Genomic DNA, 115,343 nt, shown 5'->3' with positions numbered 1-115,343 from the left:
CTTGCTCAATTGTGCGGCCTGTTTCGGATCACGGGTAAATAGGTCGGGCAGCGCGAGCGCGGTGTCGATCTTGGCGATGATCCCGGTGATCCGTGCGATCTCCGTTTCGGCTTCCGTAATCTTCAGCTTGAGCGGCGTGCGCTTCTCGCCTTTGGCCCGTTGGGGTTTGTCGCGGCTGTTGTCCCGGTCGCGGCCGGAACTGCGGATACCGCGCGTCGTAAGGACTGACCGGCGATAATCGTCGAGATCGCCGTCGTAGGGCGTGACCGCATGATCGGCGACCACCCAGAGCTGATCGGCGCAAGCCTCGATCAAATAGCGGTCGTGCGAAACCATGATGATCGCGCCGGGATAGTCGTTGATGGCTTCGGCGAGCGCCGCGCGGCTGTCGATGTCGAGATGGTTGGTCGGCTCGTCGAGAATGATCATATTTGGGCCATGGAAGGTCGCGAGCCCGAGCAGAAGCCGTGCCTTCTCGCCACCCGACAGGCTTCGCACCGTGGTGTCGCCGGCCTTTCCGGAAAACCCGATGGCGCCGACGCGGGCGCGGACTTTGCTTTCCGGCGCATCGGGCATCAGCCTGCGGAGGTGATCGTAGGATGAGCCGTCGAGATCGAGTTCGTCGGTCTGATGCTGGGCGAAATAGCCGACCGACAATTTGTCGGCGCGCATGATCTTGCCGGAAAACGGCGACAGTTTTCCTGCCAGCAGTTTGACCAGCGTCGATTTGCCGTTGCCGTTGGCGCCGAGCAATGCGATGCGATCGTCGTTGTCGATGCGCAGGGTGACGCGGTTGAGCACTGGCTTCGCCGGATCGTAACCGACCGAGACATTATCGAGCGCGATGATCGGCGGCGACAGCAGTTTCTCCGGTTCGGGAAACGTGATCTCGCGCACGTCCTGCGTCACCAGCGCCGTGACCGGCTTCATTCGTTCGAGCATCTTCACGCGCGATTGTGCCTGACGTGCTTTCGAGGCCTTGGCCTTGAAGCGGTCGACGAAGTCCTGCAGGCGCTTGCGCTCCTCGGCCTGCCGTTTGGCATGCTTTGCGTCGAGCATTTCGCGGGTGGCGCGCTGCTCCTCGAACGACGAATAGGTGCCCTTGTAGAGTGTCAGCTTGCCGCGATCGAGATGCAGGATCTGATCCACCGACGTGTCGAGCAGGTCGCGGTCATGGCTGATGACGATGACGGTGCGCGGATAGTTGGCCAGATGATCCTCGAGCCACAGCGTGCCTTCGAGGTCGAGATAGTTGGTCGGCTCGTCGAGCAGCAGAAGATCGGGCGCTGCGAACAGCGTCGCCGCCAGCGCGACGCGCATCCGCCAGCCGCCGGAAAATTCCTGACAGGCGCGCGCCTGATCGGCAGTCGAGAAGCCGAGGCCGCTCAGAATGGCGGCAGCGCGGGCCGGTGCGGAATGCGCGTCGATGTCGACGAGGCGGGTCTGGATTTCGGCGATGCGATGAGGATCGTGAGCGGTTTCGGCTTCCTCGAGCAGGGCGTGCCGCTCAAGGTCCGCCTTGAGCACGACCGAGATCAGGCTTTCGGGGCCGTCCGGCGCTTCCTGCGCGAGACTGCCGACGCGCCAGCGCGGTGGAACCGCGATCGAACCGGTTTCGGTCGGCAGTTCGCCGCGGATCGCATGGAACAGCGTCGATTTGCCGACGCCGTTGCGGCCGACAAAGCCGACGCGTGCACCGGGCGTGATCTGCACCGTGCTGTGGTCGATCAGCAGACGTCCGGCGATTCGGACCGAAATATCGTTGATGGAAAGCATGGCCGGGTTTTCACCGGAGCGACCGCCAAAGGCAACCCGTTAAAGTTCTAAATTGCGCCTCGGTGACGCGATTTTCAGCCTTTGGCAGATCAATGAGCACCCAGGGCGGTGTCGAGCGACGGGACGATCGAGGGTGCGTCGATGTCATCGACCTGTCGCAGGCGTTCCATCAATTCCTGGAGGCGAGGCGGCAGTTCGTTCGCGGCCGGCTTCATGATCTCGCGCAAGCGCTCGCCGATGCCATCGCAGACGGCAGCGCTCGTTCGGTGATCCATTTGCAGGGCTTCAGCATTGATTCGATTCGGCATGGTCACCATCCGTTTCAATTCAATTCGCTTAAAAACGATCATACATGTTCAAGCGATGGTCGAAAGAAACGTTTCGTCCGTTCAAATTTGATGGTGTGTTTTCCGTAAATTTTTATTTGTCGGAACCGGGAACGCCCTGCGGCCAAATGAAATCCCGGCCGCTCGCGCGACCGGGACAACATTGTTCAACAGGATCGGTCGGTGGTCAGTAGCAGCGGTTCACTGTGCGCCAGCGCGGGCCCCATGGCGTCGGAACCCGCCGGCGGACGTAGCAACCACCATAATAGGCCGGGCCGCCGACATAGAAGCGTGGACCCCAGCCGCGATGATGTCCGTGATGCCAGCCGCCATGATGTCCGTGATGCCAGCCGCCATGATGTCCACCGCCATGCCGGCCACCATGATGTCCACCACCGTGATGTCCGCCGCGTGCCGATGCTGCGGTCGGCATCGACGCGGTCGCGCCGACAACTGCGATAGCGGCGACCAGTCCGAGTGCGAATTTGCGTAACATGGATCTCTCCCTTCAATGACGCCAAAGCGCCGTTCGATTGGGTGATCTTCGGAAGGGCGTTACCCGCGATCTTCCATCGTTGCGATGGTGAAAAGGCTAGCAGGGCAACGTGAACAAGGACCCGATGCGGCCTTCAGACCGCGTTCATGTCGATGAAATCGTGGTAATATTGGCTGGCCGAGATCTCTCGTGATCCGCGTGCACGGTTGCGGTGCCTGACTTGGCTTCGCCCGGCCGCTTGCTGTCCGGCAATGACGCCGCTATAAGCGCCGGCACCTTCCCAACACTGTTATTCAAGGACAAATCATGGCGATTGAGCGCACCTTTTCGATTATCAAGCCGGACGCGACCGCGCGCAATCTGACCGGTGCCGTCAACGCCATCATTGAAAAGGCGGGACTTCGCATCGTTGCGCAGAAACGCATCCAGATGACCCGCGCTCAGGCCGAAACCTTTTATGCCGTCCACAAGGCACGGCCGTTCTTCGGCGAGTTGGTGGATTTCATGATCTCCGCGCCGGTCGTGGTGCAGGTGCTGGAAGGCGACAACGCCATCGCGAAGTATCGTGACGTGATGGGCGCGACCGATCCGTCGAAGGCGGCTGACGGCACCATTCGCAAGGTTCATGCGAAGTCGATCGGGGAGAACTCGGTCCATGGATCGGATGCCGCTGAAACCGCAGCCATTGAAATTGCTCAGTTTTTCTCAGGCAACGAAATCGTCGGCTAGCCCGGTCACAGGCCGCAAGGCCTGTGGAAAGAAGTTGCTTTCGTTCGTGACTGGCTAGGTATACGGTATACAAGGGTCACGGGCGATTGCCTGCGTAAGCAGGCGATGAAGCCTCGTCGTATGGGGAGACGATCGTGGACTGGCTGATGCACCTTTTCGATCCCGCGACCATTGGCGGGGTCTTTACCCAGTTCCAGACCGAAATCCACGAGCCGCAATTCTGGGTCGCGCTGACCAAGATCATCTGGATCAACGTTCTGCTGTCCGGCGACAACGCGCTGGTGATCGCGCTGGCATGCCGTGGTCTGGAGCCGCGTCAGCGGGTCTGGGGCATGGTCCTTGGCGCCGCGGTCGCGGTGCTGCTGCGGATTATCTTCACCGGCATCGTCGCCACGCTCCTGGAGTTGCCGTATCTCAAGCTGATCGGCGGCCTCGCGTTGCTCGTGATCGCGGCCAAGCTGCTGGTGCCGGAAAACCATGACGAGGACGGCGTCAAGGCGGCGTCACATTTGTGGGCGGCCGTGCGGATTGTTGCGGTTGCGGATATCGTCATGAGTCTCGACAACGTCATCGCCGTCGCGGCCGCGGCCAACGGCAGCGTCGTGCTGCTGATCCTCAGCCTCGTCATCAGCGTGCCGCTGATCGTCGCGGGAGCTGCGCTCATCATGGCGGTGCTCGATCGCCTCCCGATTCTGGTCTGGCTTGGCGCGGCCTTGCTGGGGTGGATCGCCGGCGAGGTGATCGCCACCGATCCCGCCGTTCATCCGCTTATCCAGCGGTTCCTTGACGGTCAGATCTCGATCAATCTCGACGCGACATCGTCGATGTTCGGATTTGCGAACCATCTCGGGATCGGCGGAAATATCGGCGAGTTCACGATGGCCGTGCTCGGCGTCGTCGTGGTGCTGATCCTCGGATCGTATTGGCGCCGCCGCGCGCTTGCGGAGGAGGCGAAGCCGGTCAGCGCCTGAATGCTGCCGGCCTCTTCACCATTTCACTTCAAGACCGACCGTGCCTTGGTGCGAGTTGAAACCGTCGCGGAACTTGCCGTCAAAGTTGGCATAGAGCCGCGCGTTGCGGCTCATGATCCATGACATGTTCGCACCGGCATCCGCGCCATACGTGCTCTCGCGGATGCCCTGTACGGCAATGCTGTTGCCGGCGAGACTGACTTGAACGGTGCTGATGTTCTGCGAGAAGTTGTCGACGAATTTGCCGTAGGCGGACACATCGAAAATCTGCTGCCCGACGATCCAGTAGTGCCCAACTTCGGCTCCTGCCATGACTCGCGCGCGTTCGCCATGCGCATCGGCCACGTTCACCGGATTCAATCCCCCGATTTCCTGAAAGGCGTCGGTATGCGAGACGACGTATTCTAGTCCGAGCTTGGGCACGACGCGGCTTTGTCCGAAGGCCTGATAGTAGCTGAGTTCGACGAGAGCACCGTCGACGCGCCCGTCATAACCCGACAACGCGGGACCTCCTGTGGTCGACCGGTTTGAATGGATCGAGGCGAAGCCGTGGATCGCGGCGAACGCCAACGTCCATGGGCCATTGGTATAGGCGGCGTTGATTCCGATCTGCGTGAGATCGAGCGTTGCCGTCTGCAGCGCCAGCGGCGCATCGATCTTGGTGCGGCTTTGATCCACTGAAACGCCGGCGGTGAAGCCGGGCGCGAGCGTCATTCCCAGACCCGCGACGCCGCCCCATGTTCGCCGCTTGTCGCCGACGAACGTGCCTTGGGCGTCGGTGCGCGACTTATTGCCGTAACCTTCGACCCATGTGCGATAGCGCGGCGCTTCGGCGCTCTCTGAGGCACCGCCGCCGGCCGCGTTGTCGCGCTGGGCGTAACCCCATGTTGCCTGACGTCCGAGGCGCTGGAGGAAGTTGCTGCCGATGTCCAGTTGCGCGGCGCCCACGGAGAGTTGCACGGTGTTGTCGGTCAGATTTGGAAACGGGATGGGGGTGGGAGTCGGCGGCGGCGGTCCGCCCTGAGCCTGTGCAAGCGACGGGGCGAAGGCGACGACCATGATCGCGATCGCACCAATCAGAAATGGCACGATCCGACGTCCGACGTTGAGCCGCAATCCCGTCATCGCGCATTCCGAAAGTAAAAAATCAAATATTTCAAAGCCGATTTGGCTTGAAGCGCGGCGCGCCGTCAACGCTTTCGCACTGCACGGCATGGTCATTGGTGCGCGCTGTGGTCGCGGTGCCACATGCCCAATGCGGGCATCTTTGCCTTGCTAAGCCCGTTTTTTCATGTTGGGATTGTCCTACAATCGGATTTAGGCCGTTCGACTGTGCGTTTCGGAATCGAGAACTCTGGCAGACATCTTAAAGCCCGCTTGTGGCGTGGCACGCGTGAAGCGTGGCCGCGTCTTTTTTGTATCTAGATCAGGAGACAGACGTGGCAAAAGGCACCGTCAAGTGGTTCAACCCAACCAAGGGTTATGGGTTCATCAAGCCCGCTGTCGGCGATAAGGACGTGTTCGTCCATATCTCGGCGGTCGAGCGTGCCGGGCTCACCACCCTGAACGAGAACCAGACCGTGGAATACGAACTCGTTGAAAATCGCGGCAAGGCGTCCGCCGAGAATTTGAAGGTCTCGTGAGTTCGTCAAGCGGCCGCATTGGTTCGTTCAAGTATTGTCTCCCCCGGCGTGTCGCCGGGGGGTTTTGTTTTTCGGCGCTCCTGCTGCGTTGACCGAACGGGCAGCTGACGGTGTGAACGTTTCTTTGTCTTGTGCATTGTCGCATCGGCAATGAGAGCCGTCCGTGACATCAAAACAATCTCGATCATTTCCGCCGCCGCGGGAGCGCTGACACTGGCCGGTTGCAACGAACAGGCGAGCGTCCCGATCGAACAGGGATACGGCCCGAATCCGACCCTGCCTGAGCCGAAATCGTCATGGATTCCGACGGTGAATATTGCCACGGCGACCGGGTGGCGGAACGGCGAGAGGCCGGTCGCCGCCAGCGGCTTTGCTGTCGCGGCATTTGCGACGGGTCTCGATCATCCGCGCACTGTTTATACGTTGCCGAATGGCGATGTCCTGGTGACCGAAACGAATGCTCCGCCCAAGTCGGATGATGCCTCCGGAATACGCGGCTGGATCACGAAGAAGGTGATGGGCCGCGCGGGCGCGGGGACACCGAGTGCAAATCGGATCACGCTGCTGCGTGACGCCGATAGTGACGGCGCGGCCGAAATCCGTTCCGTATTTTTGCAGGGGTTGAACTCGCCATTCGGCATGGTTCTGGTCGGCAATGATTTCTATGTTGCCGACACCGACGCGATTCTGAAGTTCCCGTATCAGGAAGGTACGACGCGGATCGACACGAAAGGTGTCAAGCTCGCCGATCTGCCGGGAGGAACGATCAATCATCATTGGACCAAGGACCTGACGGCCAGTCCGGACGGCGCGAAACTGTATGCGACCGTTGGCTCGAACAGCAATGTCGGCGAGAACGGCATTGAAGCCGAGACCAATCGTGCGGCGGTGCTTGAGATCGATCGCGCCAGCCGATCGGTCCGTCTGTTCGCATCAGGTCTCAGAAACCCGAACGGACCATCGTTCCAGCCGCAAAGCGGTGCGCTGTGGGTTGCCGTGAACGAGCGTGATGAAATCGGCAGCGATCTCGTGCCCGACTACATGACATCGGTGAAGGATGGAGGCTTCTACGGCTGGCCCTACAGCTATTACGGTCAGCATGTCGATGTCCGGGTTCAACCGCCCCGTCCGGATCTTGTCGCCAAGGCCATCGTTCCGGATTATGCGCTCGGTCCGCATACCGCTTCTCTGGGTCTGACATTCAACACAGGCAAGCTGTTTCCCGCAAACATGGAGGGCGGCGCTTTTGTCGGACAGCACGGCTCATGGAATCGCAGTCCGCGCAGCGGCTACAAGGTTATCTTCGTCCCGTTCGCCAACGGCAAACCGTCGGGTCAACCGCGTGATGTTCTTACCGGGTTTCTGAATGAGAAAGGTGAAGCGCGCGGACGGCCGGTCGGCGTGCGGATCGACAAGCTGGGTGCATTGCTGGTTGCCGACGACGTAGGGAATACGATCTGGCGGGTGACACCGTCGCAGCGCTCGGCGGCGATCCAGTAATCGTACTCAGATAATCGCCGGCGCGATCAGCCTGTCGTCGGGGCTTGCATTCGCACTGGTGCGGCAGACGCCGCCCTCGATCCGGGTGCTGCCGCTGGCGACCAGGCGCAGCGCATCCGGATAGATTTGGTGCTCAACGGCGAGGACGCGCGCAGCCAGCGTCTCGGGCGTGTCGTCGTCGCGCACGGCGACAGCGCCCTGCATGATGATCGGGCCTGCATCCATTTCAGGCACGACGAAATGCACCGTTGCGCCATGGATCTTGACGCCATCGGCGAGCGCGCGCTCGTGGGTATGCAGGCCGCGATAGGACGGCAGCAGCGCCGGATGGATGTTGAGCATCCGTCCGTCCCACTGCTTGACGAACCACGGCGTCAGCAGCCGCAAAAATCCAGCGAGGCAAACAAGCTGGACATTGTGGGCAACGAGCGTGTCGTTGAGCGCGCGCTCGAACGCCTCACGGTCCTTGCCGAAAGGTTTGCTCTCGACGGTCGCGGTCTCAATGCCGGCAGCGCGCGCTTTCTCAAGTCCGCCCGCGCCGGCGATGTTGGAGACGACCAGCACGATCTCGGCGGGAAAATTCTTGGCTGTGGCTGCTTCGATCAGGGAGGCCATGTTCGAGCCACGCCCGGAGATCAGGATGGCGACCCGGCGTTTGCCCATCGTCACAGCGCCAGATCGAGGTGGCCGTCATAGGCCACCCGCTCATCGCCGGAGGCGGTGACGACTTCGCCGAGTTGCACGACAGTCTCGCCGGCTTCGGCGAAGATGTCGATCACGGCAGAGACAGCGTCGGGCCGGACGATCGCGATCATGCCGATGCCGCAATTGAAGGTGCGCAGCAGTTCCAGTTCTGCCACGCCGCCCTCGGCTGCGAGCCATTTGAACACCGGCAGCACTGGCACGCGCGGCAGATCGATCTTCACGCCGAGATGTTTGGGAAGCACACGCGGAATATTGTCGGTGAAGCCGCCGCCGGTGATATGGGCGAGGCCCTTGACCGCCCCGGTTTCGCGGATCGCCCGCAGGCATGATTTTACATACAGCCTCGTGGGCGTCAGCAGCGCACCGCCCAGCGTCATGACCGGCGCAAACGGAGCCGGGGCACCGAAACCAATCCCCGACTTCTCCACGATCTTGCGGACCAGTGAGAAGCCGTTGGAATGGACGCCGGAGGAGGCGAGGCCGATCACCGCATCGCCCGCAGCAATGTCGCCATGGGGCAGCAGCGAACCGCGTTCGGCGGCGCCGACCGCGAACCCGGCGAGGTCGTAGTCACCGTCCTTGTAGAGGCCGGGCATTTCTGCGGTTTCGCCGCCGATCAGGGCACAGCCGGACTCCCGGCAGCCTTCGGCCACGCCCGCGACGATCGAGGCCGTCGCTTCTGGGTCGAGTTCGCCGCAGGCGAAATAGTCGAGGAAGAACAATGGCTCGGCGCCTTGGACCACCAGATCGTTGACCGACATGGCCACGAGATCGATGCCGATCCCGCCATGGATGCCGGTTTCGATGGCGATCTTGACCTTGGTGCCGACGCCGTCGGTGGCAGCGACCAGAATAGGGTCCTTGAACCCGGCGGCCTTGAGATCGAACAGGCCGCCAAATCCGCCGATTTCGGCATCGGCGCCGGCGCGCGCGGTGGCGCGGACCATCGGCTTGATGAGATCGACCAGCCTGTTGCCGGCGTCGATGTCCACGCCCGAGGATGAGTAGGTAAGGCCGGATGTCTTGTCGTTCATGCCGCTTTCCGAGGTTTATGAGGTGGTTACGTCGGATTTATGCCGGGTGCAATGGCTCGCATGCGCGCCGCGCATCGACTATGTAGATAACCGGTGGCCGCGGGCGTGGCAGGGAGATTCGCCCGGAACCGGCGGGACGGGCGAACGTAATATCGGGGACAGTCGGCGCGTGAATATTCCCAATATCATCACCCTCGGGCGAATTCTGCTGGTGCCCCTGATCGTCTGGGCGATCGCCTCCAATCAGATGACCGTCGCTTTCGTGATTTTCGTCGTCGCCGGGGTCAGCGATGCCGTCGATGGCTTTCTCGCCAAGCGTTTTAACATGACGACCGACATCGGCGCGCTGCTCGATCCGCTCGCCGACAAGGCACTGCTGGTCACGATCTATGTCGCGCTGGCGATCTGGAACGCCATCCCGCCGTGGCTGGTCATTCTGGTGGTGTCGCGCGACTTCATGATTGTCGGCGGTGTTATTGTGTCGTGGCTGCTCGACAATCCGGTGCCGATGAAGCCGCTGATGGTGTCCAAGCTCAATACAGTCGCGCAGGTCGCTTTTGCGGCATTGATCCTTGCCTCGCTCGGATTCGGGTTCCGGTCGTATCCGTATGATGTCCTGCTGATGGGACTGGTCGCGGTCTTGACGCTGCTTTCGGTCTGCTTCTATCTCGTGGAATGGGCGCGGCACATGAGTACGCCGAAGTCACTGTAGCGTCGCCGGAATGACCGGCAGGAGTAATTGCGTGGCTGGCAGCGTTCAACCTCGGCAGCTTGCCTTTGCGTTACCGCACGGGGAAAGCCTGTCGCGCGACGACTTTCTCGAAGGTCCGAGCAACGCGCAGGCTCTGGCGCTGGTGGAGAACTGGCCGGACTGGCCGAACCGCATCATGGTGATGGTCGGTCCGGAAGGTTCCGGCAAAAGCCATCTGGCGGCAATCTGGGCGGCGGAGTCCGGCGCTCGGACAATGACTGCACATTCGCTGACGACGGCAAACGTACCCGGCGCACTGGCGACCGGCGCGCTGGTGGTCGAGCATCTGGAGCCATCGGGGTTCGACGAGCGCGCGCTCTTCCATCTGATGAATCTGGCGCGTGAGGACGACGCCTTCGTGCTGATGACGGGACGCTTGCCGCCGTCCGCATTCACTGTCGAATTGAAGGATGCAGGTTCCCGGCTGCGCGCCTTGCCAGTGGTCAATCTCACGCCGCCGGACGACAACATGTTGCGCGCGCTGATCGTGAAGTTCTGCGCCGACCGGCAGATGAGCGTGGACGAGAGCGTGGTCAGCTTTCTGGCGTCGCGGATCGAGCGGTCGTTCGTCGCGGCGCGGCGCGCGGTCGAAGTGCTGGATGCCGAGTCGCTGCGGCTGCGCAGGCCGGTGACGCGGGCGCTGGCCTCTGAAGTGTTGCGCGACGCCCGATAGGGTGTGCCGCTCAGGATGCAACCTCCTTGCGAGGCGCGACTTGTGATGGGCCGGCTCTGGCCTGCGCCTTGACGACGCATCGCCTTGGCTCATCAATGTCATTGAACTGTCATGAGGCTGGCACATGGTCGGCGGCAAATCGCCGGCAGGCCGCGTCTCGGGAGTTCAGGATGGATCAAGTTGCGATGGATTCCGCTCAAGCTATTGAAAAAAAAGAAGAAATATCAACTGCAGCGGGTGCTGCCTCTATCGCGGCATCGTCCGAACGGTTCATCAACCGCGAACTGTCCTGGCTTCATTTCAACCGCCGCGTGCTCGAGGAAGCGGTCAATCCGCACCATCCCCTGCTGGAGCGCGTCCGCTTTCTGTCGATTTCCGCCAATAACCTTGATGAATTCTTCATGGTGCGCGTCGCCGGGCTCAAGGCGCAGGTTCGTGAAAGCGTGGCCGAGCGCAGCCCCGACGGCTTGACGCCCGCGGAGCAACTGATCGTCATCAACGAAACAGTCTCGACACTGGCCGTCGATCAGCAAGCAATCTGGCGCGATCTGCGTGGCGTCCTTGCCGATGCGGGGATCGTTCTCGTCGAGGGTCGCGACCTAACCAAGGCCGAAGCGGCCTGGATCGAAAACCACTTCCTGCATAATATCTTTCCGCTGCTGACGCCGCTGGCGATCGATCCTGCGCATCCGTTCCCGTTCATTCCCAGTCTTGGCTTCACCGTCGCGCTGCATCTGGCGCGTGGGTCCGATGGCAAGGCGATGAACGCTCTGATACGTATGCCGGGCAAGATCGATCGCTTTATCCGCTTGCCGGTTGTGAAGGATGGTCCGGCGCGGCTGATTACGGTCGAGCAGGCGACAGGCCTGTTCATCGGCAAGCTGTTTCCCGGCTACACCGTCAAGGGCCAGGGCGCCTTCCGCATCATCCGCGACTCCGAACTCGAAATCGAGGAAGAGGCGGAGGATCTCGTTCGCCTGTTCGAAACCGCCCTCAAGCGCCGCCGCCGTGGATCGGTGATCCGTCTCGAGGTCGAAGCCGCGATGCCTGTCGATTTGCGATCGTTCGTGCAGCGCGCACTGTCGGTTCCGGACGACGATGTGTTCCTGGTCGACGGCGTGCTGGCGATGAACGAGTTGTCGCATCTGACGCGGCTCGACCGGCCCGATCTCGAATTCGCGCCGTATGTTCCGCGACATCCCGAGCGGGTGCGCGATCATGGCGGCGATATCTTCGCGGCGATCCGGCAGAAGGATCTGATCGTCCATCATCCCTACGAGTCGTTCGACGTCGTGGTGCAGTTCCTGCAACAGGCGGCGCGCGATCCCGACGTGGTTGCGATCAAGCAGACGCTCTATCGCACCTCGTCGAACTCGCCGATCGTGCGCACGCTGGCGGAAGCTGCCGAAGCCGGGAAGTCGGTAACCGCGCTGGTCGAACTGAAAGCGCGCTTCGATGAAGAAGCGAACATCCGCTGGGCACGCGATCTGGAGCGTGCCGGCGTCCAGGTGGTGTACGGCTTCCTCGAGCTCAAGACCCACGCCAAGCTGTCATTCGTGGTGCGTCGCGAGGGTAGCGGCCTGACCACCTACGTCCACACCGGCACCGGCAACTATCATCCGGTGACGGCCCGCATCTACACCGACCTGTCGTATTTCACGTCGGATCCGGTAATCGCGCGCGATGCCGCGCGCGTGTTCAATTACATCACCGGCTACGCCGAACCGATCGACATCGAGAAGATGGCGGTGTCGCCGCTGACATTGCGCAAGCGCATCATCGAGCACATCCACGCCGAGCGGAACTACGCCCGGAACGGCAAGCCCGCTGCGATCTGGATGAAGATGAATGCACTGGTCGATCCGGAGATCATCGACGCGCTGTACGAAGCCTCGCATGCAGGTGTGCCGATCGAACTTGTGGTACGCGGAATTTGCTGTCTACGCCCCGGCGTTCCGGGATTGTCCGAGAACATTCGGGTCAAATCGATCATCGGCCGGTTCCTGGAGCATGGCCGAATCTATTGCTTCGGTATGGGGCATGGCCTGCCGGGACCGAAAGCAGCTGTGTATATCGCCTCGGCCGACATGATGCCGCGGAACCTCGACCGCCGTGTCGAGATATTGTGTCCGCTGCAAAATCCAACGGTTCATCAGCAGGTTCTCGAGCAGATCATGGTCGCGAACCTGAAGGACAATGAGCAAAGCTGGCAGTTGTTGCCGGATGGGTCGTCAACACGTATGAAGGCTGCGAAGGGTGAGGAACCTTTCAACCTGCATAACTACTTCATGACCAATCCGAGTCTGTCAGGCCGTGGAAAGTCGCTTAAGGAATCTTCGCCGCGTCGTCTCACGCGCCGTTCGGAGCGTTAAGTCCGCCAATTCAGCGGCGGCGCAATTGCGCCTTTCACGTAATGGGCTGACCAGGCTGCGGAAGCCGTCATCGAGCGTTGCGGTTATCGATATCGGATCGAACTCGGTCCGTCTCGTCGTCTATGAGGCGATGACTCGCAACCTCTCTCCGATCTTCAACGAGAAGACCCTGTGCGGTCTCGGCCGTGAGGTGCAGACCACGGGGCTGCTCGCTCCGGATGCCGTCGACAAGGCGCTGGCCGCGCTCAAGCGATTTCGCGCGCTGTGCAAGGTGATGAAGGTCGGCAAGGTTCACGCGATCGCGACGGCAGCGTGCCGCGACGCGACCAACGGCGCAGCTTTCATTGCAAAGGCGGAACGTATCTGCGGCTCGCCGATCGAGATCCTGTCGGGCGCGCGCGAGGCAAAGCTGTCCGCGCTCGGCGTGATCTCGGGTGTCTACCAGCCCGACGGCGTCGTCGGTGATCTCGGCGGCGGCTCGCTCGAACTGGTCGATGTCCGCGGAAATCGCACCCGCGCGGGCGTCACGCTTCCGCTCGGCGGACTGGCTTTGCAGGACATTTCTCAGAAGTCGCTGAAAAAGGCCGAGCGTCTGGTCAAGGAGAAGCTGCTTGATCTGCCGCAGCTCAAGGCCGGGAAGGGTCGGACCTTCTACGCTGTCGGCGGCACCTGGCGCGCGTTGGCGCGCATCCACATCATCCAGAGCGGCTATCCGCTGCACGTGATGCACGGCTATACGATCCCGGCGGCCGATGCGCTCGATTTTGCCCGGCGGCTGCGCCGCCTCGCCGCCGCCAACATGCTGGCCGACATCGAGACGGTTGCCGATGCCCGCCGCCCGCTGCTCGCTTATGCGGCTCTCGTGCTGGAATACATCATTCGCGTCGGCCAGCCCAAAGACGTGGTGTTCTCCACCTACGGCGTGCGTGAAGGTCTGCTGTTCGAGATGCTGTCGGAGCGCGAGCAGAAGCAGGATGGGCTGCTCGCAGCTGCCCGGACGCTGAATCAGTTGCGGTCGCGCTCGCCCGCCCATGCCGAAGAGCTGATCGAATGGACCGACCGTTTCATGCGCGCTGCCAAACTGCGCGAGACCCCGGACGAGCGGCGGCTGCGCCACGCCGCCTGTCTGCTGTCGGATATCGGATGGCGCGCCCATCCGGACTATCGCGGCGAGCAGACGATGAGCGTCATCACCAACGGCAATTTCAGCGCGATCAGCCATGAAGGCCGGGCGTTTCTCGCGCTGGCGGTGTTCTATCGTTACGCCGGTCTCAGCGCGGAGAATGAATCGCCGGAGGTGGTGCGCGCACTGTTGCCGCCGGCCATGGTCGAGCGGGCGCGGCTTCTCGGTGCGGCATTTCGTGTTGGCCATCTGATCTCTGCGGCGCAGCCCGGCGTTCTGCCCGCCACCCATTTCAGAACAAGGAATCAAAAGCTCACGCTGGTTCTGGACGACCGGATCGCTGATCTGGCGGCGGATCGCGTCACGAATCGCTTCAAGCAACTCACACGGCTCATCGGGCAGGGTAGAGCCGCTAAAAAGAGATAGTGCGGTCGAATACCGGCTGTCGGAAATCGGGTGGAGGAAAATTCTCCATCGGGCCATGTAAGGTCGATCGGACGCGCAATGTGCGCGTTGCCCTACAAGGTATCTGGACATGACCAGCATCAAAGATCGCGCCACTGGCGCAAATGCCGAGGTCCATTTTGCGGTTGGCGAATGTTCGCTCGGTTCGGTTCTCGTCGCGACGCGCGGCAGGGGCATTTGCGCCATTCTGCTCGGCGATGATGCAAATGTCTTGAGATACGAGTTGCAGGCCCGTTTTCCGCAGGCCCGCCTCGTCAGCGGCACGGCTGATGCCGTGGCATTGGCTGCAGTGGTGGTTCAGGGCGTTGAGTCTCCGGCGCATGCGATCGAGTTGCCGCTCGACGTCCACGGCACGCCGTTCCAGCGGCGGGTGTGGCAGACGCTGCGTAAAATCCCTCCCGGCAAGACCGCAAGCTACGCCGACATCGCAAAGTGCGTCGGGTCGCCGAAGTCGGTGCGGGCGGTGGCGCAGGCCTGCGCCGCGAACGCGCTGGCGGTCGCGATTCCGTGTCATCGTGTGGTGCGCAGCGATGGTTCACTGTCGGGCTATCGCTGGGGCGTCGAGCGCAAGCGCAGACTTCTCGATCTGGAGGCACGCGCATGACCGTCGCGATAAAGACAAGACCGGCCGCTGATGCGACTGGGCATCGCACCAGCGCTATCGACTGGCCGGTGATTACCGCGCATCTCGACGGCAACGGCTGGGCGGTGCTCGATAAGCTTCTGTCGGCGGATGAATGTAACGCGATTGCCGGTTTGTATGGCAACGAAGACGGCTTTCGCAGCCATATCGTGATGGCACGGCACGGCTTCGGCCGTGGAGAATACAAGTATTTCTCCTATCCGCTGCCGGAGATCATCTCGGATCTGCGGACGTCGCTCTATCCGCGGCTTGCGCCGATCGCTAACCGCTGGAACGAGTCGATGGGGATTGATGTCCGCTATCCCGAAGCCCATGCCGATTTCATCGCGCGCTGCCACAAGGCCGGACAGAAACGGCCGACGCCGCTGCTGCTTCAATATGGCGCCGGTGACTACAACTGTCTGCATCAGGATCTGTACGGCGAGCATGTGTTTCCGCTGCAGGTCGCGATCCTGTTGTCGGAGCCGGGCAGGGATTTCACTGGTGGCGAGTTTGTGCTGACCGAGCAGCGCCCGCGGATGCAGTCGCGAGCGGCCGTGGTGCCGCTGCGGCAGGGCGATGCGGTGGTGTTCGCGGTCCATAACCGGCCGGTGCAGGGCACGCGCGGGACCTATCGCGTCAACCTGCGGCACGGCGTCAGCCAGTTGCGCTCCGGGCATCGCCATACTGTCGGCATCATTTTTCATGATGCAAAATAGATGAATGACCTGTTCGACAATCTTTTGGCGGACGACGGCGCCGGCGATGTGACGCTGGGGCCGGGGGCTGCGATCCTGCGAGGTTTTGCGCGACCGCACGAAACCGCGCTCGTCGGGGCGTTTCGCGCGATGATTGCGGATGCACCGTTTCGTCACCTGATCACGCCCGGCGGCTATCGTATGTCGGTAGCGATGACGAATTGCGGCGCGGTCGGCTGGGTCAGCGATCGCAGCGGCTATCGCTATGCGCCGATCGATCCCGACAGCGGCAAGCCGTGGCCGGCGATGCCCGAGGCTTTCGCCGATCTTGCCGCGAAGGCTGCGGCTCACACCGGCTTTGCCGGCTTTCGTCCCGATGCCTGTCTCATCAATTGCTACGAGCCGGGCGCAAAGCTGTCCCTGCATCAGGACAAGGACGAACTCGATCTCGATGCGCCAATCGTCTCGGTGTCGCTGGGGTTGCCGGCGGTCTTCCAGTTCGGCGGCATGGCGCGGAGCGACCGCCCGGCACGACACCGGCTGACCCATGGCGACGTGGTAGTGTGGGGCGGCCCGTCGCGGCTGGCCTATCACGGCGTGATGCCGCTCACCGACGGAGAACATCCGCTGCTCGGCCGCCAGCGTATCAATCTGACATTTCGCAAGACGCGATAGGCGGACCTCTAGTCGCGATCGACCCGCACCACGCGGCCCTTGTCCATGGCAAGGGCGAGGCGGCCGTGCTTCAGCGCCAGTGCGGCCTCGCCGAACAGTTCGCGCCGCCAGCCGTGCAGCGCGCCGACATCGGCATTGTCGTCGGCGGCGATCTTTTCCAGATCGTCCACGGTTGCGATCACCTTGCTGGCGACGGCGTGGCGTTCGGAGGTCATGCGCAGCAGTACCTTCAACAATTCGACGGTGGCGGCGCCATTGGAGTTGCCGCGCGGCTTCTCGAGTTTAGGCAACGCCGCAAGGTCGCGCGCGAGGCCACGCTGGACAGCGTCGATAATGTCCTGTCCCCATTTCGAGCGCTCAAAACCCTTCGGCAGCGAGCGCAGGCTACCGAGCCGCTCGAGACTCGTTGGCGCGTGAGTGGCGATATCGCCGATCGCGTCATCCTTCATCACACGGCTGCGTGGGACATCGCGGGTCTGGGCTTCGTTCTCGCGCCAGGCGGCGACTTCCATCAGCACCGCAAGTTCCTTCGGCTTGCGCACGCGGGTTTTAAGGCGCTCCCAGGCGCGCTCGGGATGGATGTCATAAGTGCTCGGCGAGGTGAGGACTTCCATTTCCTCGCTGACCCAGTCGCTGCGGCCACGCTTCTTGAGGTCGGCGTCAAGCGCCGCGAACACGTCGCGCAGATGGGTGACGTCTGCGAGGGCGTACAGCGTCTGGTCCTGCGTCAGCGGACGGCGCGACCAGTCGGTGAAGCGATGGGTCTTGTCGGGGCGATGGCCGGTGATGCGTTCGACCAGTTGGTCGTATGCAATCGAATCGCCGTAACCCAACACCATCGCTGCGACCTGCGTGTCGAACACCGGATGAGGCACGATGCCCGCGCGGTGCCAGACGATTTCGATGTCCTGCCGGGCGGCATGAAAGACCTTCAGCACGTTCTCATCGGCCATCAGCTCGAAGAAGGGCTTGAGATCAATCCCCTCTGCCAGCGCATCGATAACCACTGCCTCGTCGGCGCTCGCCAGCTGCACGACGCAGAGCAGGGGGTAATAGGTCGTCTCCCGCAGAAACTCGGTATCCACGGTGATGACGGGATGCTTGGCGAGACGGGCGCAGACGGCGGCGAGTTCGGCAGTTGTCGTAATCAATTCCATGCGCGGTTATTAGCGGGTTCGGCGAAATTATCCATTGTAAAATCCGCTATTGCGGCTCGCGCGGCAATCATGACTGCTGTGCCTGAATTCCGCGCAAATGAACCTTTTTGCGGCTATTCGCGACCAACAGGTCCATGTGCATCGCACAATCGAGGGCTTGTCATGTTCCGCACGATTCTGGGGGCAATGGTTGTGGTGTCGTCCGCACTCGCGCCGGCTCTGGCTGCAACCTTGGGTCCAACGCCGCCGATGCGACCAGTTTATCCCCATCTGCACCTGAATAGCCCGCTGAACAGTCATATCGTGCCGCGTGTCGGGCGATCTTTGGATCAGCGACTGTGCCGCCAGCGAGGCGCATGGCAAACGGTCTTATCGCAAACGCGATTGCCGCCGAGACGATCGCGACTGACGCCGCGGGGGCCACGGCGGTTGACGCGAAAGGTTTTTCGCGCAGCATGCCGGACATGATTTCAGGACTCGATCACACGGTCATTCTCGTTCGCGATATCGAGGCGGGCGTTGCCGGGTATCAGGCGCTGCTCGGTCGCGCTCCGGCGTGGCGGGCGCAGAAGGACGGCGTCGCCACGGCGATCTTCTCGCTTGCCAACACGTCGCTTGAACTGATGGCGCCTGCCACCAAGGGCGAAGGCGCCGATCGCGTGCGATCCGTCCTCGATGCGCAGGGCGAGGGCCTCGCGAGCATCGCATTCGCCGTTGACGACATCGACGCTGCGCGTCATCGCCTTGCGCGGCTCGGGCTGTCACCGTCGGATGTTTCCGATGGTGAAAGCAGCGATCTCGGATCGGGGCGCACAATGACATGGAAGCGCATCCGGACCGCCTCAGAAGTCACCGGAGGCGTGCGGTTGTTCTTTCTGCAGCGGATGGAGCGGTTCGCGCCGTCACCGCTTACGGAAGGTGCCCCGATCGATGCGCTGGACCATATCGTGCTGGCCACGCCCGATCCCGAGCGCGCGGCGGCGCTGTACGGTGCGCGGCTCGGCCTCGACATGAGGCTGGATCGGACAGTGGCCACCCTGCAAACCCGTTTCCTGTTCTTCAGAACCGGTGGTGTGGTGTTTGAGATCATCCACGGCCTCAAGAATGGACGGGGCGACGGCCCTGATGCGTTCTTCGGCCTGTCGTGGCGCGCGGCGGATCTCGAGGCGACGCGGGCGCGGCTGCAGCGGTCCGGCTTCGATGTTTCGGACCCACGCGAAGGCCGTAAGCCCGGCAGCCGGGTTTTTACCGTTCGCAAGGGCACGTTCGGCGTCCCGACCCTCGTGATTCAGCAGGGCGCGCAGGCCGAATAGCGCTCCCGCTTCCGGCGCAGGGATAGCCGTCGTGCGGGCGTTGTTTTTTCTCATGTTTTTAAGGATTTCCGAGCAAATCTCGTGACACATCCGGTTGCCGCGTTCCCCGCGCTCGGGTAAACCCTGCGCGCGTGCCTTGGGTGCGCATGTGCTTGAGTCTGCCCTCTGACGCCCTTTTTCAGGATTTCCATGCATCGCTACCGGTCCCACACCTGCGGCGCGCTCCGCGACAGCCATATCGACCAGACGGTTCGCCTTTCGGGCTGGTGCCACCGCATCCGTGACCATGGCGGTCTGCTGTTCATCGATCTGCGTGACCATTACGGGATGACGCAATGCGTGGTCGATCCGGATTCGGCCGCGTTCGGCCTTGCCGAGAAGCTGCGGGCGGAGTGGGTGGTCAAGATCGACGGCAAGGTTCGCCGTCGTCCCGAGGGGACTGACAACCCTGAACTGCCGACCGGCATGGTCGAGGTGTTTATCGCCGAAATCGAAGTGCTAGGCGAGGCCGGCGAACTGCCGATGCCGGTGTTCGGTGATCAGGAATATCCTGAGGAGATAAGGCTTAAGTACCGTTTCCTCGACCTCCGTCGTGAGCGTCTCCACCAGAACATCATGACCCGCGGTGCGATCGTCGATTCGATGCGCAAGCGGATGAAGGATGCCGGGTTCTTCGAATTCCAGACTCCGATCCTGACCGCGTCGTCACCAGAAGGCGCGCGCGACTTCCTGGTGCCGAGCCGAATTCATCCCGGCAAGTTCTACGCTCTCCCGCAGGCGCCGCAGCAGTACAAGCAATTGCTGATGATGTCGGGCTTCGACCGTTACTTCCAGATCGCGCCGTGCTTCCGCGACGAGGACCCGCGCGCCGACCGTCTGCCGGGCGAGTTCTACCAGCTCGATCTGGAAATGAGCTTCGTCACGCAAGACGATGTTCTGGCTGCAATGGAGCCGGTGATCACCGGTGTGTTCGAGGATTTTGCCAAGGGCAAGCCGGTCACCAAAAAATGGCCGCGTATCCCATTCGCCGAGGCCTTGCGCAAATACGGCAGCGACAAACCGGACCTGCGCAACCCGCTGGTGATGCAGGATGTGTCCGAGCATTTCCGAGGTTCAGGCTTCAAGGTGTTCGCGCGGATGCTGGAGCAGCCCGGCAACGAGGTCTGGGCGATTCCCGGTCCGGGCGGCGGCAGCCGCGCATTCTGCGATCGCATGAATTCATGGGCGCAGGGTGAGGGCCAGCCGGGCCTCGGCTACATCATGTGGCGTGAGGGTGGCGAGGGCGCTGGACCGCTCGCCAACAACATCGGACCGGAGCGCACTGCGGCTATCCGCAGCCAGCTCGGACTTAAGGAAGGTGATGCGGCGTTCTTCGTCGCCGGCGATCCGCAGAAATTCTGGAAGTTCGCGGGCCTCGCTCGTACCAAGCTCGGTGAGGAGTTGAACCTGATCGACAAGGACCGGTTCGAACTGGCCTGGATCGTCGACTTCCCGATGTACGAATACAACGAGGACGAGAAGAAGGTCGATTTTGGCCACAACCCGTTCTCGATGCCGCAAGGCGGCCTCGAGGCGTTGGAAACGCAGGAACCGCTGAGCATCAAGGCGTTCCAATACGACATCGCCTGCAACGGCTATGAAATCGCGTCCGGCGGTATCCGCAACCACAAGCCGGCTGCGATGGTGAAGGCGTTCGAGATCGCGGGCTACGGCGAGAAGGATGTCATCGAGCGCTTCGGCGGCATGTATCGCGCCTTCCAGTACGGCGCGCCGCCGCATGGCGGCATGGCCGCCGGCGTGGATCGTATCGTCATGCTGCTTTGCGGAACGAACAATCTGCGCGAAATTTCCCTTTTCCCGATGAACCAGCGTGCCGAAGACCTGCTGATGGGGGCGCCCTCGGAAGCCTCGCTCAAGCAGTTGCGTGAGCTGCACATCCGGCTCAATCTGCCGCAAAACTGATCATTGTCATGTTGCCGCCGGTCAGCCCGGCGGAGAAGCTTACGGAGTAGGTATGGCGTCGTCGTTTTCTGAGGATCTTCGTCGGGCCGCCATTGCCTATCATCGTCTGCCGCAGGCCGGTAAGCTTGAGATCAAGGCGATCAAGCCTCTCGCCAATCAACACGATCTTGCACTGGCTTATTCCCCCGGCGTTGCCGCTGCCTGCGAGGCGATCGTCGCCGATCCCAATGAAGCTGCGGAGCTGACGATCCGCGCGAATCTCGTCGCCGTCGTCTCCAACGGAACGGCGGTCCTCGGACTGGGCAACATCGGACCGCTGGCGTCGAAGCCGGTGATGGAAGGCAAGGCGGTTCTGTTCAAGAAGTTCGCCGGTATCGATGTGTTCGACATCGAGATCGCCGCCGACACTGTCGACGCCGTCGTCAACACGGTCGCCGCACTCGAGCCGACCTTCGGCGGCATCAACCTTGAGGACATCAAGGCTCCCGAGTGCTTCGAGATCGAAGCGCGGTTGAAGGAGCGCATGAAGATTCCGGTCTTTCATGACGACCAGCATGGCACCGCTATCATCGTCGGCGCGGCTGTTCGCAATGCGCTGATCCTGAACGGCAAGAAGCTTGAGGACATCAAGATCGTCGCTTCGGGCGCCGGTGCCGCCGCGCTCGCCTGTCTCAATCTTCTGGTGTCGCTCGGCGCGCAGCGCAAGAACATCTGGGTCTGCGACATCGACGGACTGGTCTATGAGGGGCGCAATACCCTGATGGACAAGTGGAAGTCGGTCTATGCGCAGAAGACCGACAAGCGCACGCTCGATGACGTGATCGAGGGCGCGGATGTGTTCCTTGGCGTGTCCGCCGGCAACGTGCTGAAGCCGGAGATGGTCCAGAAGATGGCGGACCAGCCGCTGGTGATGGCGCTGGCAAATCCGACGCCGGAAATCATGCCGGACGAGGCCCGCAAGGTGCGTCCCGACGCCATGATCTGCACGGGACGTTCCGACTTTCCGAACCAGGTCAACAACGTCCTCTGTTTCCCCTTCATTTTCCGCGGTGCGCTCGATGTTGGCGCAACCGCGATCAACGAGGAGATGAAGCGCGCGGCGGTCGATGCGCTCGCGCAGTTGGCGCGCGATCCGCCGTCCGATGTCGTCGCCCGGAGCTTCGACAGCGCCGAGACGCAAGGATTCGGACCGGGCTCGCTGATCCCGAGCCCGTTCGATCCGCGTCTGATCCTGCGCGTCGCACCGGCGGTTGCGCTTGCGGCGATGGAATCCGGTGTCGCGTCACGGCCGATCACTGATTTCGACGCCTATCGCGAAAAACTTGACCGCTTCGCGTTCCGCTCCGGCCTTGTGATGAAGCCGGTCTTCGCCAAGGCAAAGACCCAGCCGGTGCGGGTCATCTACGCGGAAGGCGAGGATGAACGCGTTCTGCGCGCGACGCAGGTGGTGCTGGAAGAAAAGCTGGCGCGGCCGATCCTGGTCGGTCGCCCTTCGGTGGTCTCGTCCCGCATCGAGCGGTTCGGCCTGTCGATCCGCGCCGGGCAAGATTTCGATCTCATCAATCCCGAGGACGATCCGCGCTACCGCTCTTATGTGCAGAGCTATATCGATACTGCCGGCCGTCACGGTATTACGCCCGACGCAGCGCGCACGCTGGTGCGCACCAACGCGACTGTTATCGCCGCGATCGCTGTGGTCCGCGGCGAGGCGGACGCCATGATCTGCGGCGTCGAAGGCCGCTACCGCAGCCATCTGCGGCGCATTCGCGAGATCATTGGCGTGCTGCCGGGACAGACCGATTTTGCGGCGCTCGCCCTCGTGATTACCAGCAAGGGCGCGTTCTTCATGGCCGACACACAGATACGTCCCGACCCCACGGCTGAGGAACTTGCCGAGATGGCGGCGCTTGCGGCGGTGCACGTGCAGCGGTTCGGCATCAAGCCACGCGTCGCGTTCCTGTCCCATTCCGATTTCGGAAATTTTGACTCCCAATCCGCGCGCAAGATGCGGCGTGCGACCGAGTTGCTGGCGCAGGACCACCCTGACATCGAGGCTGACGGCGAAATGCACGGCGACTCCGCGCTGTCGGAAGCGTCGCGCCGCAGGGTTCTGCCTCATTCGCCGCTGGAGGGATCGGCCAATATCCTGATCATGCCCAATCTGGATGCGGCGAACATCGCCTATCAGATGATCAAGGTGCTGGCGGATTCTCTCACGGTCGGTCCGATCCTGATCGGTCCGGCGCGACCGGCGCACATCCTGACACCGTCCGTTACCGCGCGCGGTATTCTGAACATGACGGCGGTGGCCGCTGTCGAAGCGCAGGAACGGGCAGGGCGTCAGCAGCCGACCCTGTTCGGTTAGCGATCCAATACCCGGCGGATGGCGGGCAGGACATAAAATCGTCCCTGCGAACCGTCTGCCGGTTTCCTCATGGCCTTGCGATGTGTCAGTATTTCGTCCGGGTGACGTAGTGGTTTTGATGAGTGGGGGCCGATCATGCCAGCTTTAGCGACCGTTGGACGTATTCTCTTTTCGATTTTGTTCATCGTCTCCGGTGTCTTCAAGTTCTCCGATCTTTCCGCGATGACCCAGATGGTTGCCGCCAAAATCATCGTTCCGGCCGACCTCTCGGCCTACACCGCCCAGCTTGAAGCTGCCGTCGGGATGCCGTTCGCCCAAATACTCGTCATTGTCAGCGGCATCTTCGAGATCGTCGCAGGCCTGATGATCGCGCTCAATTTTGGCGCGCGGTTCTTCGCCGCGTTGATGGTCTTGTTTATCGGCGCGACGATCTTCTACTTCCATGATTTCTGGAACATGGCCGAAGGCGACCGTGCAACCAACATGTTCCAGGCGCTCAAGAACCTGTCGCTGATTGGCGGACTGTTCATGATCATGGGCACCCCACGGGTTCGGGTTGCGCCCGCCGCTGTGGAGACAGGGTACGACCCGCAAATCTGAGATCGTTTGGGGCGGCCCTTAATCTCGCCGCCACGCGGTGAGATCGACGTCCGCACCGGCATCGAGCACGCGCCGCTCGCCGGGTTTCAGTCCATGTCGGGCCAGCACGGCTTGCGGCGTCACGGCGGGGACGCCGGGGAATGTGCCGATGCCATGGGGGATGTCGAGACGGTGGGCCTGCGACAGCCAGAACGTGTCATAGCGATCCATGAACATCTCGAACACGACGGGGCCGCCGATGATCGCCGCGGTCCCCGAGGTGACGCCAGCGCGGCGGCAGGCATCCTCGAAACTGGCGCCCGCTGGATTCCACAACGTTGCCTTGGCGTTGGCAGGGTCGTCCGCGAGCGCCGGAATTTTTGTGGTCAGGATGATCCGGCGCCGTTGCGGGGAACGCGGCTGATCCTCGAATGAATTACGGCCATGGACGATCAAATCGGCGGTATCGAGGGCTGTCTCGAAGAACTCCTGGTCGCCCTTGAACTTCAGCGAGTCCGGCATTGTGCCGTTCGCATCCGCGAGCATGCCGTTGGCCGATACGATGACGTAACCTTCAATGCGCAAAATGAAATGCCGCCGCTATTCCGAGATGGTCTGCACCACGCTCGACAGCGGGCGCGTATTGACGGTCGGTAGCTTCACGCTCTTGATGACCTCTTCATCGTATTTCGCAAGTGTTTGCACAGGCGTCTTGGCTTTGACCTGAACCACTTTGTAGCCGCCCGCTTTTAAACGTTTCATCAATTCAGGCAAGGCTTCCGCCGTATGCTTCTGGAAATCGTGCATCAGGATGATGCCTTTGCCCTGCTTGTCCAGTTTCGTCATGACCGTGTTGACGATCTTGTCGGCCTTGTTCGCCTTGAAATCGAACGAGTCCAGGTCGCATGACCACATCGCGATATTGCGCTCACCGAGATAGGTGACCATGGCCGGCGGATGTTGCAGGGCCGGGAAGCGGAAGAACGGGAAGGCGGAGTGCCAAGCGCCAACGCCACAGCGCTGAAGCCTTTTTCGATTTCCTCCTTCTTCTGGTCGTCGGTCATCTTCTTGTTGTTGAGGTTGGCATGCGACCAGGTATGCGAACCGATGGTGTGACCGTGCGCGGCCACCTGCTTGAGGATTTCAGGATGCCATGTGGCGTGTTTTCCGATCGGGAAAAATATCGCCTTGGTGCACTCTTCCTCCAGCGTCTTCAGCACTGAAGGCGTGTTGCCTGGCCATGGCCCGTCGTCGAATGTCAGCACGACTTCCTTGTCGCGGAGGAAATCGAGTTGTTTGAAATGCTCAAATCCAAATCCGGGACCGCCTGTGGTGTCGATCGCAACGACGCGCGCGACGCCGAGTGCATTGGGATTGGCGCAGGTGGCCTTGGCCGGTGCAGGAGTTGCTGCCGACGGAGTGGCCGCGGGCGCCGGGGTGGTGGGCGGTGCGGCTTTCGCTGCGGTCGCCGGCGGAGTCGCTGGTTTTCCCGGTGCCTGCGCCCACGCGCTGTTCAATGCACAAACCGAAATCGTACTCGCGATCAACAAACCTGATCTGATCCGCATTGCACCGCCCTCCAGCAGATTGCCCGGTTGCATATCATGGCGGGACGGGTCGCCGCGCCGTTTCCCCGGCACCAGCCTAATCCTGACCTGACAAACACGCCAATGTCTTACGGGAGGCGGCGCGATGGCTGTGGATGGAGGGTTGATTGTGCCGCTTACGTCACCAAAAGCGCACGGCCGATGGCGGTCTTGACCCGGGTGTCACCGGGTTCGACAGCGGAGGGAAACACCTCCGCGATATAGCCATCGCGTCCGATCAGGTACTTGTGGAAGTTCCAACCCGGCAGGTCCTTCGGCCGTTCAGCCGCCGCCCATTTGTAGAACGGGTGGGCGTTCGGCCCGCGGACGACGGCTTTGGCGGCGATGGGAAACGTCACACCATACTGATGTTCGGCTGTTTCGGCGATGTCGGTCGTGCCTCCCGGCTCCTGTCCGCCGAAGTCATTGGAGGGGACACCGATGATCATCAGGCCCTGGCCGTGAAACTCACTCCATAGATTCTGCAACCCGGCGTATTGGGGCGTATAGCCGCACTGGGAGGCGGTATTGACGATCATGATCGGTTTGCCGACAGAGTCGACCAGCCGGATGTCGCCGCCCTTGAGAGCCGGAAACGAAAAGCCGTAAGCGGTGATCCGGCTCATCGTCGCCTGGGCCATGGCGAATCTGGTCCCGCCGAGCGCCGTGACGGTGGCAGCCCCGGCAATGAGCAAATGCCTGCGGTCGATCAAGCTGCATCTCCGGTCGTGTTGTGTCGGTCGTGAGCGTATCCGATCCCGGAGCCCGGGACAGGTCAACACCGCGTGACGGCTCGCCTCAGCGCAGCGGGACGATGAAATCGGTCCCCCGGCCGGTTTCGTCACCAAGGCCCTGATCGGAGACGATCAGCGACCCGCCCGGCGCGATCGCTTCGGCGATCTGCTGCATGGCCTCATCGGGAATGGTGATGCGGTCCAGCGCCTCAGCGGGTGACGAAGACGTCGGCATGGGCGCTGACACCTCAATTGCCTTCTTCTGATGCGAAGGCTTTTCGCCGCGCGCGGGCGTCGGCAGCGAAACGACCGACCAGCGGTAGGCGCCGGGAGTATCCTTGTCGGCGCGCATGGTGAAGATATGCGTACCCAGCGGGTTGTCGCCGGTGATCGTGACCGGAACGTCGAACAGCGGTTCGAAATTCTGCCGCACGTAGAGCCGGCCAGTCTTGCGGCTGATGAATGCTGCGATGTGGCCGGCTCGTTTCACTGCGGGGGCGGCTGCGTCCTTGGCCGGCTGGGCTGTGTCGTCTGCCGGCTTGGTTGCCTCGGGTTTGTCGCTCGGAGAGGCCGTGGCCGTCCCAGAGGATGCACGGTCGGCGGAGGGGTTTGCGTCCGCGCCGCGGGTATCGGCAATCTGGATCTCGGCATGTCCGTCCACGACGGACGTCAGGCGCAACTCGAGCGTTTCAAGAACAGGCGGCGACCTCGTGTCATTCGCGGCGATCTTGAAGATTTCAACCTTGTCGGCTTTGGGCGCGGTCGTGGATCTTTGAGGCGCGTCCGGTATCACAGCCACCGGCGCTGGCTTTTTCGTAATCAGGCTGGGGTGGGAGAAGTCGACCGGGGTGACATCGCCGGGGGTAATCACCACCCGTGCGCCCATCCTGGTCCATCCCCACATCCGCATCGCGAAGCTTGTCGGCATCCGGATGCAGCCGTGCGATGCCGGATAGCCGGGCAGGACACCGGCATGCATGGCAATGCCCGACCATGTGATGCGCTGCATGTAGGGCATCGGCGCGCCGCTGTAGATGTTGGAGCGATGCCATTTGTTTTTCTGGATGACACTGAAAGCGCCCATCGGCGTCGTGTGCCCGCGCATCCCGGTCGACACCGGGGACTCGGCAAACAGGCCATTCGCGTCGTAAATCTTGAGATGCTGGTGCTCGATCGAAATGGCGATGACGATCGGCCCCTGTGGCTTGCCGGCGGCTTTAATCGTCGGACCGGGTTCGGGATGACGGCTGCGCTTGGCCCGCTGCGGCTGGCGTCGCACGCGCGGGGCTGGTTCATAGAACGGCTCGCCGCGATCGTAGTCGCTGCGGTCGTATCGGTCGTAATAGCCGTAACCGTAATCGGCGTCGTTCTGCCACAGAATCTGAGCTTTGGCAGCGGTGGCGAAGCCACCGAGAGCGGCCACAGCCGCAAGCGCGGTGACCGCAGGGCGCCATGCGCCGGACAGTGTTTGGCGCGGCACGAACAAGGAAAACTGGTACTTCACGCCTTCATCCCCGATCTGGTTTGAAGTCTAGGTGTTGCGAGCGAGCCCGGAGGTTCACTCAAAAATCAACCGACACGTCTTTCGACCTTACTCAAGGCTTCCTGCGGTGGGATTAACGCGCGATGAGAGGCCGGGTCGGCCTTTGAACTGCCTTGATGCCTCCCCACATGACCATTCCCGTGATTTTCACCCCGGATCGGTGCTTTTCCGCCGATGGAGCCCTGTTTTGATGATGTGCAAGAAATACCGCCTTCGGTTCGCGCATGTGGCCTGCCTGTTTTTTGCAGGGCTGGTGCTGTTCCCGGTCACGCCGCTTCATGCCGCCGACGAACCTGACCTGATCTTCCGGCGCTCGACGGTGTTCAAGCTGCTCAGTCCTGATGACAAGCTTGCGACCTATGGCATGGACGATCCTGACGTTCAGGGCGTCGCCTGTCATTTCACGGTGCCGGAGAAGGGCGGGTACAAGGGATGGTTGGGGCTGGCCGAGGAAGTGTCGGATATTTCGCTGTCATGCCGGCAGATCGGTCCGATCCGCTTCGCAAAAAAATTCGAACAAGGTGAGGATATGTTCCGGCAGCGCCGGTCGTTGTTCTTTAAAAAAATGCAGATAGTCCGTGGCTGCGATATCAAGCGGAACGTGCTGGTTTACATGGTCTACTCGGATCGGGTGATCGAGGGGTCGCCGAAGAACTCAACGTCTTCCGTGCCGATCATGCCCTGGGGCGCAAGCGACACGGTCCAGAAATGCGCGGACTATGTTTCCCACTGATGCGATCCAGATGCGAGGCGCGCGGACGCGCCTCGCATCTGACAATACAGAGCTTAAGCTGCCGTTCTGTTCTTGAGCGCGCCGACGATCGCGGTGAGAACCGCTCCAGCCACGCCGCCACCGGCCACCTGACCGATGATCGTGCCGATGTCCGGCGTTGCAGCGCTGTTAGCGAGCATCGGGATCACCATCCCGAGAATCTGGCCGCCGACGCCGCCGCCAATGGCGCCGGCGATGGTGTTTCCAAGCGTTCCGAGATCAACGTTCTTGGCCGCGCCGCCAGCGACATTTCCGCCGATGGCTCCACCGATAATCTGGATAATCAGATTGATGAGCATACCCGACATCGCGTGACCCTCCGATCCTCGATTCATTTCCGAATCACGCGCGGCGCAGGATCGTTATCGCCGCGCGGTTCGATTCTATGGCGATGGAACCGGAAGTCACGCTGCATCAGCGAACAAGGTGCCGGATATCCAATACAGCGAGTCGCAACACGTGCGTGCTTTGGTGGAAAGGGTTGTCGGCCATTGAACCATGTACCGTTTTCGGCGCGCCGGTCAGGGCGCCGCGCCGCGCGTTCTGACGGCCGTAACGCTGCGATAACGCCGGCCGGAGCGGTAGGAAACCGTGACGGGGTGACGTAGTGTCGTGCCGCCGCGCGAGCGGCCAATGACAGAGCAGGGATCGGAACATGCGTCTCAAGGACAAGGTTGCCATCGTCACCGGCGGTGCGTCAGGATTCGGTGCTGCTATCGTCAGACACTTCGTTGAGGAGGGCGCAAAGGTCGTCATTCTCGATCTCAACGGCGAGGGTGCTGCGCGTGTCGCAGGCAACAGCGGGCAGGCGATTGCCGTCGGCGGTGACGTGACCAAACGCGCCGATATCGACAAAGCGGTCGGAACAGCGGTTGAGAACTTCGGCAGACTCGACATTGTCGTCAACAACGCCGGCTGGTCGTTCCGCAACAAACCGATCCTTGAAGTGACCGAAGACGAATTCGATCGCGTTTATGCGATCAACGTGAAATCCATTTTTCACATGACCAACGCGACGGTGCCGCTGATGCGCAAGCAAGGGGGCGGCTGCATCATCAACATCGGTTCGACCGGCGGCATCCGTCCACGGCCTGGCCTCACCTGGTACAACGGCTCGAAAGGCGCGGTGAACCTGCTGTCGAGTGCGATGGCGGCTGAACTTGCGCCGGACAAAATCCGGGTCAATTGCATCGCGCCGGTGATCGGCGAGACGGCGCTGCTCGAGACATTCATGGGCGTGCCCGACACGCCGGAGAACCGCGCCAAATTCATCGCGACCATTCCGCTGGGACGAATGTCACAGCCCGATGACATCGCCAAGGCCTGCGTCTATCTCGCGTCGGACGATGCGAGCTTTGTCACCGGCGTGGTGCTCCCCGTCGATGGCGGCCGAACGGTCTAGCGGACGTGTCTGTCCTGCGTCACTGCCGCATGTTTCTTCGGTCGAGGCACTTGCGCGTAAATGCGACACCTTGAGGCGTGAGCTTTGAGCCGGTGATTTCCTTGATCTGCCCCGCGGGGCAGGTGCCGTCATCGACGTAAATGTGCTGGCCGAGCCGCAGGCTGGTGATGTCGGATTCACGCGACACGCGTTCGGCGAGGGCAGGTGTCACAAGCAGCAGCACGGCGCCGGCGGCACCGATCATGGTGCGTTGCATGGCGATGATCATTTGCTTTTGATCTTCAGCCCATCGGGGCCGACATTGATCTGCAGACCCTCGGGCTGTTTTTTCTCCTGATATAAAATGTATCCGAGAATACCGACCGCGACGATCAGGGCACCGACGATCGCGTAGAGGATGTTGCGGTTGTTCATTTTACGATCCTAGTGAGCCACGGTTTTCGAGAACAGGTTGATAATCGCGACACCGGCAACGATCAGCGCGAGACCGATAATTGCCGGCATGTCGAGCTTCTGGCCGAACCAGACAAGGCCGACGATCGTGATGAGAATAACGCCGAGGCCGGACCAGATCGCGTAAGCGATACCGACCGGCATGGTCCGCAGCACCAGCGACAGGAAGTAGAATGCTGCAGCGTAACCCGCTGCGGTCAGGATCAGCGGCTTGGGCCGGGTGAACTGTTCGGACGCCTGCAAGGCCGCGGTTCCAACCACTTCAAAAGCGACGGCCAGGATCAGGTAAAAATACGTCATGGCTTATCGTAAGGCCGTGGGGCTGATTCTAGAAGGCACCGGTTTGGTCGCGCGGAGATGTCAGCAAATGAACCGCCCTTCCATGCGGCGCATAAAGTTGGCTACAGTGGAGCCAATGCGCGATCTCAAGAACGCATGGCAAGGGCAGGTAAACAATGGCATTACCCGATCAACAGCGGCGGATTTTCGACGCGGTGGACGAGGCGTTCGATCGGCAGATCGAAACCACGCGGCAGTTCGCGGCGATCCCCAGCACGCGCGGTGCTGAAGGGCCGTGCCAGGACATGATGGGCGACCTGCTGCGGCAGCGGGGCTACGAGGTCGACGATTGGCATATCGATGTCGATGAACTGAAAGGTTTGCGCGGCTTCGGTCCGATCGAGCATGACTTCTCGCGGGCCCGCACGGTCGTCGGTACTTACCGTCCGGCGACGAGCAGTGGGCGCTCGCTGATCCTGCAGGGGCACTGCGATGTGGTTCCGGCGGGACCTCTTGATATGTGGGAGACACCGCCGTTTTCACCGACTGTAAAAGACGGCTGGATGTACGGGCGCGGCGCCGGCGACATGAAGTCCGGCACCATCGCTGCGCTGTATGCGCTCGACGCGCTGACCAAGGCCGGTCTCAAGCCGACTGCGCGAATCCATTTCCAATCTGTGATCGAGGAGGAGAGCACCGGCGTCGGCGCGCTCTCGACGTTGCAGCGCGGCTATCGGGCAGACTGCTGTTTCATCCCCGAGCCAACCAACGCCAAGCTGGTTCGCTCGCAGGTCGGCGTGATCTGGTTTCGCCTCAAGGTGCGCGGCCGTCCGGCGCATGTGTTTGAAGCAGGCGCGGGGGCCAATGCGATCAAGGCCGCATACCATCTGGTTCAGGCGCTGGAAGGTCTTGAGGAGGAATGGAACAGGCGTGCCGCCGGCGACAGATATTTCAAGGCGCTCAAGCATCCGATCAATTTCAATCCGGGCATCATCAAGGGCGGCGAATGGGCGTCCAGCGTGCCGGCATGGTGCGATGTCGATTGCCGTATCGCCGTGCTGCCGGGCTGGTCGATTGCCGATCATCAGGCCGAGATCGTCGCCTGCGTCGAAGCGGCGGCAAGAGAGCATCCGTTCCTCAAGCAGAATCCGCCCATCGTTGAGTGGTCCGGCTTCCTGTCGGAGGGGTATGAACTTGTCGATGCTGAGGCGTCCGAGGCGGTGCTGCGCGACGCACACCGGGCCACCTTCGGTGGCGAACTGAAGGACCTGACCTTTACGGCTCTGACCGACACCCGCTTTTATGGACTCAACGAGAAGATTCCGAGCCTGTGCTTCGGTGCCAATGCCGAGCGGATGCACGGATTCAACGAGCGTGTCGAAATCGAGTCGCTGCGCAAGACCGCCAAGACCATTGCACTGTTCGTCGCGCAATGGTGCGGCGTCGAGCCGGCCTGACGACCGTTCGCCCGACAATACCATCTGGAAAGGACGACCTGTGACCCTGCTTGAGAAAATCCTGTCGCGGCCGATGCCGCTCGCCGTGCTGATGGGCGTGACTTTCACCGAAGCGGAACCCGACAAGGTCGTCGCCACCATGGTGGTACGCGAGGATCTTTGCACGATCAGTTACTCCATCCACGGCGGTGCCGTGATGGCGCTGGCGGACTGTGTCGGTGCGGCGGGGACCATGATCAATCTGTCAGCTGAAGCCAAAGGCACGACCACGGTGGAGAGCAAGACGAATTTCATCGGCGGCGCCAAGGCGGGGAGTACGGTCACAGCGACTTCAACCCCAATTCACAAGGGCCGCCGGACCCAGGTCTGGCAGACTCGCCTGGTCGCGGACGACGGCCGGCTGGTGGCGGTCGTGACCCAGACCCAGCTTGTCCTTTAACGAGGCCGACGGATCAGTCCCAAGCCGGCGGAAACGCCGGCGAAGCGGGCTATTTATCGTCCGAACAACAGACTGTGAGGATCGGCGCCGTTGATTCGTTGCCACCGATTCGGGTACATCAGGCGCGGAAAGAAGCTTATTTTACCAACGCAGCCGCCAGATGCTGCAGATCGAGAAACGCTGTAGATGGTCTCGCTTGTCCGGATTGCCCTGACTCGACCCTACACGTTTGTCGTTTTGGCCCTGCTGCTGCTGATTGTGGGGCCGCTGGCGGCCCTGCGAACTCCCACCGACATCTTTCCCGACATCCGGATTCCGGTGATAGGCGTCGTCTGGTCGTATACCGGCCTGCCGCCGGACCAGATGGCCGGGCGTATCACGACGCCGTTCCAGCGCGCGCTGACCACGACGGTTAACGACATCGAGCACATCGCGGCCAATTCGTATAACGGCATCGGCATCATCAAGATCTTCTTCCAGCCGAACGTCGATATCCGCACCGCCAACGCCCAGGTGACGGCGATCGCGCAGACCATGATCAAGCAGTTGCCGCCTGGTGCGACGCCGCCGCTGATCCTGAACTACAGTGCATCGACAGTGCCGATCCTTCAGCTCGCGCTGTCGGGTGAGGGACTGACGGAACAAAACCTCGCCGATTTTGCGACCAACCAGTTGCGCACGCCGCTTGTGACTGTGCCGGGCGCCGCGATCCCGTGGCCCTATGGCGGGAAGCTGCGCCAGATCCAGATCGACCTCAATCCGACCGCGATGCAGGCGCGAGGGCTGACGGGGCAGGATGTCGCCAACGCGCTGGCGGCGCAGAACCTGATTACGCCGGTCGGAACCCAGAAGATTGGCAATTTCGAATACACCATCAAGCTGAACAACTCGCCGCACAAGATCGAGGAACTCGGCGATTTGCCGATCAAAGTCGTCAATGGGGCGACGGTGTACATCCGCGATGTCGCGCACGTGCGCGACGGCAACCGGCCGCAAACCAACATCGTTCATGTCGATGGCAACCGGTCGGTGCTGATGATGGTTCTGAAGGCCGGCTCAACCTCCACGCTGGATATCATCGACGGCGTCAAGAAGAAGATCGTCGAGATCCGAGACACTCTGCCCGAGACGCTCAAAATCGGCCTGATCGGCGATCAGTCGATTTTCGTGCGCGGTGCCATCGAAGGCGTCGCCAAGGAAGGCGTTCTGGCCGCACTCCTGACCAGCATCATGATCCTGCTGTTTCTCGGAAGCTGGCGCTCGACGGTCATTATCGCGGTATCGATCCCGCTATCGATCATGGGATCGATTGCGATGTTGTCGCTGTTCGGCGAGACGCTGAACATCATGACGCTCGGCGGCCTTGCGCTTGCGGTGGGTATTCTGGTCGACGACGCGACGGTGACGATCGAGAACATCAACTGGCATCTGGAGCAGGGCAAGCAGGTCGAGCCCGCGATCCTCGACGGAGCTAACCAGATCGTCACCCCGGCCTTCGTTTCGCTGCTGTGTATCTGCATCGTGTTCGTTCCGATGTTCTTCCTTACCGGCGTCTCGCGCTTCCTGTTCGTGCCGATGGCCGAGGCGGTGATCTTCGCGATGATCTGGTCGTTCATCCTGTCGCGCACGCTGGTGCCGACGATGGCGAAGTACATGCTGCATCCGCATGTTCACGATGAGCATGGAAATGCCGCGCCGCCACCGTCGCGCAATCCGCTCGTGCGCTTTCAGCGCGGGTTCGAGGCGAAGTTCGAGGGGTTCCGCGACGGCTATCATGGCATGCTGGCGCTGGCGCTGAATCATCGCAAGATTTTCGTCACCGGCTTTTTGGCATTCGTCGCTGCCTCGTTCCTGCTGGTGCCGTTCCTCGGGCGGAATTTTTTCCCGTCGGTCGATACCGGCCAAATCCTGATGCACGTCCGCACGCAGGTGGGCACGCGCGTCGAGGAAACAGCGAACCAGATGGCCGATGTTCAGAAGGTGATCCGGACCATCATTCCCGCTGCCGAACTCGAGACGATGACCGACAATATCGGCATCCCGAACAGCGGCATCAACATGACCTACAACAACACCGGCGTTATCGGACCGCAGGATGCCGACATCCAGATCAAGCTGAGAGAAGGGCATCGGCCGACCGATGTGCATGTGCAGGCGCTTCGCGAGAAGCTGCCGCATGCATTCCCAGGTATGACGTTTGCGTTTCTGCCGGCCGATATCGTCAGTCAGATTCTGAATTTCGGCTCGCCGGCACCGATCGATCTGCAAATCCGCGGTGCCGATCTCGACGCCAACTTCAAATACGCCAATGATCTGCTGCGCCGCATCCGTCATATTCCGGGCGTGGCGGACGCGCGGATCCAGCAGTCGCCGAATCTTCCGGGGTTTAATGTCGATGTCGATCGTACGCGGGCGCAGTATGTCGGCGTGACCGAACGCGATGTGACCAATAGCATGGTGGTCAGCCTCGCGGGTAGCTCGCAAGTGGCTCCGACCTTCTTCCTGGATCCGGCGAACAACGTGTCATACTCGATCGTCATGCAAACCCCCGAATACAAAATGGACTCGCTGGGTAAATTGGAGGCACTGCCGATCAATGCCTCGGGCTCTGCGAACACGCCGATTCTGGGCGGCATCGCCAACATCGAGCGGTCGGCCGGGAACGCCGTGGTGTCGCAATATGACATTCAGCCGATGGTGCAAATTTATGCCACGACCCACGGCCGCGATCTCGGTGCCGTCGCAGCGGATATTCACAAGGTGATGAGTGACACGAAGAAGGACGTGCCGAAGGGCAGCTCAGTCGTTCTGCTCGGCCAGGTGGAAACGATGAACAGCGCGTTCTCGGGCCTCCTGTTCGGTTTGTTTGGTGCGATCGTCCTGATTTACCTTCTGATCGTCGTCAATTTTCAGTCGTGGTCGGATCCATTCGTGATTATCTCGGCGCTGCCAGCGGCGCTCGCGGGCATCGTCTGGATACTGTTCGCCACCGGCACCACGTTGTCGGTTCCCGCATTGACCGGAGCCATCATGTGCATGGGCGTGGCGACCGCGAACAGTGTTCTGGTGATCAGTTTTGCGCGTGAGCGCCTGGAAGTGCTGGGCGATCCCGTCGCCGCCGCGCTGGAGGCAGGCTTTGTCCGATTCCGCCCGGTTCTGATGACGGCGCTTGCCATGATCATCGGTATGGCGCCGATGGCTTTTGCGCTTGGCGAGGGTGGCGAGCAGAACGCTCCGCTCGGTCGCGCCGTAATCGGCGGCCTGATTTTCGCGACGATCGCGACATTGATATTCGTTCCGGTGGTTTTCAGTATGGTACACAAGAAGCAGGATCCGCAGCGGGCGGGCCCGTTGGAGATCGCACATGTCTGACCAGATCAAACCCGTATCAGGACGCAAGTTGCGTCTGTTCGGGATCGCGGCGGGCATCGTTGTCGTGCTGGTCGTGGTCAGCGGCATCGTCGAGCGCGAGCAGAGCAGCGCGGACCTGCGCGAGTGGACCGAGGCGCAGGCGATTCCGACCGTCGCTGTGGCGCTGCCGGGCGTTAAAACCGGCGATCCCACGATCACGCTCCCGGGACGACTGGAGGCCTATTCGCGCGCGCCGATCTATGCGCGCGTCAGCGGCTACCTGAAGAACTGGAAGGTCGATATCGGCGCTCAGGTGAAGGCTGGGCAATTGCTCGCCGAAATTGATGCGCCGGACATGGATCAGCAACTCCTGCAGGCCCGCGCCGACCTCGCCAACGCAGAGGCCGCTGCGAAACTTTCGGCGGCGACTTTGAAGCGGCGCCAGACCTTGCTGAAATCCAACTTCGTGTCGCTGCAAGAAATCGATGAACGCACCGCGGATTTGTCGAGCAAGGAAGCACAAGTCAAGGCCATGCAGGCCAATGTCGACCGGCTGCAGGCCCTTGCAGGCTACAAGCGCGTCGAAGCTCCGTTCGACGGCATTGTGACCGAGCGCAATACCGATGTCGGCGCGCTGATCAGCGGCGGTGCTGGCACCGGGCCGGCGATGTTCGTGGTCTCCGATGTCAAGAAGCTGCGTGTGTATGTCAACGTTCCGCAGAGCTATCTGACCGCGATCCGTACGGGTTCGCAGGCGATGATCTCTGTGCCGGAATATCCGGGCCGGACATTCCCCGCGACCGTCGAGACCTCATCGCAATCGGTCGATGCGGGATCCGGCACGACCCGGATGCAGCTTGGCTTCGACAATTCAAAGGGCGAGTTGCGGCCCGGCGGCTATGCGGACGTCACCTTGAAGCTGACCAGCGAAAGCCAACCGCTTTCGATCCCGGCCAGCGCGCTGATCTTTAACAACAGCGGATTGCGGGTGGCGACGGTGGACAGCAGCGACCGCGTTCTGTTCAAGACGGTCACCATTGCGCGCGACCTCGGCCGGGAGATCGAGATTGCCACGGGCCTTGCGAGCGATGACCGGATCATCGTGACGCCGCTGGACGGTATCGCCGATGGCGACAAGGTCCGTATCGCCGACAGTAGCAAGAGCCGCGTGGAGAAGAAAACGTCGAGCGCGCAGTAGCTGCGTTACACCGGCTTTGCCGGGTGGATGAAAGTCCACGGGCTGACTTCGGAGTCGCGCGGCACCTCGATATCGATCAGGCATGGGCCGCCATCGGCTAGCGCCGCTTCAAGCGCCGTCCTGAACTGATCGGGATGCGTCACCCGCCAGGCTCTCACGCCGAACGATTCCGCGAGCTTGATGAAATCGGGGTTGACCAGATCGGCCGCAACCACACGGCCGTCGAATACCTGCATCTGGTCGCGGCGGACGTTGCCGTAAGCATTGTTGTTGAACACCAGCGTCACCACGCCGATCTTGAACTGGACGGCCGTCGCAAGCTCCTGCACCGCGAACATGAATCCGCCGTCACCGGTGATCGCGACCACAGGCCGGTCGGGATGCGCGACCTTGGCGCCCAGCGCGGTCGGGAAGCCCGAGCCGAGCGTGCCCTGATAACCGGATGTGATGAACGTGCGCGGCTCATAGACCGGAAAGCCGTACCAGGAGGCAAAGCCGACCTGCGACAGTTCGTCGGTAACGATGCCATTCGATGGCAAGACGTCGCGCAGAATATCGAGATAGGCCATCTGCGGCTGGATCGCCTGAATCTCTATCGCAGCGGCGGCGCTGGCATTCCGGATCGCGTCACGACGGCTGCTGGCCTTGCTGTAACCGGCGCGTCGGACGTCGGCGAGCAGGGCGCGGGTGCCATCACGGGCGTCGGCGACGATGGCGGCATCGGGCGTGAACCTGATCATTTCGGCCGGATCGATGTCGATCCGGATCGATTTCTGGCCGTCTGGACGATAGGGCCAGCGCCAGGTCGGCATTTCCATTCTGGTGCCGATGCCAATGATGAGATCAGTTTGCGGCCACAGGCGATAGGCGCCCGCCATGGTCAGACCGAGTTCGTGGGCATTGCTGACAATGCCACGTCCACTGCGGAAGCCGACAACGGGCGCGTCGATCAGTTCGGCCAGTTCGAGAATTTCGTTTGCAGCGTCGATCGCCCCGGCGCCAACAAATATCATCGGATTTTTGCTTTGTCCGATGAGCCGGGCGGCAGCCTTGATCCGCTCACTGTCGGGCTGTGGCGGTGCGATGACATCGAACGGCGCAACCGGCGCAACGTCGGCGCGCTGCGTGAACACATCCCACGGCATCTCGAGCGCAGCAGGTCCACGCCGGCCGGACATCATTTCCTGAAAGGCACGAGCAATGAGGGCACCCGCCATATCAGGATGGCCGATGCGGTCGGCCCATTTGACGACGCTGCGCAGCGTCGCAAGCTGGTCCGGCATCTCGTGCAGGTGACCGCGCCCCTTGCCGAGGAAATTTGTCGGCACCTGGCCGGTGAGGCACAGCACGGGCTCGTTGCCGCCGAACGCCGTCAGCATTGCCGCGCCGGCGTTGAGAATACCGGGGCCGGGGACGACGCTGAACACGGCCGGCTTGCCGGTCGCGCGGGCATAACCGAAAGCCATGTAGCCGCATGCCTGTTCGTGCCGTGCGCCGACGACTTTCAGCTGAGCCTGGGCGAAGGCGTCAAACAAACCGTAGATTTGCGCGCCGGGCAGGCCGAAGACCGTATCGATGCCGTGCGCGCGCAAGCCGTCTACGATGGCTTCACCGCCAGTCCTCTGTGTCATGCCGAATGCCCGATCGAATGCAAATGAGGCTGCATTGTCGCGGAAGATGTTGCGGATGTCACGCCGTGCGTCAGTGCAGGAATGGTTCGGCCGTTGCGACTGCAGGTACTTTACGCGGCTGGCGGAGATCTTTCACAACGGCAATCGGAACGCCGAGCCGTTTGATCGATACCACGACCTTGCCCTCTCTTTCCCGTTCGCAGTGCATATGCGTCGGTGAAATGAAAAAATCGGCCTCGGCCCAGTTCTTCCACCACACCAGATACGGCTTGGCGTGATTGATGAAGGCGTAGCGCTCGCCGCACACCGCCACCTTGTACAGCTTGTGATGGCCGGGCACGCCCGCGCCTTCGGTGCGCTCGAGATAATTCTGGAGTTGGTCGATTGCCGGGTTCATCGAATTGACCCAGTAGTCTGTCACGTAGCGATCGGTTGCGCCGGGGAGCCCGCCGACGAGATCGTTGTAGACGAGATATTCGTAAGGGTGGAGGCGATACAAGGTATCGGCATTCACGCCAAGTGCGACAGCCACACTGGCGACAGCGGCGATTGCGAGAGCTCGGCTGCGCTGTCCGAACCAATGAATGGTCGCATCGAGGCCGACGGCGGCGAGAACGGCAACCGGGGGAAGCACGAAGAAGAAGTGGCGCATGCCGGTGAAGGCCGGCCCGTGTCCAATCACCTGACACGCCAGCGGGTATGCCATGGTGAATGCGACGAATCCGACTTCGATACGCCGACGGGAGGACCAGCCGAGGCCTCGTGCCATGAACGGGATCAGCGTCGCGGCGATAGTGAACGCCGCAGCCAACATATTCACCAGCGGCAACTTGATCAGAAGATAGACCGGTACATAGAGCGCGGGCACGTGCGCCATGTCGTAGATCGTGCCTTCGAAGATCGTGTGAATGTTGTAGTGAAAGTCCGCGAAGCTGAAAATCGCCCGGATCGGATTGAGCGGCGAAAGGCCCGCCCACGGCCAAGCGGCGATCATCATCACATAGGCCAGCGCGAATGCCGGCAGGAAGCGAAGCATCGAGCGGAAGACGAAAACGCTGCTGGCGCGCAAGTCGACGAACACCGGTTGCGGGATCGAGAGCAATGTGATGATGCCGGCGTAGCCGATCAGCAAAAGGCCTAGCACCTTGATGCCCAGCGCGCAGCCGGCGAAAAATCCGAAGCCGAGCACGTCGCGCCAGCGCGGGGACGGAAGGTCGCGCGAGGCACGAATAAGGAAATAGCACGAAGCCATCATTGTCGCGGCGAGCGGAATGTCCTTGGTGTGGTTGAACATGCCGCCATACCAGGATCCGCAGATCGCAAGGGCGACGGCAGCAATCAGGCCGGCGCGGGGGCCGGCGATCAGGCGCGCGGTCGCCGCCGTTGCGGCAATACCGCCGATGCCGATGAACGCGCACAGGATGTGGCGCAGGTCGTAAGCGTCGATCGCCGGAAAAGCGTGACTGAGCAGCACGGCGCAAATATCGAACAGGCCACCGTAAAGATAGAGATTGTCGAAGTGAAAGACGGCGCCGTCGGTCAGGCCGCTCTTGTAATACGCGAGGATGAGTGCGCCGTACTGATGCTGGACCCATTCGTCATTCGAGATCGAATATTGCCGGAATGTCAGCAGCGCCAGCACGGCAAGCGCGGCCAGCACGAGCACGGTCGCAACATCGTAAGGAGTGAAGGCGCGGGACGGCGCGTCGGCATGGACGAGCCGCGCGGCGTTGAGTTTGTCCTGGCCCAGGTTGGTCATACTAGCAGGCGCACATGAGATAGAAGCCAGGACGTTGCGGCAAAGCGTGGAACTCAATGGTCGCCGATATCACGCGTCCGTGAAATAGGGAAGGCCTACCTATGGCGTTAACATGTTGCACCTGCGTTTATTTTTGTACTTGAGGGCGGGCCCAGAGCCGGATCAGCGGGCCGTTTCGCCAAACATGGGGTCGGTTCGGGGTAGGGCGACCTGCGGAATCGTCTCCAGCGCCTTGCGGTAATTGTCCGGAGTCGGCCGTGTCACTTGCATCGCGGGGCCCGGCGGATAGGCGCCAACCACAACAAAATCATCACTGGCCTGAAGGCATTGATGGCCGGTACCGGCGGGCAATATCGCGACATCGCCGGTCTCGATGTCGAAGACCCGCCCGGCGTCGCCGCCGAACCGGACCCTGGCCTCGCCGCGTGCGACCCCCAACGCCTCGTGGACGGTGGCATGATAGTGGAGATAATCGACACGCCGTTGCGCCACATCTGTCCCCAGCTATGGGAGCCGAACAGGCCTTCGATCGTCTTTTCGCGGTGCTCGCTCTCAAGACGCAAGATATTCTTGTAGATCAGGAGCGGGAGCCGATTATTCGGCACCAGACCGTCATCGCTGAAAACGAAGGTGAGAGGCTCGGAGTTGTCGTGGATCGCCACCATCATCATGCTTATAACAACGCCGTTTTAACGATGGCGTTCCGCGAACTCGTAACGATCGCGGATCAGCGCATTAAAGAAGTTGCCCTTGGACGTTGATCTTACGAACTGGTGATAGACCTCCGCGGGAACGGCGAAGTAGGTGTAGGTCTTTCCGGTCGTGAAAACGACGTGAAGCTCGCGCGTGGGCGCGCTATACTCAATTCGTGAAATGACACTGGACGCGACCTGCGGCATGACACGCTTGTCCGTTGAGATTTCATTCCGATATGGGAGCGCGGGCTGCGATTTCAAATGCGCTCCCGGGTCCGGAACATTGTGTTAGCATCGAGAGGTCTCGATGGGGCAGACGACGGTCAAGCCGAAAACCAGAACCAAGGTCAAACTGCAGCGGCCGCCAATGTACAAGGTGATCCTGCTCAACGACGACTATACGCCACGTGAATTCGTGGTGATGGTCCTGAAATCGGTTTTTCGAATGGGCGAGGAAATCGCGCATCGCGTGATGCTCACCGCGCACCAGAAAGGCGCCTGCGTCATCGCCGTATTCACGCGCGACGTCGCCGAAACCAAGGCCAAGGAAGCAACGGAGCTTGGCAAGGCCAAGGGATACCCGCTATTTTTCACCACCGAGCCGGAGGAATAAACGTGCGGGAAATTCAGAATAGCCGGTGCCATGCTGCCTGAAAGCGATGTGCGGCTGTTGCCGCTGCTGGCGACGCTCGAGACGCTCGGGTTCATCGCCCGCCATTTTGATCCGATGGAATTCGATGCCTTGATGGAGGTCGTCGGTCGGCCGGACGATACGTTGCGTGCGGCTTGCATGAATATCAAGGACGGGGCTGCCATTCCCGACACTGCGCCCGCACATATCAAGGAAGCATGCGATACGGCACTGGCGGCGTTCGACGGTTTGCGCACGGCACGCAATCAGAGTGGTGATTTGCGCGGAGTTTTCAAAGCGCTGCGCAACTATCCGCGGTCGCAGGAGGCGCTGTATCCCCTTGCTGCGACCAACACCGCAATCAACCGTTTCTTTCTCGATCCCGCCGTTCGCGGCGATGCGGACGTAGTGGCGCGGTGTGCCCAGCCAGCGCGCGATGGCGAGACCGGCGTCATTCATGAGCAGAACGAGCCGGGCACGCGTGGCGGTTTTTCGGTCTACGTGCCGGAATATTATTCAGCGGATCGAAGCTGGCCGCTGGTGGTTGCGCTCCATGGCGGTAGCGGGAACGGCCGTGGTTTTCTATGGAGCTGGCTCCGCGAGGCACGCAGTTTCGGCGCCATCGTTATTGCGCCGACCGCAACTGGTGCCACCTGGGCGCTGATGGGCGAGGATGCCGATACGCCCAATCTCAGACGTATCCTGACATCGGTGCGCGAGCGCTGGACGATCGATCCATCCCGGATGCTGATGACCGGCATGAGTGACGGCGGCACCTTCTGTTATGTGAGCGGACTGGAGTCTGACTCGCCCTTTACCCATCTCGCGCCGGTCTCGGCAACGTTCCATCCCCTGATGGCGGCAATGGCGGATGCCGATCGTCTGCGTGGCCTGCCGATCCATATCGTGCATGGCGCGCTGGACTGGATGTTTCCCGGCGAAGTCGCGCGGCAGACGCAGCGAACGCTGGCTGCGGCCGGCGCCAATATGACTTATCGGGAGATCGACGATCTCAGCCATTGTTATCCGCGCGAAGTGAACGCGCCGCTGCTGGCGTGGATGGCCGCCACCTGACGATGGATTTGGCATACATGCAGAAGGGAGCAGTCTTGCTGTCATCTCGCGACAATCTATAGTCGAGCTGGGTCACTTGGTCGGGGGGGCGGTCGTCATGAATCGTTGGCTCATCGGACTCATTGCGGGCGTAACTTTGCTCGCCTGCGCAGCGCAGGCCGCGGCGGAGGTTCGCATCCTTGCGCTCGGCGCCAGCAACACCTATGGCTCCGGCAGGGGACGGACCAACGGCGGGGTGCCTTCATCGCAAGCCTATCCGGCTCAACTGGAAGCGCTGCTTCGCGCGCGCGGGCTGGCGGCTCATGTCACCAATGCGGGCATACCCGGCGATACCACCGGCGGCATGCTGGCGCGGCTCGATTCCGCTGTGCCCGCCGGAACGACGATTGTCATTCTTCAGCCCGGCGGGAATGATGCGCGGCGCGGGCAGGATGGCGCACGCGCTGGTAATATCGCGGAGATTAAACAGCGGCTCGCCGCTCGTCACATCAAGGTGATCATGCTTGGGCACCTCGGTCAGATCGCGCCGAAAAACACCCGCGTATCGGACGGTCAGCATTTCAATGCTCAGGGTCACGCCGCCTTCGCTACATGGCTCGCACCCAAGGTCATGTCTGCCGCGCGCGGAAAATAATCCCGCCATGCCCGAGATTTTTAACCGAAACGGCTCCCTAAAAAGCGGGTGCAATGCAAAAATACGAGATGCATCGCATCACGACAGTTCTGTTTGATTTGCCCGCAGCCATGTGTTGATCTCTCCTCAAGCCGCCATCAAGGCGGATAATAACAATGGGAGAGACTCCAAATGATCCAAGCCCCCCTCAATATTAAATTTGAATGGAAGGGAATCCTGCTCGCGGGTGTCGCCGCGGCATGCTTCGCAACGCCGGCATTTTCGCAATCGAAGGAGCCGATCAAGATTGGCGTGATCGCCGAGGTTCAGTCGATCGCTGGTGCCGCGACGCCCGGCGGCGCGCAGATCGCGGCCGACGAGATCAACGCCAAGGGCGGCGTTGACGGCCGCAAGATCGAGATCGTCACGTATGACAACAAGAGTTCGTCCGCCGACTCCGTGCGCGCGTTCCAGCGCGCCGTGTCGCAGGACAAGGTCAGTGCAGTGATCGCGAGTTATATCAGCGAGGTGGTGCTGGCGCTGGAGCCGTGGGCCGCGCGCCTGAAAACGCCGCTGATCACCCCCGGTGCCGCCAGCAATGAAATCACCCGTCCGATCCACGATGACTATGAGAAGAACAAGTACACATTCCATGGCTACCTGACGTCGGGCGCACAGGCACAGGCCGTCTGTGACGCAGCCAAGGATCTACTCGTCACCGGCATGAAGATGAAGACCGCGGCGGTCATGAGCGAAGACGCAGCATGGACTAAACCGCTCGATGAAGGCTATCTGGCCTGCCTGCCCAAGATCGGTCTGCAGGTTGTGGAACATATCCGCTTCTCGCCGGATACCACCGACTTCACCCCGATCTTCAACAAGATCGAGGCGAAGAAGCCCGATGTGATCGTCACCGGCATTTCCCATGTGGGTGTCCAGCCTACGGTTCAGTGGAAGAACCAGCAGGTCCCAATTCCAATGTTCGGCATCAGTGCGCAGGCTTTGAGCCCGACCTTCTGGAAGGACACCAACGGTGCGGCAGAGGGCATTCCATCGCTGGCGGTCGCAACGTCGACGACGGCTGTGACACCGAAAACCAAGCCGTTCGCAGCGGCATTCGAAAAGAAATTTGGGAAGGCACCAGCCTACACCGGCTACACCGCGTATGACGAAGTCTACATCATCGCGGAGGCCATCAAACGGGCTGGTTCAACCGATCCAGACAAGATGGTCGCCGAACTCGAAAAGACCAACTATGAAGGTACAATTGGCCGCGTGGCATTCTACGGACGCGAAGACCGCTTTACGCACGGCCTGAAATACGGTCCGGATTTCGTGAGCGGCATGATCTTCCAGTGGCAGGATGGCAAGCAAGTCACCGTATGGCCGGCCAAGATCTCCGAGGGAAAACTGAAGTATCCGAGCTTCGCGCGGCCGTCGAACTGAAACCTGATGTAAGAATAAAGGATGCGCGGCCGCCCATGGGCGGCCGTTTCGCTTGCGAGGTTTTCTTCGTCGGTCACGATGTTAGCGACCCCGTGACATCACGCCGTTTGGCGGCAATGTGGACAGCAGACAACACGGTTTACGCCGGATAGTGTGTTCTTGGCCGACGTCTTCTCGACCAAAGGATCACCATGTCGTCACTGCTTGAATCCGCGGGCAATTTTCAGGTCCTGCCGCATCTTCTCATTCTCGCGGTGGCCTATTTGCTTGCGTTGCCGATCGGCTGGAACCGCGAAAAGGAAGAGAGAAGCGCGGGCCTGCGGACTTTCCCGCTGGTGGCGATTGCGACCTGCGGGATCGTGCAGGCGACCGAGACGGTTTTAAACGGACACCCTGAAGGCACCGCCCGGATTATTGAGGGGGTCATGACGGGGATGGGTTTTATCGGCGGCGGCGCGATCCTGAAACACGGGACCTCGGTGCGTGGTACAGCGACAGCTGCGAGCTTGTGGGCGACGGGAGCGACAGGTGCGGCCGTCGGCCTTGGCGCCTACGATGTTGCGGTAATCATATCGCTGCTTACGTTCCTCACCTTGTTCCTGCTGAAGCCGTTCAAGGAAGAGGGCAAGGCGGACGACAAGACCAAGTGACGTGCGCGTCAGTCGAACCGATTGACTCGCGGCGTGTGCGGCGGTGACGGGGGCGACGTGGCGATCACTGTGCGCGCAGGCTGCCGGTTGCCGACCGCGTCGGGACTGAACGAAAAGATCTGCAAATCGCGCAGCAGGGCAGAGGCACGCGAGGTGAACGCGGCTACGGGCTCAGAGCCCTCGACGGCCTTCTTGATCTCCGTACCGCAACCGGCGCAGCCGTATGTGAATTCGAGCTTGGTCTGAGCCCACTGCACGTCGACGATGTCCATCAAGCGCTGGGCGCAATGTGGGCACACCATCACGGTCGGCTGGACATCCCGGAGCGGAACGTTCGCAAGCATCTGACCCTCCCTTGAATGCGTGTGCGCCACCGGATCGGGACAGGTGCGAAGGCAGGCTGCATTGATCGGCGAGAGGGCAACTTACCGCCGGTAGATCGGCGGTTCTCATCAACTTTCGGGAAATACACAGGAATCTGCCGGTTTCCAGCAGTGGCGGCTGATTTGCAGTCAGTTCCCAGGCTGTTCGGGATCATTCCCCGAGGGAGGCATTCAGGCCGGCTTTTTCAGCTCAGGATTTGAGGCTGGTGACCACCGCGAGCCGCTTGATCTCGCCATTGCGGAACGCGCGAAGGAAGGCCTCGTAGTCTTTGAACGAGACGCAACCATTGGAGTCGCCCTTCGGCCCGAGCATGTAAGTGTGGGCCAGAAGACCGGTGCGGCCATAGATATGGCCATTGCCGCCGACCGGATTGAGCCTGATCGCCTGGACGCCGTGGAACAGGCTCTCGCGCATCGTCAGGTCATACAGGTGAGGCGGTGTGGCCCCACGCATCCGTTCATGAACGAAGCGCGGATCGTCGAGTCGGCTGCCGAGCCCGGAATGGGCCTCAAGCTTGGTTCCATCCGGCATGTACACGGTGCGCGCGGAAATATCGTAGACCGCAGTCGAGCGATCGTAGGGTGGGCCTGACAATCCTTGCCCGTCGCTGCCAACGCCGCCGTCAGTCGGAGCATAGGCGAGCATCGGTCCCGCAGGACGCAACTTGCCGAACAGCTTCTCGAAAATCGAGGGCTGCTCCGGCGGCTTGGCGGGGAGGTTGACCTTGGTGGCTTCAGCCACTTCACGCAGCGAGGGACCCTTCTCCTCGGCGACGCGGATCTGGGCCGGGCGAGGCGCTGGCAGCGGCACGGCTTCCGCCGTCTGCGCCGGCTCGAGCGCCTTAACCGGCTCAGCAACTGGCTCCTGGACCGCGGATGCAACCTGAACGGGCGCAGAAATGACCGCTTGTTGCACCGGGCGTGTGACCGGCAGCTTGTCGCCTTTCGGCAGCGCTTCGGCGAATGTTTCCGGCGCGGGCTGGAAGTAGGTCGGGTCGCGCAGGGCGTTGTAGGTGGGGCGCGGCGTAGGAGCGGGCTCGGCGAAGGCCAGAGGTTTGACGTCCGGTCCGGCGACATTGACGTAAAGCGTCCACGAGCAGGCCAGCAGGATGAAAGCAAGCGCACCGTGACCGATCAGTGTTTGCGGCGGAATTTTCCTCGAAGGACGTTGGTTGTCCCGGGAACCGGCATGGTCACGTGCGTTGCTGTAATAGGTCATTCGCCAGGCGTCCCGAAACTTTTCACATCACGCCGGTTCGCGCGATGATCGGAACTCGCAGCGAGGGCATGTCCAAACGCAGTGTTGCGACCGGTGCACCGCTTGCCCATGGAGTTGCGCTGATGCACCGCGCAGATGCGCGGAGCGCCATTAATGCGAATTTTAGTTAAATGCCGATTAAGTCCCGCGCAAAGATGCACGAGAGACGCCGTACGGAACTGTGCGGCACAATTTTGCCTCAAACGACCGGGTTCCCCAAGGTAACGTAGCAGATCACGCCGCGCGACAGCCTGTGCGGTGAGGAGTGGCGGTCCGTCGACGACGGTGGAATCGGACTTCGGTATTTCCCCAATTGCGGAGTGATTAAGCGGGTACATTTCGGGCAAAGATTTGGCAGAAAAAGCCATTTCCGGAGGGAACTCAACGCTGTCTAGCGCGGGCAGCACCTCCCCGGAACGGCTGCAGCATGATTGTGGTTAATCCAGCAGTTCGTCGTCACGCGGCTGATCCAATGATCCGCAAGCTGAAATCCGGCGAGTATCGCCTCTACTCACGCAAGGTGAATCCGAAGACCGGCAAGCGCCGCAATCTCGGTACGTTCAAGTCGCGCACAGCCGCCGAAAAGCACGAGCGCGACGTGCAATATTTCAAGCGACACTAAGCGTTGGTTCGTCTCGATCGGTTTTCCTCCCCGCACCATCGTCCCATCAATCATGATACGGTCGACGGCAGGCATATGCTCCAACAGGAGGCTCGCGCATGAGCGACCGCATCCTCGTTTTCTACGGATCGTATCGCTCCGACCGGATGGGCATCCGCCTTGCAGATTATCTCGTCAAGGGACTGCGCGAACGCGGCTGCGATGTCGAACTGATCGACGCCAAGGCGGTCGGACTGCCGATGCTCGACCGCATGTACAAGGAGCATCCGAAGGGTGAGGCGCCCGCCGCGCTGGAAGCGTTGGCGCAAAAGATCATCGCCGCCGACGGCTTCGTGTTCGTCACCGGTGAATACAATTGGGGCCTGCAGCCCGGCCTCAAGAACCTCACCGATCATTTTCTCGAAGAATGGTTCTGGCGCCCGGCGGCGATCGCGAGCTATTCGGCCGGGCGCTTTTCAGGTGCTAGGGCGGCGCTGGCCTGGCACGGTACGTTGTCGGAGATGGGCATGGTCGTGATCTCGTCGACCATTGCGGTCGGCCCGATCGGCCAGAGCCTTTCTGAGAGCGGGGAGCCGACCGGCGACGGCGGCAAGGCGCTGGAGCGCGCGTTTCCACGCTTCGCGGACGATCTGCTCTGGTGGGTGGAAGCCGCAAAGGTTCAGCGCGCGAAGAAATCGCCGCCTTATTGATCGCGTGCAAGACCAATCAGCCGCGATCGCCGCCGATCGACTTGAGGCAGGACTTGCTCAGCTTGGCGCGGTTTTCTTTCAGACAACCGAGGATGGCCTGGTCATCGGAATCGATCACCTTGCGGCAATAGCGCGAGACATCCTTGGCGCAGGCCTGCTGCTGTTCGCCGGTGCCACCGCGCTTCGGGTCTTGCGCGAAGCTTGTCGCGGACAACGCCATCAGCAGGGCGGCAATCAGCGTGGTGCGAACCATGAACCGTCCTCCGGGGGTGAGATCGAGTATCTGATCCAACCTCGGAGCGCGTGGTGTGGTTCCTGCGTGTGTGACGGAACGTGTCGCGAAAATCGAGAACCCTGCAAATTCTTCCCGGCAGAAATTTCTTCGTGGTGGCCGCGCGGCAGTTCCGATGCGCCGAAGGTATGGCGTTTTCGGTGTAAAACGGGGATATTTCGTCACGATGAATGTGGCATGTCGCTTGCTTCGCCTTGCGGATTGCAAGCGAGGTTTGTCATGTCGATTTCACCTACATCACCGCTCGGCGCATTGTCGTCGCTGCTGTCGAGCAAGCCGTTGTCCGGTAGCCAGAGTGCTAAGTCGCCCGAGGCCAAATCGGCTGAACAGGCATTTCTCGATACCGTCGGCGAAACTCCGGCGCAGCGCATGTTCAATGCGATGCTCGGGCAGCTCGGTCTGACCGAGGAAGAATTTCAGGCGATGGATCCGGCTGAGCAGCAAAAGGTGGCCCAGAAGATCCAGCAGATGATCGAACAGCAGGCCGAGCAGGGCGGCGATAGGACTCCTGGTCTGGTGCTTGACATGACGGCCTGACCGGATTCGGATCGGCCCGTGAACGGCCGATGAACAAATTCATCGGCGGGCGAATTTTTCGGCCGTTGTCAGAACCGGGCGTTGAGGTAGGCTGGACATCCAACAAATCGGGAGTGATCCATGAAACGCCTGTCTGTTCTCGTCGTGTTGAGCCTGTTCGCTGCCGTGCCCGCCGTGGCCCAGTCGTCTTGCAAGGCCGTGAGTGCCGACGGCAAGCCGCTCGCCGGCGCCGCCAAGTCCAGCTTCATGAAGAAGTGTTGCGAGGAGAATGCCAAGAGCGCCGACGGCAAGATGCTTGCTGGCGCGGCCAAGACCAGCTCCGTCAAGAAATGCATGGGTAGCTGAGAATAGCGCGGCGGTTGGTAACCGCTGGCGTGCTGAAACACCAAGCCCTGCCGAAAGGCGGGGCTTTTTGTTGGCAAATGCGCGCGGGAATATCGGCTGTTGGCACATCGTGCTCGAACTGCCGTTCGATCGATTTCAGCGAGTGCGTATATGCTGAATGGATCGCGGTCCGCCGATATGTTCTTGCGACTATTGTATGTTGCTGCGTTGAAATGAGGTCGTCGTACTAATGCATGCCTGGTGCATGCTTGGCCGGGTTAAACAAAAGGGCCGATCGCAAGATCGGCCCTTTGCAGCGACGGGCATAAAACGTCCCCTCCTACCGCTACAAATCATTGAAATTGCTATCGTGGGGATTCGGCGGTCGGCCCGCAAACTGGGTTTGGCCGGGCAAAGTACGTCCCCTATGGCGAAATCCGCCAGCACCCCAAAGAACTCAGTGCAACTTGTCTTGGACGATGCCAATTATTCCAATAATGCCGCCGCCGACGAGCAGGAGTGTTTCTGTCGATCGCGATACTAATCGATTGCTTCTTTCGGAGAAATCCAAAACGCAATTCAGACGTGCCAGCGCGCGTTCACTTCCCGGTCGAGTTCGGATTCGCAGCATCATCGGATCATTGCGAATCTCGTTTGCCATCTGTGTTGGACTAGGAAAAAAGAACTCAGCCGCGAAAGTATAAGCCGCACCCATTATAACAATAACCGCGCCAGCAAGCGTCGGCCAATCATAAAAGATGACGAGAACTAGGATGCCGCTGCTGACCATGATGTAAGGAAGCATCAGTAGAGGTGTTAACCCGAACAGCACATTGAAGACGATTGCAAGATTATGAATATTGAAAATGGGCTCTTCGTTTGGCATTGCTCAATCCTTTATCGCAATTGCAGCCACGCGGTGCTGTTCACCAACAGCGACCACACCGTCAGCTCGTCAGTACCTTGAAATTTCGGAGTACGACTTCGGCGGTGTCTTCGATCGACAGGCCACTCATTCGACCTGTTAGCCTCTGCAGCACCGGCCATAGTACAACCCCTATGGCTCCGGCAACCATCTGAAATTCGTTGGTGCGAGATTTCCCGCTCGGATGTGCTGCCGCCGGATACCGAGCAAAGCATTTGACGCTGGACACCGGGCTTTAATCGTCGAAATAGGGCGTATTGCGTTTCGGTCCGGTGATGACCGACATCTGGCTCAAATCGACATGATCTCGCTCTTCCGAGAAGTCCATCGGAACTCCATGCTCAGAACCAAATGCTCGCCATTTGCGCCCGAGGTCGTCGACGAAGTCTTTCAGATCGTGACTAGCATCCGGAGAATATAGAGGATGCCAATACAGCACGGCGTATGGTGTATCTGGCAATTCGACGTAGTGATTGGTGAGGTAAATGAGAGCGGTCGTGTTGCTGTACGAGGTCTTGGCCAGGATGTGCCCGAAAATCTTGACGACTAGATCCGGCGGCACTCCTCGAAAGCCATCGTTCACGCAGAGGAGGATGCCACTCCAGTTGGTCAGTCCAAGCTCTGCTTTCGTTTCCTTGATCTGCCGATTGGCCGAATTGACGATCCGCTGGAGCGGTTTGACGAGCAGGTCAATCAGTCCATCGCGAAGGACAGGGTTCGCGGTATCTGGTTGACCGTCAGGGTATTGGGCGATCAAGTCATCGACCTTCTTCAATATCTCCTTGGAGTGGGCGAATTCGGTCTGAAGGAGCTTGTGCTCGACGACGACCTTAGCATGGGGGAAGATGTAATCGGCATTCTTGACCCCTTGGCGCTTGATCCTTGGCGCTACTAGCTCGCCGCCGGCAGTCGGCACGAACTTATTCCAATGCTTTTCGTCGGCGATGCCGCGTTTTTGACTCCAGTCGATATTGGTCACTCCGCACATTCCCTCATTGAGTATGCTTGTTCTCGCGTATTACGCCATCGACGTATCTGGAAGGCCCAATCGGGCACAATATGAGACAAGGCTGGGATGATCATCTGGAATTCCGAAGAACTCTTGGTTGGTGGGATTCCCATTCCACAGTCGAGGCGCCCCGGCTACGCTCGTGCGGTTACTGTAGAGTTGCTGCAGATTACCGTTCCGGCCGATTTTGAGTGCTGGATCTGACACGAAAAGAATCCGAGTGCCGACCTTCGGCGGCGTCACGTCGATCAGCTCGCCTTCGGGGTTTTCCCAGACGCTGTGGAAGTCCGCGACGATGACATCGACATCATTTTCACGGAAATTCCAGAGCGCCCATCCGTGAACGCGTCGGCCCCCGCGATGGAGCACGATGTGTTTGGCGGAGACGTGGCAGAAGTCGGCAGCATAGCCGGCATCGAGTTCTTGGTAGTCAAGATAGATCGGATTGCTAAGTTTCCAAAGGCGCAGAAATTCCAGCACTTCAGGATGGTTTGATGTTTTAGGCAATGTCTGCATGATCGATCCTTGCAATGTTTTCGGCAGACTCCAGCGAACGGGAACGATCTATCTACACGTTTTTGAATAATTTCGGCACTGCATCGTGGTTCTGAACAGAGCGCCACGCCGATCACACCCGGATTGTCGCTCTTTGGGATGACACTTTAGGATCGGCAAGGGTCGGCGAGCAGCGCCCTCTTGAGTTGATAGCGCCGATAGAACGTTGCCCCGATCTTCTTTGGATCTATCGCCGGCTTCACCCCAGCGGCCAAAAGCTCCTTCTTGACCGCCATATGATGGCGACCCTGCCGTCTGGCGATCGCGAATAGCGACACGAATTCGCGCTCGAACCGCTCGACCTCATGGATGGGCACCACCACGGTCGGGCAGCGGTTGATGGGATTGATCGCAGTGATTGATTTTAGGTGGCCATGCTTGATGAGGGCGGAAGCAACCTTGGCTGTCGTGGACAGTTTATCCTTGATCTGGAGCCCGGTCAGCCCGCCGAGGTCCGGTCCGCGAACCAGGGTTCGGACTTCCTCGACATCGACAAGGACCGACATGTAGCCGCGCTCGGAGGTGAGCTGCCATTTCCGCTGCACTTTGCCATCTAGGATCAGGCGGACGATTTCCTCGCTGCTGCAGCAGGCGAACTTGGCTGCACCCGGAATGTTTACCCGGTCTCGGCTGGCCGATGCGACCGGCTTCGCTCCATCGAGCAGCGTCGTCAAGAGCCTATCCAGGTCCTCGGTGGCGAACTGGTCAGCCGCCCCGTGATCGCCAGCACGGAGTCGAGGAACAATCAGACCGGATCGATAAAGCATGTCTCGCTGCACGCGCGGGGCATTGAGGTATTCACCGGCTTTGCGAACAGACAGGGTGGCGGCCAAGGCCTCTCTCGCCGTCAGGGAGCCTTTCTCAGCATCGAACAGGCAATTTCCGTCCGCGAGATCGGCTGCATCCTCGGGGAGCGCGCGAGAAGCCTCGAGGAGCTTTCGCAGTCGCTTCGGATGGAGACCGGTCTCCATCGACAGCGTCCTGATCGAGTGCAACCTGCGCTGCTCGACGGGTTTACCGAGCACGACGTCACCGGGTCCAACGGGAAAGCGGGTCCGGATGAAGTTGCCGACCAGGTCGCGTAGTGGATCGTAAGCGGGATCGTCTCGCCCGAACTCGAGGACCTGGTAGATGCGGCCGAACACGGCCTGCGGCCCTTCCTTGCCAGTTCGCAAATATGGATACGATGCCTGGAGTCCACGCAGGACTGTGTCGACCGCCGACTTGCCGCCATTCAGGATGTCGAAACCGGCAGCGCCGGCGCGGCGCCACTCATTGTCGGCTAACGTCTTGAGGTTGGGCATGCGCCCGAGCGTTGCGACCGCGCCGAACAGTTCACAGCCGGCGATGGCCACGTGCAGGGGCATGCCGTCGAGCAGGACGCTCTCTGCTGCCCGACCAGCGACGCGATCGACGATGTAGGTCTCGAGCCCGGTGAGCGTCCGCGTGCCGGCCTCGGCCGCCAAACGACAGAGGTCCGGCAGCACCTTGCTGACGTGGCGGGACCAATCATGCAGCAGGCTCGGGGTCAGGTTCTGGTCGAGGACCATCAGCGGTGTGGTGTGGATCGGGCACGTTTTGACGGCAGTGATCTGCCAGAGCGAGCGCTGATATGGCGCGAGCTCGGCGCGCAGGTTTGGCGCGTCAGCGATGTCGCTGGCGCAGCATTTCGGGCAGATAGCGACGGTGGCACGTCGCAAGCTGCCGCGGACCAGATCCTGACCACGCAGCAGATAACGCCGCTCGCCGGTTTTGACGAAGGCGTTTGCCGCGAGCGCTTCGAGCGCGACGCCGCCCTTGGTAGCGACGATAGCGAGCGCCTGCGGATCGCCATCGACGACTTTCTGGAAGGTGGTTCGGAAGTCGAGACAGAATTCGCGAGCGGACGGCGCATATCGGACCGCGAGCCTGGAGACGAAGGATGCGGGCGTTTCGCCGACGCCGAGGGGGACGGTAAGACGGAGCGGCCTCACGACGTCCTGCCTTTCTTGGCGTTCTTCCGGCCGACGGGCGTGGTGGCATCGTCGATTTCTTCGACGTCCTTGGTCTGCAGGCGCGTGGTGTCGATGGTGTGCCACGCGCTCGAGATGAAAGGATTCTGGTCGTCCGGCATCAGGTTGCGAGCGGCATATGCGTTCGCGAAATCCATCCTGGTAATGTGCGTGGCGTTGCGATCGATCGCGTCTTCCATTGCCTCGGCGAGAATTTCGAGCGTGATGCCCATCTCGTATTGGCCCGCGTGCAGCAAACGGGCGATGATGTCGTCGCCGGGTTGGACGTCGATCTTGAGCTTCACCTCTTCCGCGTAATGTTGGAGCGCCTGCTCCAGAAACTCCGCGTGCTCCTTTGGCGTTAGCTTGGTCAGGTACATGAAACGGAGCCGGCGCCGGAGCTGGCGGTCATGACGGAAGAAGGGCAGCAGTTCGGGGATGCCGGACAGGATCAGTTGCACGGGCCATTCGGGATTGGTCATCAGGTCCTTGAGCGTGTCGCGTACCTTCTGGACCTCGTCGACGCTGTGGCCATGCAGGACGTGCTGGAGATCATCGATCGCGAGAAACAGCACGTTGTTCTCGCGAATTTGCTGCCTGACCCGGAGCCAGGCGTTGTTCTCGCGGATGTCGCGCTGAAGGTCGTAATCCATCAGGTCGAGCACGCGGATGCCGAGTTGCCCGAGCGTGCATGGGCTGGGCGCGGTGATAGAGATCAGCGGGCACCAGGCGTCCTTGACGCAGAAGTTCGGAAAGGCCGCGTGATCGCGAAAAGTTTCTTCCAGGAGCCGGGATTTGCCTGCACCGCTGGGGCCAATGACGACGATGCCCTTGCCCGGAGCGCGGTTATTGGCGGCATGCGGCTTGTTCGGATCACGCCGTATCTGCGCGTTGATGGTGAGGCGTTTAAGGAGACGCACGAGATCGTCGTCGCGTTCCGACGTCATGTAGGTGGTTTTTGCCTTCTCGATGCGGGCAACGAGCGCGAGATCGGCCGGACTGAGCAACGCGCGCAGGTAAGCGGCGGGATCGGCATTGTCGTAGGTCATTTGCGCTCCTTGGGTTTCCACTCGCGCGGCGGTTTGCGGAGGCGGATTTCGGGGGCGGGTTGACGGTTTGCGGGCACGGCGCGCGGCACCTTGGATCTGACGCGCTCGGTGGTTGCTTCGATCTGGGCCATCGGCTCCTCGGGCGGTGGCAGCAGCTGCGCCGGCCCGTTGGGCGGAGCCTTGGTGCCGACGAAAACACGACCTCCGAGAATGTCGATCGGACCTGTCGGTGGGGAGAGAACCTCCTCTCGGTGTCGGACGGTCTGGTTCATGCGAATCCGGATCGCCTCAAGCTGCTCGCGGGTCTTCGGCCGGTAGAGGATGCTGAGGCGCTTGCGGGTCTCGGCGTCGCCGGCCTGTGCGAACTCGATGGCGCGATGAACGACCGGCTTGACGAGGTTCTGCAAGTCCTCGTCCTGCCGCCGCAGGTTTGCGAGCGCCGCCTCCCAGATCGCGACGTTGACGCCTTTCATGATCTCGGGGCCGCACACCGTCAGCCAACCGCCGTCGACCCGTAGCGAAATGGCACCCAGGTCCTCGCCATCGACCTTCACGATGTAGTCGCGTTGCGGGCTGCGCTGAAACAGTTCGTCGATCTTCTGGGAGCGATACCAGTTGCCGAAGATCTCGATGCCTTCGGCCTGCATGGTGACGGTGAAAGGCTCGCCGAAGGCGAGACGGACCCGGCTGGGACCAGGCGGCGTAGTGGGTGCGCGCTTCTTTGTGAGACGGAGCCAGCAAGCGCGCGGCGTCTCGCCGCCGAGACCCGCGTGCGGAAGGTTGTGGTACTGGTCCACGACGAACCGAACGATCAAGGCGGCGAGCTCTTCGACGGTGACGCAGGCGCGTGCCAGGGATTCGTACTTGCCGCGCACCTGCGGATTAGAGAATGCCCGACCCGAAAACCGCAGGAGGCTTCGGATGTCGAGTGTCTGGAAGAAGCGCTCGATCTTGGGGCGTTGTTGCGGCGTATCGATCTGCGGGCTCTTGAAGGCGATGCCGAGGTCTGTGCAAACGAGCTCGGTCTCTGCGTTGAGCAAGGCGGAGCCCTCGTCAACGACGAACGTGTCCATGGTTGCGCGGTATTCCCAAGGCGTTTCGCAGCCGATGGAGCGCGCGAGCGCGGTCTTGTCTGAAACGGACATCCGCAGCAACTGCTTGGTGTTGGAGGCGCCAGTGCGGAGGGCGAGCGTCATCGCCGGAATGACACGCGTCGTGCAGCAGATCGCAGCGCTGAAAACACAACGCGTTTTCGGCGCGGCCTCCCGCAGCTCTGGGCTGATCGCATCCCAGAGTGGCAGGAGCTCCATCACGAGGGTGTGGAGGTGCGTTGTCCAATCGTCAGCTTCGACCCGCTGCATCGGCCGTATCAGACCCTGTACGCCGCCTTTAGAAGGATGGAAGAAGCGCTGTGCGACTTCCTCGCCCTTACGGGCGGCGATCACGTCGAACGGTGGCAGACGGCGGATTTCGACCCGGAGCAGATCGATGGCTGGGCAGGTCAGCAGGGCGACGCCGCGCCCATCCATGTGCTCCTTGAATTCTTTGGTAACGCGCGCGAGATCGATGCCTTGATAATCGCGAAGATCTAGGCCGGCGGCTTCGATGCGCCCGCGATTGAGGTTCGCGAACTTCGTCTCCATTTCACCCCAAAGAAAGGCGATGGTCGGCGCTTCGCGACTGAGATAGCGGTAGACATGATCCATGAGGATCGGCCGCTCCTCCCGAGAGTAGCGATCGTCGCGCCAGCCACAGAGGTGATACTGATTCACCAGGCCGAGCGGTCCCATTTCCAGGTAGGCATTGACCCATTCAAGGAAGCGCTTGGGCCCGACGAGCCTAAAGGTCGGGGGTCCCATTTGGCCGCCTTTGGGTGGCGCCTTGGGCGCGAACAATTCGTCCTGCATCTTGAGCAGGATGGGTGCGAGGTTCTGGCGATAGTGCGAGGCGGCGCCGCGGGCCTTCAAGAGAAGGAATTTCTTGACGGCGATCAGCTTGTTTTTCACGAGCTCGCGTTCCTCGTCCGGAAGGTCCGCGATCATCTGCTCGTCGCTCTTGAGGATTGCTGCGGCCTTCCCGGGCGTTGCTCCGAGCGGATCGAAATCGAACTCGTAACCGTCTTTGACGAGGTCGAACTCCTCGAAGGTGAGTGCAATGGACCGTTTCGGCTCCGAAAGCGTTTCGAACACGAACCCATTCTTGTCGCAGATCTTGCGGACGCACGAGTGTCCAAAGAGGCTCAACACGGCGGATTCGCCAACGTGCCAGCGCACGGCCCTCCGCGAGCGCGGCGGCTTCAGAGGGAGGAGTTCGTGCACGCGCTGGAGCATCGGTCTCTCAGGCGTTGCGCTTGCGGCTCGGGGCTGCGACGACGCGGTGGTCATCGAGCATTCCGTATTCGATGAGGCTGAGCTTGCCGTCGGCGACGGCGCGAACCACGGCATCGAAGCCGTAACCGGCCAGGCCGGATTGGTACGCCAACTCTCCAATGGTGGTCTCACCCTTCAAGCTGCGCAGCAGCTTCGCCATAGCGGCGTCGTCCTCCGGCCACGGGTCACGTCGGGCGTGATGGATCACCTGTGCGTTGAAGATGTCGATCGGCGAGAGGTCCTGATCGGTGAAGAGGAGCACCCAGTCGGCCCGTGACGGCGGTATCTGCTCCGCGATCAGCTCGACCGTGCGACCAATGCCGGTCTTATCGACCAGGGCGAAGGGTTTCACTGCGATGAGGCCGGTGCTGCCGGTCGTCAGCCTGATCTGGAAATCGAACGTGTGCGGCTGCTCGCGACCATGGTCATCGACGTAGATAACCGCCGGCGCCTGTTCGGCGACTTCCACAACATCGGGGCGCATGCTGGCGAGCAGCGCGAAGCATAGTTCGAGCTCGGCCTCGTACCAGAACTTTCTGTCGCCGAAGAAATCCCAGCCGTGCACGCTGATCGCCGAGTGCAGCGAGATCGAACGGCTTCTGAGACTCGGCGGCGGATCCGGAGTAAATTCTGCGCACGGGCGCGGGTTTCGGAGCGATGGGTCCGGTGTCAGATATTCTTCAAGCGTCATCATCGTCTTCGGCTCCTGCCTTGGCAAAGCTCCGCCGTTCGCCGAAACGGCCGGCGTCAAGCTTCCTAGAATTTTGGATCGAGGGCCGGTTTTCTGCGTCAAACCGCTTGCGTGATGCGGCAGCGAGGAGCAGAATCCAAACGCCTTTTCGGGCTCGTTTGGGTCGGTCTTCGATCCAGCAAACAAGCGGTCTCGCTGCTAACGAGGCCGCTTGTTTTCGTTTGGGCTACGTCGTGGTCTCCTTGAGGCGAGGATTGCTTTCCTCAAGGCAAGGATTCCCTGGAACCCTGCAAGAGTCCCAAGGAAAATTCAGAAAAAGAATCTGCGATCAAAGACTTAGAGGAAGTCTTTGAATCTATGCCGCGAATCCTTGCCAAGGAGATTGGCTTCTGAAGGCTTGCTACAATGGAATGGAGGTGTGCGCCGCTATCAAGCGCGACCTAACGGAGCGCAAATCAGACGGTGTGACATGGCTTTGACCTCTCGCGATTTTCGGCGACGACCGGCACAATCATCGAAATCGACCCAGGGCGGCGCATCCTGCGCAATACGGGAAGCCCGATCGCCCGCGCCGCGACTTCAACAGCTATTGGTGTTCTGAAATTGCGAAGATCGCGTGGGATACAATCCTGCAACCTTCGAGGTAGAAAAAAGTGACTCCATATTAACTATATCACACTCAACGCAATTTGTATTCAGCAAGCTTCGCGCATGGTTAATGCGCCCACCCAACATCTTGTTATGAACTCGTCGCGGACTAAGAAATGGCCTTCATCACTGCCGCGCACTTGCCAATTGAAGATGCGGTCTGTCGTTAGGCTTTAGACGAAGGCTCCGAATGACTCGATGTTCCTTCATCTGATGAATAATACTGCTTGAAGTGATCGTGGTTGCGTAAGGCTTCCGGTCGGTACGGCCCCACGTTAGCGCATTGGATCACCTTTGGCAGGTTGGCGCGGGTCTGGACGGTCGGATCGACACGCGCGTCGTGTGTCATTTCGCGCACCTTTGTCTCCCAGTTCTTGCCGGCGATGTAGCGCTGCAGCCAGCCCCACTTCGGTAGTTTCGCTGCGAGGGCATCTAGCGTATCGCGCATGCCGGCGACCTCGCAGTGCTGCACGCCGTCCGCCGCAGGGAAGATGTTAAGTGCAGGCCCAGCTTGGCCCGTAAGCGGAATTTTAGCACCGTTGACGAATATGGGGCCCGTTTTGAGGCCGTCGGGCACGGAGACTGCCTGTTCGCACATCCAATGCAGGGCAACGTCCGAGAGCCGCGCCTCGGGCTCTGGATAGGATCCGCCGATGTCCGAATGGTTGCCGGCGAACCAGAATTGCACAAGACGGGGAACACCTGGCGTCGGCGCATGAACGGGCGGCTCCGTGCCGCCCCAGCCTACGCGATCGAAATCTTTTCGGGTTTCGTCGATAGCATTAGCGGACCGCGCGAAGCGAACATGCTTGCTGAGAAGCCTATCGAAGTATTTTCCTGTCCATTCAGCGTCGTGCGAGCGCGGCGGGTCACCCTTGTTTGGGAAGTCGTAGATAGTTTTGCGGTTGACGGTCCGCTGTCTCTTCAGAAACCAGATCACGGCGGCCAACATCGCGATATGTGTCACTGCCCACGCCGGAACGATGAAGCCCCACAATAGTCCGGCATCGGAGATGATGGCCGTGAGCACGCCGACGACAGCAGCTGGGACCAAAGAAGCAATGAAGGCCGCAGCGGCAACGCCAGCCGTCAGTCCCGCCTGAATAACAAGGCGCCTGGTGCCGCTGGCGCCCAGTGCAGCCACAGTGTCGAACACGCCGATGAAGTACGCGGCGGCGTTTGCATCGGAGCCATCGCCAGATCCGTATTTGATCTGGAACCGCCGAGCCAATTCCAGTCGCTCGGCCTCGAACTCCTCGCGGGGATGGCCAGCGCCGTGCTCGAGCACGGTGTCGACGGCCTCCCACGCGATATCCTTGATCACCTTGCGGTACCGCATCAGGGGGGCGCCCGGAGTTTTCGTCGGTACGCCGCAGAGCATGAGCAAGTTCGCCAGGCTGCGGACGGTGTAGGCACCGCGGCTGAAGCCGAACAGGAAAATGCGGTCGCCTTCTTCGTAGTGGTTGACAACGAATTCGTAGCAATCGGCGATGTTGCGCTTGATCCCGTCGCCGGCCACCGACCCGAGCAGCTTCTGGACGAAACGGACCGGAGCCGTGAGGGCGGTGGTGCCGACGTCGGTGCCAAGACCGGCGTCGTAGAATACGACCTGCTCCGAAGGATCGATGCCAGTGTCAGCGTGGTCGCGCGAAATGCGGTACATTTTGTAGATGTTGCTGATCCGCTGCTCCGGACGCGCGCCGCCGTCTTGGCCGGTGCCGTCCGAGAACACTACGATGTTCTTCGTCATCGTTCCCTCCTAGACTTTCTGTGCCGGTGAGGTGGCTTCCACATCGGAGCATCGAGGTGGGTTGAAAACGGCAGAACTCGATTTGCCCCCGGTCGAGTGAAATGAGGCCCAAAGTCCTTCGGGAAGAGGTTTCCGGCCCACGATTAGCAGGAGAAACCCTGGTAGGTGATGGGTCGATCTCCGGACTATCTCGCCAATACTGGTCAGATCGTCGGAAGACGGCTTCGGTGCGTCTTCTGGATGGGTATGCCAGTCGCCGACGTAGTCGAGTCCCAATGCGTGGTGCTCGAAAATTTCCTTCTGTTCGGACGCACGATGTGGCCAGAACGAAAAACGGCCGCGGCGGTCGCGCGACCGGGGTCCCGTCGCCGTGACGATTTCCCAGTCGTTTCCGCGAACGCGTGCGAAAAGTTGTCCGCCTGCTTCGCGCTGGTAGAACCGCAATTGTCGATTGGCAGCGAAGGTCGCAAGCGCCTCTTTTGCGACTTGGACCGCGATCCGCCCAACACTAAACGTCAGTTGCGGCTCGATCATGGAAACGGCCATTCGGCGATGAATAGGCCGCCAGTGTTTCCCGGCTGTCCCCGAGCTGCCGCCCAGCCGGAGGTTACCGCCGCTTCGGCTTCCTCGAAGGCGTCGGTGTCTGCGATCCGTGTGTGCCACGCCGGCGCCGTTTCGTGTTCGCGCATGGCGTCCATTGCGAGCCTGGCGACGAGGGCTTGGGCGTGTGAAAGTTCGATGGCGCCGAACGTCGTCGTCGCGCCGCCGCATTCTGGCGGAGGGGCTTTTCCGCCGGCGACGACCGGCAGCCGGAATGCTCCGTTCTCGTCGAAGCCGTCGGCCAATCTTGGACCCGTGTTGCCGATGAGCACGGCATGCGAGGCGAGCGCATGGGCCTCCATCCAACCGTATATCGCCGACGCCTTGTGACCTGGCTGCGCTAAGGCAAATTCAACCGATGCGTCAGCGGTCCAATTGCCCGTGCAACTGACAACCAGATCTGCCTGTTTTAGCAGGCCGGGATGTTGTCGCGCGAAGGCAGCAAACGTCATTGCGTAGCCTTCAACAAAGCTGATCATCGGCAGGTCGGAGCGGATCGAATGTGCCAGGGCCATAGCTTTTCCATGACCGACTGCACCGCCTCCAAGTTCGTGCCTGCGGATATTCTCCCAGCCCATGAGCTCGGGGTCGATGAGACGCAGATGTTCGACGCCGGTCTTCGCCAGCATCTTGGCGACGCCGGATCCCAATGCGCCGCAGCCGACCACGATGATTCTGGCGGCGGCCACCTGCCGTTGCACCCCGTCGGGGAGGCGGGAGGCGGACGAATCCAATCGCTGTGTGGCAATCCGCTGGAGTTTGAATCGGCCGAAGAGACTTCTGGTCGAATCTTCCGACTTTTCAGTGCCCCTGCGCATGGTCTTCCGCTTGAGCGGCTTCCCCGAGTGATCAAGGGGGCGGCGAAGGTACGTGGCGGCGTAATGTTCGCGGCCGGAGGGTGCCTTGCCTGCGAGGACCACAAACGCCTCCTTCGGAGCGTTGGCCATCAGGCGCTTCAGCAAGTCGGTGCCGCTCTGCGATCGAGCTTCGACGAGCGCCCAGAGTTCGTCTGCGGTTTCTGGATAGCGATCGGGGGCGGGAAGCGGATCGATCGAGATGACCGGCGTTTCCTTGAGCCATTTAGACGCGGACCCGGTCAGATTCGTGCAGATCCTCGTCGCGTCGTTCTTGCCTGGAAAAACGAGCACCCTTTTCCCGGCCAGCGCTGCGCGGCCGAGGATCGATTTTCGGGCACCCTCGGGGCCGGGCAGGATTTCAACGCGCAGATCGGACCTATCTGCCCAGTTCAGCCAGTAGAGGCCGAAATCCTCACGGAAGTCGTCATCGTGCTCCCTGGTATCGTTATCAGCGAGGAGCTGGAAAGCTTCGGCGAGCGCTGTCTGTATGGTTCGGACGCGATTGCCAGGTACTCCATTTGAACCCAGGCACAGCTTGCCATTCCTCTCTATGTGAGGCTGTGCCTGACCGCGCTCATAACCGACAAGGTAGACGCGCGCGGCGGCGAAGGGAAAGTCCTCGTCGACCTGAACCTCGAGCTCCCGCCCGCCCCAGCGCAACCGCCAACCGTCGACCATGCCGGCGCGTAGCAACGCTGCCGGAACACGGCCGAGAAAGTCGTCGCCGAGCCCGCCGAACCAGGCGTCCGGATCCAATTCTTCGGGCGCGTCCGATGGCGCGGCTTCAAGCGGCAGGCTCACGCGTACCGGTTCTCCTTCGCGTAACGGGTCTCGCCCTGCTTGATTACGGCGGGGCCGCTGGCCTTTTCGATCTTGGATTTCTTCGAAGGATCGGGCTGCTTGGAGAACCAATCGGTGTTGAACACTGCGTCCCACGCCTGCATCGCTTCTTCGTGCGTGCACCAGTAGCCGTCCAGGACGTCGAGATGCTCTAGGTTTTCGTCGATCTTCTCTTTCAGAAACTTTGTCTTTTCGTCGCCTGCTTCTGCGATGTTTTCTTCCAGCACCGGATGCTTGACGGCATCGCTCCATGACAGCTTGGCGCTGATGGCTTTCAGCGTGTGTCGGAACGCGTAGTCATCGCGATCGTCGGATCGCACGAAATTGTCGGACACGAGCTTCGAGATGACGAATCCGCTCGAGATCTTGTCGGACCAGCCGGAGCGGCTGCGGGCGAAGTCCTTGACGAGGCGGACGACTCTTACAAACTGGCCGTCGTTGCCGTTGATCGTAGCATCGGGCGACTTGGTCTTGTTCTCATTCTTGAACCAGGCGGTGTTGGCGAGAGGATCGCTCTTTCGCCAGTCGTCGCCGGCAGCAATCTCATATGATTTCGTTTCCTCTCCAGTGAAGAGGTTTTTGGTGCGAATCTCACGATAAACGGGAACGTCGACGTGGTAGCCCTCGTTCTTGTAGTAGACGCGGACGCAGTTGCTCCGCACGTCGGGCTGATCGGCGAAGCGGTCATCCTGCAGGCCGGCACACACCATCTTCCTCGCATTTTGCGCGGACTTGTCTTCGCCCTTGTCGTTCTGCAGGCTTTCGCGCGTGAAGTAGACGCCGTCGTCCACGTCGTAATCGCCGCGGTCGCTCTGGATCATGGTCCGCATCGCGTAGGATCCCTGTGTTCGCTGACCGATGGCCTTCGGATTGCCGTCGCGCTCCAGGCCGCTTTTGAGCCGGCGCCGATTGGTTTTCGCCTTCGCGTAGATGTCGGCGCGGCCGTCGTCTGACATGCGGACTTCGGTCCGCTCAAACCCCTTCACCTGTTCGTTGCAGTCTTTCACGTCAGTTCCTCCATCTTCACGCCGGTCTTCGGCATCGCGGGAAGACCCATCATCAGGGCCTTCACCATCTGTCCTTCCGGATTGTTCGGGTCATCGCAGGCGCTCTTCGCGAGATCTGCGTCGTTGCTGGCCTGCTGAATCAGGCGGTCGATTGCCACCGGGCGGGCGTCGTCGAGAGCAAGAAACTTCATCATCTGTGCCGGTACGTCTTTGTTGGGGAAACGCAACCTCCGGACAGGCCGACCCAACTCTGTGAACTTGTTGCCGAGGAAGCGGGCCATGTTGTCGAACGCAAACTCCTGGGCCGTGATGCTAAGGCCGGCAGCTTCGGCGCCCATCCTCCAGCCCAGAATCGAGCGATGCACCTTTGATGGCTTGATCAATTCGCCTTCCGGACGAGAGCAGGTGCCGAGGGAAAATATTTCGATCGGTGCATCCCTCGGGGCGCAGGCCAAGGCGTCGACCAATCCGACCATGATGGGATTGTTCGCCCACAAGCCCCCATCGGCGAAAACCTGGGTGACGCCATGATCGCCGTTGGGATCTTCCACTGCCGCAAGCGAGCGGAAAATCGGAGCAGCGCTTGAAGCCATGCACACGTCGACCAGGGGGTATAGGTCGTCGCGAACGCCGCTCGCCGGCGTCTTTTTGAACACCCAGGACCGATGGCTGCTCATCGCGACCGCGGGAATCGATAAAGAGATGCCGCGCTTCGTGAAGACATCGACCATTGTTGTGGCTTCGAGCACCTTGGTCAGGGCGTCACGGAGCACGGCGTCCCCTTTCCGCACGTACCGGCCTCCGACGAACATGCGCCAGATAGCGCTGAACGTGCCCTTGATCCGGTGCGGAAAGATTTCGCGGCCGTGATCCCGATAGAGCTTGACGATCTCGCTCATCGGCCGGCCGACTGCGAGCGCGCTGGCGACGATTGCACCGGTGCTGGTCCCGGTAATGAGATCGAACCCCTTGCCGAGATCGAGGCAATCCTCGCCGCGTGTGCGGGCGAATTGCGTAACGAGTCGGTCTAGGAACGCCGCGGTGTAAATCCCCCGCATACCGCCGCCGTCGAGGCTCAGCACCCTGTAGGGCCTGACGTCGGCCGTAACTTCAGGTCCGTTCCTTCCAGCTTCTACAACCACGCTATTCACCGTTACGTCTCAGAGTTGATTCACGATTCGTTCGGTTAGGCATTTCGCGGCGAAGCCGAAGCCCGCCGCGAACCTATTAGTCACGCTCGGCGCCGGCGGCGCCGAGTAGGGGACCTACTTTGCCCCGATTAGGGGACGTACTTGTAGAGGACGTACTTTGCCCGTCGCTGCACCCTTTGGAGTTTCTTTTGGCTAATTCGTTAGATGTCACGAACACCCCGTCGTGCTTCCACACGTGTCGCACTTCATGCAGGTGCCGTTGCGCACCAGTGTAAAGTTCGAGCATTCGGTGCACATGTCGCCTTCGTAGCCGCGGGCCTTCGCTTCGGCGCGGCGTTCGGCCTTGCTTGGCGCAGCGGGGGCTGTTGCGGCGGCCGATCCCGACTTGCTCCAATTCTGACCTTGTAGCGCTTGAGTTTCGAGCTTTTCGGTCGGCGAGAGATCGCGCTCCGGCTCGGCGGTCTTCAGCGCGGTTGCGCCTTCGGTCACGTCGCCGTGCCGTGCGATCGCACCGGCTGAGCCAATCGCGGTGACGTTGCCCGAAGTGACCGCGTCGGCGCCACCCTGCATGACGACGAGCTTGTCGGTGCGCGAACGGGTCAGGCCCTTCGAGACATACCTGGACGAAGGCGAGACGTCGGGCGAGCGGCCTTCCGCGACGCCCTTGCCGAGCGCGTCGAAGTTCGACTCGGTCGGGTCGACGTGGGCGAGGTCGAAGCGCGACATGTAGCTGACCGCGAGTTCGCGGAACACGTAGTCGAGGATCGAGGTCGCGAACTTGATCGAGTCGTTGCCCTGCACCGGGCCCGCAGGTTCGAAGCGGGTGAAGGTGAAAGCGTCGACATACTCTTCCAGCGGCACGCCGTACTGGAGACCCAGCGATACCGCGATGGCGAAGTTGTTGATGAAAGAGCGCAGCGCCGCACCTTCCTTGTGCATGTCGATGAAGATCTCGCCGAGGCGGCCGTCATCGTATTCGCCGGTGCGGACGTAGACCTTGTGACCGCCGACCGTCGCCTTCTGGGTATAGCCCTTGCGGCGATCCGGCATCCGCTCGCGCTCGCGCATGACGACGATGCGCTCGACGAGTTTCTCGACGATCTTCTCGGAGACCTGGGCGGTGCGTGCCGCCATCGGCTTGTCGTAGAACGCCTCGATGGCGTCGTCTTCCTCGTCGTCATCGGCGATGAGCTGCGAGTTCAGCGGCTGCGACAGCTTGGAGCCGTCGCGGTAGAGCGCGTTGGCCTTGAGCGCGAGCTTCCACGAAAGAAGATAGGCGGATTTGCAATCCTCCACCGTGGCGTCGTTCGGCATGTTGATGGTCTTGGAAATCGCGCCCGAGATGAAGGGCTGCGACGCCGCCATCATGCGGATGTGGCTTTCGACCGACAGGTAGCGCTTGCCGATCTTGCCGCAGGGGTTGGCGCAGTCGAACACGTTGTAGTGCTCGGCCTTCAGATGCGGTGCGCCTTCAACGGTCATCGCACCGCAGATGTGGATGTTGGCGGCCTCGATCTCGCGTTTGGTGAAGCCCAGCGCCGCGAGCAGGTCGAAGCCGGGGGCGGCGATCGCCTCGGCGTCGATGTTCAGCGTGTCGCGGAGGAAGTCCTCGCCGAAAGTCCACTTGTTGAAGGCGAACTTGATGTCGAACGCGGTCGGCAGCGCCTTTTCGACCTTGGCGAGCGCTTCATCGGTAAAGCCCTTTGCCTTGAGGGTCGAGGCGTTGATGCCCGGCGCGTTGGACAGCGAGCCGTGGCCCACCGCATAGGCTTCGATCTCGGCGATCTCGCTTTCGCGATAGCCGAGCGCGCGCAGCGCTTCCGGCACGGCGCGGTTGATGATCTTCCAGTAGCCGCCGCCGGCGAGCTTCTTGAATTTCACCAGCGCGAAGTCCGGCTCGATGCCCGTGGTGTCGCAATCCATGACGAGGCCGATGGTGCCGGTCGGCGCCACCACCGTGGTCTGGGCGTTGCGGTAGCCGTACTGTTCGCCATCGGCCAGCGCCTTATCCCACGCCGCCTTGGCATGGGTGACGAGGTCGGCCTGCGGGCAGCTTGCATGATCGAGCGGCACCGGATTGACGGCGAGCGCTTCATAGCCGTTGGAGTGGCCATGGGCGGCGCGGCGATGATTGCGGATCACGCGCAGCATGTGCTGGGCGTTCTTCTTGTGGCCGGGGAACGTGCCAAGCTCCTTCGCCATTTCGGCGGAGGTAGCGTACGCTGTACCGGTCATGATCGCGGTCAGCGCGCCGCACAGCGCGCGGCCTTCCTTGGAGTCGTAAGACAGACCCATGGTCATCAGCAGGCCGCCGATGTTGGCGTAGCCGAGGCCGAGGGTGCGGAACTCGTAGGACAGTTCGGCGATCGCCTTCGACGGGAACTGCGCCATCATGACCGAGATTTCGAGCACGACGGTCCACAGACGGCAGAGATGCTCATAGGCATCGGCGTCGAAGCGGCGGGTCGCGGTGTCGTAGAACGTCAGCAGGTTGGCGGAGGCGAGGTTGCACGCCGTGTCGTCGAGGAACATGTATTCCGAGCACGGGTTCGATGCGCGGATGTCGCCGGATGCCTTGCAGGTGTGCCAGTCGTTCATCGTGGTGTTGTAGTGCAGGCCGGGATCGGCGCTGGCCCAGGCGGCATAGCCGATCTTTTCCCACAGATCGCGGGCCTTCAGCGTCTTCATCACCTTCTTGGTGGTGCGGCCGACCAGATTCCAGTCGCCGTCGGTCTCAACCGCGCGCAGGAAGTCATCCTTCAGCGACACCGAGTTGTTGGAGTTCTGGCCGGAGACGGTGAGATAGGCCTCGGAATCCCAATCGGTGTCGTAGGTGTCGAACGCGATATCGGTGTAGCCCTGTTTGGCGAACTGGATCACGCGCTTGATGACGTTGTCGTTCACCAGCGCGCGGCGGGCGAGCTTGATCTCGCGGCGCAGGGCCGGGTTTTTCTCGGGGTCGAAGCAGTCGTCGCCAGAGCCTTCGCAGTTCACGCAGGCTTTGAGGACGGCCTTGAGGTGCTTCTGGTTGATCTTGGAGCCGGTGACGAGGGCCGCGACCTTCTGCTCCTCCTTCACCTTCCAGTCGATATAGGTCTCGATGTCCGGATGGTCGACGTCGACCACCACCATCTTGGCGGCGCGGCGGGTGGTGCCGCCGGACTTGATCGCGCCGGCGGCGCGGTCGCCGATCTTGAGGAAGCTCATCAGGCCGGACGAGCGGCCGCCACCGGACAGGCGCTCGCCTTCGCCGCGCAGGCGGGAAAAGTTCGAGCCGGTGCCGGAGCCGTATTTGAACAGGCGCGCCTCGCGCACCCACAGATCCATGATGCCGCCCTCGTTGACGAGGTCGTCCTCGATGCCCTGGATGAAGCAGGCGTGCGGCTGCGGGTGCTCGTAGGCCGATTTGGATTTGGTCAGCTTGCCGGTCTTCCAGTCGACATAGAAGTGGCCCTGGCCGGGTCCGTCGACGCCATAGGCCCAGTGCAGGCCGGTATTGAACCATTGCGGCGAGTTCGGCGCGACCATCTGCTTGGCGAGCATGAAGCACAGTTCGTCGTAGAAGGCGCGGGCATCGTTCTCGGAGGTGAAGTAGCCGCCTTTCCAGCCCCAATAGGTCCAGCAGCCGGCGAGGCGATCGAACACCTGCTTGGAGGAGTGCTCGCCGCCAAAGCGTTCGGCCTCGGGTAGAGCGGCCATCGCAGCCTCGTCCGGCACCGAGCGCCACAGCCACGACGGGACGGTTTCTTCCTCGACCTTCTTCAGGACCTTGGCGACGCCGGCCTTGCGGAAGTACTTCTGGGCGAGCACGTCGGAGGCGACCTGCGACCAGGCCTCCGGCACCTCGACGTTCTCAAGGCGGAACACCACCGAGCCGTCGGGGTTGCGAATCTCACTGGTGGTCAGCCTGAACTCGATCCCGGCGTAGGGAGACTGACCGTCATTGGTGTAGCGGCGTTCAATTCGCATCGTATTGCCCCGTCACGTTGTCCGGCGCCCATCAATAGGTAGGCCGGCGATTCCAATTTTGCGACCCATTCGGCCGCAGTTCGGCCGGTGTCCGGCCTGTTCATCTCTGGTGAGCAAGGCGGGGTCCCCAGACCCCGATGCTCGAACGCCCCAAAACACCTGTTTCCCGACCACGTTATGAAGCCGTGGTTTGTCTTTCGGGCTTGCTGCCCGGCAGTCAAAAGCGCGCAGACAAATCCTCAGTCCGTAGCCTCAACCGGCTTGACGGAGGTGTCTGTCGACCCTTTCAGGAGTGGTCCGGCGAGACTGAAAACACCCGCGCCGAACAATCCAAAGCTAGGCCGACTCCGGCTGGCCCGTCAAGGGTTAGTGCTAAAACCTGAATCAAACACTAAATATGGTGGAAAATGCGGATTTCCAGCGGGACAAGTCAACGCCGGTATGGCTCGCAGTGCGGGAAGTATCGGTGAGTCCTTGCTGAATCCAAAGCCCGATTGCGGGTCGCCGCCAGTTCCTTCCCACTTTCTTTCCGGATGGTCCCAAAACGCTGCACGGGTATGCACGTCATCATCTCTTTTCGGGTGGATCATCGGTGTTCCGCGTGATCTTTCTCCCCGTCATCCACATGTTCGGGGATGCCGGGTCCGGGAGAATGCCTTTGAACAAGCCTGTTGAAGCCGGATCGCTTGCCGAATCGATTTCCACGGTGTCGTCCGGCGCGCCCGCGCCGCGATCCCGCTTGCCGGGCCTGCTGTTCCTTCTGACGACCTCGGTCGGCTGGGGATTGAACTGGCCGGTGACCAAGCGCCTTCTTGATGAACTGCCGCCGCTCAGTCTCCGAGGCGGCACCGGCGTGATCGGCGCCTTTCTCATCGCCGGCATCGCCGTTGCCTTTAAGCAGAAACTCAAGGTGCCGCCGGGCCAGTGGCCACGGCTGATCATGCTGTCGGTCCTTAACGTCACCTCATGGATGGCGCTGATGGGCCTTGCATTGGTGTGGCTGCCGGCGAGCGAAGCAGCGGTGCTGGCCTACACCATGCCGGTTTGGGCGTCGGTGCTGGCGTGGCCGATCCTCGGCGAGCGCATTTCCTTGGTGCGGGTGATCGCGTTGCTCATGGCGCTGGCGGGACTGGTGGCATTGATGGGCGGCAGCGGGATCGCCGCGAGCATGGAAAAGTTGCCGGGTATTGTGCTGGCGCTGGTCGGCGCCTTCGCATTCGCTCTCGGCACGGTGATCGCAAAACGCGCGCCGCTGTCGCTGCCGCCGTTGGCCGCCGCGGCGTGGCAAGTGGGCATCGGCTGTCTGCCGGTCGCGATCGCCGGATTGATATTCGAGTCGCCCCATATTTCGGCGCTGACGCCGCTCGGCTGGTGGCTGTTCGCTTATTCAGTCCTGATGCAGTTTTGCGTCGCCTATGTTTGCTGGTTTGCCGCGCTCGAGCGGCTTCCGGCATCGGTGGCGGCAATCGGAACGACGCTTGTCCCGGTGATCGGCGTCGTCGCGTCAGCCATAACGCTCGGCGAACCGCTGGGGCCGGGACAGATCGCGGCGCTCGTTTTCATCATCGCGGGCGTCATGCTCGCGACGCGATCCTGACGAAGTCTTCTCATTACAAAAACGGCGGCGCTTCAAAGCGCCGCCGTTTCGATGTCAGATCGTTCGCCAGGTTTTACGGGCAAGGATAGCGATTACCGTCGTAATTCAGATAGGTGCCCGACGCCGGGTCGTAAGACCTGTAGCGCTGCATGCAGTAGGCAACGGAATCGTCATAAGCCGGCGCGGGAGCGTAACGCGGCCCATAGTAATAGCCCGGACCGTAATACGGCTGGGCTGCGCCTGCGGCCAAGGCGCCACCGAGCAAGAGGCCCGAGGCGATGCCGACACCGACGCCTGCGCCGCCCCATCCGCGGCGATATCCGTAACCGCCGTGCCAACCGCCGCGTCCACGCCAGCGTACCTGCGTGACCCCGTCAGCGGCCGTGGTTGCCGCCGAGGTGGACAGCGCAAGCGAGGAGGCTGCGGGCAGGGCATTGCCGGTCGAGGTCAACACTAACGGCAGCGCCAGCGAGAGAGCAGCGACCGCGCAACTCTTCTTGAAACTCATCATTGGGGAACTCCAGATTCACGTCAGAAATGGAATTGACTAAAGAAAACGCATGGCGAGCCAACGCGTTCCATTTTTGAAACCCGTATAATTTCGATTGTGATTCAGGCGCTTGTGGGGCGGTTCCATTCGGAAAGCTGACTGTGTCCGGCATCGGCCCGGATATCTTGATCGGTGGGCACAAGGCTAGGCTGATCACTCCCGGAGCGCGGTTGGACAACGCCAACGGCCTCGTGCCGGGTTCGCGGCAACGCTTCCGGATAATCCTGTTGGAGATAAGCGATCAGCTTCTCGCGCACCTCACATCGCAGGTCCCATGTTGCGGGCGCGCTTCCCGCACTGACGAGCGCGCGGAGTTCGACGGTGCGGTCCTTGGTGTCACTGACCTGAAGGGCGACGACGCGTCCGTCCCACAGCGGTGAAGCCCGCACAATCTCCATGAGTTTTTCACGCAGTTTTTCCGTAGGAACGCTGTAGTCCACATAGAGGAAAACCGAGCCGATCAACGCGGACGTCTCGCGCGTCCAATTCTGGAAAGGCTTTTCGATGAAATGGCTCAGCGGAACGACCATTCGCCGCCAGTCCCATAACTTGATCACGACATAGGTCGTCGTGATTTCCTCAACCGTTCCGTACTCGCCCTCAACGATGACGACATCGTCGAGCCGGATCGGTTGCGTTACCGCGATCTGGATGCCGGCGATCAGATTGGACAGCAGAGGGCGCGCTGCCAGACCGATGGCCAAACCGGCAACACCGGCCGAGGCGAACAGGCTGACGCCGTATTGCCGGACCGCTTCAAAGCTCATCAACGCTGCGCCGAATGTCATGATGACGATCAGAACATCGATCGCCCGCTTCAGAATTCGCACCTGCGTAACGTGCTTGCGCGCCAGCAGGTTGTCCTCTGTGTCGAGCCGGAATTGCCGCAGATAGATTTGCGATGAAATCTGAACCGCGGTCAGCGCCACCCATCCCAGCAATGCGATGAAGGCGACGTTGAGAATGCCACTGAGGGTCGCCGCGGCGTTGTCGCTGATGGGGGCGATACGCACGACGAATGACAGCGCAAGGACCATCAGGCCGAGGCGGAGCGGCCCCTTGCTGTTGGTCAGCAGGGCGCGGATGCGCGGGTGCCGCACGCCAAGCGTCCTGCGCATGGTCTGCACGATGATGGCGTGAGCGAGTAGGGCGAGCAGAAGGCCCGCGACGACCAGCGCCGTTGCGATCAGCCAGTTCGGGAGGATAGTGAGGACCGCCATAAGGCGCAGGTAACCGCTCTGGATGGCTTCAATCATTGCGGGGTTCCGGTGGAGACCGGGTCAACGCATTAAGCCGACATGGGTTCACGCATCGCACCAAGCCGCTGTTGATGCTGGACAATCGGGCCAGCGAATGTCATCTAGATTCGCGCAACCGGGGTTCCCTCGCTGCCCATTGGATGTCGGCCATGAAGTTGTTTTTTCTCAGGTTTTTCACGTGGTGGAACGGGTCGACGTTCGGCACCCAGCTATGGACGCGCCGCTTTGGCGAACTGGTGGGCACCGATGAGGCCGGTAACCAGTACTACCGGACGCGCGGTGGAAAGATTGATCCGACACTCGGCTTCGAGCGTCGCTGGGTGATCTACGACGGCTATGCGGAAGCCACCAACGTGCCACCGTCATGGCATGGCTGGCTGCATCACACAGTGGATACGCCGCCGACCGACGAGACCTATGTGGCTCGCGAGTGGCAGAAGCCTCACCGTCCCAACCTAACCGGAACGCCGGATGCCTACCGGCCGTCCGGCTCGACACTCGCAAGCGGCCGCCGGCCGAAAGCCACCGGTGATTATCAACCGTGGACTCCGGGCCAGTAATCGCTCCGCGCCTGAGTGCGCCGCGCTCACGGGCGTGACGCCCTTTCTCCGCCGCAATCGCCGTGTTAACCGATGATCCTTGCGCGCGGCCGATAGCCTGTAGAATGTCGCGAGCCCGATTCGCCGAGTATAGCGCGCACATGTTCCGAACCGTTGTCACAGTTCTTTTTGCAGGTTCGCTTGCGGCTTCACTGATGCCGCCTGTGACGCCCGCTCATGCGCAGATCGGCAACATCTTTTCCGACAGACCGCGGCCGCCGGCTGCTGTTCCGCGCGACGACGTGCAGGAGCCGGACGAGGAAGAAGAAGTGCCCGATCTTCCGCGGGGCCGCCTGTTGCCGACGCCGTTGCGGCCGTCGACTCCGCCGGGGCAGGGTGTGCCGCCACCGGGCGCTGTTCAGTCCCAGCCGCTGCCGCCGCCACCGGGCGCGAGCCAGGGTGCGCCGAATGCTGTAACGACGCCTCCCGGAGCCAATCCGCTGCCCGGCTTGCCGCCAGGACAGAGGCAGCCACGTCCTGCCAATGCACCACCGGCACCTGCAACGCTGCAGCCGGGCGACGAAGTTGTAACCGAGCCGCCGGCGCAAAAGATTGCCAACAAGCAGGCGGTGTTCTCCGGTCTCGACAAGATCACCGGCCGCATCATCAAGTTCGATGTCGAGATCGGCGAGACGGTGCAGTTCGGCGCGCTGCGGGTAAAGCCAGATGCCTGCTACACCCGGCCGTCGACCGAAGCAGCCAACACCGATGCGTTCGTCGAGGTTGACGAGATCACCCTTCAGAATGAAGTGAAGCGCATTTTCTCGGGATGGATGTTTGCGGCGAGCCCCGGTCTGCACGGGGTCGAACATCCGATCTATGATATCTGGCTGACCGACTGCAAAGAGCCTGAGAAGACGATCGCGACCGATGACGCCGCTAAACCTGCGCCGCCCGCGCAGCAAAAACGCCCGCCGGCTCAAAAACAGTCGGCGCAACAGCCACCGCGGCCTCGCGCTCCCGCGCCTCCGCCACCGCTCCCGGGATTCCGGTAACTTCAGGACAATGTTGTCGGGGCGTTCGCCCAACTGGTTGCCCGAACGCGTGTGTGGGTTCAGGCGCGGGCGATGATGTCCAATGCGTCAGCGCCGCTGACGGATTGGGGCAACGAAAGGAAATCCGCGTCGACGCCGATGGCACCGTCGAGCAGTTTGCGATAGCGCGTACGCGGCACTTCGACAGCGCCGAAAGTGCGTAGGTGTTCAGTCACGTATTGCGTATCGAGCAATATGAATCCGCCGGCGACCAATCGTGCCACGAGATGCACGAGCGCAACCTTCGAGGCGTCGCGCGCACGGTGAAACATGCTTTCGCCGAAAAAGGCGCTGCCCAGCGTCACGCCATAAAGCCCACCGACGAGTTCGTCGCCGTCCCAGGCCTCGACGCTATGACAATGCCCGATGTCGTGCAGCGATGAATAGAGATCGCGAATCCGCCGGTTGATCCAGGTGTCCTCGCGGCCCACTTGCGGTGCAGCGCAGCCATCGATGGTTTGCTTGAACACGGTGTTGACGGTGACGCGGAAGATGTCCGAGCGGACCGTTCGCGCCAACCGTGAGGAAATCCGGAATCCCCGGAGTGGGATGACGCCGCGCTGCTCCGGCTCGACCCAGAATATCGTCGGATCATCGGCGCTTTCAGCCATTGGAAAAATGCCGCAGGCGTAGGCACGCAGCAGTATGTCCGGTGTGATCTCGGATGACGCGGAATCCCGGGAGCTCATAACGCATGATAGCAGGTGCGACGGGGCGGCGCGACTGGTGGACTATGCGTTGGCGGCCACCGGCTTTGCCGGCGCGGCCGCCGTCCGGCGGAATCTCAGCGAGATACGCGTGCCGGAATGGGCGGGATCGCGTTCGATACTGGCTTCCAGTTTCGTTGCCATCGCGCCGACGATCCGTTGCCCCATGCCCGTCGATCGCGGATCCTGCTTGGCTTGCAGGCCGACACCATCATCGGAAATCGACAGATCGAGATCGTCCCCCTCACTGCGCAGGACGACGTGAATGGCGCCCGCACCGTCCGGATACGCATACTTGACGGCATTCATCACCAGCTCGTTGACGATGATGCCGATCGCGACCGCGCGATCTGGGTCGATCTCGATGGTTTCGGCCGAGAGCGTCAGCCGTGACATCCGGTTGCCTTCCGCAGAGCGCCGCAGGTCTTCGAGCAACGCTTCGAGATACTGGTTCAGCATGACGCTCTTGAGGTCATGCGACGTGTAAAGGCGGCGATGGACCTGGGCGACGGCGGCGACGCGCCCCATTGCGTTGGTCAGCGCTGCCTTGATGTCGTCGTCGTTGGTCGAATTGGCCTGAAGATGGAGGAGGGATGCGATGATCTGGAGGCTATTGCCGACGCGGTGATTGACTTCGCGCAGCAAAACCTCGCGCTCGGCGGCAAGCGCGGCATAGCGGTCACGCGATGCGTGGACTTCAGCCTCGGCGTCGTCGCGCGCCTTGCGGACGCGGGCCTGTTCGAGAGCGCCGGTCGCGGCGACGCCGAGCAGGGCAATAAAATCACCCTGCGTGTCCTTGACGAGATAGTCGGCCGCGCCGGCCTTGAGGGCGGTGATGGCGATCTTGCTGTCCTGCGACGCGGTGACGAACACGACCGGAGGCGAGGACGGCATCGCGTGGATTTTTTCGAGCGTCTCCAGCCCGTCGAGGCCAGGCATGTGCTGGTCGAGCGCAACAATATCAATGTTGCCCGCAGCGAGCCGTGCGATCCCGCTTTCGCCGTCAGCGGCATGGACGACATTGAACCCGAGTCGTTTCAATCCGCGCTCGACGAGCCGCGCAAGCGTGGCGTCGTCGTCTATGTAAAGGATTGTCGGGATGGGTTGGGTCATGAGGCGGCTTGAGGCACCTGGATTACGGAAAAGAACAGGCCGAGCTGTCGAATGGCGTTGGCGAAATTCTCGTAGTTCACGGGCTTGGTGATGTAGACGTTACAACCGAGTTCGTAACAGCGCTTGATCTCCTGGGCATCATCAGTCGTCGTAAGGACGACGACTGGCGTGTACTTCAGATGCGCGTTTTCCTTGACCCGCTTGAGGATGTCGATGCCGGTCATGTCGGGCAGGTTCAAATCGAGCAGGATCAGCAGGGCCTGATCCTTGTGCGCGAGGCCGCTGCCGTCGGTGCCGAACAGGTAATTCACGGCCTCGGTGCCGTTCAAGAACGGGATGATCTCGTTGTTCACGCCCGAGCGACGGATGTTGCGCTCGATCAACCGCGCATGTCCCTCGTCGTCCTCGATCATGATGATTTTTACCGGATTACCCATTTTGTTGCTTTCCTTGTCGTGACATTGTCCACCGCGCCGGCAATGCGATGGTGAACGTGCTTCCTTTGCCGAGCTCTGACGAGACGGTAATCGTCCCGCCCATTCTGCGGACCAGTGCGCGCACATGCGCCAAGCCTATTCCTTGCCCGGGCTTGTCTTGGGTTCCCGCGCGCCGGAAGAGATCGAAAATGCGCTGATGATCCTTCTCGTCGATACCGCGGCCGTTGTCAGTGATATCGAATATCACGAACCCAAGCTTGTTGCGCCCGCTGATCGCGATATCGCCCGGAACCCCGGGTTTGAGATACTTCAGGGCATTTTCAATCAAGTTGGAGAAGATTTGTTCCATCGAAAGCCGGTCGCTGACGATCTCCGGGAGCGGCTCGACCCGGATTTGCGCATCCGCTTCAGAGGCTTGGTGAGCAACAGTCGAGATAATTCCTTCAACCAGTTCGCGCGTGTCGATCCTGACCGGGTTGAATTCCCGCCGTCCCTCGCGGGTCAAATTGAGGATGGCGCTGATCAGGCGGTCCATCTTCCCGATCGAGGATTTGATGAAATCGAGAGCTTCGGAAAATTCCTCGGAAAGTTTCTTGTCTTCTTCGGCCAGTTCGACGGAATCGGACGGCGTCGCCTGATCGGAGACCGGCGGAGGAGGCATGGGTGCACCGCTCGCGGCGCGGCTGTAGCGAGCGATACGGCCGAAAATATCCGATCGCAACTCCTCCAACTCGCTGGTGAAGCCCATGATATTCACCAGCGGTGAACGCAGGTCGTGACTGACGATATAGGCGAAGCGTTGAATCTCTTCGTTGGCTTCGCGCAGGTCCGCAGTGCGTTCGTCGACCGCCGTTTCGAGATTCACGTTGATGTCGCGCAGCAATTGTTCGGCGTCGTCGCGCGCCTGTGATGACCGGCGGACAAGGAAAATCGAAACGCCGGCCAGCGCAATGACGAGGCCAGCGCCGGTCGTTGTTACAATCGCCGCGAGCGACTGGCTATCGTCTGCCGCTTCTGTCCGCAGCCGGAAAAGCCGGCCTTCTTCCTTACGCATCTTGCTCGCGACATTGCGAATCCGGTCCATCTGCTCACGGCCCGAACTGCTCTTGAGGTATTGTCGCGCATCCTCGATCTTGCCGTCGCGAACGAGATCTCGGGCAGTGCGAAATTCGGCGAAGCGTTGGTTAGTCAGCGGTTCCATTTGTTTGAACGCGCGCTGCTGGACTGGATTGTCGATTGTAAGTTTACCGAGGGCCCCGAGGGTCGGGCCGATTTGCTTGTCGGCTTCGTCGAAGTCGGCGACGAAACTCTCATCTGCTGTCAGCGCATAACCGCGAATGGCGCTTTCAGCCCGCCGCATCTGAAGTTGCGCCAGGGAGATCTGGTTTTCGACTTCTGCGCTGTGAAGTGCCCGAGCGGAGTCCGAGCGTGTTCGCTCGACCATGTAGACCGATGCAGCGCTGATCACGATCAGCACCAGCAGCGATGCCGACAGGAGTGCGATTTGCCAAATGGCGCGCCGACGCGCAGCATCAGCCGTCACGTCGTTTCCTTGCGATAAGGTACTGGCAGAAAACGCAAATTAAGCCTCCCGAGAGGCCGACTGTACTTCAGCTGGCCAGATCCCAAAAGTCCCAACCGGACATAAGGAGCGACATTTTTGGCAATACTTACGAAGACTTGCTGTCACCGCTGGCGAGATAATGCTCAAGCCAGTGAATATGGTAATCGCCGTCGATGATGTTGGGTTCCCGAACCAGAGCGCGGAACAGCGGCAGTGTGGTTTCGATGCCGTCGACCACCACTTCGTCCAGCGCGCGCCGCAGACGCATCAGGCATTCACCGCGAGTCTTGCCGTGGACGATCAGTTTGCCGACCAGGGAGTCGTAATAAGGCGGGATCGTGTAGCCTTGATAGACAGCGGAATCGATCCGCACGCCCAAGCCGCCGGGCGGATGATACTGCGTGATCTTGCCGGGCGACGGCCGGAAGGTCACGGGGTTCTCCGCGTTGATGCGGCATTCGATAGCGTGACCGTTGATGACGATCTCATCCTGGGTGCAGGGCAGTTCCCCGCCGGCCGCGACGCGGATTTGCTCGAGAACGAGGTCGATGCCGGTGATCATTTCGGTGACCGGATGCTCGACCTGGATGCGGGTGTTCATTTCGATGAAATAGAATTCGCCGTCCTCGTAGAGGAATTCGATGGTGCCGACGCCGAGATACTTCATCTCGCGCATGGCCTTGGCGCAGATCTCGCCGATCCGGGCGCGTGCCTGCGGCGAGAGGATCGGCGAGGGGCCTTCCTCCCACACTTTCTGATGGCGACGCTGCAGCGAGCAGTCGCGCTCGCCGAGATGGATGGCGCCGCCGCGGCCGTCCCCGAGAATCTGGATTTCGATGTGACGCGGCTTGCCGAGATACTTCTCGAGATAAACCGAACCGTCGCCAAATGCCGACTTGGCTTCATTGCTCGCGGTGGACAACGCCAGCAGCAGGTCGGCCTCTGTCGGTGCGACCTTCATGCCGCGCCCACCGCCGCCGGCGGCCGCTTTCACCAGAACCGGAAACCCGATCTTCTTGGCGATCGCCATGGCATCGTCGCCTTCGCCGACAGCGCCTTCGGAGCCGGGCACCACCGGAATACCAAGGCGAATGGCGGTCTTTTTAGCTTCGATCTTGTCGCCCATCAGGCGGATATGTTCAGCCTTCGGGCCGATAAAACTCAGATTGTGATCGGCCAGGATTTCCGCGAACCGCGCGTTCTCCGACAGAAAGCCGTAGCCCGGATGGACCGCGTCGGCGCCAGTGATCTCGCAGGCTGCGAGCAGCGCCGGGATGTTGAGATAGCTGTCCTTGGAGGGCGGTGGCCCGATGCAGACGCTTTCGTCTGCGAGCCGCACATGCATGGCGTTTGCGTCGGCTGTCGAATGGACGGCGACCGTCGCAATGCCCAATTCCTTGCAGGCCCGCAATACGCGCAGGGCGATCTCGCCGCGATTGGCTATCAGGATCTTGTCGAACATCGCGGCGCCTGACGGTGAGAACAGTTATTCAATGATGACGAGCGGCTCGCCGAATTCGACCGGCTGGCCGTCCTCGACAAGGATCTGAGTAACCGTTCCCGCGCGCGGCGAGGGAATCTGGTTCATGGTCTTCATCGCCTCGATGATGATGAGGGTCTCGCCTGCCTTCACCTTGCTGCCGACGTCGATGAACGGACGTGCGCCGGGCTCGGACGCGATATAGGCGGTGCCGACCATTGGTGAGGGCACCATGCCGGGATGTTTGGCAATATCGGCAGAGGCCGCTGCCGGTGAGCCGGCGACGGGAGCCGCCGCTACGGGTGCGGGCAGGTAATGCGCAGGGGCTGCAGCCGCGATGCTGATGTTGCGGGCCACGCGCACGCGGAGACCGGCGCGCTCGACCTCGATCTCCGTGAGATTGGTCTCATCGAGCAGCTTGGCCAGTTCGCGAATGGTCTCGCGCTCGTCGGCCGGTTTTTCGTTCGAGGGCGATTGGTCTTGCGGCTGACGGGCCATATTCGATCCGGAACTTTCTGAAATGACGATGGGGGTCGTCAGGATTTCGCCGCGGCGCCAATTCTGGCGGCGAGGCCGGTAATTGCGAGCCGATATCCCTCGATGCCGAAACCACACAGCGAGGCGAATGCGGCCTTGGCGATGAACGAGTGATGACGGAAGCTCTCGCGTGCATAGACGTTCGATACGTGAACTTCAACCGTCGGGACCTTGACGCCGACCAGCGCGTCGTGAAGCGCGATCGAGGTGTGGGTATAGCCGCCGGCGTTGAGAATGATGCCGGCCGCCTTCTTGGCGCCTGCCTCGTGGATGAAATCGATCAGTTCGCCCTCGCGATTGGACTGCCGGCAATCCGCCGTCATGCCGAAGCTGGCTGCGGTGTCGCGGCACAGTTTTTCGACGTCGTCGAGGGTGTGATGGCCGTAGGTTTCCGGCTCACGGGTGCCGAGCAGATTAAGGTTAGGCCCGTTGAGCACGTAGATCGTTTTTGCCATCCGAAATCGAATCCAAGGGTGAGAGCGGCGCGCCAAAAGCGCAGTTTCCGGCCGTTTTATAGGCAAGATGAGGACCCGAGGGAAGCCTGAGCAGTCCTCTTATCCCGCTTTAACTCCCTCAAGAGGTTTGCAAAAATCCTTATGGAACCTATGGAAATTGCTGATTAACCAAGCCGGAGAATGCCGGCGGCCATGAGCCGCCGGCAACACGTCCGATGCTCAGCAGGCTGCCTTGCCGCAGCGGGCCTCGGAAATCTTCTTTGCCAGTCCTTCCATTCCGACTGCGCCGACCACGACCTGGTTCCCGATAACGTAGCTCGGCGTTCCGTTGAGGCCCATGGCTTCGGCGAGCTTGAAGTTTTCCTGAAGCGTCGCTTTCACCTCCTGGCTGACCATGTCCTTTTCCAGCTTCGCCATGTCGAGGCCGGACTCCTTGGCTGCCGCCAGAGCGCGCGCCTTGTCGGCCTGTCCACGGCTGCCGAGCAGCTTCTGGTGGAAGTCGAGATATTTCTTGCCGGAAGGATCCTGCATCCGGACTGCGATGGCGACCTGCGCGGCCTCTACCGAGCTGGGGCCGAGCACCGGAAATTCCTTCAGCACCACACGCAGCTTCGGATCGGATTTCATCAGATTGAGCATGTCGGCCATGGCGTGTTTGCAGTAGCCGCAATTGTAGTCGAAGAACTCGACGAAATTGACGTCACCATTACGGTTGCCGACGATGACGCCGCGTGGTGAATTGAAGATCATGTCGGCATTGGCCTTGACCGCGGTCTGATGCTTCTCCGCTTCCGCTGCAGCCTGCCGCTTGCTCAGCTCTGCCGACATCTCCTCGAGCACCTCGGGATGGCTGAGCAGGTAGTCCTTGACGATCTTCTCGATCTCGCCGCGCTGGCTGCTCGAGAATGTCTGCGCGGTTGCTGACGCGGGCAGGCCGATGATCGCAAATGCGACCAGCATCGGGGTGAGGGAGCGGAACGAAAACATGAGTAGTCCTTTCGGGAAATTCGCGTTACGCGAGGCGTCAGTTCTTGACCGGCTTGGTGTTCACAATGTCGTCCGCCCTGACCCATCCGGGCGAGCCGATGGCGAACCGCGTCTTCGCGCGAGAGGCAAGGTCGCGCGCCGTTTTGGCATCGCCTCGCAGATAGGCGGCCTGCGCGGAGGCGAGGTCAGCTTCAGCCAGATTGCCCCTCCGCCCGTAGGCCATCGCCAGTTGTGTATATCCGAGTGCGGCTTCCGGCTCCCGCGCCAACGCAGCGCGCAGAATCTTGATCGCTTCCTCAGCGTAGGCCTTGTTATCGGTTCCAACCAGCGCCTGGCCAAGTAACATCTCGATGAGCGGCGCGTTATGGGACAGTTGAACAGCTTTTCGCAACGGCGCAAGCGCTTCAGCCGGCTTGCCGCCTTCCAGCAAAGCCTGGCCCTTGAGTTCATGGAAATAGGGATTAGACGGCTCAGTTTTGATCAAGGCGTCGATCTGCGCAATGGCGGTGCGCGGATCGCCGTGACGGTATGCCGCAATCGCGCGGGCATAGCGCGCCGGCAGTGAGTTGTCGGAAATCGGGTAGCGGCGATAGACCGTTTCCGCCCGTTCCATGAAGCCCGACACCTTCGCCCGCATCATGTCATGCCGGTGCTGCAGGGCCGGATCATCCTTCTTGTCCCAATACGGACTTGAGCGCGCCAGTTCCTCCAGCGCGCGGACGCGTTCGACGGCCATCGGGTGGGACTGCATATAAGGGTCGGCGCCGCGCGTCGAGAACAGTCCCTGATCGGCAAAACGCTTGAAGGTTTCGTACATGCCCTTGGCCGACTGGCCCGTCGCGTTCAGGAATTTCACTGCGGCCTTGTCGGCGTTTTCTTCCTGTTGACGCTGGTAGGAGAGCAGCGAGCGCATGATAGCGGCTTGCGGCGCACTGATCGCCGCCGCGCCCGCGCTTCCGGCGCCGGATCGCGCGCCGGCAACCGCAGCACCAAGACCGAGCAGCATCGCGACGATCATCTGGGTTTGCGCCTGCGCGAGTTGCTGGCGCATCTTGGAGAGATGACCACCGGCGAGATGGCCGGTCTCGTGGGCAAGGACGCCGATGATCTGGTTGGGCGTCTCCGACTGGCGCAACGCGCCGTAGTTGACGAAAATCCGGCGCCCGTCGGCGACGAAAGCGTTGAATGTTCCGTCGTTGATGATTGCGACCTGAATGTTCTGCTTTTCCAGTCCGGCGGCGCGTAGAATGGGCCGGGTATAATCGCGCAGCAGTTGTTCGGTTTCGGTATCGCGTAAGAGCGGAGGGCCCTTGGCTCGGGTCTGGGCGGCAGCAGGCCAACTGGCCACCAGAACCGCCAGCGATGTCGCAACGGCGGTGGCGCGCATTGTGACTGTTTTCAGAGGGCTTGCCCGGAGGTGCCCGCCCGGGGTCATTCTGGTGTTATGCGTCATGGCTGGATTGCGGCATCGGGTCCGTAGGACGATGGAGCCCCGGATTGTAGGGTGCTAGGTAAAGAGTCTAACAATCCGCGGATTGCGGCAGGAGAGCGGCGTTTCGCCCGGCCTTTCCGGCGGAACAGACGAGACGGAATAGCAGAATTTCATGCTCGATATGACAACGCAACACAAGGCGAGGGCACTTCTCGCCCCCTCGAGCCGCGGGGACGTCCCGCCTTTCATGGTGATGGACGTGATGGCGGCTGCCGCCCGGATCGAGGCCGGCGGCGGACATGTTGTTCATATGGAGGTCGGACAGCCTGCGTCGCCCGCGCCGCAGGCGGCCCTCGCGGCAGCGCGCGGCGCGCTCGATTCCGGCCGGATCGATTATACGTCTGCGCTTGGCATTCCGTCGCTGCGCCAGCGGATCGCGCGACATTATCAAACCACGTACGGTTGCCCGATCGACCCCGAGCGGATTGTGGTCACCACCGGATCGTCCGGCGGGTTCATCCTTGCGTTTCTGTCGATGTTCGAGCCCGGCGACCGTGTCGCGGTGACCGTGCCTGGCTATCCGCCTTATCGCCACATCCTGACCGCGCTCGGCTGCGAGCCGGTGCTGATCGAAACCACCAGCGAGACGCGTCACGCGCTGACCGGAGAAATGCTGCTCGCCGCGCATCGCAAAGCGCCGCTGAAAGGTGTGCTGGTCGCAAGCCCGGCCAATCCCACCGGCACGATGATGACACGCGAGGCGCTGAGCGAACTGATGGCGGTAGCCGACAGCGAGAACATCCGCTTCATATCCGACGAGATTTATCACGGTCTCGACTATGCATTCCCGGCGGTCACCGCAGCGGAGCTGTCGCCGAATGCGCTGATCATTAATTCGTTCTCGAAGTACTTCTGTATGACCGGCTGGCGCGTCGGCTGGATGGTGGTGCCGGAGGCGCTCGTGCGTCCGATCGAACGGTTACAGCAGAACCTCGCGATCTCGGTGCCGACGTTGTCGCAGGTTGCGGCTGAGGCCGCGTTTGACGGCTGCGCCGAGATGGACGTCATCAAGCACGGCTATCAGAACAACCGCCGCATCCTGATTGAAGGCTTGCCGAAGGCCGGGCTCGACACGTTTCTTCCTGCCGACGGCGCGTTCTATCTTTACGCGGATGTGTCGAAATTTACCGATAACAGTCTCGATTTTGCGCGCGATATGCTGGAGCGCGCGCATGTCGCGGCAACACCGGGCATCGATTTCGATCCGGTTCATGGCCGTTCATTTATCCGGTTTTCCTATGCGAGTTCGACGCCGGACACCGTCGAGGCGGTCGCACGCATCACGCGCTGGCTCGCCAACGGCTGACTATCCGCCACTGACCAACCAAGGCCAACAGGCGTCACGCCTGTCGAAGGTCTGACGCGGTTTTCATAAGCGCAGGCAAACAAAAAACCGCCCGGACGATGCCGGGCGGTTTTCATTTGTCAGAAACGGTATGAGAGCGTCACTCGCCCGAGCGGCGCGACCACCAGCCGCGGCGCGGCGACGTTGTTTCCGTCGGGGCCGAAGATTGCGGCGAGGTTTCGATTGGCGTTACCGCCTCGGGCTCGGATGGCTTGCTCTCCGGTTCAGGCGGGTTTGCAGTTTCAGCCGGCGCTTCGCCGAACAGGAAGCTGACGCGCTCACGGACTGTGGAACGGCGGCGTGGCTTGCTGTCTTCGTCGGCCGTGGGCTCGGGGACGGGCGCGGGCTCCGGATTGGCAGGAATATCACGCTCCGAAAAATCGGCTCGCGGCTGCTCGACCGCGGGCGCGGCCAGATCGGCCACCGCTTCGCTGGCTTCGGAATCAGGCACCGGGCCGAGATCGTCGGCAATCGCGGCGACCAGACCTTCGTCGCCGGTTCCATTTTCATTGCCACCGCGACGACGGCGGCCGCCACGGCGTCCGCGGCGGCGCGGGCGTCGTTCGTCGCCGGCCGGCTGATCGGCGCGGGGAGCGCCGTCCTGATCCTCGGAGTCGTCGTCGCCGGAGTCATCTTCATTATCGGTTGCAACGTCGGCCGGCGTATCGGCGGCAACGCCGTTTGCATCCTGATCCTGGGTTGCATCGCGGCTGTCACTGCGACCGCGCCGGCGACGCCGACGCTTGCGTCGCGGACCATCGTCGCCCTCGGCATCGGAACGGCTGCCATTGGCGTCAGCAACGGCTTCGACCTCGTCGCCTTCGAATTCGACCTCGGCCTCGAACGTCTCGTCGATCTCGTCGTCAGCCGGTTCTTCGACCAGTGCCGGTGCGGCTGCGAGCTGGGCGGCCAGAACCGCTTTCGCAGCTTCAAGAGTATGGACCTGTTCACCGCGATCGATCACGAACGATTGCTGTCCACTGATGGTCGGGTCGGCGATGACGGCGAGCGTTACCTTGAAGCTGTTCTCGAGATCGCGCAGATGGCCTCGCTTGTGGTTCAGAACGTAGAGCGCCACGTCGGTGCGCGTGCGCACAGTGAGATTATGGGTCGCTCCCTTCATCAGGTTTTCTTCGAGGCCGCGCAGCAGTTGCAGCGCGACGGACGACACCGAGCGAACATGTCCGGTCCCGCCGCATTGCGCGCAGGGCTCGGTGGTGCTTTCCAGCACGCTGGCGCGGATACGCTGGCGTGACATTTCGAGCAGGCCGAAGTGCGAGATGCGTCCGACCTGGATACGCGCGCGGTCCTGGCGCAGGCAGTCGCTCATCTTGCGTTCGACGGAGCGGTTGTTGCGCTTCTCGTCCATGTCGATGAAATCGATCACGATCAGGCCCGCGAGATCGCGGAGCCGGAGTTGCCGCGCGACTTCCTCGGCGGCTTCGAGATTGGTCTTGAGCGCGGTATCCTCGATATGATGTTCGCGGGTCGAGCGTCCGGAGTTGACGTCGATCGAGACCAGCGCTTCGGTCTGGTTTATGACGATGTAGCCGCCGGATCGCAATGTCACGGTCGGCGAGAACATTGCGTCGAGCTGGCTCTCGACACCCATGCGGGAGAACAGCGGCTGGCCGTCGCGATACCGCTTCACCGCCCGCACATTGGACGGCATCAGCATCTTCATGAAATCACGGGCCTCGTTGTAGCCGGCCTCTCCGGCAACGAGCACCTCGTCGATTTCCTTGTTGTAGAGGTCGCGCAGCGAGCGCTTGATCAGCGAACCTTCCTCGTAAACGAGGGTCGGGGCCTGCGAATTGAGGGTGGTGTCGCGGACGGTTTCCCACATCCGGATCAGGTATTCGAAGTCGCGTTTGATTTCGGGCTTGGAACGGGACGCGCCGGCGGTACGCAGGATGATCCCCATGCCCTCGGGCACATCGAGATCCTGCACGACTTCCTTCAGACGCGAGCGGTCCTGGGCCGAGGTGATCTTGCGGCTGATGCCGCCGCCGCGCGCCGTGTTCGGCATCAGGACGGCATAACGGCCCGCCAGCGACAGGTAGGTGGTCAGTGCCGCGCCTTTGTTGCCGCGTTCTTCCTTGACGACCTGCACCAGCATTACCTGGCGGCGCTTGATGACTTCCTGGATCTTGTATTGGCGGCGTGGCCGGAAGGCACGCTCCGGAACTTCTTCGAGAACATCGTCGCCGCCGACTGACTCGACCATTTCGTCTTCGGCTTCCTCACCGTCGTCGTCATCATCATCGCTTTCGGCATCGTCGTCGTGATGCTCGTCGCCCTGCGGCGCAGCGTCATGAGTGTGCGCCGTGTCGATGTGATCATCGTGATCGTGGGCTTCATCGTGTCCGGTGTCTTGATCGTTGTGTTCGGCATCATCGGCCGGCGCAGCCGTCGCGACCGCAACAGCCGGGAACTCGGAGGTTTCCGGCTGTGTGGCAGAGATCTCGTCGGGAGTCAGATCGCCATGTGCCGTTTCCGCAGGCGCGGTGTCGGCAACTGCATGATCGGCGTAGTCGTTGGCTTCGGCATGGTCGTCACCATGCGCGTGATCATGACCGTGGCCGTTCTCGTGATCATGGTGGGCAGTTTCGCCATGTTCGTGATCATGCTCATGGCCGTGATCGTCGCCCTGATGTTCGGCGTGCGGCTGTGGCGCCTGCGACGGATCGGATGCCGCGCCCTCGACGATCTCGCTGCGTACGCGGTCGCCATTGCCACGGCGGCGCGCATTGCGATGACGCGACCGGCGGCGATTGGAACGGTTTTCCGATTCCTCTTCGGCTTCACGATGCGCGCGCTCGTCGGCCTCGATCAGAGCCTGACGGTCGGCGACCGGGATCTGATAATAGTCAGGATGGATTTCGCTGAAGGCGAGGAAGCCGTGGCGGTTGCCGCCGTATTCGATGAAGGCGGCCTGAAGCGATGGCTCTACACGCGTGACCTTGGCGAGATAGATATTGCCGCGGAGTTGTTTGCGCTGGGCAGATTCGAAATCGAACTCTTCAACGCGATTGCCACGGACCACGACGACCCGGGTCTCTTCCGGGTGAGTGGCATCGATCAACATTTTGTTGGGCATGTGGGGGCTCTTGACGGCGGACGGCACGCGTGGCGGCCAGCGCGAAACGCGCGGCCGGGAGACACGACGGTCCACCTGATTCGGGGGTGAGGGGAAGGCCGAAACGCCGCCCGTGACACCATGCCGAATTCAACCCAAGCAAAGATCGGCGCGGAAAAGATTCGCGCCGCTTTGCGGTGGTTGCAGAGGTCCGGAACAGGACCCCGGTCGGCATTACAGTCTGGCGCATCGAGCGTCGGCCCGTCTGATCAGTGGGCGGCAAAGGCGCCGCCGTATTTCTCGCTGCCGGAGCCGGATCGCGCCTCTTTGATGGAAGGCACGCATTGGCTTTCGTGAATGTCATGGCCCTTCGGGCCAGGGTTGCCGGTCGTCTGGTGGCCGCTGGTGCCAAAAACCGCCGCTCCGTATCAGCCGCGCGCTGCGCTGGCAGGGAGGGGTCGGAAGGTACGCTGGAACCTCTGAACATCTTGCGAATGAGGATGGTCGAGGGGCCGGCGCTGCACCGGAAGGCTGAACGCGATACAACCGGAAGTTTAAACCGTCAGCTCCCGATACATACGTTGATTGGCCCGCGCTGGCAAGGGAAGCGTCACGCCCCTGCAACACTGCGCCTTATTTCGTCCCGGCCAGGTAAGGGCTGGTTAACCGTCGAGTCCTATTGCGGTAAGAGGGCTCTCGGGGAGGCGGGTGATTCATTGAAAAACCAAGCAAACACGCGGGTTCTGCCTAAGGTCGCGTTCCTTTGCACTGCACTGGCGATGATTGCCGGGGGGCACCCCGCACAGGCTGTAGAAACGGCTCCCGCTCGTCCAGTGGTTGCGGATGCGCTGCCGATCGCTTCGGATGTGCGCCTTGCCGGAGATGCTCAGCAGACCCGATTCATTCTCGATCTCGACCGCAAGATTGACGTCCGCGCCTTTGTGCTCGCCGATCCATATCGTGTCGTTCTCGACATTCCGCAGGTGGCCTTTCAGCTCGCACCGGGCGTGGGGCAGGCAGGCCAGGGCCTGATCCGGGCTTTCCGTTATGGGCTCGTGATGCCGGGCGGATCGCGGATCGTTTTCGATCTCACCGGTCCGGCAAAAATCGAGAAATCTTATGTCCTCGATCCCGCCAATGGACAGCCGGCCCGGCTGGTCGTCGAACTTGCCGCGGTCGATCGCGCCGCGTTCAATGTGACCCCCGATGGCGCCGACACGCCGAAATTGCGCAAGACGGTTCTCGCTGACGCCAGTCCCGACGCGACCGGAGCCACATCCGATGCTGCCAAGGCCGCCGATTCACGGCCGGTGATCGTCATCGATCCCGGACATGGCGGCATCGATAACGGCACCGTTGCCGGCAGCGGAGAAAACGAGAAGTCGCTGGTGCTCGAATTTGCCCTGTCGCTCCGCGACCGGATCGAAAAGACCGGCCGCTATCGGGTGGTCATGACCCGCGACGACGACACCTTCGTACCGTTGGGCGAGCGGGTCAAAATTGCCCGGGCCCAGGCGGCGGCGCTGTTCGTCTCGATCCACGCCGATTACCTTCCGAAGAAGGAAGGCGATGCGCAGGGCGCAACGATCTACACGCTGTCGGACAAGGCCTCCGACTCCGAAGCCGAACGGCTCGCGGAATCCGAGAACAAGGCGGACGCCATCGCGGGCATCGATCTGAGGGAAGAGCCTGCCGCCGTTGCCGATATCCTGATCGAACTGACGCAGCGGGAAACCCGGGCGTTTTCGAGCCGGTTCGCCAAGACCCTTGCCGGTCAGATGAAACTGGTAGCGCGGATGCACAAACATCCCTTGAAATCAGCCGGTTTCAGGGTCCTCAAAGCTCATGACGTGCCCTCGGTACTCGTTGAACTGGGCTATGTCTCGAACAAGGAAGACCTTCATCAACTGGTGTCCGAGCAGTGGCGCACCCGAACGATCGGTTCCATGGTTCATGCCATGGACATGTTTTTCGGTAAGCGGGTCGTGTCCGGCGGACTGGCGGAATGACGGAGCGGTTGCCGGGTGAAGCCCTAGTTTGGCCACAGCGGCGGTTCTATAAAAACCCACAGGACAGCAGCAGAATCGTTCACACGCGGCCGGTACCGGGATGCTATACATCCCCGGACGGCATCAGGTTTGAGGCCGCTTCGGCATACTGCCTTCCGGCGTCGCGGCGCGGATTTCGCCGCGGATAAGTTCAAGACGGATATTCGAGAATGCGGTTGCTGTTGCGATTCATGGGATTTCTGTTCGCGGCGGGCACGATCCTGTTTCTGGTCGGCGTCGCCGCGACCGCCGGGCTGATCTGGCATTTCTCCAAGGATCTGCCGGACTACTCGCAGCTCCAGGATTATGAACCGCCGGTGATGACGCGCGTCCACGCCGCCGATGGCGCGCTGCTCGCGGAATTCTCGAAGGAGCGGCGGCTTTATCTCCCGATCCAGGCGATCCCGAAGTCGGTCATCAATGCCTTCCTCGCCGCTGAAGATAAAAATTTCTACGAGCATGGCGGCATCGATTTCCTCGGCATGGGCCGTGCGGCGCTTCTTTATGCGCAGAACTACGGCTCGAACCGACGGCCGCAAGGCGCTTCGACGATCACGCAACAGGTCGCCAAGAACTTTCTGCTGACCAACGAGGTCTCGTTCACCCGCAAGATCAAGGAAGCGCTGCTGGCGATGCGTATCGAGCGCGCGTACAGCAAGGACAAGATTCTCGAACTGTATCTCAACGAAATCTATCTCGGCCTTGGTGCCTACGGCATCGCGGCTGCTTCGCTGGTCTACTTCGACAAGTCGGTCAACGAATTGACGCTTGCGGAGTCCGCTTACCTGGCGGCCCTGCCGAAGGCTCCGGCTGCGCTGCATCCGGTACGCAATCGCGAGCGCGCGATTGAGCGCCGCAACTACGTGATCGATCGCCTCCTCGAGAACGGCTGGATCAAGCAGGCCGATGCTGTCGCAGCACGCAAGGAACCGCTGGTCGTGACCTCGCGCTCGAATGCGGCACATATTTTCGCCGGCGAGTATTTCGCCGAGGAAGTCCGCCGCGATGTGTTCGAGCGTTACGGCGAAAAGAAACTCTATGAGGGCGGCCTGTCGGTCCGCACCACGCTTGACCCGAAAATCCAGGTCATGGCGCGTAAGGCGATGGTTGCCGGACTCGTCCGCTACGACGAGGAACGCGGCTGGCGCGGAGCACAGACCAAGATCGAGTTGAACGGCGACTGGGGCGTGAAGCTCGCGGAAGTGAAGTCGCTCAGCGATATTTCTCCATGGCGTATGGCCGTCGTTCTGGAGTCGAACGACCAGTCGGCGCGGATAGGCTTTCAGCCTGGACGCGAACTCGGCGGCGCAATTTCCAAGGATCGTGAGACCGGCCTCGTCACGCTCGAAGGCGTGAAGTGGGCGAAGGCGGCATCGGGACCGACTCGCTACAAGACTCCGACCAAGGTGTCTCAGGTGTTGTCACCGGGCGATGTTGTCTACGTCGACCCGTTGCTCGGCAAGGATGGCAAGCCGGAAGACGGCCAGTACAGGCTGCGGCAGGTTCCAGAAGTCTCCGGCGCGATGGTCGCGATGGATCCGTGGACCGGACGTGTCGTTGCGATGGTCGGCGGCTTCTCGTTCGATCAGAGCCAGTTTAACCGCGCGACACAGGCCTATCGCCAGCCGGGATCGTCGTTCAAGCCGATCGTCTATTCGACGGCGCTCGATAACGGTTACACGCCGTCCACCGTCGTGGTTGACGCACCGATTGAAATCGATCAAGGGCAGGGCGCCGGGATCTGGCGGCCGGAAAACTATTCGACAGGTAAGTACTACGGCCCGACCACGCTGCGTAATGCTCTGACGCGCTCACTCAACACCGTGACAGTGCGTCTCGCACAGGACATCGGCATGCCTTTGATCGGCGAATATGCCAAGCGCTTCGGTGTTTATGACGATCTGCCGAATTATCTATCGTACGCGCTGGGGGCCGGCGAAACGACGGTCATGCGCATGGTCACGGCGTATTCGATGTTTGCCAACGGCGGAAAGCGGGTGAAGCCGACGTTGATCGACCGCATTCAGGACCGCTACGGACACACGATCTATCGTCACGACCAGCGTGAGTGCCGCGGTTGCGACGCCCCCGGCGGCTGGAAGGACCAGCCTGAGCCGAAACTCATCGACCGCCGCGAGCAGGTCCTCGATTCGATGACGGCGTATCAGATCACGTCCATGATGGAGAGCGTTGTCCAGCGCGGCACGGCCACCGTGGTGCGCGATGTCGGCAAGCCGATCGCCGGTAAGACAGGTACCACCAACGACGAGAAGGATGCGTGGTTCATCGGCTTCTCGCCGGATCTCGTGGTTGGCGTCTACGTCGGCTACGACAAGCCGCGCAACCTCGGCCGTGGTGCGACCGGCGGTCATCTCGCCGCGCCGATCGCGCGCGACTTCCTGAAGATGGCGCTTGCCGACAAGCCGGCCGTGCCGTTCAAGATTCCCGCCGGCATCAAGCTGATCCGGGTCGATGCGAAGAGCGGAATGCGGGCGGGACCAGGCAGCAGCGGGCAGACGATCCTCGAGGCCTTCAAGCCGGGTACCGCGCCGCCGGACAACTACTCGATCATCGGCGTCGCTGACGCGGACGGACGGCCACTCAGCGTATCGCCCGATGCCGATCGCGCGATTATCCGCTCCGGGACCGGCGGCCTGTATTAACCGGATTGCGCCGGGCCGCTTCCGCCGCTAAATGCTCCCATTCGTGAAAGCTGCCGTCGCAGCAAAACCGGATTTGTCATGCGCCCTGAAATCGAACGCCTTGTCGAAGAGATCAAGCAGTCAGTCGGGCTGCTGAGGAGGCATCTTTGACGTCGACGCCTCAACGGCACGCCTCGCCGAACTGAACAATCTCGCCGAAGACCCCGATCTCTGGAACGATCCGCAGAAAGCCCAGAAGCTGATGCAGGAGCGGACCTCGCTCGAGAGTCAGCTTACCGGCATCGGCAAGGTCGATCGCGAACTGGAAGATCAGGTCGGCATGATCGAGCTCGGTGAAGCCGAGGGCGACGAATCCGTCGTCACCGAAGCCGAGAATGCGCTGAAGGCGCTTAAGAAAGACGTCGCCCGTCAGGAGCTTGAAGCGCTGCTCTCTGGCGAAGCGGACAAGTTCAACACCTATCTCGAAGTCCATGCAGGCGCTGGTGGCACCGAAAGTCAGGATTGGGCTTCGATGCTGCTGCGTATGTATACGCGCTGGGCGGAAAAGCGCGGCTTCAAGGTCGAATATCTCGAAGAGACGCAGGGTGAAGAAGCCGGCATCAAATCGGCGACCATTCAGATCAGTGGTCACAACGCTTATGGCTGGCTGAAGACAGAAGCGGGCGTGCATCGGCTGGTGCGAATCTCGCCGTTCGATTCCAACGCGCGGCGACACACGTCGTTTTCCAGCGTTGCGATCTTTCCGGTCGTCGATAACTCCATCAAGATCGACATCGCGGAATCCGACGTTCGCGTCGATACGATGCGTTCAGGCGGTGCCGGCGGCCAGCACGTCAACAAGACCGAATCGGCGGTCCGGCTCACCCATATTCCGACCGGAGTTGCAGTGGTCTGTCAGGCCGGCCGCTCCCAGCACAAGAACAAGGCGCAGGCCTGGGACATGCTGCGCGCTCGATTGTACGAGATCGAACTGAAAAAGCGCGAAGAGCAGGCCGCGGCCGATCAGGCCGCCAAGACCGACATTGGCTGGGGGCACCAGATTCGCTCCTACGTGCTGCAGCCTTACCAGATGGTGAAGGACCTGCGCACCGGTGTGCAGACGTCGGACACTTCGGGCGTACTCGACGGCGATCTCGACGAGTTCATGGCCGCGACGCTTGCGCAGAAGGCTTTCGGCACCGCGCCCGGTGCGATCGAGGATGTCGACTAGGCTCGCCTGCATCCGATTCTGGATGGCTTATCGTGAACCGGGTGGTTTTGTGGCCCGCCGCCGCGTAAGCCTGTTCACGGAAACAGGCGGGGCGAAATGCCGGCGATTGATGTTCAGATGGATGCCCGCGATAGGTCGCGGCTGGTCTTCCTTTCCGTGTTGTGGGGGGCGACCTTTTTCTTCACCAGCCTTGCGCTCCGGGAATTGCCGCCGCTCACGCTGGTTTTCCTTCGGCTGACGATCGCGACGCTGATTCTGTTGCCGATCATTTGGCTTCACAAGATCAAATTGCCATCCAGCATAGCGGGCTGGCAGCCTTACGCCGTGATGGCGCTGATCAACAATGTGATTCCGTTTTCCCTGATCGTCATGGCGCAAACCTACATCCCGAGCGGGATGGCCTCGGTGCTGAATGCGACGACTCCGGTTTTCACCGTTCTGGTTGCCGCAGCATTTGGCGATGAACGTTTGATTCTGCGGCGCGTGGTCGGCGTTTTGCTCGGTCTGACCGGCGTTATCGTCCTGCGTGGTTTTACGTTCGAGATCGACAGCGATCAGACGATCGGCATCCTGCTGAGTCTCGGCGCGACGGTCTCGTTCGGGTTTTCGGCGCTATGGGCAACTCGCAAACTGACAGGAAAGCCGCCGTTGGCGACGGCGACGTTTCAGCTGATGTCGGCGAGCGTTATGATGCTTTGCCTCGCAGTGATCTTTGACAGGCCATGGCAATTGGAGATGCCGGGGGTCGTGACATGGTCGGCAATTCTCGGTCTTGCCTCGCTATCGACAGCACTTGCGTTCATCGTCTTCTTTCAGATCATCATTCGATCGGGCGCGAGCACCGTGATGCTGGTGACGCTTCTGGTTCCGGTGAGCGCCATTCTTCTCGGATATTTTATCCTTGGCGAGTACATCGCGACCCGCGAGATCATCGGCGCGTTGATCATCGGCAGTGCACTGCTGGTCATGGACGGGCGGATATTCCATCTGTTCAGGCGATCGAGAAAAGCCTGATTCCGGTTCATCAGCCTTGCGCGAAACGGACGCCCGCGCGCAGGAATTTCTGTGGGTCAACTGCGACGCCATCGATGCGTGTTTCGTAATGCAGATGCGGACCGGTGGAGCGCCCGGTCGATCCGACTTCGCCGATCACGTCACCGATCTTGACCGCCTGGCCGACCTTGACGCCGATCTCGGAGAGATGGCCATACCGGGTCGACAGACCATTGCCGTGATCGACTTCGACCATCCGGCCATAACCGCCGGCCCATCCGGCGGATACTACCTTGCCGTTGGCGGTTACGCGCACCGGGTCACCTTTGGCGGCGCGGAAATCCAGCCCGGTGTGCATGGCGGGTCGCCCAAGGAAGGGATCGGACCGCACGCCAAAGCCTGAGGTGAATTCGACCTGTCCGACCACCGGTTTTCGGTAGGGAACGAGTGCGAGCGTTCGTGTCATGCGGTCGGCTTCCGAGCGCGTCAGATTAATCTGGTACAGCTGACGCTCGAACGCTCCGGCATTGTGCGGCGGTTTGACGGGAATGAAGGGACCGCCCACGCCGCCTTTGGGAGCCGCTGCGGCCATGCGGTTCATGTTCAGGCCGAGATCCGTGAAGACACCGCGCATACGGCGCAAGCGGGATTCGTATTTGTCTTCCAGCGAGGCGAGTGCGGCGGTCTGGCGGTTTTCGATTCGATCAAGCGATGTCTGGAGTTTGGCGAGCGTGCCGTCGGCGATCGGCGCCTTTGCGAGCCGCGTCGCGGGGGCATCCACAGCAGGGCGGCGCGATTCCAGCCGCGCTTCACGATCCGGCGGCGCCACGAACATCATGGTGTCGCTGATCGGCGAGGGCTTCGGCGTTCCGCGCGAATGGCTGTCGCTGGCCGAGGATGTCCGCGACGGCTTGACCGATCCGGTCACCGAGATGTCGGGGAGTGTGCCCAAGGCATTGGTGCGCGATTCGAGAACCGCCTGGCGCTTGATGATCTGGCTAAGCTTCTGGTCGTACTGCTCCTGATCGAGCAACTGGCGGCTCGTGGTGCGATCGATCCGCGAACGCAGTTCAGCGATGCGATCCTCGTAGGCGTACTGCATGTCGGCCTGACGGGCGATCAGCCGGGTCAGGACGTCGTCGCGAAATGCGAAATAGGTGGCGGTTGCGGCCGACCACGCTCCCATGATGATAATCGAACCCGCCACGATCCAGAACACTACCGGGCCAACCCGGATCTGCCTGCCATGATGGACAAGGGCATAGTCGTTGCCGTCGCTGTTGCCCTCTTGGCGCGGGCGGGGGTGAACATGAGCTTGGGCCGGGCGGCGCTGGGCGGGCCTCGCATGGTCGTGCGTATGACGTTGAGAATGTTGGGGATATTGGCCAGACCGGTACGACATCAGCACTCCTGCGCCAACAGATGTACGGATCCTGTTGACTTACTTCCGACGCCGATTTGACCCCGCCATGGTTAATTTTCGGAAAATGAAGTGCGACGAATTCTATAGTGCGCGAGCTGCGGCGAGCACCTCGCCGGCGTGTCCGGGCACGCGGACATTGCGCCAGATCCGGGCGATTGTTCCGTCGGAGTCAATCAGAACTGTTGTGCGAACAATTCCCATAAAGATCTTGCCATACATGGATTTTTCTCCCCAGACACCGAACCGTTCGAGCGTCTGGTGCTCCTCGTCTGAAGCGAGCGGGACGGCGAGGCTGTGTTTGTCCCTGAACTTGTTCTGAGCTTTGACCGGGTCCGCCGAGATACCGAGGACAGCCGTTTGGCTCGCGGCAAAAGCGTCGGCGAGGCGGCTGAAATCCATCGCCTCAAGGGTGCAGCCGGGCGTGTCGGCCCGCGGATAGAAAAAGATCACCAGCTTTCGGCCCGCATAATCCGCGAGCGACACCGATTCTCCGCCATCGCGCGGCAGGAGAAACGCTGGGGCCGGATCGCCCTCGGCCAGTCCGCCGACCTTGCGGATCGCGGCTTTCTTTGTGGTCAGCTTCTTCGCAGGCTTGCCGGCACCCTTTCGGTCGACGGTCTTTTTTGCCGCATCCGTCCCGCCGGCAGGCGTTTTGGCGGAGGCTTTCCGGAGCGCCCGTCCGGACTCGGCCGTGGTCGGCGTGTTTCCTGTTTTCTTGCGCGTTTTCTTGGGCATACGCCTTCCTTTCGTCGCTTTCAGCGGGTCTTTTATCTCGATATAGCAACAGTCGTCAGGCGCTATTTCAGGGTTCTGCTGCTGTGCAAATCTGCGGCTCCCGGGGTATGCTGACAAGGGAATCCCAGCGTCCATTGTCGGACGGGTTACAATTGCAAACGAGGATTGGCAGCGATGCCGCCGAACGAGCGATCGTCAAAGATCGACGCTCACAAGCCCGGCGGGAGCCAGACTCATACTCAGCGCCAACCTCGCAGGTCGATGCCAGACTCCGATCCGAAAAAAGCATCGCAAACCCGAGCAACCGAGCGACATTTGCGCTGGGATGATATCGCCTGGTGCCATGAAGACGAGGTGGCGAGCAATCAGGCGCGCAAGCTGCTGAAGCGCCGTGGTTTCGGATGGCACCGGACACGAGACCGGATACGTGCATTCAACAGGCGAATGTTCGTCCAACCCTGGGTCAGACGAACCGCCATGGTCGTCGCGGGTCTGGCGCTTCTGTTCTTTGTCGGGTTCGGTGGCTTGTGGCTGCGGCTTGGCGCAGGGCCGATCAATCTGGACATCGCAACGCCGTGGCTCGCTTCGGCGATCGAGGAAAACCTCGGCCACGATCACACCGTCGAAGTCGGCGGCACGCAGATCGAGCGCGCGGGCCGAATCCGAATCGCGGTGCGGGTGCGCGATATCGTCGTGCGAGACAGCAGTCATGCGATCGTCGCCAGCGCACCGAAGGCGGAAGTCAAGTTGTCGGGCACCGCGCTCATGCTGGGGCAGCTGCGCGCGGAGACTCTCCGTCTCGTCGGCGCTGAACTGTCGGTACGCATCACGCCAGACGGTGATGTGATCGTCTCGACTGGCAACAATTCTCAGCCGCTTGCGACCGGCAAGGTTCCGGCGCGTCCCGGCGTTGCGGTTCCGGGTGCAACAGTCGCCGAATCTGCCGGCGTTCCCTCGCAATCCCCGGCCGCATCTTCGTCAGCTACGACGAATGTCCGAACAAGCGGTCTGCTTGCGGTGCTGGACTGGCTCGATAGCATTGGCTCCAAGGGACTGGACGGTCAGAGCCTCAACGAAATCGGATTGCGCAACGGTGTCCTCACCGTCGATGACCAGCAAAGTAAAAACCGTTTCACGTTTAATAACATCACCCTGACGCTGCGCCGCCCGACATCCGGCGGCGTGGCTTTGAGTGTCGGCGAGGAAGGCAAGCAGGCGTGGTCGCTCAAGGTCGGCGTCGGCGCTCCGTCCAACGGCGTTCGCGCCGTGGAGGTGGTTGCCGACAAGGTTCCGACCAAAAATCTCCTGCTGGCGATGCGTCTGAAGGATTTCAGTTTCACCGCTGAAGATATGCCGCTCTCGGCGCAATTGCGCGGTGAAATCGGCCGCGATGGATTGCCGACCTTCCTCAAGGGCGAACTCCTGGTGGGTGAAGGGAATGTCGTCGACAGGAATGTGCCCGAATATCCGATGCATATCGATCGCATCGAGGCCAAACTTGAATGGGACGCCGGACGGCGCGTCATGACTGCACCATTCCAGGTAACTTCGGGAGCCAACCGCATCACGTTGCTGGCGCACCTTGAGCCGCCGAACGGCAATATTCCGAACTGGCAGCTTGGCTTGAGCGGCGGCACCATTGTCCTGACCGATATCCACGACGCTAATCCCGTGATCTTCAATCGCGTCGCGGTGCGTATCCAGTTCGATACGCCCGGCCGACGGGTGCTGCTGACACAATGCGATATCAGCAACGGGGATATCGGTGTCGCAGGATCCGGTGCGCTCGACTATTCGGGTCCCGAGGCCCGGCTCAAGCTGGGACTGGCGACGACGGCGATGCCGGCCACGGCATTCAAGAACATCTGGCCGATTCTGGTGGTGCCTGAAGTGCGTGAATGGACCATCCAGCGCATCGGCGGCGGAACGCTCCAGCATCTCGACATTGCGGTGAACGCGCCGATCCATACGCTCGCGCGCGGTGGGCCTCCGATTCCGGACGAGGGCTTGTCGGTGAATTTCTCGGCGAGCAACGTGGTGCTGACACCGCTCGATGATCTGCCATCAGTCCGGGATGCCGACCTCAAGGGACGTATTTCTGGACGCACCGCGAGGGTGACCATCGGGCAGGGCATGGTCGATACGCCTTCGGGCCGTAAGATGAATCTTTCCGACGTGGTGTTCGAGGTTCCGGACCTTGTGCCAAAGCCGGCACCCGCCCGTGTCCGCTTCAAGGTCGAAGGGCCGGTGCCCGCAGCTGCGGAAATCCTGCGGTCGGACCGGCTGAGCGACGTCAACAGCGCGTTGATCGACCCCAGTTCCAGCAAGGGAACGGTCGCGGCAGTGGTGACGCTGAACATGCCGCTGAAGAACGCGCTGACCAAGGAAGATACTGTCTATTCCGTCAGCGTCGATCTCGGCGCGCTTGCTGTCGACAAGCTGGCGATGAACCAGAAGCTGGAGGCGAATTCGCTCAAGGTCGTTGCCGACAATCAGGGGGTGCGCGTCAAGGGTGACGTCAAGATCGCGGGTCAGCCCGCCGCACTGGACTATCGCAAGAACGCTGATGGCGACGCGGATATTCGCGTTGCCGCAACCCTCGACGATGCCAGTCGCGCGCGCCTTGGCGTCGATCTCGGCTCTGCGGTCAGCGGCGCTATTCCGATCAAACTCACCGGAAAGATCGGAGAAGGTGACCACGAGAACAAGTTCGGCGTCGAGGCGGATCTGACAGCGGCGCGCATCGACAACATTCTTCCGGGCTGGACCAAGGTTGCGGGCAAGGCCAGCAAGGTCACTTTCAATGTCGTTCAGAAGCCGCAGGGAACACGGTTCGAGGACATTGTCATCGAAGGCAACGGCGCTTCGATCAAGGGTGCCCTCGAGGTCGATCAAAACAACGACATCGTCAGCGCCTCGTTCCCGACCTTCTCGCCCTCGGAAGGCGACAAGGCGACACTAAAGGCCGACCGGGCCGCGGATGGGACGCTCAAGGTCGTGATGCGTGGTGACGTGTTCGACGGGCGCGGCTTCATCAAGGGCGCGATGTCCGGTAAGGATGCCGACTCCAAGACCAAGCAAAAAATGATCGATATCGATGTCGACGCAAAACTCGGCGCCGTTGCCGGCTTCTACGGCGAGGCCATTCGTAGCCTTGACGTCAAGCTGTCGCGCCGCAACGGCACGATCAAGACGTTTTCGCTCAACGGCAAGCTCGGGCGGGATACGCCAGTAACCGGCAGCCTGCGTTCACGCACGCAAGGCGGCCGAGAAGTTCTATATCTCGAAACCAATGACGCCGGCGCGTTCTTCCGCTTCACGGACACCTATCCGAAAATGTTCGGCGGCAACATGTGGGTCGCCCTGGATCCGCCGACGGCTGACTCCGCGCCGCAGGAAGGATTGCTCAACGTCAGCAACTTCAAGATCAAGGGCGAGGCAGCGCTCGATCGTGTCGTGGCTAATGGCGGGGGTGCAAGTCAGTCCGGCGTCGGCTTCTCGGCGATGCGCACGGAGTTCACCCGGCAGACAGGCGAATTGCGCATCAAGGATGGTGTCGTTCGCGGCCCGAGCGTCGGCGCGACCATCGAAGGCAGCATCGACTATCGCGCCAATCAGGTACGCATGAGCGGCACGTTCGTGCCGATGTACGGATTGAACAATATCTTCGGCCAGATTCCGATCGTCGGACTGGTGCTCGGAGGTGGCAGCAATGAAGGCCTGATCGGGATCACCTACGAGGTGGTCGGCACCCCCGGCGCGCCGGTGCTCCGGGTCAATCCGATTTCGGCGATGGCGCCCGGCGTGTTCCGCAAGATCTTCGAATTCGGCACTGGAAAGCAGGCAATGCCGCCGGACTTCGCCTCCGATCCGCCGAACATCAACCGCTAGTAACGCTTGCCGTCAGACCGGCTTCAACAGCACGTGTCGCTTGCGGCCCATCGACAGCTTGACCACGCCCTCGGGCGTCAGATCGGTCTTCGACAAGGTCATTTTCTCGTCGGTCACCGCAACGTCGTTGACGCGCAGGCCGCCACCCTTGATCTGGCGCCGCGCTTCACCGTTCGATGCGACAAGGCCCGCTTTCACAAACAATCCCACGACCCCAATGCCGGAGGCAAATTCGGCGGCCGACACTTCCAGCGTTGGCAGGTCGCTCGCAATGGCGCCTTGCTCGAAGGTCTGCCGCGCGGTCTCGGATGCCGTTTCGGCGGCTGCACGGCCGTGAACCAGTGCTGTCGCTTCGGTGGCGAGCACCTTCTTGGCTTCGTTGATGTCCTGTCCCTTGAGCGCGGCGAGCTTGGCGATCTCATCCAGCGGCAGCACCGTGAACAACTTGAGGAAACGCTCGACGTCGCCGTCTTCAGTGTTACGCCAGTACTGCCAGTAATCGTATGGGCTGACGAGATCGGCATTGAGCCACAGCGCGCCGGCGGCCGTCTTGCCCATCTTGGCGCCGGACGATGTGGTGAGAAGCGGAGAGGTCAGTGCGAACAATTGCGCGCCCGCCATGCGGCGGCCGAGATCGATGCCGTTGACAATGTTGCCCCATTGGTCCGAGCCGCCCATCTGCAGCACGCATCCGGTACGCTTGTGTAGCTCGACGAAATCGTAGGCCTGCAGCAGCATGTAGTTGAATTCGAGGAACGACAATTCGTGCTGCCGCTCCAGTCGCAATTTCACCGAGTCGAACGACAGCATCCGGTTGACGGAGAAATGCTTGCCGACATCGCGCAGAAAATCGATGTAATTGAGCGGCGCCAGCCAGTCGTTGTTGTTGAGCATCAGCGCGTCGGTCTTGCCGTCGCCGAACGTCAGGAATTTATCGAACACGGTGCGGATGCCGGCGAGGTTGGCGGCAATGTCGGCATCGGTCAGGATCTTGCGGCTCTCATCCTTGCCGGACGGATCGCCGACGCGGGTGGTGCCGCCGCCCATCAGCGCGATAGGTTGGTGGCCGGTCTGCTGCATCCAGCGCAGCATCATGATCTGGAGCAGATGGCCGACATGAAGCGACGCCGCAGTGCAGTCAAATCCGATATAACCCGTGATAGGTCCCTTGACCGCGAGCGCGTCCAGCGCATCGGGTTCGGAGACCTGATGGATGAAGCCCCGGGCCTGCAGGACGTTCAGGAATTCGGATTTGTAAGCACTCATTTAAGGATACTCGTGTGAGGTCGCGCCCGATCGGGCCGGCCTGTGGTGTATCAGGTTGAGCGTCGGATTCAACCGAGCGGGCGAGATCGGGGAACAGATGTGCTGACAGCAATTGGTCTGATGAGCGGAACGTCCCTGGATGGCGTCGATGTCGCATTGCTGAAAACCGATGGCGAACTGCTCGGCGGTTTTGGTCCCACCGGCTATAGGGTCTATTCCGCTGCCGAGCGCGTGTTGTTGAGGGAGGCACTGGCTGTCGCCGCCACGCTCTCCGGCCGCGACGCACGTCCCGGCGTGGTCAGGGATGCTGAGCGGCTGGTGACAGACGCACACGCCGAAGCGGTTGAGTCATTTCTGACGCAACACCGTCTTGCCCGTAGCGATATCGACGTTGTCGGGTTTCATGGGCAGACGGTTTTGCACCGCCCGGCAGATCGATTGACGGTCCAGATCGGTGACGGTGACGCGTTAGCGAAGGCGCTGCAATTCCCGGTCGTGTTCGATCTGCGCGCCGCCGATGTCGCAACAGGCGGGCAGGGCGCGCCGCTGGTGCCGGTTTATCATCGCGCGCTGGTCCGGACGCTCGATCGTGTGGGCCCCGTGGCGGTACTCAATATCGGCGGAGTCGCGAATATCACCTACGTCGACGGTGATACGCTGATCGCCTGCGATACCGGTCCTGGCAACGCCTTGCTCGATGACTTCATGCTGCGCACGATTGGCGAGGCTGTCGATCGCGATGGTCGACATGCAGCGCGCGGACGCGTTGACGAAAACTGGATTGCACGTGCGATTGACCATCCGTTCTTCAAAACGCTTCCGCCGAAATCGCTCGATCGCAATGCCTTTGCGGCGTTGACCGTCGACACCACGATCCCGGATGACGGCGCGGCGACGCTGACAGCATTCACGGCCGCCTCAATCGCTCGCATTGTCGAGATGCTGCCTGCACCACCCAAAAGTTGGATCGTGGCCGGCGGGGGTGCCAACAACCCGACCCTGATGCGGATGCTGGACCAGCGGCTTGCACCGGCTGTCGTCGAGACGGCGACTGGGTCCGGTTGGTTGGGAGATGCCATCGAGGCTCAGGCTTTTGCCTATTTGGCCGTGCGCAGTCTGAAAGGTTTGCCGCTGACATTTCCCGGCACCACGGGGGTGATACGGCCGCTAACCGGCGGGGTTCTCGCGAAACCGGGATTTAATGCAAGTGCATGAAACTTGACGGGACGTCAGCGACCGCGTTATTTGAATGCATCTGCATTTAATTAGCGAGTTCGTTATGCCCTCCCCGGAAGCAATCATCATTGGCCTTCACCTGCTGCAGGTGACACGGGGCGCGGTGTGCCGGACCCGCTGCCGCATTTCGCGAGCGCTTGCCATGCGCCGCTTGCAAGGATGACGCCATGACCGCCCCACTCAAGCTCATCAGCCACAAACTCTGCCCTTACGTACAGCGCGCGGTAATTTCGCTCACGGAGAAAGGCGTGCCGTTCGAGCGGATCGACATCGATCTCGATAACAAGCCGGACTGGTTCCTGAAGATCTCACCGCTCGGCAAGGTTCCGGTGCTGCAGGTTGGTGACAGTGTCGTATTCGAGTCCGCGGTCATCCTCGAATATCTCGAAGAGACGCAGCTGAAGCCGCTGCACCCGAGAGACCCGCTCACCCGTGCCGAGCATCGCGCGTGGATCGAGTTCGGCTCAACCGTTCTTGGCGATATCTGGGGACTTGAGACAGCGCAAGACAAGGCAACGTTTGAAGCCAAGGTGAAGCAGTCAGAACAACGTTTTGCGCGGCTCGAAGAGCGTCTGGTCGCAGCTCCATGGTTCGACGGTGACACGTTCTCTCTGGTCGATGCCGTGTTCGCACCGGTGTTCCGCTATTTCGATGTGTTCGATGAGATCGGCGATTTCGGCATTCTCGCCGACAAGCCGAAGATCGCGCGTTGGCGGCAAAGCCTTCGCGAGCGGCCTTCGGTGCGCAAGGCTGTGAGCGAGAACTATCCCGAGTTGCTGCGCGCCTTCCTGAATAAGCACAACGCGTACATGCTGATACATGAAGGAAAAGCGGCAGCTTGAGGACTTCAGTTGCCTAAACGCAAAACGGCGCGAACGGTAATGTTCACGCCGTTTGTTTTGAAGCAATCAGCCGGGCGTCAGCGGACGTTGGCAAGCCGCATGTCGAGATAGGACGTCACCGATTCCATCAGCGGTTCGAGCTTGCCTTCGAAGAAATGGTTGGCGCCGGGAATGACCTGCTGGTCGATGACGATACCCTTTTGGGTCTTGAGCTTCTCGACCAGCGTGTTGACGTCCTTCTGCGGAACGACGATGTCCTTGTCGCCATGAACGATCAGGCCTGACGACGGGCAGGGCGCGAGGAACGAGAAGTCGTAAAGATTGGCGGGCGGCGCGATCGAGATGAAGCCCTCGACTTCCGGCCGGCGCATCAACAATTGCATGCCGATCCAAGCACCGAAGGAGAAGCCCGCGACCCAGCAGGCCCGCGCTTCCGGATTGATGGTCTGTGCCCAGTCCAGTGCCGCAGCTGCGTCGGACAGTTCTCCGGTGCCGTGATCGAACGATCCCTGGCTGCGGCCGACGCCGCGGAAATTGAAACGCAGGACCGAGAAGCCGCGGGCGACGAAGGAGTAGTAGACCTGATAGACGATCTGGTGGTTCATCGTGCCGTGGAACTGAGGGTGCGGATGCAGCACCATCGCGATCGGCGCGTTCTTCTGCTTCGCCGGATGATAGCGGCCTTCGAGGCGGCCTGCGGGACCGGTGAAAATAACTTCGGGCATCGATGTTCCTTGATATGTTCAGGTGACGCCGTGTTGGCCTGCAACCTGTGTCGGCAACCTCCCCAACGAGGCTTCGACTGGAGTCGTCGGGTGCAAGATGACGACGTGAGGTGAACCGGAGGCCGGCGTTCTAACATGAGGCGAGGGGCAAAAAGCAAGCATCTTGAACCCTGTCGCGGTCCATTCAGGTCCGTGACGGGGGTTGTAAGGGGGAGCCGGATGGGCATTTTCCCCCGATTTCCGGAGACGGCGACGGTATGACGCGTAAGAGAGTTTATCTGGACTGGAATGCGACCGCGCCGCTGCGCCCCGAGGCGCGTGCGGCAATGGAGGCCGCATGGGATGTGGCCGGAAACCCTTCATCCGTCCATGCCGAGGGCCGCGCCGCCCGCCGACTGGTGGAGGAGGCGCGGAATGCGGTGGCGCGGGCGACCGGCGCGGAAGCACGCAATGTCATATTCACGTCCGGCGGCACCGAGGCGAATGCGCTGGCGCTGACGCCCGGCCTGCGCCGCCCGAACGGCGCGCCGGTTCAGCGGCTGATGGTCTCAGCAATCGAACACCCTTCAGTTCTTGCCGGTGGCAGGTTCGACGCGGCCGATATCGCGGTCGCGCCGGTCGACAGGACGGGCGTCGTCGATCTGGAACGCTTGCGGAACCTGCTCGACGATCCGGTTCCTTCGCTGGTGTCGGTGATGCTGGCCAACAACGAAACCGGGGCGATCCAGCCGATTCCGGCGATTGCGGCAATGGTTCATCAGGCGGGCGGCGTCATGCACGTCGATGCCGTGCAAGCATTATCGAAAATATCGTGTAATATAAATCAATTAACATGTGATCTTCTATCAATTTCTGCACATAAGGTCGGTGGACCGAAAGGAGTCGGCGCGCTCGTCGTCGCCGACGGCGTCTCGGGGTTTGATGCTTTGATCCGGGGCGGAGGTCAGGAAAAAGGGCGGCGGGGCGGGACCGAAAATGTCCCCGGAATTGTCGGCCTTGGGGCGGCGGTGGCGGCAGCAATGGCCTCAGCGGAGCAGGAGTCGGCCCGACTGAAGGTCCTTCAAGCTCAGCTGGAAACCGGTCTGGCGACAGTTCCCGAGACGATGATTTTTTCTCGAGAAATCTCCCGGCTGCCCAACACGACCTTGGCGACGGTTCCCGGAATGAAGGCAGAAACCGCGGTGATCGGGTTCGATCTTGAGGGAATCGCCGTATCTTCAGGCTCTGCCTGTTCGTCGGGAAAGGTTCAGCCGTCGCATGTCCTCGCCGCGATGGGCGTCCCGCCGCCGCTGGCGCAGGGAGCCATCCGCATAAGTCTCGGCTGGGACACCTCTGAATCCGACATCATTCGCGTCCTGGAGGCTTGGAGAAAGCTCGCCGACGCATTAGGTAAGAAAATGACGAGAATCGGCACTTGAACGGTTCTAAAAAATGGGTGATTTCATGAACGAAACACCCTAAACAACACTTCCAGGTTCCACTGCGGTCCTTGAAACCGCGAGCGGAGAGTTGATATGCCGGCCGTACAAGAGACGGTTGATCGGGTTCGCCAGATCGACGTCGATCAATATCGATATGGATTCGAGACCATCATTGAATCCGAAAAGGCCCCGCGGGGTCTCTCGGAGGACACTGTTCGGTTCATTTCTGCCAAGAAAAACGAGCCGGCGTGGATGCTGGAATGGCGGCTTGAGGCCTATCGCCGCTGGTTGACGATGGAAGAGCCCACCTGGGCCCGCGTCAACTATCCCAAGATCGACTATCAGGATCTGTATTACTATTCGGCGCCGAAGAAGAACGCGCTGGCCTCGCTCGGCGAGGTCGATCCTGAAATCCTGAAGACCTATGAAAAGCTAGGTATCCCGTTGCGTGAGCAGGAGATGCTGGCAGGCGTCGTCCGCCCCGAAGGTGAGCGGCGGGTGGCGGTCGATGCCGTGTTCGACTCGGTGTCGGTTGCGACCACGTTCCAGGCCGAACTGAAAAAGGCCGGCGTGATCTTCATGCCGATCTCGGAGGCCATCCGCGAGCATCCCGATCTCGTGAAGAAATATCTCGGCACCGTGGTGCCGACTTCCGATAACTATTTTGCGACACTGAATTCGGCGGTGTTCTCCGACGGCTCGTTCGTCTACGTGCCCGAGGGCGTGCGCTGCCCGATGGAATTGTCGACTTATTTCCGCATCAACGAGCGTAACACCGGCCAGTTCGAGCGGACGCTGATCATCGCCGACAAGGGGGCTTACGTCAGCTATCTCGAAGGCTGCACCGCGCCGCAGCGCGACGAGAACCAGTTGCATGCCGCCGTGGTCGAACTCGTCACCCTCGACGATGCCGAGATCAAGTATTCGACGGTGCAGAACTGGTATCCGGGCAACTCGGAAGGCAAGGGCGGCATCTACAACTTCGTCACCAAGCGTGGCGACTGCCGTGGCAAGAATTCCAAGATTTCGTGGACCCAGGTTGAGACAGGTTCGGCGATCACCTGGAAGTATCCGAGCTGCATTCTGCGCGGCGACAACTCGCGCGGCGAATTCTACTCGATCGCGATTTCGAACGGCTATCAGCAGGTCGATTCCGGCACCAAGATGATTCATCTTGGCAAGAACACCACCAGCCGCATCATCTCGAAGGGTATCGCCGCCGGCGTCTCGCAGAACACCTATCGTGGCCTCGTCACTGCGCACCGCAAGGCGACCAACGCACGCAACTTCACCGCGTGCGACTCTCTTTTGATCGGCGACAAATGCGGCGCGCACACCGTGCCGTATATCGAGGCCAAGAATTCATCGACGCTGTTCGAACACGAAGCGACGACGTCGAAAATTTCGGAAGACATGCTGTTCTATTGCGTGCAGCGCGGCCTGTCGCAGGAAGAGGCCGTGGCGCTGGTCGTCAATGGCTTCGTCAGGGACGTGCTGCAGCAATTGCCGATGGAGTTTGCGGTCGAGGCGCAAAAGCTGATCTCGATCTCGCTGGAAGGAAGTGTTGGATGACCGCGTTGCTTGAAGTTAAAGGCCTCAAGGTTCAGGTGGAAGATAACGAGATCCTGCACGGGCTCGACCTCACCGTAAACCAGGGCGAAGTTCACGCCATCATGGGCCCGAATGGCTCAGGCAAATCGACGCTCAGCCACGTCATCGCGGGCAAGCCGGGGTATGACGTGACGGCCGGCGAAATCCTGTTTAAGGGCGAAGACCTGCTCGAGATGGCGCCGGACGAGCGCGCCGCCAAGGGGGTGTTCCTCGCGTTCCAGTATCCGGTGGAAATCCCCGGCGTTGCGACCATGACGTTCCTGCGCACCGCATTGAATGCCCAGCGCAAGGCGCGCGGCGAAAGCGAATACTCGACGCCGGACTTTCTCAAGAAGGTGCGCGACGTTGCCGGCAAGTTGAACATTCCGCAGGACATGCTGCGCCGTGGCGTCAACGTCGGATTCTCCGGCGGCGAAAAGAAGCGTAACGAGATTTTGCAGATGGCGCTGTTTGAGCCGAGCCTGTGCATTCTCGATGAAATGGATTCAGGCCTCGACATCGACGCGCTGCGGATCGCCGCCGATGGCGTTAACGCGCTGCGATCGAAGGATCGCGCGATGGTCGTGATCACCCACTATCAGCGTCTGCTGAACTACATCGTGCCCGACTTCGTTCATGTGATGTCGAAGGGCCGCGTCGTGAAGAGCGGCGGCAAGGATCTTGCGCTCGAGCTGGAGAAGTCCGGCTACGCGCAGTTCGAGGATGTGGCCGCTTAACGGATCCCATGATGAATGTCGCTGTAGCAAAGACGAGTTCCAGCCAGCCTCTCGACGAACTATTCGCCGTGGTGCGCGACCGGCTGCCGGGATTAGGCAAGGTCGCGGATGCGCGGCAGAACGCTTTCGACGATTTTACCCGGCGCGGCCTGCCGCATCGGCGCATCGAGGAATGGAAATACACCGATCTGCGGGCCTTGCTGCGCGAAGTCGCACCGCTGGCGCCTGCGCCGGATCAGGCCGCGTTTGCGCGGGCCGCCAAGGCGGTGAAAGCTCTCAGTGTCGAAGGCACGCAGAAATTTGTTCTGGTTGACGGCGTGTTCGCGCCGCAACTGTCGGACGTCGGCGTGCTGGAAAAAACGATCCAGTTTCGCACCTTACGCGAGATTCTTGAGGACGTCGGCAACGATACGCGGGCCGACCTGCTGCAGACGCGGGTCGCGTCCGATGCGATGATCTCGCTCAATGCCGCGCTTGCAACCGATGGTGTCGTGATCGACGTCGCCGACGGCGCGTCGCTGGCCAGGCCGATCCATATCGTCCATGTCGCGACTGCGGCGGGTGCTTCAGCCGTTACACGCTCTCTCGTGAAGATCGGCAAGGACGCGCACGTCACGCTGATCGAAAGCTTTATCGCTGCGGACAGTGCCAAGAGTTATCAGGCGCACGATTCCATCGTGATCTGGATCGGCGACAATACCCGGCTTCAGCATGTCCGCCTGATGGAGGATGCGCGCGACGCCGCCAATATCTCGACCGCGATCTTTACCGTGGGCGCGAAGGCGACGTTGAACACGTTTAACCTCACCAATGGCGGACAGGTTAGCCGCTATCAGGCGTTCATTGCGGTCGCCGGCGAGCATTCGCGGGTCGAAACCAACGGCGTCAATCTTCTCAATGGCACGCAGCACGCCGATACCACGCTGTTCATGGATCATGCGGTTCCGCACTGCGCGAGCCGCGAAGTGTTCCGTGCGGTTCTCGACGATCGTGCTCATTCGGTGTTCCAGGGCCGCATCATCGTGCAGCCCGACGCGCAGAAGACCGATGCCAAGATGATGACGCGGGCGCTGCTGCTGTCGGATGATGCCGAGGCCGACAACAAGCCTGAGCTTGAAATCTTCGCAGACGACGTGACCTGTGGTCACGGCGCGACGACGGGCGCGCTCGATGAAAGCCTGCTGTTCTATCTGCGCGCGCGCGGTTTGACCGAAAGGCAAGCGCAGGCGCTTCTGATCACCGCATTCGTCGGCGAAGCCATCGAGTCGATCGCCGATGACAATGTGCGGGACGTCGCCATTGCCGCTGCCGAGCGCTGGCTCGCGGCACGAGGCTGATTGATATGCATCCTGCAGTCGCTAACGGTTCCTACGATGTCCAGCGCGTTCGGGAAGATTTCCCCGCGCTGGCCATGAAGATTTATGGCAAACCGCTGGTCTATCTCGACAACGCGGCGTCAGCGCAGAAGCCAAATGCGGTGCTGGACCGGATGACGGAAGCCTACAGGTCCGAATACGCCAACGTGCATCGCGGCTTGCACTATCTCGCAAACGCCGCGACCGACGCTTATGAGGGCGGCCGAACCAAGGTGGCGCAATTCCTCAACGCAAAGCGCAACGAGGAAATCATATTCACCCGCAACGCGACGGAGGCGATCAATCTGGTCGCGTCGTCGTGGGGCGAGCCGAATATCAAGGCCGGCGACGAGATCGTGCTCTCGATCATGGAGCACCATTCGAACATCGTGCCGTGGAATTTCCTGCGCGAGCGTCAGGGCGCAGTTATCAAATGGGCGCCGGTCGATGACGAAGGCAATTTTCTGATCGACGAATTCGAGAAGCTGCTGACGCCAAAAACCAAGCTTGTCGCGATCACACAGATGTCCAACGCGCTCGGCACCATCGTGCCGGTCAAGGACGTGGTGCGGATCGCTCACGCCCGTGGGATTCCGGTGCTGGTCGATGGCAGCCAGGCGGCCGTGCATTTCGCGGTCGACGTGCAGGATATCGACTGCGATTTCTATGTGTTCACGGGCCACAAGGTCTACGGCCCGACCGGCATCGGCGTGCTGTACGCGAAGTACGATCATCTCGTGGCGATGCGGCCCTATAACGGTGGCGGCGAAATGATCCGCGAGGTCACGAAGGACTGGGTGACCTATGGCGACCCGCCGCACAAGTTCGAGGCCGGCACGCCGGCGATCGTCGAAGCGATCGGGCTTGGTGCCGCGATCGACTACGTCAACTCGATCGGCAAGGACCGGATCGCGAGGCACGAGCACGATCTTCTCAGCTACGCGACCGAACGCCTGCGCGAGATCAACTCGCTGCGGATCATCGGCACCGCGCGCGACAAGGGTTCGGTGATCTCATTCGAGATGAAGGGCGCACACCCGCACGATGTCGCCACCGTAATCGACCGGGCAGGGATTGCGGTTCGTGCCGGCACCCATTGTGTGATGCCGCTTCTGGAACGATTCAACGTCACCGCCACATGCCGGGCGTCTTTCGGGATGTATAATACGCGCGGCGAGGTCGATCAGCTTGCGCAGGCGCTTATCAAGGCGCGGGAGCTTTTCTCATGAGCGACACCATTCAGTCGGACACGAAACAGGCGGAACCCGCCCCCAACAGGGTAGATACCCATTCGGCGCTTCCGCCCGAAGAAACCGAGCGTCTCGGTGCCGATATCGTCGCTGCCCTGAAGACGGTGTATGACCCGGAAATCCCGGCGGACATCTATGAGCTTGGCCTGATCTACAAGGTCGACATCAAGGACGATCGTGCTGTCGATGTCGAGATGACCTTGACCACGCCGAACTGCCCGGCAGCCGGCGAGTTGCCGACGATGGTTGAAAACGCCGTCGCCAGTGTGGCGGGCGTCGGTCCGGTCAGCGTCAATGTGGTCTGGGAGCCGGTATGGACCCCCGATCGGATGTCCGACGAGGCCCGTCTCGTCCTCAACATGTGGTGAGATCGGCTAGTGCCGAAGCTCGGTGGCATCATCGAGACCGCGCTTTACGTCGATGATCTCGAACGCGCTCATGCATTCTATCGCGATGTGCTGGAGCTCGACGTACTGACAAGCGATTCGCGGTTCTCGGCGTTTGATGTCGGCGGCCGCAATGTGCTGCTGTTGTTCAAACGGGGAGCGACGCTCGAGACGGTTCATCTGCCCGGCGGGACGATACCGCCGCACGATGGTGCAGGGCCGATCCACGTTGCATTTTCGATCACGTCCGACGAGCTGGCCTTATGGGAAAAGCGCCTTGGCGGCCATAACGTTGCCATCGAGGGCCGAACGGCGTGGCCACGTGGCGGCCACAGCATCTATTTCCGCGACCCGGACAGCCATTTGCTGGAACTGGTGACCCCGGGCGTGTGGGCGATCTACTAGCGGCATGGCAGCCAGCTAAAGCGGTTCTAGGCGGAATTCGGGGCTGGGGTCTTCACAGCAAGGATTTCGTTGTTATTTTGGTTCCATGATGGTCCCGTCGCCGGTGCGCCGCGCGGCGAGAGGAGAAAGTCCGATGACGACATCCGCCCAAACATCCCCGCCGAAGCCGCGGCCCCGACCGCAGGTTATGCGTCTGACAGATGCTGCGGCGGCTCGCGTGCGCGAGTTGTCGTCCCGGGCCGATTCGGAGATCGTCGGACTTCGCGTCGGCGTGAAGAATGGCGGCTGTGCCGGTCAATCCTACACCGTGGAGTACGCGCACGAGGTACGGCCGACCGACGAAGTGGTCGAGGACAAGGGCGTGAAGATTCTTGTCGATCCGAAGGCCGTCCTGTTTCTGCTGGGCACCGAGATGGACTACGAAGCCAGCAAGATGCAGGCGCAGTTCGTCTTCAACAATCCCAATCAGGTTAGCGCCTGCGGGTGCGGTGAATCGGTCCAGCTCACGCCGGCGAAGATCGACGGTTAAAACGCTGGCGATCGATGGACCGTGACGATCTCATCGATCTTTTTTCCGAGTTCGGCCCCATCGATATACGCCGCATGTTCAACGGCTACGGCATTGTTGCGGATGGTGTGAACTTCGCCATGTCGCTGCGCGCCAGGCTGATTTTCCGGGTCGATGACCTGACGGCCGCGCGCTACGACGCCGAAGGTCTCAAGCCATTTCAGTATCAGACACGAAACAAGACCGTGGTCGTGAAGTCGTACCGGCATATCCCGGAGCGACTCTACGACGATCCCGAAGAACTGGCGGTGTGGGCGCGTGAGGCCGTGGGCGCCGCGCAACGGGCAAAGGCGGGGAAGGCTGCCAAGCGCGAAACCGCAAAGACAAGACATCACAGTCGAAGCCCAGTGCCGCGGCGAAAGCAAAAACCGCCGGATCGGCATCGGGCAAAGGCACCGGAGCTACGTCGAAAAAAGTATCAAGCGTCAGGCGACCTGGATCTGGCCGGTCGGCGAATATTCCGGGTCGGCCTCGCAGATGACGCGGTTGCGGCCATTGCGTTTGGCGGCATAGAGGCAGGTATCAGCCCGCTCGATCAGGGATTGGGTGTCGTCGCCAGCTTGCAGCATCGAGACGCCGACCGACACTGTCACCCGGCCAAGGATTTCGCCGGTTGATTTCTTCTTGAGCTGTTTCGACATGACCGCGCGGCGGATGTTGTCCGCCACCGTCAGTGCTTGCCGAAGCGTGGTGTTCGGGAGGATAACAGCGAACTCCTCGCCGCCGTAACGCGCAGTTATGTCCTGACCCTTGATGGTCTGCTTCAACGATATTCCGACCAGACGAAGCACCTGGTCGCCTGTGAGATGGCCGTAGTTGTCGTTGAACGATTTGAAATGATCGATGTCGAGCATCATCAGCGACAGCGGTTCGTTGTTCTCGATCGCCTGTTCGACGGCGGTTTCGATCGCCCGGTCAAAGTATTTGCGATTTCCGAGAGCGGTGAGCGGGTCGGTCAAACTTTCGGCGCGGATCGCTTCGAGATTCTGCTGCAGGTTGCTGATTTCGAGTTTTGAAGTGGCGAGGCGGGATTCGAGGACGCTGTTGGTCTCCTGCATTTCCCGGGTCGAGGTGACCAGCGCCTCCACAACAGCCTTGATCTGCTCGGCATCCTTGGCCTTGCGGAGGCTGTCCGTTGCCCCTTCCAGGTTTTTGCCGAAGGTCGTCGTCATACCGAGCGCGTCGGTGATGAGGGCCATCACGTCGTCGATTTCGTTGATGACGCGGGCACCGACCTTGTCGATTCGATCCGAGGTGCGAATCTGCGACAGGTAGGTTTCGTAGATCTGGTCGAGATCGGACTCTGTCAGCTTGCCGTTGCGGGCGAGAGTCTCGTTGATGATCTTGTTGAGGGCCGAATTGTATCCGGTCGCATAGACGTACCAGATTTCATAGTTTCGCGGAATCGCGGTTTGCCGCAGGGACCTGATCTGGCCCAAGGCGACCTCAGCGAACGCCATGGTGCGTTCATGTTCTTCCAGCAGCCCAATCACGTTCCGTGTCCCCAAGACAGACTTCTGCCTGCCCTCACGTCAAATGCTTTAAGTATTGGAACAAAGGTAGGGAAGATGAATGAATGAGGAGTAAACGGGGTCAAGACTGGCCCCATTTTCCCCGAGATTGCATGGACTTGGTGCGAATCTGACCGATCTTGCGGGGTGGCGGTCCCGCCTGAGTTCGACCCCCGTCCAGGCGGCGTAATTATCCGCGCGCGCGAACCGGCCGAAGAAGAAATGCCGGCAGATGGGAATGATCGGCGGGCTCGGAATGCTGTTCGCGGGTGGCACGTGGTGGAGGCGGGCGGCCGATCGACGGTGGCTGAACTGCGGCGATCGCAGGTGCCGCTGTGGCGGTTTCGGTTGACGCTTTGCCGCGACCGCGCCGCGAGCGCTGGCCGTTGCGCGGCTTGCGATGCTCATGAGGCTTGCCGGATGACTCGGCGGAACTCTCTTCCTCGTGAGCCTCTTCGGAGATCGCGATCTGTTCGGTTTTCGGAATCGGTTGTCCGATCAGTTTTTCGATCGCCAGCATGGATTTTTGGTCGGCTGGAGTGACGATCGAGATTGCTGTCCCGAGGCGTCCGGCCCGGCCGGTACGGCCGATGCGGTGAACATAGTCGTCGGAATGATGCGGAACGTCGAAATTGAAAACGTGGCTGACTTCCGGAATGTCGAGGCCGCGGGCAGCCACGTCGGAAGCCACCAGCAGCGGCAGTTCGCCTTTGCGGAACTGGTCGAGCGCGGCCGTGCGCGCCGACTGGTCCATGTCGCCATGCAGTGCGGCGACGCTGAAGCCATGTTTCTGCAGGGATTTATGCAGCAGGGCAACCTCACGCTTGCGGTTGCAGAAGATGATCGCGTTCTTGAGGTCTTTGGCGTCGCGCAGAAGCTGACGGAGCACTTCGCGCTTCTGATGAGGTTCGCGGCCCACGCCGACCTGCGACTGGCTCACGGTAACGGCAGTCGAGGCAGGCTTCGAGACTTCGACCTTTACCGGATTGTGCAGGAAGGTCTCGGTGATACGCCGGATTTCGGTCGGCATGGTTGCAGTGAAGAACAGCGTCTGGCGGGTGAAGGGGACCAGTTTGCAGATGCGTTCGATATCGGGAATGAACCCCATGTCGAGCATCCGGTCCGCTTCATCGATTACCAGCAGTTCGACGCCGGTGAGCAGCAGGCCGCCCCGTTCGGTGTGGTCGAGCAGGCGGCCGGGGGTTGCGATCAACACGTCGACGCCGCGCGTCAGCTTGGTATCCTGGTCGCCGAATGACACGCCGCCGATCAGCAGGGCGACGTTGAGTTTCTGGCCGGCGCCGTACTTGTCGAAATTCTCTTTCACTTGCGCGGCGAGTTCGCGCGTTGGCTCCAGGATCAGCGTGCGCGGCATCCGGGCACGCGCGCGGCCTTTCTCGAGGAGGGTGAGCATGGGCAGGACGAAGGCCGCGGTCTTGCCGGTGCCGGTCTGGGCAATCCCGAGAACATCCCGGCGCGCCAGAACGTGGGGAATTGCCTGTTCCTGAATGGGTGTGGGTATGGTGTATCCAGTGGCCGCCACAGCGGCGAGGACCTTGTCGGACAAGCCGAGATTGGAAAAGGACATTGAGCCTCTACGCGAGATCGCCGTTCGGACTTCTCGGGAATAACTGCCGCGCTCAACCCCGGAACGGCACGCTATCATGCACGGGGATGGTCAATTCGCTG

General features: G+C 61.3%; 102 protein-coding genes and 3 pseudogenes (1 of these 105 running past the window's edge). 52 read left to right on the top strand and 53 right to left on the bottom strand.

Annotated features, from left to right (window positions below; all coding sequences use genetic code 11):
- The 3 genes from ASC80_RS08165 to ASC80_RS23005 all read right to left on the bottom strand — a co-directional run.
- Positions 1-1,776, bottom strand: the 5' portion of a protein-coding gene (locus ASC80_RS08165; protein WP_056294869.1) for an ABC-F family ATP-binding cassette domain-containing protein. It extends 87 nt beyond the left edge of the window; only the first 1,776 of its 1,863 coding nucleotides appear in the window; it begins with the start codon at positions 1,774-1,776; the stop codon falls past the left edge of the window.
- An 89-nt stretch (positions 1,777-1,865) separates the two neighbouring features.
- Positions 1,866-2,126: a hypothetical protein gene (locus ASC80_RS08160; RefSeq protein WP_056294867.1), complete on the bottom strand. Its 261-nt coding sequence runs from the start codon at positions 2,124-2,126 to the stop codon at positions 1,866-1,868.
- Between the two features lie 163 nt (positions 2,127-2,289).
- Positions 2,290-2,598: a sulfur globule protein precursor gene (locus ASC80_RS23005; protein WP_082512444.1), complete on the bottom strand. Its 309-nt coding sequence runs from the start codon at positions 2,596-2,598 to the stop codon at positions 2,290-2,292.
- A 306-nt stretch (positions 2,599-2,904) separates the two neighbouring features.
- On the opposite strand from ASC80_RS23005, the gene ndk reads away from it, so the two are divergent.
- Positions 2,905-3,327 carry a nucleoside-diphosphate kinase gene (gene ndk, locus ASC80_RS08150; RefSeq protein WP_056294860.1) on the top strand — a complete coding sequence of 141 codons (423 nt, stop codon included), beginning with the start codon at positions 2,905-2,907 and terminating at the stop codon, positions 3,325-3,327.
- Between the two features lie 146 nt (positions 3,328-3,473).
- The gene (locus ASC80_RS08145; protein WP_502690948.1) at positions 3,474-4,298 is read left to right on the top strand and encodes a TerC family protein; all 825 of its coding nucleotides are present in this window, start codon (positions 3,474-3,476) and stop codon (positions 4,296-4,298) included.
- Positions 4,299-4,313: 15 nt separating this feature from the next.
- Here ASC80_RS08145 and ASC80_RS08140 read toward each other — a convergent pair whose 3' ends face one another.
- Positions 4,314-5,423, bottom strand: a complete 1,110-nt coding sequence (locus tag ASC80_RS08140) for an autotransporter outer membrane beta-barrel domain-containing protein (RefSeq protein WP_056295811.1) — start codon at positions 5,421-5,423, stop codon at positions 4,314-4,316.
- Between the two features lie 314 nt (positions 5,424-5,737).
- On the opposite strand from ASC80_RS08140, the gene ASC80_RS08135 reads away from it, so the two are divergent.
- Together ASC80_RS08135 and ASC80_RS08130 are read left to right on the top strand one after the other, a co-directional pair.
- Positions 5,738-5,941, top strand: a complete 204-nt coding sequence (locus tag ASC80_RS08135) for a cold-shock protein (RefSeq protein ID WP_056294852.1) — start codon at positions 5,738-5,740, stop codon at positions 5,939-5,941.
- 150 nt (positions 5,942-6,091) lie between these two features.
- On the top strand, positions 6,092-7,441 hold the full coding sequence (locus ASC80_RS08130) for a PQQ-dependent sugar dehydrogenase (RefSeq protein WP_056294848.1): 1,350 nt from the start codon (positions 6,092-6,094) through the stop codon (positions 7,439-7,441).
- 6 nt (positions 7,442-7,447) lie between these two features.
- Here ASC80_RS08130 and purN read toward each other — a convergent pair whose 3' ends face one another.
- Together purN and purM are read right to left on the bottom strand one after the other, a co-directional pair.
- A complete protein-coding gene (purN, locus tag ASC80_RS08125; protein WP_056294843.1) occupies positions 7,448-8,104 on the bottom strand; it encodes a phosphoribosylglycinamide formyltransferase in 657 nt (218 codons plus the stop codon).
- Between the two features lie 2 nt (positions 8,105-8,106).
- On the bottom strand, positions 8,107-9,180 hold the full coding sequence (purM, locus tag ASC80_RS08120; RefSeq protein ID WP_056294840.1) for a phosphoribosylformylglycinamidine cyclo-ligase: 1,074 nt from the start codon (positions 9,178-9,180) through the stop codon (positions 8,107-8,109).
- Positions 9,181-9,349: 169 nt separating this feature from the next.
- Between purM and ASC80_RS08115 the strand changes: the two genes are divergently transcribed.
- The 7 genes from ASC80_RS08115 to alkB all read left to right on the top strand — a co-directional run bounded on the left by ASC80_RS08115 (position 9,350) and on the right by alkB (position 16,559).
- Entirely contained in the window at positions 9,350-9,892 is a 543-nt protein-coding gene (locus tag ASC80_RS08115; protein WP_056295807.1) for a CDP-alcohol phosphatidyltransferase family protein, read from the top strand.
- A gap of 31 nt (positions 9,893-9,923) precedes the next feature.
- Complete coding sequence (locus ASC80_RS08110) at positions 9,924-10,604, top strand: P-loop NTPase family protein (protein WP_056294837.1); 681 nt, start codon at positions 9,924-9,926, stop codon at positions 10,602-10,604.
- Between the two features lie 185 nt (positions 10,605-10,789).
- Positions 10,790-12,976, top strand: coding sequence for an RNA degradosome polyphosphate kinase (locus ASC80_RS08105; RefSeq protein ID WP_056295805.1), 2,187 nt, complete (start codon positions 10,790-10,792; stop codon positions 12,974-12,976).
- 46 nt (positions 12,977-13,022) lie between these two features.
- Complete coding sequence (gene ppx, locus ASC80_RS08100) at positions 13,023-14,525, top strand: exopolyphosphatase (protein WP_056295802.1); 1,503 nt, start codon at positions 13,023-13,025, stop codon at positions 14,523-14,525.
- Between the two features lie 109 nt (positions 14,526-14,634).
- On the top strand, positions 14,635-15,168 hold the full coding sequence (locus tag ASC80_RS08095) for a methylated-DNA--[protein]-cysteine S-methyltransferase (protein ID WP_056294834.1): 534 nt from the start codon (positions 14,635-14,637) through the stop codon (positions 15,166-15,168).
- Complete coding sequence (locus ASC80_RS08090) at positions 15,165-15,905, top strand: 2OG-Fe(II) oxygenase (protein WP_056294830.1); 741 nt, start codon at positions 15,165-15,167, stop codon at positions 15,903-15,905. The genes ASC80_RS08095 and ASC80_RS08090 overlap by 4 nt, the downstream gene beginning before the upstream one ends.
- Positions 15,906-16,559: a DNA oxidative demethylase AlkB gene (gene alkB, locus ASC80_RS08085; protein WP_056294828.1), complete on the top strand. Its 654-nt coding sequence runs from the start codon at positions 15,906-15,908 to the stop codon at positions 16,557-16,559.
- A gap of 8 nt (positions 16,560-16,567) precedes the next feature.
- On the opposite strand, the gene rnd is transcribed toward alkB, so the two are convergent.
- Positions 16,568-17,716 (bottom strand): ribonuclease D, encoded by a 1,149-nt coding sequence (gene rnd / locus ASC80_RS08080; RefSeq protein ID WP_056294826.1) that lies wholly within the window; start codon positions 17,714-17,716, stop codon positions 16,568-16,570.
- Positions 17,717-18,072: 356 nt separating this feature from the next.
- Here rnd and ASC80_RS08075 point away from each other — a divergent pair, with 356 nt between their 5' ends.
- The 4 genes from ASC80_RS08075 to ASC80_RS08060 all read left to right on the top strand — a co-directional run bounded on the left by ASC80_RS08075 (position 18,073) and on the right by ASC80_RS08060 (position 23,956).
- Positions 18,073-19,029, top strand: a complete 957-nt coding sequence (locus ASC80_RS08075; protein WP_349509651.1) for a VOC family protein — start codon at positions 18,073-18,075, stop codon at positions 19,027-19,029.
- 189 nt (positions 19,030-19,218) lie between these two features.
- Positions 19,219-20,991: an aspartate--tRNA ligase gene (aspS, locus tag ASC80_RS08070; protein ID WP_056294823.1), complete on the top strand. Its 1,773-nt coding sequence runs from the start codon at positions 19,219-19,221 to the stop codon at positions 20,989-20,991.
- A gap of 52 nt (positions 20,992-21,043) precedes the next feature.
- Positions 21,044-23,356 (top strand): NADP-dependent malic enzyme, encoded by a 2,313-nt coding sequence (locus ASC80_RS08065; RefSeq protein ID WP_056294821.1) that lies wholly within the window; start codon positions 21,044-21,046, stop codon positions 23,354-23,356.
- Between the two features lie 135 nt (positions 23,357-23,491).
- Positions 23,492-23,956, top strand: coding sequence for a DoxX family protein (locus ASC80_RS08060; protein ID WP_056294818.1), 465 nt, complete (start codon positions 23,492-23,494; stop codon positions 23,954-23,956).
- An 18-nt stretch (positions 23,957-23,974) separates the two neighbouring features.
- Here ASC80_RS08060 and ASC80_RS08055 read toward each other — a convergent pair whose 3' ends face one another.
- Together ASC80_RS08055 and ASC80_RS08050 are read right to left on the bottom strand one after the other, a co-directional pair.
- On the bottom strand, positions 23,975-24,520 hold the full coding sequence (locus ASC80_RS08055; RefSeq protein ID WP_244487205.1) for a dihydrofolate reductase: 546 nt from the start codon (positions 24,518-24,520) through the stop codon (positions 23,975-23,977).
- 15 nt (positions 24,521-24,535) lie between these two features.
- Positions 24,536-25,275 (bottom strand): annotated as a pseudogene (locus tag ASC80_RS08050) (polysaccharide deacetylase family protein).
- Here ASC80_RS08050 and ASC80_RS24365 point away from each other — a divergent pair.
- Entirely contained in the window at positions 25,268-25,594 is a 327-nt protein-coding gene (locus tag ASC80_RS24365; RefSeq protein WP_244487233.1) for a hypothetical protein, read from the top strand. The pseudogene ASC80_RS08050 and the gene ASC80_RS24365 sit on opposite strands and share 8 nt — an antisense overlap.
- Before the next feature lie 64 nt (positions 25,595-25,658).
- On the opposite strand, the gene ASC80_RS08045 is transcribed toward ASC80_RS24365, so the two are convergent.
- Together ASC80_RS08045 and ASC80_RS08040 are read right to left on the bottom strand one after the other, a co-directional pair.
- On the bottom strand, positions 25,659-26,234 hold the full coding sequence (locus ASC80_RS08045) for a glutathione peroxidase (protein ID WP_056294815.1): 576 nt from the start codon (positions 26,232-26,234) through the stop codon (positions 25,659-25,661).
- Between the two features lie 85 nt (positions 26,235-26,319).
- Positions 26,320-27,759, bottom strand: a complete 1,440-nt coding sequence (locus tag ASC80_RS08040; protein ID WP_244487204.1) for a L,D-transpeptidase — start codon at positions 27,757-27,759, stop codon at positions 26,320-26,322.
- Between the two features lie 229 nt (positions 27,760-27,988).
- Here ASC80_RS08040 and ASC80_RS08035 point away from each other — a divergent pair, with 229 nt between their 5' ends.
- Positions 27,989-28,531, top strand: a complete 543-nt coding sequence (locus tag ASC80_RS08035) for a CreA family protein (RefSeq protein WP_082512443.1) — start codon at positions 27,989-27,991, stop codon at positions 28,529-28,531.
- 53 nt (positions 28,532-28,584) lie between these two features.
- On the opposite strand, the gene ASC80_RS08030 is transcribed toward ASC80_RS08035, so the two are convergent.
- Positions 28,585-28,878 carry a hypothetical protein gene (locus ASC80_RS08030; protein ID WP_082512442.1) on the bottom strand — a complete coding sequence of 98 codons (294 nt, stop codon included), beginning with the start codon at positions 28,876-28,878 and terminating at the stop codon, positions 28,585-28,587.
- 347 nt (positions 28,879-29,225) lie between these two features.
- Here ASC80_RS08030 and ASC80_RS08025 point away from each other — a divergent pair, with 347 nt between their 5' ends.
- Positions 29,226-29,972, top strand: a complete 747-nt coding sequence (locus ASC80_RS08025; RefSeq protein WP_056294808.1) for an SDR family oxidoreductase — start codon at positions 29,226-29,228, stop codon at positions 29,970-29,972.
- A gap of 19 nt (positions 29,973-29,991) precedes the next feature.
- Here ASC80_RS08025 and ASC80_RS08020 read toward each other — a convergent pair whose 3' ends face one another.
- The 3 genes from ASC80_RS08020 to ASC80_RS08015 are packed head-to-tail and all read right to left on the bottom strand — an operon-like array spanning position 29,992 to position 30,725.
- Positions 29,992-30,228 (bottom strand): DUF6719 family protein, encoded by a 237-nt coding sequence (locus ASC80_RS08020; protein ID WP_056295794.1) that lies wholly within the window; start codon positions 30,226-30,228, stop codon positions 29,992-29,994.
- An 8-nt stretch (positions 30,229-30,236) separates the two neighbouring features.
- Positions 30,237-30,386 (bottom strand): hypothetical protein, encoded by a 150-nt coding sequence (locus ASC80_RS24150; RefSeq protein ID WP_200941155.1) that lies wholly within the window; start codon positions 30,384-30,386, stop codon positions 30,237-30,239.
- Between the two features lie 9 nt (positions 30,387-30,395).
- Positions 30,396-30,725 (bottom strand): DMT family transporter, encoded by a 330-nt coding sequence (locus ASC80_RS08015; RefSeq protein ID WP_056294804.1) that lies wholly within the window; start codon positions 30,723-30,725, stop codon positions 30,396-30,398.
- A gap of 155 nt (positions 30,726-30,880) precedes the next feature.
- Here ASC80_RS08015 and ASC80_RS08010 point away from each other — a divergent pair, with 155 nt between their 5' ends.
- From ASC80_RS08010 to ASC80_RS07995, 4 genes are all read left to right on the top strand, one after another.
- On the top strand, positions 30,881-32,161 hold the full coding sequence (locus ASC80_RS08010) for an ArgE/DapE family deacylase (RefSeq protein WP_056294801.1): 1,281 nt from the start codon (positions 30,881-30,883) through the stop codon (positions 32,159-32,161).
- A gap of 40 nt (positions 32,162-32,201) precedes the next feature.
- Entirely contained in the window at positions 32,202-32,600 is a 399-nt protein-coding gene (locus tag ASC80_RS08005) for a PaaI family thioesterase (RefSeq protein WP_056294798.1), read from the top strand.
- A 186-nt stretch (positions 32,601-32,786) separates the two neighbouring features.
- Entirely contained in the window at positions 32,787-35,972 is a 3,186-nt protein-coding gene (locus tag ASC80_RS08000; protein WP_056294794.1) for an efflux RND transporter permease subunit, read from the top strand.
- Positions 35,965-37,149 (top strand): efflux RND transporter periplasmic adaptor subunit, encoded by a 1,185-nt coding sequence (locus tag ASC80_RS07995; RefSeq protein ID WP_056294791.1) that lies wholly within the window; start codon positions 35,965-35,967, stop codon positions 37,147-37,149. Before ASC80_RS08000 ends, ASC80_RS07995 begins: the two co-directional genes overlap by 8 nt.
- A gap of 5 nt (positions 37,150-37,154) precedes the next feature.
- Here the strand turns inward: ASC80_RS07995 and ASC80_RS07990 are convergent, their stop codons facing one another.
- The 3 genes and pseudogenes from ASC80_RS07990 to ASC80_RS07980 form a co-directional block, all read right to left on the bottom strand.
- On the bottom strand, positions 37,155-38,780 hold the full coding sequence (locus ASC80_RS07990) for a thiamine pyrophosphate-dependent enzyme (RefSeq protein WP_056294788.1): 1,626 nt from the start codon (positions 38,778-38,780) through the stop codon (positions 37,155-37,157).
- 70 nt (positions 38,781-38,850) lie between these two features.
- Entirely contained in the window at positions 38,851-40,539 is a 1,689-nt protein-coding gene (locus ASC80_RS07985) for an ArnT family glycosyltransferase (RefSeq protein ID WP_056294785.1), read from the bottom strand.
- A 127-nt stretch (positions 40,540-40,666) separates the two neighbouring features.
- Positions 40,667-41,144, bottom strand: a pseudogene (locus ASC80_RS07980) (cupin domain-containing protein).
- On the opposite strand from ASC80_RS07980, the gene ASC80_RS24360 reads away from it, so the two are divergent.
- On the top strand, positions 41,046-41,300 hold the full coding sequence (locus tag ASC80_RS24360; RefSeq protein ID WP_244487232.1) for a hypothetical protein: 255 nt from the start codon (positions 41,046-41,048) through the stop codon (positions 41,298-41,300). The pseudogene ASC80_RS07980 and the gene ASC80_RS24360 sit on opposite strands and share 99 nt — an antisense overlap.
- Here ASC80_RS24360 and ASC80_RS07975 read toward each other — a convergent pair.
- Complete coding sequence (locus ASC80_RS07975) at positions 41,229-41,438, bottom strand: KTSC domain-containing protein (RefSeq protein WP_056294782.1); 210 nt, start codon at positions 41,436-41,438, stop codon at positions 41,229-41,231. The genes ASC80_RS24360 and ASC80_RS07975 overlap by 72 nt on opposite strands.
- Before the next feature lie 103 nt (positions 41,439-41,541).
- Here ASC80_RS07975 and clpS point away from each other — a divergent pair, with 103 nt between their 5' ends.
- From clpS to ASC80_RS07950, 5 genes are all read left to right on the top strand, one after another.
- Positions 41,542-41,847: an ATP-dependent Clp protease adapter ClpS gene (clpS, locus tag ASC80_RS07970; RefSeq protein WP_056294779.1), complete on the top strand. Its 306-nt coding sequence runs from the start codon at positions 41,542-41,544 to the stop codon at positions 41,845-41,847.
- A gap of 30 nt (positions 41,848-41,877) precedes the next feature.
- Positions 41,878-42,939, top strand: a complete 1,062-nt coding sequence (locus ASC80_RS07965) for a carboxylesterase family protein (RefSeq protein ID WP_056294776.1) — start codon at positions 41,878-41,880, stop codon at positions 42,937-42,939.
- Positions 42,940-43,036: 97 nt separating this feature from the next.
- Positions 43,037-43,573: a GDSL-type esterase/lipase family protein gene (locus ASC80_RS07960; protein WP_056295793.1), complete on the top strand. Its 537-nt coding sequence runs from the start codon at positions 43,037-43,039 to the stop codon at positions 43,571-43,573.
- Between the two features lie 171 nt (positions 43,574-43,744).
- Positions 43,745-44,998, top strand: a complete 1,254-nt coding sequence (locus ASC80_RS07955) for an ABC transporter substrate-binding protein (RefSeq protein ID WP_056294773.1) — start codon at positions 43,745-43,747, stop codon at positions 44,996-44,998.
- Between the two features lie 191 nt (positions 44,999-45,189).
- A complete protein-coding gene (locus tag ASC80_RS07950) occupies positions 45,190-45,648 on the top strand; it encodes an MgtC/SapB family protein (RefSeq protein WP_056294770.1) in 459 nt (152 codons plus the stop codon).
- A gap of 8 nt (positions 45,649-45,656) precedes the next feature.
- Here ASC80_RS07950 and ASC80_RS07945 read toward each other — a convergent pair whose 3' ends face one another.
- Together ASC80_RS07945 and ASC80_RS07940 are read right to left on the bottom strand one after the other, a co-directional pair.
- Entirely contained in the window at positions 45,657-45,992 is a 336-nt protein-coding gene (locus tag ASC80_RS07945) for a hypothetical protein (protein WP_056294766.1), read from the bottom strand.
- A 229-nt stretch (positions 45,993-46,221) separates the two neighbouring features.
- Positions 46,222-47,250, bottom strand: coding sequence for a DUF2778 domain-containing protein (locus tag ASC80_RS07940; protein WP_056294763.1), 1,029 nt, complete (start codon positions 47,248-47,250; stop codon positions 46,222-46,224).
- A 511-nt stretch (positions 47,251-47,761) separates the two neighbouring features.
- Here ASC80_RS07940 and ASC80_RS24145 point away from each other — a divergent pair.
- Positions 47,762-47,911 carry a hypothetical protein gene (locus ASC80_RS24145; RefSeq protein WP_156464300.1) on the top strand — a complete coding sequence of 50 codons (150 nt, stop codon included), beginning with the start codon at positions 47,762-47,764 and terminating at the stop codon, positions 47,909-47,911.
- 98 nt (positions 47,912-48,009) lie between these two features.
- Entirely contained in the window at positions 48,010-48,600 is a 591-nt protein-coding gene (locus ASC80_RS07935) for an NADPH-dependent FMN reductase (protein WP_056294760.1), read from the top strand.
- Positions 48,601-48,616: 16 nt separating this feature from the next.
- Here ASC80_RS07935 and ASC80_RS07930 read toward each other — a convergent pair whose 3' ends face one another.
- Positions 48,617-48,853: a hypothetical protein gene (locus tag ASC80_RS07930; RefSeq protein WP_056294757.1), complete on the bottom strand. Its 237-nt coding sequence runs from the start codon at positions 48,851-48,853 to the stop codon at positions 48,617-48,619.
- Positions 48,854-49,111: 258 nt separating this feature from the next.
- Here ASC80_RS07930 and ASC80_RS07925 point away from each other — a divergent pair, with 258 nt between their 5' ends.
- Together ASC80_RS07925 and ASC80_RS07920 are read left to right on the top strand one after the other, a co-directional pair.
- Positions 49,112-49,429 carry a hypothetical protein gene (locus ASC80_RS07925; RefSeq protein ID WP_056294753.1) on the top strand — a complete coding sequence of 106 codons (318 nt, stop codon included), beginning with the start codon at positions 49,112-49,114 and terminating at the stop codon, positions 49,427-49,429.
- Between the two features lie 120 nt (positions 49,430-49,549).
- A complete protein-coding gene (locus ASC80_RS07920) occupies positions 49,550-49,774 on the top strand; it encodes a hypothetical protein (protein ID WP_056294750.1) in 225 nt (74 codons plus the stop codon).
- A gap of 436 nt (positions 49,775-50,210) precedes the next feature.
- Here the strand turns inward: ASC80_RS07920 and ASC80_RS07915 are convergent, their stop codons facing one another.
- The 13 genes from ASC80_RS07915 to ASC80_RS07855 all read right to left on the bottom strand — a co-directional run bounded on the left by ASC80_RS07915 (position 50,211) and on the right by ASC80_RS07855 (position 69,164).
- On the bottom strand, positions 50,211-50,639 hold the full coding sequence (locus tag ASC80_RS07915; RefSeq protein ID WP_056294746.1) for a hypothetical protein: 429 nt from the start codon (positions 50,637-50,639) through the stop codon (positions 50,211-50,213).
- A 274-nt stretch (positions 50,640-50,913) separates the two neighbouring features.
- On the bottom strand, positions 50,914-51,657 hold the full coding sequence (locus ASC80_RS07910; protein WP_056294744.1) for a hypothetical protein: 744 nt from the start codon (positions 51,655-51,657) through the stop codon (positions 50,914-50,916).
- Between the two features lie 39 nt (positions 51,658-51,696).
- On the bottom strand, positions 51,697-52,203 hold the full coding sequence (locus tag ASC80_RS07905; protein WP_156464299.1) for a hypothetical protein: 507 nt from the start codon (positions 52,201-52,203) through the stop codon (positions 51,697-51,699).
- A gap of 146 nt (positions 52,204-52,349) precedes the next feature.
- Entirely contained in the window at positions 52,350-54,320 is a 1,971-nt protein-coding gene (locus ASC80_RS07900) for a TniQ family protein (RefSeq protein WP_244487203.1), read from the bottom strand.
- Positions 54,212-55,282: an ATP-binding protein gene (locus tag ASC80_RS07895; protein WP_056294735.1), complete on the bottom strand. Its 1,071-nt coding sequence runs from the start codon at positions 55,280-55,282 to the stop codon at positions 54,212-54,214. Before ASC80_RS07895 ends, ASC80_RS07900 begins: the two co-directional genes overlap by 109 nt.
- Positions 55,279-57,666 (bottom strand): TnsB C-terminal domain-containing protein, encoded by a 2,388-nt coding sequence (locus ASC80_RS07890; protein WP_244487202.1) that lies wholly within the window; start codon positions 57,664-57,666, stop codon positions 55,279-55,281. The genes ASC80_RS07895 and ASC80_RS07890 overlap by 4 nt, the downstream gene beginning before the upstream one ends.
- A complete protein-coding gene (locus tag ASC80_RS07885) occupies positions 57,620-58,345 on the bottom strand; it encodes a PDDEXK family nuclease (protein ID WP_056295790.1) in 726 nt (241 codons plus the stop codon). Before ASC80_RS07885 ends, ASC80_RS07890 begins: the two co-directional genes overlap by 47 nt.
- An 811-nt stretch (positions 58,346-59,156) precedes the next feature.
- Positions 59,157-60,740, bottom strand: a complete 1,584-nt coding sequence (locus ASC80_RS07880; RefSeq protein ID WP_056294729.1) for a phospholipase effector Tle1 domain-containing protein — start codon at positions 60,738-60,740, stop codon at positions 59,157-59,159.
- A 9-nt stretch (positions 60,741-60,749) separates the two neighbouring features.
- A complete protein-coding gene (locus ASC80_RS07875) occupies positions 60,750-61,274 on the bottom strand; it encodes a Mov34/MPN/PAD-1 family protein (RefSeq protein WP_056294726.1) in 525 nt (174 codons plus the stop codon).
- Positions 61,271-62,998: a ThiF family adenylyltransferase gene (locus ASC80_RS07870; protein WP_056294723.1), complete on the bottom strand. Its 1,728-nt coding sequence runs from the start codon at positions 62,996-62,998 to the stop codon at positions 61,271-61,273. Before ASC80_RS07870 ends, ASC80_RS07875 begins: the two co-directional genes overlap by 4 nt.
- Positions 62,995-64,044: a cyclic GMP-AMP synthase DncV-like nucleotidyltransferase gene (locus ASC80_RS24005; RefSeq protein ID WP_056294720.1), complete on the bottom strand. Its 1,050-nt coding sequence runs from the start codon at positions 64,042-64,044 to the stop codon at positions 62,995-62,997. The genes ASC80_RS07870 and ASC80_RS24005 overlap by 4 nt, the downstream gene beginning before the upstream one ends.
- Entirely contained in the window at positions 64,041-65,195 is a 1,155-nt protein-coding gene (locus ASC80_RS07860; RefSeq protein WP_244487201.1) for a patatin-like phospholipase family protein, read from the bottom strand. The genes ASC80_RS24005 and ASC80_RS07860 overlap by 4 nt, the downstream gene beginning before the upstream one ends.
- Before the next feature lie 207 nt (positions 65,196-65,402).
- On the bottom strand, positions 65,403-69,164 hold the full coding sequence (locus tag ASC80_RS07855; protein WP_056294716.1) for a vitamin B12-dependent ribonucleotide reductase: 3,762 nt from the start codon (positions 69,162-69,164) through the stop codon (positions 65,403-65,405).
- A gap of 652 nt (positions 69,165-69,816) precedes the next feature.
- On the opposite strand from ASC80_RS07855, the gene ASC80_RS07850 reads away from it, so the two are divergent.
- Positions 69,817-70,761, top strand: coding sequence for a DMT family transporter (locus ASC80_RS07850; RefSeq protein ID WP_082512440.1), 945 nt, complete (start codon positions 69,817-69,819; stop codon positions 70,759-70,761).
- A 73-nt stretch (positions 70,762-70,834) separates the two neighbouring features.
- On the opposite strand, the gene ASC80_RS07845 is transcribed toward ASC80_RS07850, so the two are convergent.
- On the bottom strand, positions 70,835-71,272 hold the full coding sequence (locus ASC80_RS07845) for a BA14K family protein (RefSeq protein WP_056294713.1): 438 nt from the start codon (positions 71,270-71,272) through the stop codon (positions 70,835-70,837).
- A 101-nt stretch (positions 71,273-71,373) separates the two neighbouring features.
- Positions 71,374-72,567 carry a mechanosensitive ion channel family protein gene (locus tag ASC80_RS07840; protein WP_082512439.1) on the bottom strand — a complete coding sequence of 398 codons (1,194 nt, stop codon included), beginning with the start codon at positions 72,565-72,567 and terminating at the stop codon, positions 71,374-71,376.
- Between the two features lie 152 nt (positions 72,568-72,719).
- On the opposite strand from ASC80_RS07840, the gene ASC80_RS07835 reads away from it, so the two are divergent.
- Both ASC80_RS07835 and ASC80_RS07830 read left to right on the top strand, forming a co-directional pair.
- On the top strand, positions 72,720-73,130 hold the full coding sequence (locus ASC80_RS07835) for an NADH:ubiquinone oxidoreductase subunit NDUFA12 (protein WP_056295780.1): 411 nt from the start codon (positions 72,720-72,722) through the stop codon (positions 73,128-73,130).
- Between the two features lie 140 nt (positions 73,131-73,270).
- Positions 73,271-74,164, top strand: a complete 894-nt coding sequence (locus tag ASC80_RS07830; RefSeq protein WP_056294710.1) for a DUF2155 domain-containing protein — start codon at positions 73,271-73,273, stop codon at positions 74,162-74,164.
- Positions 74,165-74,223: 59 nt separating this feature from the next.
- Here the strand turns inward: ASC80_RS07830 and aat are convergent, their stop codons facing one another.
- From aat to ASC80_RS07785, 9 genes are all read right to left on the bottom strand, one after another.
- Positions 74,224-74,892 (bottom strand): leucyl/phenylalanyl-tRNA--protein transferase, encoded by a 669-nt coding sequence (aat, locus tag ASC80_RS07825; protein ID WP_056294706.1) that lies wholly within the window; start codon positions 74,890-74,892, stop codon positions 74,224-74,226.
- 42 nt (positions 74,893-74,934) lie between these two features.
- Complete coding sequence (locus ASC80_RS07820) at positions 74,935-76,023, bottom strand: sensor histidine kinase (RefSeq protein WP_056294704.1); 1,089 nt, start codon at positions 76,021-76,023, stop codon at positions 74,935-74,937.
- Positions 76,020-76,460 (bottom strand): response regulator, encoded by a 441-nt coding sequence (locus tag ASC80_RS07815; RefSeq protein WP_056294697.1) that lies wholly within the window; start codon positions 76,458-76,460, stop codon positions 76,020-76,022. Before ASC80_RS07815 ends, ASC80_RS07820 begins: the two co-directional genes overlap by 4 nt.
- The gene (locus ASC80_RS07810) at positions 76,453-78,003 is read right to left on the bottom strand and encodes a sensor histidine kinase (protein WP_056294694.1); all 1,551 of its coding nucleotides are present in this window, start codon (positions 78,001-78,003) and stop codon (positions 76,453-76,455) included. Before ASC80_RS07810 ends, ASC80_RS07815 begins: the two co-directional genes overlap by 8 nt.
- A gap of 127 nt (positions 78,004-78,130) precedes the next feature.
- Positions 78,131-79,486 (bottom strand): acetyl-CoA carboxylase biotin carboxylase subunit, encoded by a 1,356-nt coding sequence (accC, locus tag ASC80_RS07805; RefSeq protein ID WP_056294691.1) that lies wholly within the window; start codon positions 79,484-79,486, stop codon positions 78,131-78,133.
- Between the two features lie 24 nt (positions 79,487-79,510).
- Positions 79,511-80,002 (bottom strand): acetyl-CoA carboxylase biotin carboxyl carrier protein, encoded by a 492-nt coding sequence (gene accB, locus ASC80_RS07800; RefSeq protein WP_056294689.1) that lies wholly within the window; start codon positions 80,000-80,002, stop codon positions 79,511-79,513.
- Between the two features lie 38 nt (positions 80,003-80,040).
- On the bottom strand, positions 80,041-80,496 hold the full coding sequence (gene aroQ, locus ASC80_RS07795) for a type II 3-dehydroquinate dehydratase (protein ID WP_056294687.1): 456 nt from the start codon (positions 80,494-80,496) through the stop codon (positions 80,041-80,043).
- Positions 80,497-80,715: 219 nt separating this feature from the next.
- A complete protein-coding gene (locus tag ASC80_RS07790) occupies positions 80,716-81,483 on the bottom strand; it encodes a DsbA family protein (RefSeq protein WP_056294683.1) in 768 nt (255 codons plus the stop codon).
- A 37-nt stretch (positions 81,484-81,520) separates the two neighbouring features.
- Positions 81,521-82,870 carry a M48 family metalloprotease gene (locus ASC80_RS07785; RefSeq protein ID WP_244487200.1) on the bottom strand — a complete coding sequence of 450 codons (1,350 nt, stop codon included), beginning with the start codon at positions 82,868-82,870 and terminating at the stop codon, positions 81,521-81,523.
- Between the two features lie 217 nt (positions 82,871-83,087).
- Here ASC80_RS07785 and ASC80_RS07780 point away from each other — a divergent pair, with 217 nt between their 5' ends.
- On the top strand, positions 83,088-84,281 hold the full coding sequence (locus ASC80_RS07780; protein ID WP_056294678.1) for a pyridoxal phosphate-dependent aminotransferase: 1,194 nt from the start codon (positions 83,088-83,090) through the stop codon (positions 84,279-84,281).
- A gap of 139 nt (positions 84,282-84,420) precedes the next feature.
- On the opposite strand, the gene ASC80_RS07775 is transcribed toward ASC80_RS07780, so the two are convergent.
- Positions 84,421-87,420: an Rne/Rng family ribonuclease gene (locus ASC80_RS07775; protein WP_056295778.1), complete on the bottom strand. Its 3,000-nt coding sequence runs from the start codon at positions 87,418-87,420 to the stop codon at positions 84,421-84,423.
- A 758-nt stretch (positions 87,421-88,178) separates the two neighbouring features.
- Between ASC80_RS07775 and ASC80_RS07770 the strand changes: the two genes are divergently transcribed.
- The 4 genes from ASC80_RS07770 (at position 88,179) to ASC80_RS07755 (ending at position 94,334) form a co-directional block, all read left to right on the top strand.
- Positions 88,179-89,408 (top strand): N-acetylmuramoyl-L-alanine amidase, encoded by a 1,230-nt coding sequence (locus ASC80_RS07770; RefSeq protein ID WP_056294676.1) that lies wholly within the window; start codon positions 88,179-88,181, stop codon positions 89,406-89,408.
- Positions 89,409-89,617: 209 nt separating this feature from the next.
- A complete protein-coding gene (locus ASC80_RS07765; RefSeq protein ID WP_056294673.1) occupies positions 89,618-92,110 on the top strand; it encodes a penicillin-binding protein 1A in 2,493 nt (830 codons plus the stop codon).
- Between the two features lie 78 nt (positions 92,111-92,188).
- A protein-coding gene (prfB, locus tag ASC80_RS07760; protein WP_156464298.1) for a peptide chain release factor 2 occupies positions 92,189-93,320 on the top strand; the annotation gives its coding sequence in 2 pieces (ribosomal slippage) (positions 92,189-92,257 and positions 92,259-93,320; 1,131 coding nt in all).
- Between the two features lie 96 nt (positions 93,321-93,416).
- A complete protein-coding gene (locus ASC80_RS07755) occupies positions 93,417-94,334 on the top strand; it encodes a DMT family transporter (RefSeq protein WP_056294668.1) in 918 nt (305 codons plus the stop codon).
- Between the two features lie 10 nt (positions 94,335-94,344).
- Here ASC80_RS07755 and ASC80_RS07750 read toward each other — a convergent pair whose 3' ends face one another.
- Entirely contained in the window at positions 94,345-95,715 is a 1,371-nt protein-coding gene (locus ASC80_RS07750) for a M23 family metallopeptidase (RefSeq protein ID WP_056294666.1), read from the bottom strand.
- A 102-nt stretch (positions 95,716-95,817) separates the two neighbouring features.
- On the bottom strand, positions 95,818-96,471 hold the full coding sequence (bcp, locus tag ASC80_RS07745) for a thioredoxin-dependent thiol peroxidase (RefSeq protein WP_082512436.1): 654 nt from the start codon (positions 96,469-96,471) through the stop codon (positions 95,818-95,820).
- Positions 96,472-96,732: 261 nt separating this feature from the next.
- Here bcp and ASC80_RS07740 point away from each other — a divergent pair, with 261 nt between their 5' ends.
- Complete coding sequence (locus tag ASC80_RS07740; RefSeq protein ID WP_056295773.1) at positions 96,733-100,362, top strand: YhdP family protein; 3,630 nt, start codon at positions 96,733-96,735, stop codon at positions 100,360-100,362.
- Between the two features lie 12 nt (positions 100,363-100,374).
- Here the strand turns inward: ASC80_RS07740 and tyrS are convergent, their stop codons facing one another.
- Positions 100,375-101,628: a tyrosine--tRNA ligase gene (gene tyrS / locus ASC80_RS07735; RefSeq protein ID WP_056294663.1), complete on the bottom strand. Its 1,254-nt coding sequence runs from the start codon at positions 101,626-101,628 to the stop codon at positions 100,375-100,377.
- 99 nt (positions 101,629-101,727) lie between these two features.
- Between tyrS and ASC80_RS07730 the strand changes: the two genes are divergently transcribed.
- Both ASC80_RS07730 and ASC80_RS07725 read left to right on the top strand, forming a co-directional pair.
- The gene (locus ASC80_RS07730; protein ID WP_056294660.1) at positions 101,728-102,843 is read left to right on the top strand and encodes an anhydro-N-acetylmuramic acid kinase; all 1,116 of its coding nucleotides are present in this window, start codon (positions 101,728-101,730) and stop codon (positions 102,841-102,843) included.
- Between the two features lie 188 nt (positions 102,844-103,031).
- Positions 103,032-103,706: a glutathione S-transferase family protein gene (locus tag ASC80_RS07725; RefSeq protein WP_056294656.1), complete on the top strand. Its 675-nt coding sequence runs from the start codon at positions 103,032-103,034 to the stop codon at positions 103,704-103,706.
- 77 nt (positions 103,707-103,783) lie between these two features.
- Here ASC80_RS07725 and ASC80_RS07720 read toward each other — a convergent pair whose 3' ends face one another.
- Positions 103,784-104,431, bottom strand: a complete 648-nt coding sequence (locus ASC80_RS07720) for an alpha/beta hydrolase (RefSeq protein WP_056294653.1) — start codon at positions 104,429-104,431, stop codon at positions 103,784-103,786.
- Positions 104,432-104,688: 257 nt separating this feature from the next.
- Here ASC80_RS07720 and ASC80_RS07715 point away from each other — a divergent pair, with 257 nt between their 5' ends.
- From ASC80_RS07715 to ASC80_RS24740, 9 genes and pseudogenes are all read left to right on the top strand, one after another.
- Positions 104,689-105,849: a cysteine desulfurase family protein gene (locus tag ASC80_RS07715; RefSeq protein ID WP_056294650.1), complete on the top strand. Its 1,161-nt coding sequence runs from the start codon at positions 104,689-104,691 to the stop codon at positions 105,847-105,849.
- A 96-nt stretch (positions 105,850-105,945) separates the two neighbouring features.
- The gene (gene sufB / locus ASC80_RS07710) at positions 105,946-107,424 is read left to right on the top strand and encodes a Fe-S cluster assembly protein SufB (protein WP_056294647.1); all 1,479 of its coding nucleotides are present in this window, start codon (positions 105,946-105,948) and stop codon (positions 107,422-107,424) included.
- Entirely contained in the window at positions 107,421-108,179 is a 759-nt protein-coding gene (gene sufC, locus ASC80_RS07705; RefSeq protein ID WP_056294644.1) for a Fe-S cluster assembly ATPase SufC, read from the top strand. The genes sufB and sufC overlap by 4 nt, the downstream gene beginning before the upstream one ends.
- Before the next feature lie 11 nt (positions 108,180-108,190).
- The gene (sufD, locus tag ASC80_RS07700) at positions 108,191-109,516 is read left to right on the top strand and encodes a Fe-S cluster assembly protein SufD (protein WP_056295770.1); all 1,326 of its coding nucleotides are present in this window, start codon (positions 108,191-108,193) and stop codon (positions 109,514-109,516) included.
- On the top strand, positions 109,516-110,763 hold the full coding sequence (locus ASC80_RS07695; RefSeq protein WP_200941174.1) for a cysteine desulfurase: 1,248 nt from the start codon (positions 109,516-109,518) through the stop codon (positions 110,761-110,763). Before sufD ends, ASC80_RS07695 begins: the two co-directional genes overlap by 1 nt.
- Entirely contained in the window at positions 110,760-111,152 is a 393-nt protein-coding gene (locus ASC80_RS07690; protein WP_056294640.1) for an SUF system Fe-S cluster assembly protein, read from the top strand. Before ASC80_RS07695 ends, ASC80_RS07690 begins: the two co-directional genes overlap by 4 nt.
- Before the next feature lie 9 nt (positions 111,153-111,161).
- A complete protein-coding gene (locus ASC80_RS07685) occupies positions 111,162-111,575 on the top strand; it encodes a VOC family protein (protein ID WP_056294638.1) in 414 nt (137 codons plus the stop codon).
- A 133-nt stretch (positions 111,576-111,708) separates the two neighbouring features.
- A complete protein-coding gene (locus ASC80_RS07680) occupies positions 111,709-112,104 on the top strand; it encodes a HesB/IscA family protein (RefSeq protein ID WP_082512483.1) in 396 nt (131 codons plus the stop codon).
- A 14-nt stretch (positions 112,105-112,118) separates the two neighbouring features.
- Positions 112,119-112,361, top strand: a pseudogene (locus ASC80_RS24740) (TfoX/Sxy family protein); the annotation flags it as partial.
- Between the two features lie 207 nt (positions 112,362-112,568).
- Here the strand turns inward: ASC80_RS24740 and ASC80_RS07670 are convergent.
- Both ASC80_RS07670 and ASC80_RS07665 read right to left on the bottom strand, forming a co-directional pair.
- Positions 112,569-113,636, bottom strand: coding sequence for a GGDEF domain-containing protein (locus ASC80_RS07670; protein WP_056295767.1), 1,068 nt, complete (start codon positions 113,634-113,636; stop codon positions 112,569-112,571).
- A 208-nt stretch (positions 113,637-113,844) separates the two neighbouring features.
- Positions 113,845-115,242 (bottom strand): DEAD/DEAH box helicase, encoded by a 1,398-nt coding sequence (locus ASC80_RS07665; RefSeq protein WP_056294631.1) that lies wholly within the window; start codon positions 115,240-115,242, stop codon positions 113,845-113,847.
- Positions 115,243-115,343: the final 101 nt, after the last annotated feature.

It is taken from the genome of Afipia sp. Root123D2, assembly GCF_001425835.1.
Taxonomy (GTDB): domain Bacteria; phylum Pseudomonadota; class Alphaproteobacteria; order Rhizobiales; family Xanthobacteraceae; genus Afipia.
This window is presented reverse-complemented; position numbering and strand designations above follow the sequence as displayed.

What these genes read in the sequence shown, in the direction of transcription:
- ASC80_RS08160 (WP_056294867.1), bottom strand. Translation starts at nt 2,126, where the DNA reads ATGATCGTTTTTAAGCGAATTGAATTGAAACGGATGGTGACCATGCCG.
- ASC80_RS23005 (WP_082512444.1), bottom strand. Translation starts at nt 2,598, where the DNA reads ATGTTACGCAAATTCGCACTCGGACTGGTCGCCGCTATCGCAGTTGTC.
- ndk (WP_056294860.1), top strand. Translation starts at nt 2,905, where the DNA reads ATGGCGATTGAGCGCACCTTTTCGATTATCAAGCCGGACGCGACCGCG.
- ASC80_RS08145 (WP_502690948.1), top strand. Translation starts at nt 3,474, where the DNA reads ATGCACCTTTTCGATCCCGCGACCATTGGCGGGGTCTTTACCCAGTTC.
- ASC80_RS08140 (WP_056295811.1), bottom strand. Translation starts at nt 5,423, where the DNA reads ATGACGGGATTGCGGCTCAACGTCGGACGTCGGATCGTGCCATTTCTG.
- ASC80_RS08130 (WP_056294848.1), top strand. Translation starts at nt 6,092, where the DNA reads ATGAGAGCCGTCCGTGACATCAAAACAATCTCGATCATTTCCGCCGCC.
- purN (WP_056294843.1), bottom strand. Translation starts at nt 8,104, where the DNA reads ATGGGCAAACGCCGGGTCGCCATCCTGATCTCCGGGCGTGGCTCGAAC.
- purM (WP_056294840.1), bottom strand. Translation starts at nt 9,180, where the DNA reads ATGAACGACAAGACATCCGGCCTTACCTACTCATCCTCGGGCGTGGAC.
- ASC80_RS08105 (WP_056295805.1), top strand. Translation starts at nt 10,790, where the DNA reads ATGGATTCCGCTCAAGCTATTGAAAAAAAAGAAGAAATATCAACTGCA.
- ASC80_RS08095 (WP_056294834.1), top strand. Translation starts at nt 14,635, where the DNA reads ATGACCAGCATCAAAGATCGCGCCACTGGCGCAAATGCCGAGGTCCAT.
- ASC80_RS08090 (WP_056294830.1), top strand. Translation starts at nt 15,165, where the DNA reads ATGACCGTCGCGATAAAGACAAGACCGGCCGCTGATGCGACTGGGCAT.
- alkB (WP_056294828.1), top strand. Translation starts at nt 15,906, where the DNA reads ATGAATGACCTGTTCGACAATCTTTTGGCGGACGACGGCGCCGGCGAT.
- rnd (WP_056294826.1), bottom strand. Translation starts at nt 17,716, where the DNA reads ATGGAATTGATTACGACAACTGCCGAACTCGCCGCCGTCTGCGCCCGT.
- ASC80_RS08075 (WP_349509651.1), top strand. Translation starts at nt 18,073, where the DNA reads ATGGCAAACGGTCTTATCGCAAACGCGATTGCCGCCGAGACGATCGCG.
- aspS (WP_056294823.1), top strand. Translation starts at nt 19,219, where the DNA reads ATGCATCGCTACCGGTCCCACACCTGCGGCGCGCTCCGCGACAGCCAT.
- ASC80_RS08065 (WP_056294821.1), top strand. Translation starts at nt 21,044, where the DNA reads ATGGCGTCGTCGTTTTCTGAGGATCTTCGTCGGGCCGCCATTGCCTAT.
- ASC80_RS08060 (WP_056294818.1), top strand. Translation starts at nt 23,492, where the DNA reads ATGCCAGCTTTAGCGACCGTTGGACGTATTCTCTTTTCGATTTTGTTC.
- ASC80_RS08035 (WP_082512443.1), top strand. Translation starts at nt 27,989, where the DNA reads ATGATGTGCAAGAAATACCGCCTTCGGTTCGCGCATGTGGCCTGCCTG.
- ASC80_RS08030 (WP_082512442.1), bottom strand. Translation starts at nt 28,878, where the DNA reads ATGTCGGGTATGCTCATCAATCTGATTATCCAGATTATCGGTGGAGCC.
- ASC80_RS08025 (WP_056294808.1), top strand. Translation starts at nt 29,226, where the DNA reads ATGCGTCTCAAGGACAAGGTTGCCATCGTCACCGGCGGTGCGTCAGGA.
- ASC80_RS08020 (WP_056295794.1), bottom strand. Translation starts at nt 30,228, where the DNA reads ATGCAACGCACCATGATCGGTGCCGCCGGCGCCGTGCTGCTGCTTGTG.
- ASC80_RS24150 (WP_200941155.1), bottom strand. Translation starts at nt 30,386, where the DNA reads ATGAACAACCGCAACATCCTCTACGCGATCGTCGGTGCCCTGATCGTC.
- ASC80_RS08015 (WP_056294804.1), bottom strand. Translation starts at nt 30,725, where the DNA reads ATGACGTATTTTTACCTGATCCTGGCCGTCGCTTTTGAAGTGGTTGGA.
- ASC80_RS08010 (WP_056294801.1), top strand. Translation starts at nt 30,881, where the DNA reads ATGGCATTACCCGATCAACAGCGGCGGATTTTCGACGCGGTGGACGAG.
- ASC80_RS08000 (WP_056294794.1), top strand. Translation starts at nt 32,787, where the DNA reads ATGGTCTCGCTTGTCCGGATTGCCCTGACTCGACCCTACACGTTTGTC.
- ASC80_RS07995 (WP_056294791.1), top strand. Translation starts at nt 35,965, where the DNA reads ATGTCTGACCAGATCAAACCCGTATCAGGACGCAAGTTGCGTCTGTTC.
- ASC80_RS07990 (WP_056294788.1), bottom strand. Translation starts at nt 38,780, where the DNA reads ATGACACAGAGGACTGGCGGTGAAGCCATCGTAGACGGCTTGCGCGCG.
- ASC80_RS07985 (WP_056294785.1), bottom strand. Translation starts at nt 40,539, where the DNA reads ATGACCAACCTGGGCCAGGACAAACTCAACGCCGCGCGGCTCGTCCAT.
- ASC80_RS24360 (WP_244487232.1), top strand. Translation starts at nt 41,046, where the DNA reads ATGGGAGCCGAACAGGCCTTCGATCGTCTTTTCGCGGTGCTCGCTCTC.
- ASC80_RS07975 (WP_056294782.1), bottom strand. Translation starts at nt 41,438, where the DNA reads ATGCCGCAGGTCGCGTCCAGTGTCATTTCACGAATTGAGTATAGCGCG.
- clpS (WP_056294779.1), top strand. Translation starts at nt 41,542, where the DNA reads ATGGGGCAGACGACGGTCAAGCCGAAAACCAGAACCAAGGTCAAACTG.
- ASC80_RS07965 (WP_056294776.1), top strand. Translation starts at nt 41,878, where the DNA reads ATGCTGCCTGAAAGCGATGTGCGGCTGTTGCCGCTGCTGGCGACGCTC.
- ASC80_RS07960 (WP_056295793.1), top strand. Translation starts at nt 43,037, where the DNA reads ATGAATCGTTGGCTCATCGGACTCATTGCGGGCGTAACTTTGCTCGCC.
- ASC80_RS07955 (WP_056294773.1), top strand. Translation starts at nt 43,745, where the DNA reads ATGATCCAAGCCCCCCTCAATATTAAATTTGAATGGAAGGGAATCCTG.
- ASC80_RS07950 (WP_056294770.1), top strand. Translation starts at nt 45,190, where the DNA reads ATGTCGTCACTGCTTGAATCCGCGGGCAATTTTCAGGTCCTGCCGCAT.
- ASC80_RS07945 (WP_056294766.1), bottom strand. Translation starts at nt 45,992, where the DNA reads ATGCTTGCGAACGTTCCGCTCCGGGATGTCCAGCCGACCGTGATGGTG.
- ASC80_RS07940 (WP_056294763.1), bottom strand. Translation starts at nt 47,250, where the DNA reads ATGACCTATTACAGCAACGCACGTGACCATGCCGGTTCCCGGGACAAC.
- ASC80_RS24145 (WP_156464300.1), top strand. Translation starts at nt 47,762, where the DNA reads ATGATCCGCAAGCTGAAATCCGGCGAGTATCGCCTCTACTCACGCAAG.
- ASC80_RS07935 (WP_056294760.1), top strand. Translation starts at nt 48,010, where the DNA reads ATGAGCGACCGCATCCTCGTTTTCTACGGATCGTATCGCTCCGACCGG.
- ASC80_RS07930 (WP_056294757.1), bottom strand. Translation starts at nt 48,853, where the DNA reads ATGGTTCGCACCACGCTGATTGCCGCCCTGCTGATGGCGTTGTCCGCG.
- ASC80_RS07925 (WP_056294753.1), top strand. Translation starts at nt 49,112, where the DNA reads ATGTCGATTTCACCTACATCACCGCTCGGCGCATTGTCGTCGCTGCTG.
- ASC80_RS07920 (WP_056294750.1), top strand. Translation starts at nt 49,550, where the DNA reads ATGAAACGCCTGTCTGTTCTCGTCGTGTTGAGCCTGTTCGCTGCCGTG.
- ASC80_RS07915 (WP_056294746.1), bottom strand. Translation starts at nt 50,639, where the DNA reads ATGCCAAACGAAGAGCCCATTTTCAATATTCATAATCTTGCAATCGTC.
- ASC80_RS07905 (WP_156464299.1), bottom strand. Translation starts at nt 52,203, where the DNA reads ATGCAGACATTGCCTAAAACATCAAACCATCCTGAAGTGCTGGAATTT.
- ASC80_RS07895 (WP_056294735.1), bottom strand. Translation starts at nt 55,282, where the DNA reads ATGACCTACGACAATGCCGATCCCGCCGCTTACCTGCGCGCGTTGCTC.
- ASC80_RS07890 (WP_244487202.1), bottom strand. Translation starts at nt 57,666, where the DNA reads ATGACCACCGCGTCGTCGCAGCCCCGAGCCGCAAGCGCAACGCCTGAG.
- ASC80_RS07885 (WP_056295790.1), bottom strand. Translation starts at nt 58,345, where the DNA reads ATGATGACGCTTGAAGAATATCTGACACCGGACCCATCGCTCCGAAAC.
- ASC80_RS07880 (WP_056294729.1), bottom strand. Translation starts at nt 60,740, where the DNA reads ATGACGAAGAACATCGTAGTGTTCTCGGACGGCACCGGCCAAGACGGC.
- ASC80_RS07875 (WP_056294726.1), bottom strand. Translation starts at nt 61,274, where the DNA reads ATGATCGAGCCGCAACTGACGTTTAGTGTTGGGCGGATCGCGGTCCAA.
- ASC80_RS07855 (WP_056294716.1), bottom strand. Translation starts at nt 69,164, where the DNA reads ATGCGAATTGAACGCCGCTACACCAATGACGGTCAGTCTCCCTACGCC.
- ASC80_RS07850 (WP_082512440.1), top strand. Translation starts at nt 69,817, where the DNA reads ATGCCTTTGAACAAGCCTGTTGAAGCCGGATCGCTTGCCGAATCGATT.
- ASC80_RS07845 (WP_056294713.1), bottom strand. Translation starts at nt 71,272, where the DNA reads ATGATGAGTTTCAAGAAGAGTTGCGCGGTCGCTGCTCTCTCGCTGGCG.
- ASC80_RS07840 (WP_082512439.1), bottom strand. Translation starts at nt 72,567, where the DNA reads ATGATTGAAGCCATCCAGAGCGGTTACCTGCGCCTTATGGCGGTCCTC.
- ASC80_RS07835 (WP_056295780.1), top strand. Translation starts at nt 72,720, where the DNA reads ATGAAGTTGTTTTTTCTCAGGTTTTTCACGTGGTGGAACGGGTCGACG.
- ASC80_RS07830 (WP_056294710.1), top strand. Translation starts at nt 73,271, where the DNA reads ATGTTCCGAACCGTTGTCACAGTTCTTTTTGCAGGTTCGCTTGCGGCT.
- aat (WP_056294706.1), bottom strand. Translation starts at nt 74,892, where the DNA reads ATGAGCTCCCGGGATTCCGCGTCATCCGAGATCACACCGGACATACTG.
- ASC80_RS07820 (WP_056294704.1), bottom strand. Translation starts at nt 76,023, where the DNA reads ATGACCCAACCCATCCCGACAATCCTTTACATAGACGACGACGCCACG.
- ASC80_RS07815 (WP_056294697.1), bottom strand. Translation starts at nt 76,460, where the DNA reads ATGGGTAATCCGGTAAAAATCATCATGATCGAGGACGACGAGGGACAT.
- accC (WP_056294691.1), bottom strand. Translation starts at nt 79,486, where the DNA reads ATGTTCGACAAGATCCTGATAGCCAATCGCGGCGAGATCGCCCTGCGC.
- accB (WP_056294689.1), bottom strand. Translation starts at nt 80,002, where the DNA reads ATGGCCCGTCAGCCGCAAGACCAATCGCCCTCGAACGAAAAACCGGCC.
- aroQ (WP_056294687.1), bottom strand. Translation starts at nt 80,496, where the DNA reads ATGGCAAAAACGATCTACGTGCTCAACGGGCCTAACCTTAATCTGCTC.
- ASC80_RS07790 (WP_056294683.1), bottom strand. Translation starts at nt 81,483, where the DNA reads ATGTTTTCGTTCCGCTCCCTCACCCCGATGCTGGTCGCATTTGCGATC.
- ASC80_RS07785 (WP_244487200.1), bottom strand. Translation starts at nt 82,870, where the DNA reads ATGCGCGCCACCGCCGTTGCGACATCGCTGGCGGTTCTGGTGGCCAGT.
- ASC80_RS07780 (WP_056294678.1), top strand. Translation starts at nt 83,088, where the DNA reads ATGCTCGATATGACAACGCAACACAAGGCGAGGGCACTTCTCGCCCCC.
- ASC80_RS07775 (WP_056295778.1), bottom strand. Translation starts at nt 87,420, where the DNA reads ATGCCCAACAAAATGTTGATCGATGCCACTCACCCGGAAGAGACCCGG.
- ASC80_RS07770 (WP_056294676.1), top strand. Translation starts at nt 88,179, where the DNA reads ATGATTGCCGGGGGGCACCCCGCACAGGCTGTAGAAACGGCTCCCGCT.
- ASC80_RS07765 (WP_056294673.1), top strand. Translation starts at nt 89,618, where the DNA reads ATGCGGTTGCTGTTGCGATTCATGGGATTTCTGTTCGCGGCGGGCACG.
- ASC80_RS07755 (WP_056294668.1), top strand. Translation starts at nt 93,417, where the DNA reads ATGCCGGCGATTGATGTTCAGATGGATGCCCGCGATAGGTCGCGGCTG.
- ASC80_RS07750 (WP_056294666.1), bottom strand. Translation starts at nt 95,715, where the DNA reads ATGTCGTACCGGTCTGGCCAATATCCCCAACATTCTCAACGTCATACG.
- bcp (WP_082512436.1), bottom strand. Translation starts at nt 96,471, where the DNA reads ATGCCCAAGAAAACGCGCAAGAAAACAGGAAACACGCCGACCACGGCC.
- ASC80_RS07740 (WP_056295773.1), top strand. Translation starts at nt 96,733, where the DNA reads ATGCCAGACTCCGATCCGAAAAAAGCATCGCAAACCCGAGCAACCGAG.
- tyrS (WP_056294663.1), bottom strand. Translation starts at nt 101,628, where the DNA reads ATGAGTGCTTACAAATCCGAATTCCTGAACGTCCTGCAGGCCCGGGGC.
- ASC80_RS07725 (WP_056294656.1), top strand. Translation starts at nt 103,032, where the DNA reads ATGACCGCCCCACTCAAGCTCATCAGCCACAAACTCTGCCCTTACGTA.
- ASC80_RS07720 (WP_056294653.1), bottom strand. Translation starts at nt 104,431, where the DNA reads ATGCCCGAAGTTATTTTCACCGGTCCCGCAGGCCGCCTCGAAGGCCGC.
- ASC80_RS07715 (WP_056294650.1), top strand. Translation starts at nt 104,689, where the DNA reads ATGACGCGTAAGAGAGTTTATCTGGACTGGAATGCGACCGCGCCGCTG.
- sufB (WP_056294647.1), top strand. Translation starts at nt 105,946, where the DNA reads ATGCCGGCCGTACAAGAGACGGTTGATCGGGTTCGCCAGATCGACGTC.
- sufC (WP_056294644.1), top strand. Translation starts at nt 107,421, where the DNA reads ATGACCGCGTTGCTTGAAGTTAAAGGCCTCAAGGTTCAGGTGGAAGAT.
- sufD (WP_056295770.1), top strand. Translation starts at nt 108,191, where the DNA reads ATGAATGTCGCTGTAGCAAAGACGAGTTCCAGCCAGCCTCTCGACGAA.
- ASC80_RS07690 (WP_056294640.1), top strand. Translation starts at nt 110,760, where the DNA reads ATGAGCGACACCATTCAGTCGGACACGAAACAGGCGGAACCCGCCCCC.
- ASC80_RS07680 (WP_082512483.1), top strand. Translation starts at nt 111,709, where the DNA reads ATGACGACATCCGCCCAAACATCCCCGCCGAAGCCGCGGCCCCGACCG.
- ASC80_RS07665 (WP_056294631.1), bottom strand. Translation starts at nt 115,242, where the DNA reads ATGTCCTTTTCCAATCTCGGCTTGTCCGACAAGGTCCTCGCCGCTGTG.